Source organism: Streptomyces sp. NPDC102467 (assembly GCF_044765445.1).
Lineage (GTDB): Bacteria > Actinomycetota > Actinomycetes > Streptomycetales > Streptomycetaceae > Streptomyces.
This window is the reverse complement of sequence record NZ_JBIWKA010000017.1, coordinates 55,591-158,153: the sequence shown is the minus strand read 5'-3', so window position 1 is coordinate 158,153 and position 102,563 is coordinate 55,591. Positions and strand designations below refer to the sequence as shown.

The 102,563-nt window shown below is 70.8% G+C and carries 86 protein-coding genes, 1 tRNA gene and 1 pseudogene (1 of these 88 running past the window's edge); 35 read left to right on the top strand and 53 right to left on the bottom strand.

The genetic code is table 11. The features are described 5' to 3' along the window. Positions 1-115: 115 nt before the first annotated feature. Together ACIREE_RS32400 and ACIREE_RS32395 are read right to left on the bottom strand one after the other, a co-directional pair. Entirely contained in the window at positions 116-916 is an 801-nt protein-coding gene (locus tag ACIREE_RS32400; protein WP_404160150.1) for a sugar phosphate isomerase/epimerase family protein, read from the bottom strand. Positions 917-957: 41 nt separating this feature from the next. Beyond that, the gene (locus tag ACIREE_RS32395; protein WP_404160147.1) at positions 958-1,887 is read right to left on the bottom strand and encodes a GNAT family N-acetyltransferase; all 930 of its coding nucleotides are present in this window, start codon (positions 1,885-1,887) and stop codon (positions 958-960) included. Between the two features lie 431 nt (positions 1,888-2,318). Here ACIREE_RS32395 and ACIREE_RS32390 point away from each other — a divergent pair, with 431 nt between their 5' ends. Then, a complete protein-coding gene (locus ACIREE_RS32390; RefSeq protein WP_404160144.1) occupies positions 2,319-3,746 on the top strand; it encodes an alkaline phosphatase family protein in 1,428 nt (475 codons plus the stop codon). A 57-nt stretch (positions 3,747-3,803) separates the two neighbouring features. On the opposite strand, the gene ACIREE_RS32385 is transcribed toward ACIREE_RS32390, so the two are convergent. Further along, the gene (locus tag ACIREE_RS32385) at positions 3,804-5,027 is read right to left on the bottom strand and encodes an RNA-guided endonuclease InsQ/TnpB family protein (protein ID WP_404160142.1); all 1,224 of its coding nucleotides are present in this window, start codon (positions 5,025-5,027) and stop codon (positions 3,804-3,806) included. Between ACIREE_RS32385 and tnpA the strand changes: the two genes are divergently transcribed. Beyond that, positions 5,026-5,469 carry an IS200/IS605 family transposase gene (gene tnpA / locus ACIREE_RS32380; protein ID WP_404160139.1) on the top strand — a complete coding sequence of 148 codons (444 nt, stop codon included), beginning with the start codon at positions 5,026-5,028 and terminating at the stop codon, positions 5,467-5,469. The two genes, ACIREE_RS32385 and tnpA, sit on opposite strands and share 2 nt — an antisense overlap. A gap of 199 nt (positions 5,470-5,668) precedes the next feature. Here the strand turns inward: tnpA and ACIREE_RS32375 are convergent, their stop codons facing one another. After that, positions 5,669-5,911: a hypothetical protein gene (locus tag ACIREE_RS32375; RefSeq protein WP_404160136.1), complete on the bottom strand. Its 243-nt coding sequence runs from the start codon at positions 5,909-5,911 to the stop codon at positions 5,669-5,671. Between the two features lie 120 nt (positions 5,912-6,031). Next, positions 6,032-7,081, bottom strand: coding sequence for a LacI family DNA-binding transcriptional regulator (locus tag ACIREE_RS32370; RefSeq protein ID WP_404160133.1), 1,050 nt, complete (start codon positions 7,079-7,081; stop codon positions 6,032-6,034). Between the two features lie 236 nt (positions 7,082-7,317). On the opposite strand from ACIREE_RS32370, the gene ACIREE_RS32365 reads away from it, so the two are divergent. From ACIREE_RS32365 to ACIREE_RS32355, 3 genes are read left to right on the top strand one after another with little or no spacing between them, the layout of a single operon-like run. Beyond that, a complete protein-coding gene (locus ACIREE_RS32365) occupies positions 7,318-8,475 on the top strand; it encodes a Gfo/Idh/MocA family protein (protein ID WP_404160130.1) in 1,158 nt (385 codons plus the stop codon). Then, the gene (locus tag ACIREE_RS32360; protein WP_404160127.1) at positions 8,472-9,638 is read left to right on the top strand and encodes a dihydrodipicolinate synthase family protein; all 1,167 of its coding nucleotides are present in this window, start codon (positions 8,472-8,474) and stop codon (positions 9,636-9,638) included. The genes ACIREE_RS32365 and ACIREE_RS32360 overlap by 4 nt, the downstream gene beginning before the upstream one ends. Beyond that, positions 9,635-10,468: a sugar phosphate isomerase/epimerase family protein gene (locus ACIREE_RS32355; RefSeq protein ID WP_404160125.1), complete on the top strand. Its 834-nt coding sequence runs from the start codon at positions 9,635-9,637 to the stop codon at positions 10,466-10,468. The genes ACIREE_RS32360 and ACIREE_RS32355 overlap by 4 nt, the downstream gene beginning before the upstream one ends. Before the next feature lie 233 nt (positions 10,469-10,701). Here the strand turns inward: ACIREE_RS32355 and rbsD are convergent, their stop codons facing one another. The 5 genes from rbsD to ACIREE_RS32330 are packed head-to-tail and all read right to left on the bottom strand — an operon-like array spanning position 10,702 to position 16,581. Continuing rightward, positions 10,702-11,091, bottom strand: a complete 390-nt coding sequence (rbsD, locus tag ACIREE_RS32350; RefSeq protein ID WP_404160121.1) for a D-ribose pyranase — start codon at positions 11,089-11,091, stop codon at positions 10,702-10,704. Beyond that, complete coding sequence (locus ACIREE_RS32345) at positions 11,088-11,996, bottom strand: ribokinase (RefSeq protein ID WP_404160118.1); 909 nt, start codon at positions 11,994-11,996, stop codon at positions 11,088-11,090. Before ACIREE_RS32345 ends, rbsD begins: the two co-directional genes overlap by 4 nt. A gap of 43 nt (positions 11,997-12,039) precedes the next feature. Continuing rightward, on the bottom strand, positions 12,040-13,992 hold the full coding sequence (locus ACIREE_RS32340; RefSeq protein WP_404160116.1) for a substrate-binding domain-containing protein: 1,953 nt from the start codon (positions 13,990-13,992) through the stop codon (positions 12,040-12,042). Next, on the bottom strand, positions 13,982-15,514 hold the full coding sequence (locus tag ACIREE_RS32335) for a sugar ABC transporter ATP-binding protein (protein WP_404160113.1): 1,533 nt from the start codon (positions 15,512-15,514) through the stop codon (positions 13,982-13,984). Before ACIREE_RS32335 ends, ACIREE_RS32340 begins: the two co-directional genes overlap by 11 nt. Continuing rightward, positions 15,511-16,581, bottom strand: coding sequence for a LacI family DNA-binding transcriptional regulator (locus ACIREE_RS32330; RefSeq protein WP_404160111.1), 1,071 nt, complete (start codon positions 16,579-16,581; stop codon positions 15,511-15,513). Before ACIREE_RS32330 ends, ACIREE_RS32335 begins: the two co-directional genes overlap by 4 nt. Before the next feature lie 269 nt (positions 16,582-16,850). Here ACIREE_RS32330 and ACIREE_RS32325 point away from each other — a divergent pair, with 269 nt between their 5' ends. From ACIREE_RS32325 to ACIREE_RS32315, 3 genes are all read left to right on the top strand, one after another. After that, positions 16,851-17,423 (top strand): hypothetical protein, encoded by a 573-nt coding sequence (locus tag ACIREE_RS32325; protein WP_404160108.1) that lies wholly within the window; start codon positions 16,851-16,853, stop codon positions 17,421-17,423. A 145-nt stretch (positions 17,424-17,568) separates the two neighbouring features. Continuing rightward, positions 17,569-19,830, top strand: a complete 2,262-nt coding sequence (locus ACIREE_RS32320; RefSeq protein WP_404160107.1) for an ATP-dependent RecD-like DNA helicase — start codon at positions 17,569-17,571, stop codon at positions 19,828-19,830. Between the two features lie 199 nt (positions 19,831-20,029). Then, on the top strand, positions 20,030-21,328 hold the full coding sequence (locus ACIREE_RS32315) for a citrate synthase (protein WP_404160104.1): 1,299 nt from the start codon (positions 20,030-20,032) through the stop codon (positions 21,326-21,328). 482 nt (positions 21,329-21,810) lie between these two features. Here the strand turns inward: ACIREE_RS32315 and ACIREE_RS32310 are convergent, their stop codons facing one another. From ACIREE_RS32310 to ACIREE_RS32300, 3 genes are all read right to left on the bottom strand, one after another. Further along, positions 21,811-24,165, bottom strand: a complete 2,355-nt coding sequence (locus ACIREE_RS32310; protein ID WP_404160101.1) for a heavy metal translocating P-type ATPase — start codon at positions 24,163-24,165, stop codon at positions 21,811-21,813. 72 nt (positions 24,166-24,237) lie between these two features. Next, complete coding sequence (locus ACIREE_RS32305) at positions 24,238-24,570, bottom strand: heavy-metal-associated domain-containing protein (RefSeq protein ID WP_404160098.1); 333 nt, start codon at positions 24,568-24,570, stop codon at positions 24,238-24,240. Positions 24,571-24,646: 76 nt separating this feature from the next. Continuing rightward, entirely contained in the window at positions 24,647-25,591 is a 945-nt protein-coding gene (locus ACIREE_RS32300; RefSeq protein WP_404160094.1) for a PrsW family intramembrane metalloprotease, read from the bottom strand. A 76-nt stretch (positions 25,592-25,667) separates the two neighbouring features. Between ACIREE_RS32300 and ACIREE_RS32295 the strand changes: the two genes are divergently transcribed. After that, positions 25,668-26,882: a cation:proton antiporter gene (locus tag ACIREE_RS32295; RefSeq protein ID WP_404160092.1), complete on the top strand. Its 1,215-nt coding sequence runs from the start codon at positions 25,668-25,670 to the stop codon at positions 26,880-26,882. Positions 26,883-26,962: 80 nt separating this feature from the next. Here the strand turns inward: ACIREE_RS32295 and ACIREE_RS32290 are convergent, their stop codons facing one another. Then, positions 26,963-27,163: a helix-turn-helix transcriptional regulator gene (locus tag ACIREE_RS32290; RefSeq protein ID WP_404160089.1), complete on the bottom strand. Its 201-nt coding sequence runs from the start codon at positions 27,161-27,163 to the stop codon at positions 26,963-26,965. A 305-nt stretch (positions 27,164-27,468) separates the two neighbouring features. Further along, positions 27,469-28,380 (bottom strand): sugar phosphate isomerase/epimerase family protein, encoded by a 912-nt coding sequence (locus ACIREE_RS32285; RefSeq protein ID WP_404160086.1) that lies wholly within the window; start codon positions 28,378-28,380, stop codon positions 27,469-27,471. Positions 28,381-28,531: 151 nt separating this feature from the next. Here ACIREE_RS32285 and iolC point away from each other — a divergent pair. From iolC to ACIREE_RS32255, 6 genes and pseudogenes are all read left to right on the top strand, one after another. Next, positions 28,532-29,491, top strand: a pseudogene (iolC, locus tag ACIREE_RS32280) (5-dehydro-2-deoxygluconokinase); the annotation flags it as partial. Between the two features lie 51 nt (positions 29,492-29,542). Then, the gene (locus ACIREE_RS32275) at positions 29,543-30,655 is read left to right on the top strand and encodes a deoxyribose-phosphate aldolase (RefSeq protein WP_404160337.1); all 1,113 of its coding nucleotides are present in this window, start codon (positions 29,543-29,545) and stop codon (positions 30,653-30,655) included. A gap of 47 nt (positions 30,656-30,702) precedes the next feature. Continuing rightward, on the top strand, positions 30,703-31,533 hold the full coding sequence (iolB, locus tag ACIREE_RS32270) for a 5-deoxy-glucuronate isomerase (protein ID WP_404160084.1): 831 nt from the start codon (positions 30,703-30,705) through the stop codon (positions 31,531-31,533). Beyond that, positions 31,530-33,461, top strand: coding sequence for a 3D-(3,5/4)-trihydroxycyclohexane-1,2-dione acylhydrolase (decyclizing) (iolD, locus tag ACIREE_RS32265; protein ID WP_404160081.1), 1,932 nt, complete (start codon positions 31,530-31,532; stop codon positions 33,459-33,461). Before iolB ends, iolD begins: the two co-directional genes overlap by 4 nt. A gap of 79 nt (positions 33,462-33,540) precedes the next feature. After that, a complete protein-coding gene (mmsA, locus tag ACIREE_RS32260; RefSeq protein ID WP_404160078.1) occupies positions 33,541-35,049 on the top strand; it encodes a CoA-acylating methylmalonate-semialdehyde dehydrogenase in 1,509 nt (502 codons plus the stop codon). A gap of 438 nt (positions 35,050-35,487) precedes the next feature. Next, a complete protein-coding gene (locus tag ACIREE_RS32255; protein ID WP_404160076.1) occupies positions 35,488-36,900 on the top strand; it encodes an APC family permease in 1,413 nt (470 codons plus the stop codon). Between the two features lie 259 nt (positions 36,901-37,159). Here ACIREE_RS32255 and ACIREE_RS32250 read toward each other — a convergent pair whose 3' ends face one another. The 7 genes from ACIREE_RS32250 to ACIREE_RS32220 all read right to left on the bottom strand — a co-directional run bounded on the left by ACIREE_RS32250 (position 37,160) and on the right by ACIREE_RS32220 (position 44,324). Continuing rightward, positions 37,160-38,494 carry a Gfo/Idh/MocA family protein gene (locus tag ACIREE_RS32250; RefSeq protein ID WP_404160073.1) on the bottom strand — a complete coding sequence of 445 codons (1,335 nt, stop codon included), beginning with the start codon at positions 38,492-38,494 and terminating at the stop codon, positions 37,160-37,162. Between the two features lies 1 nt (position 38,495). Next, positions 38,496-39,581 carry a LacI family DNA-binding transcriptional regulator gene (locus ACIREE_RS32245; RefSeq protein ID WP_404160070.1) on the bottom strand — a complete coding sequence of 362 codons (1,086 nt, stop codon included), beginning with the start codon at positions 39,579-39,581 and terminating at the stop codon, positions 38,496-38,498. Continuing rightward, a complete protein-coding gene (locus ACIREE_RS32240; RefSeq protein WP_404160068.1) occupies positions 39,578-40,402 on the bottom strand; it encodes a hypothetical protein in 825 nt (274 codons plus the stop codon). Before ACIREE_RS32240 ends, ACIREE_RS32245 begins: the two co-directional genes overlap by 4 nt. After that, the gene (locus ACIREE_RS32235) at positions 40,399-41,271 is read right to left on the bottom strand and encodes a carbohydrate ABC transporter permease (protein ID WP_404160334.1); all 873 of its coding nucleotides are present in this window, start codon (positions 41,269-41,271) and stop codon (positions 40,399-40,401) included. Before ACIREE_RS32235 ends, ACIREE_RS32240 begins: the two co-directional genes overlap by 4 nt. Positions 41,272-41,279: 8 nt before the next feature. Then, a complete protein-coding gene (locus tag ACIREE_RS32230) occupies positions 41,280-42,251 on the bottom strand; it encodes a carbohydrate ABC transporter permease (protein WP_404160065.1) in 972 nt (323 codons plus the stop codon). A 58-nt stretch (positions 42,252-42,309) separates the two neighbouring features. Beyond that, entirely contained in the window at positions 42,310-43,614 is a 1,305-nt protein-coding gene (locus tag ACIREE_RS32225; protein ID WP_404160062.1) for an ABC transporter substrate-binding protein, read from the bottom strand. A gap of 188 nt (positions 43,615-43,802) precedes the next feature. Next, a complete protein-coding gene (locus tag ACIREE_RS32220; RefSeq protein ID WP_404160059.1) occupies positions 43,803-44,324 on the bottom strand; it encodes a GNAT family N-acetyltransferase in 522 nt (173 codons plus the stop codon). Between the two features lie 116 nt (positions 44,325-44,440). On the opposite strand from ACIREE_RS32220, the gene ACIREE_RS32215 reads away from it, so the two are divergent. Together ACIREE_RS32215 and ACIREE_RS32210 are read left to right on the top strand one after the other, a co-directional pair. After that, positions 44,441-47,152, top strand: coding sequence for an alpha/beta fold hydrolase (locus ACIREE_RS32215; protein ID WP_404160057.1), 2,712 nt, complete (start codon positions 44,441-44,443; stop codon positions 47,150-47,152). After that, positions 47,149-48,039 carry an ABC transporter permease gene (locus tag ACIREE_RS32210; RefSeq protein WP_404160054.1) on the top strand — a complete coding sequence of 297 codons (891 nt, stop codon included), beginning with the start codon at positions 47,149-47,151 and terminating at the stop codon, positions 48,037-48,039. Before ACIREE_RS32215 ends, ACIREE_RS32210 begins: the two co-directional genes overlap by 4 nt. A 131-nt stretch (positions 48,040-48,170) precedes the next feature. Here the strand turns inward: ACIREE_RS32210 and ACIREE_RS32205 are convergent, their stop codons facing one another. Then, the gene (locus ACIREE_RS32205; RefSeq protein WP_404160051.1) at positions 48,171-48,671 is read right to left on the bottom strand and encodes a hypothetical protein; all 501 of its coding nucleotides are present in this window, start codon (positions 48,669-48,671) and stop codon (positions 48,171-48,173) included. A gap of 100 nt (positions 48,672-48,771) precedes the next feature. Between ACIREE_RS32205 and ACIREE_RS32200 the strand changes: the two genes are divergently transcribed. After that, positions 48,772-49,872, top strand: coding sequence for a DUF6183 family protein (locus tag ACIREE_RS32200; RefSeq protein ID WP_404160048.1), 1,101 nt, complete (start codon positions 48,772-48,774; stop codon positions 49,870-49,872). A 17-nt stretch (positions 49,873-49,889) separates the two neighbouring features. Here the strand turns inward: ACIREE_RS32200 and ACIREE_RS32195 are convergent, their stop codons facing one another. Beyond that, a complete protein-coding gene (locus tag ACIREE_RS32195) occupies positions 49,890-50,075 on the bottom strand; it encodes a DUF397 domain-containing protein (protein ID WP_404160331.1) in 186 nt (61 codons plus the stop codon). 20 nt (positions 50,076-50,095) lie between these two features. Further along, positions 50,096-50,947 carry a helix-turn-helix domain-containing protein gene (locus ACIREE_RS32190; protein WP_404160045.1) on the bottom strand — a complete coding sequence of 284 codons (852 nt, stop codon included), beginning with the start codon at positions 50,945-50,947 and terminating at the stop codon, positions 50,096-50,098. 164 nt (positions 50,948-51,111) lie between these two features. On the opposite strand from ACIREE_RS32190, the gene ACIREE_RS32185 reads away from it, so the two are divergent. Together ACIREE_RS32185 and ACIREE_RS32180 are read left to right on the top strand one after the other, a co-directional pair. Next, positions 51,112-51,570, top strand: a complete 459-nt coding sequence (locus ACIREE_RS32185; protein ID WP_404160042.1) for an ATP-binding protein — start codon at positions 51,112-51,114, stop codon at positions 51,568-51,570. 76 nt (positions 51,571-51,646) lie between these two features. Next, the gene (locus ACIREE_RS32180) at positions 51,647-52,216 is read left to right on the top strand and encodes a putative glycolipid-binding domain-containing protein (protein ID WP_404160039.1); all 570 of its coding nucleotides are present in this window, start codon (positions 51,647-51,649) and stop codon (positions 52,214-52,216) included. Between the two features lie 37 nt (positions 52,217-52,253). On the opposite strand, the gene ACIREE_RS32175 is transcribed toward ACIREE_RS32180, so the two are convergent. Together ACIREE_RS32175 and ACIREE_RS32170 are read right to left on the bottom strand one after the other, a co-directional pair. Then, on the bottom strand, positions 52,254-53,498 hold the full coding sequence (locus ACIREE_RS32175; RefSeq protein ID WP_404160328.1) for an acyl-CoA dehydrogenase family protein: 1,245 nt from the start codon (positions 53,496-53,498) through the stop codon (positions 52,254-52,256). Between the two features lie 11 nt (positions 53,499-53,509). Further along, the gene (locus ACIREE_RS32170; RefSeq protein WP_404160036.1) at positions 53,510-53,977 is read right to left on the bottom strand and encodes an SCP2 sterol-binding domain-containing protein; all 468 of its coding nucleotides are present in this window, start codon (positions 53,975-53,977) and stop codon (positions 53,510-53,512) included. 150 nt (positions 53,978-54,127) lie between these two features. Here ACIREE_RS32170 and ACIREE_RS32165 point away from each other — a divergent pair, with 150 nt between their 5' ends. Together ACIREE_RS32165 and ACIREE_RS32160 are read left to right on the top strand one after the other, a co-directional pair. Next, positions 54,128-54,802, top strand: coding sequence for a TetR/AcrR family transcriptional regulator (locus ACIREE_RS32165; protein ID WP_404160033.1), 675 nt, complete (start codon positions 54,128-54,130; stop codon positions 54,800-54,802). A gap of 208 nt (positions 54,803-55,010) precedes the next feature. Next, complete coding sequence (locus ACIREE_RS32160) at positions 55,011-56,969, top strand: AMP-dependent synthetase/ligase (RefSeq protein ID WP_404160030.1); 1,959 nt, start codon at positions 55,011-55,013, stop codon at positions 56,967-56,969. A gap of 32 nt (positions 56,970-57,001) precedes the next feature. Here the strand turns inward: ACIREE_RS32160 and ACIREE_RS32155 are convergent, their stop codons facing one another. The 5 genes from ACIREE_RS32155 to ACIREE_RS32135 all read right to left on the bottom strand — a co-directional run bounded on the left by ACIREE_RS32155 (position 57,002) and on the right by ACIREE_RS32135 (position 61,354). Further along, positions 57,002-57,781 carry an ABC transporter permease gene (locus ACIREE_RS32155; protein ID WP_404160028.1) on the bottom strand — a complete coding sequence of 260 codons (780 nt, stop codon included), beginning with the start codon at positions 57,779-57,781 and terminating at the stop codon, positions 57,002-57,004. Then, on the bottom strand, positions 57,778-58,821 hold the full coding sequence (locus tag ACIREE_RS32150; RefSeq protein WP_404160026.1) for an ATP-binding cassette domain-containing protein: 1,044 nt from the start codon (positions 58,819-58,821) through the stop codon (positions 57,778-57,780). Before ACIREE_RS32150 ends, ACIREE_RS32155 begins: the two co-directional genes overlap by 4 nt. A gap of 114 nt (positions 58,822-58,935) precedes the next feature. Next, entirely contained in the window at positions 58,936-59,784 is an 849-nt protein-coding gene (locus ACIREE_RS32145) for a DUF4097 family beta strand repeat-containing protein (RefSeq protein ID WP_404160023.1), read from the bottom strand. A 192-nt stretch (positions 59,785-59,976) separates the two neighbouring features. Then, positions 59,977-60,510 carry a hypothetical protein gene (locus ACIREE_RS32140; RefSeq protein WP_404160021.1) on the bottom strand — a complete coding sequence of 178 codons (534 nt, stop codon included), beginning with the start codon at positions 60,508-60,510 and terminating at the stop codon, positions 59,977-59,979. A gap of 406 nt (positions 60,511-60,916) precedes the next feature. Then, complete coding sequence (locus tag ACIREE_RS32135) at positions 60,917-61,354, bottom strand: cytidine deaminase family protein (protein WP_404160018.1); 438 nt, start codon at positions 61,352-61,354, stop codon at positions 60,917-60,919. 301 nt (positions 61,355-61,655) lie between these two features. On the opposite strand from ACIREE_RS32135, the gene ACIREE_RS32130 reads away from it, so the two are divergent. Beyond that, positions 61,656-61,877 carry a hypothetical protein gene (locus ACIREE_RS32130; protein WP_324776050.1) on the top strand — a complete coding sequence of 74 codons (222 nt, stop codon included), beginning with the start codon at positions 61,656-61,658 and terminating at the stop codon, positions 61,875-61,877. 239 nt (positions 61,878-62,116) lie between these two features. Here ACIREE_RS32130 and ACIREE_RS32125 read toward each other — a convergent pair whose 3' ends face one another. Continuing rightward, complete coding sequence (locus tag ACIREE_RS32125) at positions 62,117-62,560, bottom strand: hypothetical protein (protein ID WP_404160015.1); 444 nt, start codon at positions 62,558-62,560, stop codon at positions 62,117-62,119. A gap of 273 nt (positions 62,561-62,833) precedes the next feature. Here ACIREE_RS32125 and ACIREE_RS32120 point away from each other — a divergent pair, with 273 nt between their 5' ends. After that, the gene (locus ACIREE_RS32120) at positions 62,834-63,202 is read left to right on the top strand and encodes a DUF6193 family natural product biosynthesis protein (protein ID WP_404160012.1); all 369 of its coding nucleotides are present in this window, start codon (positions 62,834-62,836) and stop codon (positions 63,200-63,202) included. 132 nt (positions 63,203-63,334) lie between these two features. On the opposite strand, the gene ACIREE_RS32115 is transcribed toward ACIREE_RS32120, so the two are convergent. The 3 genes from ACIREE_RS32115 to ACIREE_RS32105 all read right to left on the bottom strand — a co-directional run bounded on the left by ACIREE_RS32115 (position 63,335) and on the right by ACIREE_RS32105 (position 64,406). Continuing rightward, positions 63,335-63,538 (bottom strand): hypothetical protein, encoded by a 204-nt coding sequence (locus ACIREE_RS32115; RefSeq protein WP_404160009.1) that lies wholly within the window; start codon positions 63,536-63,538, stop codon positions 63,335-63,337. A gap of 122 nt (positions 63,539-63,660) precedes the next feature. After that, positions 63,661-64,074 (bottom strand): hypothetical protein, encoded by a 414-nt coding sequence (locus ACIREE_RS32110; protein WP_404160006.1) that lies wholly within the window; start codon positions 64,072-64,074, stop codon positions 63,661-63,663. Positions 64,075-64,333: 259 nt separating this feature from the next. Then, positions 64,334-64,406, bottom strand: a tRNA-Arg gene (locus ACIREE_RS32105). Between the two features lie 365 nt (positions 64,407-64,771). On the opposite strand from ACIREE_RS32105, the gene ACIREE_RS32100 reads away from it, so the two are divergent. The 8 genes from ACIREE_RS32100 to ACIREE_RS32065 all read left to right on the top strand — a co-directional run bounded on the left by ACIREE_RS32100 (position 64,772) and on the right by ACIREE_RS32065 (position 75,172). Beyond that, positions 64,772-66,415, top strand: a complete 1,644-nt coding sequence (locus tag ACIREE_RS32100) for a dynamin family protein (protein WP_404160004.1) — start codon at positions 64,772-64,774, stop codon at positions 66,413-66,415. A 5-nt stretch (positions 66,416-66,420) separates the two neighbouring features. Continuing rightward, positions 66,421-68,265: a YfjP family GTPase gene (locus ACIREE_RS32095; protein ID WP_404160002.1), complete on the top strand. Its 1,845-nt coding sequence runs from the start codon at positions 66,421-66,423 to the stop codon at positions 68,263-68,265. Positions 68,266-68,362: 97 nt separating this feature from the next. Further along, positions 68,363-68,836 (top strand): single-stranded DNA-binding protein, encoded by a 474-nt coding sequence (locus ACIREE_RS32090; protein WP_404160000.1) that lies wholly within the window; start codon positions 68,363-68,365, stop codon positions 68,834-68,836. A gap of 353 nt (positions 68,837-69,189) precedes the next feature. Next, positions 69,190-70,650 (top strand): Cys-Gln thioester bond-forming surface protein, encoded by a 1,461-nt coding sequence (locus ACIREE_RS32085; RefSeq protein WP_404159997.1) that lies wholly within the window; start codon positions 69,190-69,192, stop codon positions 70,648-70,650. Between the two features lie 97 nt (positions 70,651-70,747). Further along, positions 70,748-72,193, top strand: coding sequence for an argininosuccinate synthase (gene argG / locus ACIREE_RS32080; protein ID WP_404159994.1), 1,446 nt, complete (start codon positions 70,748-70,750; stop codon positions 72,191-72,193). A 203-nt stretch (positions 72,194-72,396) separates the two neighbouring features. Beyond that, positions 72,397-74,061, top strand: a complete 1,665-nt coding sequence (gene ettA, locus ACIREE_RS32075) for an energy-dependent translational throttle protein EttA (RefSeq protein ID WP_404159991.1) — start codon at positions 72,397-72,399, stop codon at positions 74,059-74,061. Further along, positions 74,061-74,480 carry an acyl-CoA thioesterase gene (locus ACIREE_RS32070; RefSeq protein ID WP_404159988.1) on the top strand — a complete coding sequence of 140 codons (420 nt, stop codon included), beginning with the start codon at positions 74,061-74,063 and terminating at the stop codon, positions 74,478-74,480. The genes ettA and ACIREE_RS32070 overlap by 1 nt, the downstream gene beginning before the upstream one ends. Next, the gene (locus ACIREE_RS32065) at positions 74,477-75,172 is read left to right on the top strand and encodes a hypothetical protein (protein WP_404159986.1); all 696 of its coding nucleotides are present in this window, start codon (positions 74,477-74,479) and stop codon (positions 75,170-75,172) included. The genes ACIREE_RS32070 and ACIREE_RS32065 overlap by 4 nt, the downstream gene beginning before the upstream one ends. A 112-nt stretch (positions 75,173-75,284) precedes the next feature. Here the strand turns inward: ACIREE_RS32065 and ACIREE_RS32060 are convergent, their stop codons facing one another. The 4 genes from ACIREE_RS32060 to ACIREE_RS32045 form a co-directional block, all read right to left on the bottom strand. Then, positions 75,285-76,247, bottom strand: coding sequence for an ABC transporter ATP-binding protein (locus ACIREE_RS32060; protein ID WP_404159983.1), 963 nt, complete (start codon positions 76,245-76,247; stop codon positions 75,285-75,287). 46 nt (positions 76,248-76,293) lie between these two features. Further along, on the bottom strand, positions 76,294-79,014 hold the full coding sequence (locus tag ACIREE_RS32055; RefSeq protein WP_404159981.1) for an FtsX-like permease family protein: 2,721 nt from the start codon (positions 79,012-79,014) through the stop codon (positions 76,294-76,296). Position 79,015: 1 nt separating this feature from the next. Next, positions 79,016-82,339 (bottom strand): FtsX-like permease family protein, encoded by a 3,324-nt coding sequence (locus ACIREE_RS32050; RefSeq protein WP_404159978.1) that lies wholly within the window; start codon positions 82,337-82,339, stop codon positions 79,016-79,018. Between the two features lie 165 nt (positions 82,340-82,504). Next, positions 82,505-82,909, bottom strand: a complete 405-nt coding sequence (locus tag ACIREE_RS32045; RefSeq protein ID WP_404159975.1) for a globin — start codon at positions 82,907-82,909, stop codon at positions 82,505-82,507. 104 nt (positions 82,910-83,013) lie between these two features. On the opposite strand from ACIREE_RS32045, the gene ACIREE_RS32040 reads away from it, so the two are divergent. Continuing rightward, entirely contained in the window at positions 83,014-84,015 is a 1,002-nt protein-coding gene (locus tag ACIREE_RS32040; protein ID WP_404159972.1) for a methyltransferase domain-containing protein, read from the top strand. A gap of 45 nt (positions 84,016-84,060) precedes the next feature. Here ACIREE_RS32040 and ACIREE_RS32035 read toward each other — a convergent pair whose 3' ends face one another. The 13 genes from ACIREE_RS32035 to ACIREE_RS31975 all read right to left on the bottom strand — a co-directional run bounded on the left by ACIREE_RS32035 (position 84,061) and on the right by ACIREE_RS31975 (position 101,813). Then, positions 84,061-85,305, bottom strand: a complete 1,245-nt coding sequence (locus ACIREE_RS32035; protein ID WP_404159969.1) for an FHA domain-containing protein — start codon at positions 85,303-85,305, stop codon at positions 84,061-84,063. Positions 85,306-85,404: 99 nt separating this feature from the next. After that, positions 85,405-86,757, bottom strand: coding sequence for a VWA domain-containing protein (locus ACIREE_RS32030; protein ID WP_404159966.1), 1,353 nt, complete (start codon positions 86,755-86,757; stop codon positions 85,405-85,407). Positions 86,758-86,833: 76 nt separating this feature from the next. Further along, positions 86,834-88,120, bottom strand: coding sequence for a protein phosphatase 2C domain-containing protein (locus ACIREE_RS32025; protein WP_404159963.1), 1,287 nt, complete (start codon positions 88,118-88,120; stop codon positions 86,834-86,836). 1 nt (position 88,121) lies between these two features. Then, entirely contained in the window at positions 88,122-90,680 is a 2,559-nt protein-coding gene (locus ACIREE_RS32020) for a tetratricopeptide repeat protein (RefSeq protein WP_404160325.1), read from the bottom strand. A gap of 89 nt (positions 90,681-90,769) precedes the next feature. After that, complete coding sequence (locus ACIREE_RS32015; protein WP_404159961.1) at positions 90,770-92,092, bottom strand: hypothetical protein; 1,323 nt, start codon at positions 92,090-92,092, stop codon at positions 90,770-90,772. Positions 92,093-92,188: 96 nt separating this feature from the next. Next, entirely contained in the window at positions 92,189-93,229 is a 1,041-nt protein-coding gene (locus ACIREE_RS32010; protein ID WP_404159959.1) for a glutamate ABC transporter substrate-binding protein, read from the bottom strand. Positions 93,230-93,243: 14 nt separating this feature from the next. Next, positions 93,244-94,701 carry a hypothetical protein gene (locus ACIREE_RS32005; protein WP_404159956.1) on the bottom strand — a complete coding sequence of 486 codons (1,458 nt, stop codon included), beginning with the start codon at positions 94,699-94,701 and terminating at the stop codon, positions 93,244-93,246. Positions 94,702-95,104: 403 nt separating this feature from the next. Then, positions 95,105-96,091 carry an N-acetylglucosamine kinase gene (locus tag ACIREE_RS32000; RefSeq protein WP_404159954.1) on the bottom strand — a complete coding sequence of 329 codons (987 nt, stop codon included), beginning with the start codon at positions 96,089-96,091 and terminating at the stop codon, positions 95,105-95,107. Then, positions 96,082-97,347 (bottom strand): 6-phospho-beta-glucosidase, encoded by a 1,266-nt coding sequence (locus tag ACIREE_RS31995; protein ID WP_404159951.1) that lies wholly within the window; start codon positions 97,345-97,347, stop codon positions 96,082-96,084. The genes ACIREE_RS32000 and ACIREE_RS31995 overlap by 10 nt, the downstream gene beginning before the upstream one ends. Before the next feature lie 17 nt (positions 97,348-97,364). Continuing rightward, on the bottom strand, positions 97,365-98,261 hold the full coding sequence (locus tag ACIREE_RS31990) for a carbohydrate ABC transporter permease (RefSeq protein ID WP_404159948.1): 897 nt from the start codon (positions 98,259-98,261) through the stop codon (positions 97,365-97,367). A 28-nt stretch (positions 98,262-98,289) separates the two neighbouring features. Further along, positions 98,290-99,225 carry a carbohydrate ABC transporter permease gene (locus tag ACIREE_RS31985; RefSeq protein WP_404159945.1) on the bottom strand — a complete coding sequence of 312 codons (936 nt, stop codon included), beginning with the start codon at positions 99,223-99,225 and terminating at the stop codon, positions 98,290-98,292. 17 nt (positions 99,226-99,242) lie between these two features. After that, positions 99,243-100,580, bottom strand: coding sequence for an ABC transporter substrate-binding protein (locus tag ACIREE_RS31980; RefSeq protein WP_404159943.1), 1,338 nt, complete (start codon positions 100,578-100,580; stop codon positions 99,243-99,245). A gap of 57 nt (positions 100,581-100,637) precedes the next feature. Next, positions 100,638-101,813 (bottom strand): ROK family transcriptional regulator, encoded by a 1,176-nt coding sequence (locus ACIREE_RS31975; protein ID WP_404159941.1) that lies wholly within the window; start codon positions 101,811-101,813, stop codon positions 100,638-100,640. Positions 101,814-102,148: 335 nt separating this feature from the next. Between ACIREE_RS31975 and ACIREE_RS31970 the strand changes: the two genes are divergently transcribed. Then, complete coding sequence (locus ACIREE_RS31970; protein WP_404159938.1) at positions 102,149-102,478, top strand: hypothetical protein; 330 nt, start codon at positions 102,149-102,151, stop codon at positions 102,476-102,478. Positions 102,479-102,487: 9 nt separating this feature from the next. Then, a protein-coding gene (locus tag ACIREE_RS31965; RefSeq protein ID WP_404159935.1) for a hypothetical protein crosses the window boundary here: on the top strand, positions 102,488-102,563 show its 5' portion. Its footprint extends 458 nt past the window's final position; 76 of the gene's 534 nt are visible here — the first part of the coding sequence; its start codon is at positions 102,488-102,490; its stop codon lies beyond the right edge, outside the window.

The window sequence follows — 102,563 nt, the reverse complement described above, 5'->3', positions numbered from 1 at the left end:
CGGGTCCGGCCCTCGGTCGGCCGATCAGCCAGGGCTGCTCCGCAACCGGGCAGACGGGTCCGGACCTCGGTCGGCGACGCCGGAAGCCGGACGGACGAGTAGCCGAACTCTCAGCTCACGCCGACTCGTTGAGCAGCCGAGCCACATGATCCCGCCCGGCGCTGAGCAGCCCGGGAAGCGGCGCGGCCGACTCGTACCAGCGGGCCTCGTACTCCCAGCACAGCCAGCCGTCCCAGCCCTCGCGGCTGAGCACCTCCACGCACTCGGCCAGCGGCAGCGCCCCCGCCCCGAGTGCCAGCGGCGTCTTGTCGTCCGGTCCTGCGATGTCCTTGACCTGCACATAGCCGAGGTAGGGGGAGAGCGCCGCGTACGACACCGAGGGCTGCTCGCCGCCCAGCCAGGTGTGCATGACGTCCCACAGCACGCCCACATTGCGGTGGCCGACCGGGCCGACGACGCGGGACGCGGCGGCCCCGGTGCGGTGCGAGTCATGCGTTTCCAGCAGGACGCGGACATCGCGGTCGGCCGCGTACTCGGCGGCCACCCCGAGCCTGCGGGCCGCCGTGGCGTCGGCCTCCTCGGCGCTCTGTTCGTCCCCGCCGCCCGGGAACACCCGGACGAACGGCGCGCCCACGTCCCGGGCGAGGTCCACCAGGGCACGGATCTCCTCGAGCACGGCGGCGTCGTCGCCGACCGCCGCCACCCGCGCGTACCCGGCGATCCCCACGACCTCGACGCCCGCGGCCTTGAACTCGGCCGCGACATTCGCCCGGCCGGCCGCGTCGAGCCCCGGGTGGACCGGCTCCTCGGGGTGGGCGCGCAGCTCCACACCGTGGTAGCCGTGCGTGGTCGCGAGGCGGAGGACATCGGCCAGCGGAAGGCCGGGGACACCGAGTGTGGAGAACGCCAGTTTCATGGGGCGGACCCTACCCGCGCAGCCGCCCCTCACTCGGGCATCTAGTGCAGCGGAAGCCGCCAGTCCTGCCCGGTCAGATCCACGCCGAACGAGCGGTGCGGTGTTTCTCCTACGAGGACGAAGCCGTGGCGCCGATAGATCGAGCGGGCCGACTTCAGTACGTCGTTCGTCCACAGCACCAGCTCGCGGTAGCCGACGCCGCGCGCGAAGTCGACGACGGCCCGCACCAGCCGGTCGCCCACGCCGAGGCCGCGCGCCTCGGGCTCCACCAGAAGCAGCCGCAGCCGGGCCGTGCCGGGCGCCTCGTCCCGTACACACATCACGCACCCCACCGGCCGGCCGTCGAGCTCGGCGATCCACACCCGCTCCAGATGCGGGTCGTGGTCCTGCGCGAAATCGGCGACGATGCGGGCCACCAGGCCCTCGTACTCCGTGTTCCAGCCGAACTCGGTCGCGTACACCGCCCCGTTGCGCGCCACGATCCAGCCGAGGTCGCCGGGGCCCGGATCGCGCAGCAGTACGTCCTCGGGGCGCGGGGCGGCGCGGCCGTCGCCGAGGAGCGAGCGCACGGTGCGCAGCGCCTCCGTCAGGCGGCCGCGCTCGGCCGCGGGGACGGTGGCGAGGAGCGCGCCGACCGCTTCCCGGGAACGCTCGTCGAGCAGCTCCGCCGTGCTGCGGCCGCGCGCGGTGAGGGTGATGCTGCGGCGCCGCGAGTCCCGCTCGGACGCGCCGCGCTCGACGAGCCCGTCCCGCTCGAACCTGCCGAGAATGCGGCTCAGGTACCCGGCGTCCAGGTTCAGCCGCGTCCGCAGGTCGGCCGCGTCGAGCCGGCCCTGCTCCGGGTGGGCCAGCTCGTACAGCACGCGGGACTCGGTGAGGGTGAAGGGGGCGTACAAGTGGCGGCTGTAGTCCAGCGCGCCGACGACGTTCGTGTAGAAGCGGTTGAAGGACCGGATGTCCTGGACGGTCATGGCTCACCTCGCGATGCCGGCCGCAACCGGTCTGCGCGCACGGATAGTTGACTCAGTCAGAGATCTGAGGGCGGGCGCCAGATTACGCCCGACGGGCGGGCGCGTCCACGGATCGGCCACCCGGGCGGCTGGGCTCCGGGTGCCGCCGCGTGAACCCTCTGTGCGAGCCCTCCGCGCGAGCTCCGCGGGTCAAGTCCGTGTCTATGGCAGGTATAGCGGTTCAAGGGCAGCCCATGGGTTGGCCAACCCCTTCCCTCACGTTGGCCGCGATTTCACCGTTCGCCCCCTCCGCCACCCGTCGAGTGAGCCGCACGCTTATACAACGGCCCGTCGCACACGGGCCGTTGGCATGCAGGAACCGCCCGTCCAGCCACTCACGCCACGCCACCTCACTCACGCCACTCACGCCACGCCACTCACAGGGGGCTTCCATGGCCGAACTGACCCGACGCAGACTCCTCGGTTCCGCGGCAGGCGCCGTCGGCGGCGCCGCCGCCCTCTCGCTCCTGCCGCCCAGCGTGCAGAAGGCGGTCGCCGCGGGCCCGCCCCGCAAGGGCTCGCTGCGCGACATCGAGCACGTCGTGATGCTCATGCAGGAGAACCGCTCCTTCGACCACTACTTCGGCACGCTCAAGGGCGTCCGCGGCTTCAACGACCCCGAGGCGCAGAAGCTGAGCACCGGACGCTCGGTGTTCTACCAGCCCGACGCCGTGAACCCGAAGGGGTACCTCCTCCCCTTCCACCTGGACACGCACTCCACCAGCGCCCAGGCCATCCCCTCCACCAGCCACGCCTGGGCGGTCCAGCACGAGGCCTGGAACAACGGCGCCATGGACCAGTGGCTCCCGGCCCACCGCAAGGCCGACGGCGTCAACGGCCCCTACGTGATGGGGTATTACACCCGCAAGGACATCCCGTTCCAGTTCGCGCTGGCCGAGACCTTCACCATCTGCGACAACTACTTCTGTTCGGTCTTCGGCCCGACCTGGCCCAACCGCCTCTACTGGATGACGGCCACCATCGACCCCGGCGGCACCCAGGGCGGCCCGATCCTCAACAACACGGCGCCCACCCCGTACCGCTGGACGACGTACGCCGAGCGCCTGCAGGCCGCGGGCGTCAGCTGGAAGGTCTACCAGCAGGACGACGACTACGGCTGCAACCTCCTTGAGCAGTTCGCGTCCTTCAAGAACGCGCAGCCCGGCTCGGAGCTCTACGAGCGCGGCGTACGCCCGCAGCCCGAGGGCACCTTCGAGGACGATGCCCGCAACGACCGCCTCCCGGCCGTCAGTTGGATCATGCCGACGAGCTACCAGTCGGAGCACCCCGACTACCTGCCGGCGGCGGGCGCCGACTTCGTGGCCCAGAAGATCGAGGCGATCGCCTCCAACCCGAAGGTCTGGGCGAAGACGGCCTTCATCCTCAACTACGACGAGAACGACGGCCTGTTCGACCACGTGGCCCCGCCCACACCCCCGGCGGGCACCCCGGGCGAGTTCATCAAGGGCCTGCCCATCGGCGGCGGCTTCCGCGTCCCGGCGATCATCGTCTCGCCGTGGACGGTCGGCGGCTGGGTGGCCTCCGAGTCCTTCGACCACACCTCGGCGCTGCAGTTCCTGGAGCGGTTCACGGGCGTCGAGGAGCCCAACATCACCGACTGGCGCCGGGACACCTTCGGCGACCTCACCTCGGCGTTCCGCTTCTCGCACGCCACGCACCGGCCGCCGCGCCTGCCGCACGACACGGCGGAGCAGCTGGAGCAGGCCAAGGATGACGTGGCCACTCTCCCCAAGCCGACGCTCCCGGGCGCGGACCAGCGCTTCCCGCACCAGGAGCGGGGGCGCCGGCCGCACGTTTGACTTGCACCTCGGGCTGAAGCCCGAGGATTCTGGCCTTCTCGACTTGTTGCTGTGCCGCTACGCGGCACGGGGTCGGGTCGGGAATCCGTGGCTTCCTGTTTCGTCGCGCTGTGCCAGAACGGGTTCTGGTCTTACCGGCGCTCCGCAGGCCGATACCGCCAGTCCGGCGGCCGTCTTCACGTTGCGTGCGGCATTGATGTCCCGGTCATGGACGGTGCCGCAGGCGGCGCAGGCCCATTGCCTCACGTGGAGGGGTTTGGGTCCGTCTTTGACGCCGCAGGTGGAGCAAGTCTGACTTGTCGGTTCGAACCGGCCGATCTTGATCAGGGTTCGCCCGTACCGTTGTGCTTTGTACTCCAGCATGTTGACGAATGAGGACCAGCCGGCGTCGTGGACGGACTTGGCCAGTCTGGTGCGTGCCAGTCCTGTCACCGACAGGTTCTCCACGGCGATTCCTTGGTTGTCGGAGATCAGCTGTGTGGAGAGCTGGTGGTGAAACTCGTGGCGGGCATCGGTGACCTTGACGTGGGCGCGAGCGACCTTGAGCCGGGCCTTTTCGCGGTTCTTCGAACCTTTCTGCTTGCGCGACAGTTCTTTCTGGGCCTTCTTCAGCCTCTTCTCTGCGCGGCGCAGAAACCGCGGGGAGTCGATCTTCGTGCCGTCGGACAGGACGGCGAAGTGGGTGAGGCCGAGGTCGATGCCGATGGTGCGGTCGGTGGCGGGCATCCGCTCGGCATCCGCCTGTGGGTCGGTGTCGATGACGAAGGAGGCGAAGTACCGCCCGGCACAGTCCTTGACCACGGTGACCGAGGTGGGGGTGGCGGGCAGCGGGCGGGACCACTTCACTTTCACCGCCCCGATCTTCGGCAGGTTCAGCCGTCCGCTGTCGGTGATCTTCCAGCGGGCGTTCGCGGTGAACCGGATCGACTGGCGGGTGTCCTTGCGGGACTTGAACCGCGGCGCACCCACCCGGGCGCCTTTGCGGGTGGCTTTGAGGGAGGCGAAGAAGTTGCGGTAGGCGGCCTCGGCGTCGCGCAGGGACTGCTGGAGAACGACCGCGGAGACCTCGTTCAGCCAGGACCGCTCCAGGGTCTGCTTCGCCTGGGTGATCAGCCGTGTGGACAGCTCACCGATGTTCGGAAACGGCTTCCCGGCCCTGCGGGCCCTCTCCCGGGCGTGGACGGCGTCGTTGAACACGACGCGGGCACACCCGAACGCCTTCGCCAACGCCTGCTGCTGGCCGGTGTCCGGGTACAGCCTGAAGGCGTACCTGAGCTGCATGACGGTCACCCTAGACACGTGGGTTAAGAGTGAGATGCAGAAGATCAGAACTGGTAGGCACTTTGTTTTTGTGATCCATGTGCACGTGGTCTTCGTGACCAAGTTCCGGCACAAGGTGTTCACCGATGATCATCTGACGCGCAAGGAGGAGATCATGCAATCGGTGTGTACGGACTTGAAGTGTGAGCTGGTGGAGTTCAACGGCGAGAACAACCACGTCCACCTGCTGGTGAACCTTCCGCCCAAGGTCGCCGTCACCAAATTGGTCAACTCCCTCAAGGGCGTCTCCTCCCGCCGTGTGCGGCAGGAATTTCCCGACCTCGTACGGCATTACTGGCGGGTCAACAAGCTATGGTCGGGCTCCTACTTCGCCGGAACCGTCGGCGGCGCCCCGCTCACCGTGGTCAGGCAGTACATCGAGCAGCAGAACCGGCCGGTGTGAGCACCGCCCGGCTCCGCCGGGAGAAGCGATCACGACGCTCCGCGCCGCTGACGGTGAACACGCCGTGTCCGGCTCCGGCGGACCCGACGCGGCGACGCTCCGCGTCGCCATCATCAGATTCGCTTCACCACCGGGCTGAAGCCCGATGCACTGCGAATAAACTCCGTAGCGGGCAGTTCGTACGGGGCGGGTGTGGGCGTCACGCCAGCGCCCACACCACCGCGAACGGCAGGAGCACGAGCGGCGCCGCCCGCAGCCAGACGGCCCGGCCGATGTTTTCGTCCCGCGCGAGACCCCGGTTCGCGCGGAGGACGAGGAGCAGGACCACGGCGCCGGAGACCGTGCCGAGCACCATCACCACCGGACCGTGATCGAGCGTGTGGTGGTCGCAACTCCCGCTGAAGGAGCGGGAGTACGTCTCCTGCGGGCTCCGGCAGTCCATGGGGGACATTCGCTCAGGAGCCACCACGCGCACCAGAGCGGGAGCAGCGCCGGCAGCCCGGGCAGCAGGTTCACCAGGGCCGGGGCCGTCCAGCGCAGGGGCCCGCAGCGTCCCGCCGCATCATTTCCCGCGCGGCGCCCCCGTCGACCCCCGCACCATGAGCTCCCCGCGCACCACGTCGACCCCGCCCCGCGGCTCCGCCTCCCGGCCCATCGCGATGCGGCCCGCCCGTGCCGCCGCCTCCGCCAGGGGGAGGCGGACCGTCGTCAGCGCGGGGACCGCGTCCACGCTGAAGGGGAGGTCGTCGAAGCCCGCCACCGAGACGTCCTGGGGGATGCGCAGGCCCGCCTCGCGCAGCGCGGCGCAGGCGCCGAGCGCCACCGTGTCGTTCGCCGCGACCACGGCCGTCAACTCCGGTTCCCTTTTCAGGAGTTCGACCGTCGCCGCGTGGCCCGCCGCGCGGTCGTAGGGGCCGTGCGCCACAAGCCCGTCCGACTCCGTCACGCCCGCGTCGGCCAGCGCCGCGCGGTGGCCCTCCAGGCGGTGACGTGTCGTCGTACGTTCCTGAGGTCCGGCCACGTAACCGATCCGGCGGTGCCCGAGGGAGAGCAGGTGGTGCGTCAACTCCCTTGCCCCGCCCCGGTTGTCGAACGTCAGCGCCGCCGCGTCCGTCTCCGGTACCGGAGGGCGTCCGCACAGCACGACCCGCGTGCCCGCCTCCGAAAGTCTCCTCAACTTGTTGGCCACCGCGGCGACATGGGCCTCGTCCTCGATCGCGCCGCCCGTGAGGACGACCGCCGCCGCCCGCTGGCGTTGCAGCAGCGTCAGATACGTCAGCTCCCGCTCCGGGGAGCCTCCCGTGTTGCAGACCACCGCGAGGCGCTCGCCGCCGGCCCGGCCGCCGGGGCCGACGATCTCCGACTGCACCGCGGACGCCATGATCCCGAAGAAGGGGTCGGCGATGTCGTTGACGAGGACCCCGACCAGGTCGGAGGTGGCTGCCGCGAGGGCGCTGGCCGGGCCGTTGAGCACGTAGTCCAGTTCGTCCACGGCCTTGAGCACCCGCTCGCGTGTGGTCGCGGCGACCGGATAGTTGCCGTTCAGTACGCGGGAGACGGTGGCGGGGGACACCTGCGCGCGGGCGGCCACGTCCGCCAGGGTCACGGTCATCGAGTCATCCTCCGTCAACGGCCGGGCCCCTCCAGAGTCAGGGAGCCCCGGTCGGTCTCGTATCCGCTCTTGTCCGAGCGGCTGTGCAGAGGCTAGCTTCTTTCCAGATAGAAAGCGCTTGCTACGCAGGATGCGGCAGGTGCGATCTCGCGTACGCCGACGGGCCGGACGGCGTACGGCCGGCCACCCGCGGCAGAAGCGGCCATACACGGCAGAAGCAGGACGAAGGGACTCACGTGACACGCAAGACGGTGCGCATCGCCATGAACGGTGTGACGGGGCGCATGGGCTACCGCCAGCACCTCGTCCGTTCTCTCCTCGCCCTGCGCGACCAGGGCGGGCTCGACCTCGGCGACGGCACGGTGCTCTGGCCCGAGCCGGTCCTCGTCGGCCGCCGCGAGCACGCCCTGCGGGCGCTCGCCGAGCGGCACGGCCTGGGGGAGGAGAACATCTCCACCGACCTCGACGCCGTCCTCGCCGACGACTCGATCGACATCTACTTCGACGCGCAGGTGACCTCCGCCCGGGAGGAGGCGCTCAAGAAGGCGATCGCCGCGGGCAAGCACATCTACACCGAGAAGCCGACCGCCACCGGCCTCGACGGAGCCCTGGACCTGGCCCGCCGCGCCAAGGACGCGGGCGTCAAGTCGGGCGTCGTCCAGGACAAGATCTTCCTGCCGGGTCTGCTCAAGCTGAAGCGCCTCATCGACGGCGGCTTCTTCGGCAAGATCCTGTCCGTGCGCGGCGAGTTCGGCTACTGGGTGTTCGAGGGCGACTGGCAGGAGGCGCAGCGCCCGAGCTGGAACTACCGCTCCGAGGACGGCGGCGGCATCGTCGTCGACATGTTCCCGCACTGGGAGTACGTGCTGCACGAGCTGTTCGGCCGGGTCGCGTCCGTGCAGGCGCTGATCACCACGCACATCCCGCAGCGCTGGGACGAGAACGGCAAGCCCTACGACGCCACCGCCGACGACTCCGCGTACGGCATCTTCGAGCTGGACGGCGGAGCCGTCGCCCAGATCAACTCCTCGTGGGCGGTGCGCGTCAACCGCGACGAGCTCGTCGAGTTCCAGGTCGACGGGACGGAGGGCTCGGCCGTCGCCGGTCTGCGCAACTGCCGTGCGCAGCACCGCAGTTCGACGCCGAAGCCGGTCTGGAACCCGGACCTGCCGGCCGCCTACTCCTTCCGCGACCAGTGGCAGGAAGTGCCCGACAACACCGAGTTCGACAACGGCTTCAAGGCGCAGTGGGAGCTCTTCCTCAAGCACGTCTACGCCGACGCGCCCTACCAGTGGGACCTGCTGGCCGGCGCCCGCGGCGTGCAGCTCGCCGAGCTCGGCCTGAAGTCGTCCGCTGAGGGCCGCCGCATCGACGTACCGGAGATCTCGCTGTGACCATCCAACTCCCGGACGCGGGCGGTGTGTTGCGGGCCTACGAGCCTCGTGCGACGCCGCTCGCCCTCGATACGGGCGCGCCGTTCGCCTCCCGTGTCGTCTTCTCCGCGGCGCACGTCGTCGCCGACCCGTTCGCCGATACGACACCGGACGCACCGGCCGCCGTCGACTGGGACGCCACCCTCGCCTTCCGCCGCCACCTGTGGTCGCACGGGCTCGGCGTCGCCGAGGCGATGGACACCGCGCAGCGCGGCATGGGCCTGGACTGGGCGGGCGCCGCCGAACTCATCCAGCGGTCGGCGGCCGAGGCGAAGGCCGTCGGCGGGCGTATCGCCTGCGGCGTCGGAACCGATCAACTGACGGCACCGGCCCAGGACTTGGCGACCGTGCGCGCCGCGTACGAGGAGCAGCTCGCGCTCGTGGAGGGGACGGGCGCGCAGGCGATCCTCATGGCGTCCCGCGCCCTGGTCGCCGTGGCCAAGGGCCCCGAGGACTACCTCGACGTCTACGGGCATCTGCTGCGCCAGGCCACCGAGCCGGTCGTCCTGCACTGGCTCGGCCCGATGTTCGACCCGGCGCTCGAGGGCTACTGGGGCTCCGCCGACCTGGACGCCGCCACGGAGACGTTCCTCCAGGTCATCGCCGCGCACCCGGACAAGGTCGACGGCATCAAGGTGTCGCTCCTCGACGCCCGCCGCGAGGTCGAACTGCGCCGCCGCCTTCCGCAGGGCGTGCGCTGCTACACCGGAGACGACTTCAACTACCCCGAGCTGATCGCCGGCGACGACCGCGGCTTCAGCCACGCGCTGCTCGGCATCTTCGACCCGCTGGGGCCGCTCGCCGCGCAGGCGGTGCGGGTCCTCGACACCGGTGACGCGAAGGGCTTCCGCGAACTCCTCGATCCCACCGTCGAGTTGTCCCGGCACCTCTTCCAGGCCCCGACCCGCTTCTACAAGACCGGCGTCGTCTTCCTCGCCTGGCTCGCCGGTCACCAGGACCACTTCGCGATGGTCGGCGGCCTGCAGTCCGCCCGTTCGCTGCCGCACTTCGCGCGCGCCTACGAACTCGCCGACGGGCTCGGGCTGTTCCCCGACCCGGAGCTGGCCGAGGCCCGCATGAAGAACCTGCTCGCCCTGTACGGAGTCACCGGAGTCACCTCATGAGCGCCGCCGATCCGCGTTTCGCCATCAACCAGATGACCGTCAAGCAGCTCAGCCTGCCCGAACTGGCCTACGCGTGCGGTGAGTTGGGGGTCCAGTATGTCGGGACCTGGCGTGAGCCGGTCCAGGCGTACGGCGTCGAGGCAGCCGCCAAGCTGCTGAACGACGCGGGCCTCGCCGTCTCCACGCACTGCCGCGGCGGCTTCCTCACCGCGCTCGACGGCGCCGAGCGCCGGGCCGCGATCGACGACAACAAGCGCGCCGTCGACGAGGCCGTCACCCTCGGCACGGACGTCCTGGTCCTCGTCTCCGGCGGGCTCCCGGCCGGATCGCAGGACCTGGCGGGCGCCCGGGAACGGATCGCCGACGCGCTCGCCGAACTCGCCCCGTACGCCGCCGAGAACGGGGTCAGGCTCGCCATCGAGCCACTGCACCCGATGTACGCGGCCGACCGCTGCGTCGTCTCGACGCTCGGCCAGGCCCTGGACATCGCCGAGCGGTTCCCGGCACACCAGGTCGGCGTCTGCGTGGACACGTACCACATCTGGTGGGACGACCGGGCGCCCGCGCAGATCGCGCGGGCCGGGGCGCAGGGCCGTATCGCGACGTTCCAGCTCGCGGACTGGACGACGCCGCTGCCGGCGGGCGTGCTCAACGGGCGCGGCCAGATCGGCGACGGCTCGATCGACATGCGTCACTGGCGCGGCCTGGTGGAGGAGCAGGGCTACTCCGGGCCCATCGAGGTCGAGCTGTTCAACGACGGCCTGTGGGCGCGGGACGGCCGCGAGGTCCTGGCGGAGACCGTGGAGCGCTTCGCCCAGCACGCCCGCTGAAGGTTGCGGCCGAAAATATCGGGCTGAAAATCCCGGAAAGAAAACGCTCCGCTTAGTGCAACCCTTCCGGGGCGTCGCGGGTCTAGCGTGCGTCAGAACTTTTGGAGGGGGATCTGGGGGGATCTGGAAAGTTCTGGCGCAGGAGGGGGAAGGCCCGAGGGGCCCGGTCCGCGGACCGGGCCCCTCGTCGGTTCCGGATCCCTTTCAGAAGGAACCCGCAAGAGATTCCGGGATCAGAAGAAGACGCCGCACCGCAGCAGCACGTTCGCGAACGGCCGCGCCTCCCCGGTCCGCACGATCAGCCGCGCGCCCGCCGACAGCGCCTTCAGCTCCTCGTGCGTGACGAAGCCGAGCGACGGCACCCGCTCCCGGAGCAGCCCGGCCGCCGCCGGGTTCGCGGCGAGCACTTCGCTCGCCGCCGTGCCCGCCTCGACCACCAGCTCGTCGAGCAGCCCGTCCAGGACCTCCGCGAACGACGGCACCCCGGCCCGGAAAGCCAGGTCGACGACGCGCGGTCCTGCGGGGATCGGCATCCCCGCGTCGCATATGAGCACCCCGTCGCCGTGCCCCAACTCGGCTGTGGCGCCCGCCAGATGCCGGTTGAGAATGCCGGACTTCTTCACAGTGCCGCGACCTCGTCCGCCGTCGGGTACGACGCCTGCGCGCCCTCCTTGGTGACGGCGGCCGCGCCGACCCGGGCCGCGTAGGCCGCGGCGTCGGCGAGTGACGCGCCGGTCCCGAGCTTCCAGGCGAGCGCCGCCGTGAAGGCGTCACCGGCGCCCGTCGTGTCCACGGCCTCGACCTTCACCGACGCCACCCGGGACGAGCCCGAGGCGTCCGCGACGAGCGCGCCCTCGGAGCCGAGGGTGATGACGACCGAGCGCGGGCCGAGCGCGAGCAGCGCCCGCGCCCAGTCGTCCCAGTCCCCGGGGCCCCCTTCGGTCTCCGCGCCGAGCACCACGCGGGCCTCGTGCTCGTTCACGATCAGCGGGTCGCACACCGCGAGGACCTCGTCCGGCAGTGGCGCGGGCGGCGACGGGTTCAGCACGAGCCGCGCCCCGTCGGCGACACTGCGGGCCACCTCGGCGACCGTCTCCAGCGGGATCTCGAGGAGCGTGGAGACCACCTTCGCCCCGGCGAACAGCTCACCGGCCGCCCGTACGTCGTCCGGCGTAAGGCGTCCGTTCGCGCCCGGCGACACCACGATGGAGTTGTCCCCGGACGGGTCGACCGTGATCAGCGCGACCCCGGTGGGCGCCCCGCCGACCAGGACGCCGGACGTGTCCACGCCCGCCGACTCCATCGACTCCCGCAGCAGCGTCCCGTGGCCGTCGTCGCCGACCCGCGCGAGCAGCGCCGTACGGGCGCCGAGGCGGGCGGCGGCGACCGCCTGGTTGGCGCCCTTGCCGCCCGGGTGGACGACCAGGTCGGAGCCGAGGACGGTCTCCCCGGCGGCCGGGCGGCGCTCCACGCCCACCACCAGGTCGGCGTTGGCCGACCCGACGACGAGGAGGTCGTACGTGTTCATGCTGTGCCTTTCTTCGTACGTCAGCCCAAAGAGTACGAGGGTGTCACTTGAAGTCGGCGGCGTTCTTCTCCGTCACGACCTTGACCGGCACCTTCACCGCACCGTCGATCTTCTTGTTCTGGGCCGCCTTCACCGCGTTCTGCACGGCGATCTCACCGAGTTCGCGCGGCTGCTGTGCCACCGAGGCGTACATCGTGCCCGCGGCGACCGCCTTGATCCCGTCGGCCTCGCCGTCGAAGCCGATCACCGGCACCGACTTTCCGGCCTTGGCACCGAGGGCCTTGATCGCGCCGAGCGCCATCTCGTCGTTCGCGGCGATCACGCCCTGCACGTCCGGGTGCGACTGCAGCAGGTTCGACATCACGTCGAGGCCCTTGGTGCGGTCGAAGTCGGCGGGCTGCTGGGCGACGACCTTGATGCCGGGGTACGCCTTGAGGCCCTTCTCGAAGCCCTCCGCGCGCTCCCGGGCGGCGGACGTGCCGGCCTGGCCCTGCAGAATCACGATCTTGCCCGTGCCGCCGAGCTTCTCGGCCATCGTCTTCGCGGAGAGCACGCCGCCCGCGACGTTGTCGGAGGCCACAAGGGTGGCGACCTTGCCCTTGTTCACACCGCGGTCCACGGCGACGACGGGGGTGCCGTCGTCGTTGGCGGCCTTCACCGAATTGCTCGCGGCCTCCGAGTCGACCGGGTTGAGGATGACCGCGTCCAGGCTCGAACTGGCGAAGTTCTGCATCTGGTTGGCCTGCTGCGAGGCGTCGTTCTGCGCGTCGGTGACCCGCAGGTCGACGCCGAGCTTCTTGGCCTCGGCCTGGGCACCGGCCCGGATCTGCACGAAGAACGGGTTGTTCAGCGTCGACAGCGACAGGCCCACCTTCGGCTTGTCCGACCCGGACGTGCCGCCGTGCAGGAAGGACGTGGCACCGACGATCGCGACGGTCACCACGGCGGCGAGCCCGTACGTGAGCGCCTGCTTGCCCTTGTTGCCGCCCGCGCCCGCGGCCGTCGGGGTGGCCCCGGCCTTGCGGCGCAGCGTGTCCAGGAGCACGGCGAGCGCGATGACGACACCGATGACGACCTGCTGCCAGAACGCGGACACGTTGAGGAGGTTGAGGCCGTTGCGCAGCACCGCGAGGATCAGCGCGCCGATCAGCGTGCCGGACGCCTTGCCGGTGCCGCCCGCGAGCGAGGCGCCGCCGATGACGACGGCGGCGATCGCGTCCAGCTCGTACCCGTCGGCGGCCTGCGGCTGCGCCGAGGAGAGCCGGGAGGCGAGCACGATGCCCGCGGCGGCGGCGAACAGGCCGGACAGCGCGTAGATGACGAGCTTCTGCTTCTTCACGCGCAGGCCAGAAAGCCGCGCGGCCTCCTCGTTGCCGCCGATCGCGTACATCGAGCGCCCTATGTACGTACGGCCGAGGATCACGGCCGCGATCAGACCCATCACGATCATCACGAGCACCGGCACCGGCAGCCAGCCGCCGAGGGTGTCACCCAGGTGCGAGACCGAGTCGGGGAACGGGATCGGCGATCCGTCCGAGAGCACGAGCGCGAGACCGCGGGCCACCGACAGCATGGCGAGCGTCGCGATGAACGGCGGCAGCTTCCCGTACGCGACGAGGAAACCGTTCACCAGACCCGCCACGATGCCCGTGGCGACGGCGAGCACCACCGCGAGCACGACCGGCACGCCGTGACTCGTGGCGCTCCACGCGAGGACGGTCGCCGACAGGGCGGCCACCGAACCCACCGACAGGTCGATGCCCGCCGACACGATCACGAAGGTGACACCGAAGGCGAGGATGGCGGTCACGGCCGCCTGCACGCCGATGTTGAGCAGGTTGTCGGTGGTCAGGAAGTCACCGGAGAGCGCCGCCAGGGCGATCACCAGGACGATCAGCGCGGTCAGCGCGCCGTTGTCGAGCAGCAGACGGCGGATCGACGCGGCACTCGTGCGCGACGCGCCCGAGGTCTTCTTCTCAAGCGTGTCAGTGGCCACGACGGGCCTCGCTTTCCTTGGTCGTGGGGGTGCTGACGGCGAGCGCCATCACGGAGTCCTGGGTGGCGTCCTCGGCCGCGAGTTCGCCCGCGATACGGCCCTGCGCCATCACCAGGACGCGGTCGCTCATGCCGAGCACCTCGGGCAGATCGCTGGAGATCATGAGCACGGCGTGCCCGGCGGCGGTCAGCTCGTTGACGAGCTGGTAGATCTCGACCTTCGCGCCGACGTCGATACCCCGCGTCGGCTCGTCGAGGATCAGCACCTTGATGTCGGCGAGCAGCCACTTGCCGATGACGACCTTCTGCTGGTTGCCACCGGAGAGCGTGCGCACGTGCTGGCCCAACCCGGCCATGCGGACGCCCAGTTGACCGGCGATCCGCTCGGCGGCCGTGTGCTGGGCCGCCCGGTCGACGAAGCCGCCGCGGGTCGCAGCGCGCAGCGTGACGAGGCCGAGGTTCTCCGCCACCGACTGGTCGAGGACCAGACCCTGGCCCTTGCGGTCCTCGGGGACCAGACCGACGCCCGCCGCGAGCGCCGCGGTCACGTCGTGCCGGGGCAGCGCGGCGCCCGCGACGTGCACGGAGCCCGCGTCATAGGCGTCGGCGCCGAAGACGGCGCGCACCACCTCGGTCCGCCCCGCGCCGACGAGCCCGGCGATACCGACGACCTCACCGGCCCGTACCTCGAACGAGATGTCCTGGAAGGCGCCCTCACGGGTGAGCCCCTCCACCGTGAGCAGCGCGCTGCCGGTGTCGGCCCGTTCCCGCGGATACTGCTGCTCGATCGACCGACCCACCATGAGGCGTACGAGCTCGTCCTCGGGGGTCGCCGCGGGCACCTGGCCCACACTGCGGCCGTCCCGGATCACGGTGACCCGGTCGCCGAGAGCGGCGATCTCCTCCAAGTGGTGGGTGATGAAGACGATCCCGACGCCGTCCTCGCGGAGCGCCCGCACGATCGCGAAGAGCTTCTCCACCTCCTCGGAGGTGAGCACGGCGGTCGGCTCGTCCATGATCAGCACGCGGGCGTCGAGGCTGAGCGCCTTCGCGATCTCGACCATCTGCAGCCGGGCGATGCCGAGTTCACGCACACGCGCGCGTGGCGAGACGTTCACGCCCACGCGCGCGAGGAGCGCTTTGGCGTCGGTCTCCATCTTCTTGCGGTCGATGAGACCGAAGCGGCGCGGCTGGCGCCCCAGGAAGATGTTCTCGGCCACGGTCAGATCAGGAACGAGATTGAACTCCTGATAGATCGTGGCGATACCGAGCCGTTCGGCGTCCTGCGCGCCATGGATACGGACCTGCTCGCCGCCGACGGTGATGCGGCCCGCGTCGGGCGTGTAGGCGCCGGAGAGCATCTTGATCAGCGTGCTCTTGCCGGCCCCGTTCTCACCGAGCAGGACGTGCACCTCGCCACAGCGCAGATCGAAGTCGACGCTGTCGAGCGCGATGACGCCGGGGAAGGTCTTCCGTATCCCTTCGATACGCAGCAACTCGTCCGGGTCGCGCGGCTGATTCATCGGGATCTCCTCTCCATTGAGGGACTCGGTGGTGAAGTACGTGGCTCGCCGCACGAGTGCCGTACGACGAGGTGGGCGGGGAGCGTCACCGACGCGGGCGGCCGCCCCTCGATGCGGTCCACGAGGGCGCGCACGGCGGCCCGCCCCAGCTCTCCTGTCGGCTGGGCGATCGCCGTGATGGGCGGATCGGTGTGCACGAACCAGGGGATGTCGTCGAACGCGGCGAGCGCGATGTCGTCCGGGACCCGCAGCCCGCGCGCGCGGATCGCGTCCAGCGCGCCGAGCGCCATCAGGTTGTCGGCCGCGAACACGACCTCGGGCGGCTCGGGCAGGTCCAGGAACCCGTCTGTCACGCGGCGCCCGCTGCCCGCCTGGAAGTCGCCCTGCCCTATGTAGGCGTCCGGCAGCTCGATCGCGTACGAGGCGAGCGCGTCCCGGAACGCGGCGACGCGCTCGCTGCCCGTCGTGGTGGCGGCCGGGCCCGCGATGATGGCGAGCCTTCGGTGACCGAGCCGGTGCAGATGCGCCACGAGATCGCGGATGGCGGCCCGCCCGTCGGAGCGCACGACGGGAACGTCGACGCCCGGGATCCACCGGTCGACGAAGACCATCGGGGTGCCGCCCCTGGCCGCGCCCAGCATCAGCGGTGAGCCGCCGTCGGTGGGGGAGACGAGCAGCCCGTCGATCCGCCGGTCGAGCAGAGTCCGTACGTGATGATCCTGCAGATCGGGCCGCTCGTCGGCGTTGCCGATGATGACGCTGTAACCGAGTGCGCGGGCCTCTTCCTCGACCGAGCGGGCGAGCTCGGTGAAGTACGGGTTCAGTACGTCGCTGATGACCAGGCCGAGCGTGCGGGTCTGGTCGGTGCGCAGGGAGCGGGCGACGGCGTTCGGCCGGTAGCCGAGCGACTCCACGGCGGCCATGACGCGGGCCCGCGCGTCCGGGCTGACGGACGGGTGGCTGTTGAGGACGCGGGAGACCGTGGCGACGGAGACCCCGGCCGCGGCCGCGACATCCTTGATGCTCGCGCTCGACGGCATCGACGGCATAGACGACCTCGACGGCATCACAGACCACCTCCTTATGGCTGCGTGGGCTCATGTGTGGCTGGTGCTCCGCACATGGGCGTGGAATCGATTACATGGAGGATTGGAATCGATTACACGGGCTGCTGGCAAGAGGGATTCCGGTTGTCGTGACCGGATCGTGATGCGCGGGGGTCGGTGGGAGGGGCGTTGTCGGTGCCGCGTGCGATCGTGGGGACGTACGCAGGGGACGTACGGAACCCGGCGGCGGACACCCTGCCGGCGACCCGCGACGATCGGAGCCAAGGACCGTGAACCACGCGCAGCTCACCGCACTCGGCCGCGCCCTGCGCCTGCTCGGGGAGCACGGCGACGCCCTCACCGGCGACACCTCGGACGCCAAGCTCCACGAGGTGCGCGGCGACATGAAGAGAGCCCTGGAGCTGCTCGACGACACGGTCACCGGCTCGGCGCCCACGACCCGCTGCCCCGAGCACCCGCAGGGCGCGGTCGACGAGGCGGCGCCCGACCTGTGCCTGATCTGCGAGACGCGCCGCCGCCAGGCACGCCGCTCGGAGTACGCGGGCGGCCCCGCCCGCCCGCGCGCCGACGACCAGCCCGTGATGTCCCGCTACGGCACGCGCGAGGACCGCCCCCAGCCCCAGCAGCGCTGGATCCCGGAGATGTGGAACGGGCAGGTGTGGCAGCTGTGCGGCACCCCGCGCCACGACCGGCGCGAGGCGGACCTGTACCTGGCGGCGCAGCGCCGCCGCCCGGACGCGGCGATGGCCTACCGGCTGGTGCACGAGTTCACGGACTACGAGGTCGTACGGGTGTGGGGCACGCCGGTGACGGTCACCCCGGAGCCGATGGGCGGGATCTGACCGCCCGGGCGACGTCGGCGACAGGCCCGGCAACTCGTCCCGCGCGCGGGCCGGTTCGCGGGCCCGCGGCCGCCGCCCCCCTCGTCCCGCATCCGAAAACCCTGGGCCCTGTCCGGTTGTCGGACCCCACCGCTACCGTCGGATCATGGCGAAGCAGCAGGCGCAGGCCGGCGCCCGGTCGATGGCGGTGCTCGAGGGGGTCCTCGAGCGGATCACGTACGCCAACGAGGAGACCGGGTACACGGTCGCGCGCGTGGACACCGGCAGAGGTGGCGGCGATCTGCTGACCGTCGTCGGCTCGCTGCTCGGCGCGCAGGCCGGGGAGTCGCTGCGGATGGAGGGCCGCTGGGGCTCACACCCCCAGTACGGCAAGCAGTTCACCGTCGAGAACTACACGACGGTGCTGCCCGCCACGATCCAAGGCATCCGCCGCTATCTGGGATCCGGGCTGGTCAAGGGCATCGGCCCGGTCTTCGCCGACCGCATCACGCAGCACTTCGGCGTGGACACCCTCGACATCATCGAGCAGGAGCCGAAGCGCCTGATCGAGGTGCCGGGACTCGGCCCCAAGCGCACCAAGAAGATCGCCGACGCGTGGGAGGAGCAGAAGGCGATCAAGGAGGTGATGGTCTTCCTGCAGAGCGTCGACGTGTCCACCTCCATCGCCGTGCGCATCTACAAGAAGTACGGGGACGCGTCGATCGGCGTAGTGAAGAACAAGCCGTACCGGCTCGCCTCCGAGGTGTGGGGTATCGGCTTCCTCACCGCCGACCGCATCGCCCAGTCCGTCGGCATCCCGCACGACAGCCCCGAGCGCGTCAAAGCCGGTCTGCAGTACGCCCTTTCGCAATCCGCCGACCAGGGGCACTGCTTCCTGCCCGAGGAGCGGCTGATCGCCGACGCGGTGAAACTGCTCCAGGTCGACACCGGCCTCGTCATCGAGTGCCTGTCCGAGCTGGCGCTGCCGGACGAGGACTCCGGCGAGCCCGGCGTCGTACGGGAACAGGTGCCCGGCGAGCACGGCGAGCCGGTCACCGCGATCTACCTCGTCCCCTTCCACCGGGCCGAACTGTCCCTGGCAGCCCAGCTGTCGAGGCTGCTGCGCACGGAGCAGGACCGGATGCCCGCCTTCCGCGACGTGGCCTGGGCCAAGGCCCTGGCCTGGCTCGCGGGGCGCACGGGCGCCGAGTTGGCGCCCGAGCAGGAGGAGGCCGTCCGCCTTGCGCTGACCCAGAAGGTCGCGGTGCTCACCGGCGGGCCCGGCTGCGGCAAGTCGTTCACCGTGCGCTCGATCGTGGAGCTGGCCCGCGCGAAGAAGGCGAAGGTGGTGCTCGCCGCGCCGACCGGCCGCGCCGCCAAGCGCCTCGCCGAGCTGACCGGCGCGGAGGCGTCCACCGTCCACCGGCTCCTGGAGCTGAAGCCCGGGGGCGACGCCGCGTACGACAAGGACCGGCCGCTCGACGCCGACCTCGTGGTGGTCGACGAGGCGTCCATGCTCGATCTGCTCCTCGCCAACAAGCTGGTGAAAGCCGTGCCGCCCGGGGCGCATCTGCTGTTCGTCGGGGACGTGGACCAGTTGCCGAGCGTCGGCGCGGGCGAGGTGCTGCGCGACATGCTGGCCGCCGGCGGTCCCATTCCCGCCGTGCGCCTGACCCGGATCTTCCGGCAGGCCCAGGAGTCCGGCGTCGTGACGAACGCCCACCGCATCAACTCCGGTGTGCCGCCCCTGGCTCAGGGGCTCAAGGACTTCTTCCTCTTCGTGGAGGAGGACACGGAGGAGGCCGGGCGCCTCACGGTCGATGTGGCGGCGCGGCGCATCCCCGCCAAGTTCGGGCTCGACCCGCGGCGCGACGTCCAGGTGCTCGCCCCGATGCACCGCGGCCCGGCCGGCGCGGGCACGCTCAACGGGCTGCTCCAGCAGGCCATTACGCCCGGCCGCCCGGAGCTGCCCGAGAAGCGGTTCGGCGGGCGGGTGTTCCGCGTGGGCGACAAGGTCACCCAGATCCGTAACAACTACGAGAAGGGCGCCAACGGCGTCTTCAACGGCACGGTCGGTGTCGTCACCGCCCTCGACGCCGACGAGCAGAAGCTGACCGTACTGACCGACGAGGACGAGGAAGTCCCGTACGACTTCGACGAACTGGACGAGCTGACGCACGCCTACGCCGTCACCATCCACCGCTCGCAGGGCAGCGAGTACCCGTGCGTGGTGATCCCGGTCACCACCGGAGCCTGGATGATGCTCCAGCGGAATCTGCTGTACACGGCGGTCACCCGCGCGAAGAGGCTGGTGGTCCTGGTCGGTTCACGGAAGGCTCTAGGGCAGGCGGTGCGCACGGTTTCGGCCGGTAGACGCTGTACCGCGCTCGATTTCCGGCTGTCCGGTGCGAACCTTCAAAATTTTTGATCGATCAAATTCGTCGCGAAGGTCACACAGCACTTCCGGAACCAGGGCGAAGGGGGCAGGATGAGCAGGTTGGCGGCACTCAGTGCCGCCAATAGGCCCAATGGTCGACCCCGAGTGCACTCTGCTGGGCCAAGTGGGGGATGGTAGAGACAGTCAGGGCACCTCGAAGAAGAGGCACTACGTCGGTGAGGGACGAGACGTGAGCGAGCACACGAACGACGCTGTAGTACTGCGGTACGGCGATGGCGAATACACCTACCCGGTGATCGACAGCACCGTCGGCGACAAGGGCTTCGACATCGGGAAGCTCCGGGCCCAGACAGGACTGGTGACCCTCGACAGCGGATACGGCAACACGGCTGCCTATAAATCCGCGATCACCTACCTGGACGGCGAGCAGGGCATCCTGCGCTACCGCGGTTATCCGATCGAGCAGCTGGCCGAGCGTTCCACCTTTACCGAGGTGGCCTACCTGCTGATCAACGGCGAGCTCCCCACCGTCGACGAGCTCTCCACTTTCAAGAACGACATCACGCAGCACACCCTGCTGCACGAGGACGTCAAGCGGTTCTACGACGGGTTCCCGCGCGACGCCCACCCGATGGCCATGCTGTCGTCGGTCGTCTCCGCGCTGTCCACCTTCTACCAGGACAGCCACAACCCCTTCGACGAGCAGCAGCGGAATCTTTCGACGATCCGCCTTCTCGCCAAGCTTCCGACGATCGCGGCCTACGCGTACAAGAAGTCGGTCGGCCACCCGGTCGTCTACCCGCGCAACGATCTCGGCTACGTCGAGAACTTCCTGCGCATGACGTTCTCCGTGCCGGCCGCCGAGTACGACCTGGACCCGACGGTCGTCTCCGCGCTGGACAAGCTGCTGATCCTGCACGCGGACCACGAGCAGAACTGTTCGACGTCCACCGTGCGTCTGGTCGGCTCCTCGCAGGCGAACATGTTCGCCTCGATCTCCGCCGGTATCTCCGCGCTGTGGGGCCCGCTGCACGGCGGCGCCAACCAGTCGGTCCTGGAGATGCTGGAAGGCATCCAGGCCTCCGGCGGCGACGTCGACACCTTCATCCGCAAGGTGAAGAACAAGGAAGACGGCGTGAAGCTCATGGGCTTCGGGCACCGCGTCTACAAGAACTTCGACCCGCGGGCGAAGATCATCAAGGCGGCGGCGCACGACGTCCTCTCGGCGCTCGGCAAGAGCGACGAGCTGCTCGACATCGCGCTGAAGCTGGAAGAGCACGCGCTGGCCGACGACTACTTCGTCGAGCGCAAGCTCTACCCGAACGTCGACTTCTACACGGGCCTGATCTACCGGGCCATGGGCTTCCCGACCGAGATGTTCACGGTGCTCTTCGCGCTGGGCCGTCTCCCGGGCTGGATCGCCCAGTGGCACGAGATGATCAAGGAGCCCGGGTCGCGCATCGGCCGCCCGCGCCAGATCTACACGGGCGTCGTCGAGCGGGACTTCGTCCCGGTCGAGCAGCGCTGACCAGCAGGCCGTAAGAGCCTGTGTCATGTCCCCGGTCGGGGACATGACACAGGCTCTAAGTAGCGGAAAGCGCCCCGCTGCCGATCCCCCCACGGGTCGACAGTCGGGGCGCTTTCCTTTTCCCGGTGCGGATTCCCCCCACGGGATCCGGCCGGGCGTCTGTGTCTGCGTAGGCCGCGGTGGCCGCCGGAACACGTACGCACGGGTGGGCCGCTCAAGCTCCCCGGTGCACGTGCCCCGGCCAACGCAGTCGGGTCCGTCCCCCAAGACGGCCCCGCTCGATGCCAAAACGCCCCCCAAGACGTTTCTGCATCGCCTCCTTAGACTCACGAGACCTGCAAAGGGTTACGTTCAAATCAGTGTGATCTGCGTCTCTTGCGTATGTCCCGTGTGTACGCAAGAGGCCCGGTATGTAGATGTGAACCTCTTGCGTGAGAGTGCTGCAATTGTGCCGTGTGGATTGTGTGGAGGTCCAGCTTTGGCTAGGTGAATCTGCGAAGCCGCAGACTGTTTGTGACCACGAAGACCGACGAGAAGGCCATCGCGGCCCCGGCGATCATCGGATTCAGCAGTCCGGCGGCGGCCAACGGCAGCGCGGCGACGTTGTAGCCGAAGGCCCAGCAGAGGTTGCCCTTGATCGTGGCCAGGGTGCGGCGGGAGAGCCGGATCGCGTCGGCCGCGACCCGCAGGTCGCCGCGGACCAGCGTCAGATCGCCCGCCTCGATCGCCGCGTCCGTGCCGGTCCCCATCGCCAGGCCCAGGTCGGCGGTGGCCAGGGCGGCGGCGTCATTGACCCCGTCGCCGACCATCGCGACGCCCCGGCCCTCAGCCCGCAGCCGCTTGATCACATCGACCTTGTCCTGCGGAAGGACCTCCGCGATCACCTCGTCAGGGGCGATGCCCACAGCCCCCGCGACGGCATCGGCCGCGGCCCGGTTGTCACCGGTCAGCAGGATCGGGGTGAGGCCGAGCGCGCGCAGCTCGGCGACGGCCTGGGCGCTCGTCTCCTTGACCGCGTCGGCGACGGCCAGGACGCCGCGTGCCACCCCGTCCCAGGCGACGGTGGCCGCCGTGCCGCCCTCCGCCTCGGCGGCCCGCCGTGCCGTCGTCAGAGCGGGCGGCAGCTCGACCCCGGCCTCCACGAGCAGCCGCTCGCGCCCTACGAGGACGGCGTGGCCCTCCACGGTGCCGCGCACGCCGAGCCCGGGAACGCTCTCGAAGGCCTCGACCGGCGGCAGTTCGCCCGCGCGGTCCGCGGCGCCCGCGGCGACGGCCCGCGCCACCGGATGCTCGGAGGCGTGCTCCACGGCGCCGGCGAGGCGCAGCAGCTCCTTCTCCTCGACGTCGTCGGCCGGATGCGCGGCGAGCAGTGTCATCCGGCCCGTCGTCACCGTCCCCGTCTTGTCGAGGACGATCGTGTCGACCGCCCGGGTCGCCTCCAGGACCTCGGGCCCCTTGATGAGGATGCCGAGCTGGGCGCCGCGCCCGGTGCCGACCATGAGCGCGGTCGGCGTGGCCAGACCGAGGGCGCACGGGCAGGCGATGATCAGTACGGCGACGGCCGAGCCGAACGCGGTGGCCGTGTCGCCGGTCGCGAGGAGGCGTACGAGCAGCGTGCCGAGGGCGAGGGCGACGACGACGGGCACGAAGACGGCCGAGACCCGGTCGGCCAGGCGCTGCGCCTGCGCCTTGCCGGTCTGCGCGTCCTCGACGAGCTTCGCCATACGGGCGAGCTGGGTGTCGGAGCCGACCCGGGTGGCCTCGACGACGAGCCGGCCGCCGGCGTTGACGGTCGCCCCGGTGACGGCGTCCCCGACGGTCACGTCCACGGGAACCGACTCACCGGTGAGGACGGAGACGTCGACGGCGCTCGCGCCCTCGACGACCGTGCCGTCAGTGGCGATCTTCTCGCCGGGACGGACGACGAAGCGGTCACCGGGAGCCAGCCGGCCGGCGGGGACGCGCACCTCGGTGCCGTCGGCGGCCAGCAGAGCGACGTCCTTCGCGCCGAGTTCGAGCAGCGCCCTGAGCGCGGCGCCCGCGCTGCGCCTGGCGCGCGCTTCCAGGTAGCGGCCGACGAGGATGAACGTGACGACGCCCGAGGCCACCTCCAAATAGATGGTGGAGGAGGCGTCGGCCCGCCCGGTGACGAAGGTGAACCCGTGCCGCATCCCCGGCATCCCGGCATCGCCCAGGAACAGCGCCCACAGGGACCAGCCGAACGCGGCGAGCGTGCCCAGGGAGACGAGCGTGTCCATGGTGGCCGCGCCGTGCCGGGCGTTGGTCCATGCGCTGCGGTGGAACGGGTGGCCGCCCCAGATCACGACCGGCGCCGCCAGGGTCAGGGAGAGCCACTGCCAGTTGTCGAACTGCAGGGCGGGGATCATGGCGAGCAGGATCACCGGGGCCGTGAGCAGCGCGGAGACTTTCAGGCGCTGGGCAATGGGGGCGCCTGTCCTACTCGCCGAAGCAGTGGCGGTCGCGGCAGCCGTGTCTGGCTCTGTGTCTGTCTCTGTGCCGCCTGCCGGTTCGCCGTGACTGCCCGCGCCTCTGGCGGGACCTGTCCCGACACGGTTGATCGGTTCGGCGGTATAGCCCAACTTGGTGATCGTGTCGATCAAGAGGTCCGGGCCGATGTCGGCGGCGTAGGAGATCTTCGCCTTCTCCGTGGCCAGGTTGACCGTCGCGGTCACGCCCTCGAGGCGGTTGAGCTTCTTCTCGATGCGCGCGGAGCAGGCGGCGCAGGTCATGCCGCCGATGGCGAGATCGATGCCGAGGTGGGTGCCGGAGCCGGAGCCGGAGCCGGGGTCGGCGTCGGTGGGAGGTGCGTCCGTCATGGTGATGTCGAGGGTACGGCGGCCGGGCCGGGCAGCGGCGGCCCGCCCCGGGATGCCGTCAGGCCTCGAACCTCAGACCTTGCCGACGAGCTCGTATCCGGCCTCGTCGACCGCGGCGCGGACGGCTTCCTCGTCGAGCGGGGCCGCGGAGACGACCGTGACCTGGCCCGAGGCGGCGTCCGCCTGGATGGAGCAGATGCCGGCGAGCTCGGAGAGCTCCGCGGTGACCGCCCCCTCGCAGTGACCGCAGCTCATGCCCTTGACCTGGTAGACCGCGGTGGTCGATTCCTCGGCGGAATCGGCGGCCGGGGCCGCGGCGTCCGTGTGGCAGGCGCCGCCACAGCAGGAACCGGAGGTCTCGGCGGACTCGGTGCCGATCTGGTGGAGCTCGGTCTGGACGCTCATAACGTTCTCCTTGGTGGATGGCAGGGTGCGGGACCGGGTACCCCCGGAATCTCCTGACCCAGCCGACGCTATACCCCTAGGGGGTAATTTTCCAAGAAGGATCACGACGGGCGAGCGAGCGGGCCCAGGCGAGTCCGAGCAGGGACACCAGGACCAGGCCGCCGACCGAGAAGAGCGTGAAGAGGTGCTTCTGGGAGTCGGTGGGCTCGGGGATGTACCCCTCCGCGAACAGTGCCCGGTCGAGGCCGGTGGCGGTCATCCGGGCCACCAGCCAGATCGCGATGCCGTGCATCGAGTCCCACAGGGCGTGCAGCAGGGCGACACCGAGGTAGGTGAGGACCACCGGGGCCGCGAAGCGGTAGCGGCCGTTCGGCTTGCGGAAGGAGAGGAGCGCCGCGCCGGAGATCGCCGTCCACAGCCCGTGGCCGAACGGGGCGAGCAGACCGCGCAGCACCTCCGTCTCCAGCAGGGAGCGCAGGTCGATGCCCTTCATGGTGACCGCGGCGTTGAACGCGTAGCCCGCGCTCTCGAACGCCGCGAAGCCGAAGCCGACCGTGGCGCCCAGGATGAGACCGGCCCGCAACCCGTGGATACGGGGGTGGCGGTGCAGTACGTACATGAGGGCGAGGAGCTTCACCGCTTCCTCGATCAGGCCGACGCCGACGAACATCCAGACCGAGGGGTGCAGCAGGTAGTACTCCATCACCGAGGCGCCCAGGACGCCGAGGACGCCGCCGACCAGGAAGCAGCCCAGGATCAGGTTCACCCCCAGGTCGCGGCCGTGCCGCTCGTACGCCCAGAGGACGAAGACCGCCGGTACGAGGAAGCTGCCGAGCATGATGAGGGTGGGGAGCAGGGTGGTGTTCTTCGTGGCGTACGTGACCACTGCCGTCAGCACCCACAGGGCCAGGCCACCCCAGAGGCAGCGCTTCCAGACACCGGCGCGGATGTGCGGTCCCGGTGGCGGGGGCTGCTGGGGGATGCGGGCCCGGGGTGCCCCGGGGGGCTGGGGGTGCGTCATGGCGATTCCCTCCGACTTCCCTGGAACGGGCAAGAGCCAAGGCCGATTTGCCGGAAGTTTATGGTAAGCACCCGCTATGTCGCAGTCCGGAACGCTCATCCTCATCATGACCATCGCGGTCCTGGCACCGCTCCTCGCCTATGGGGCGGGGCGTTGGCTTCCGGTGCCGCTCGTCATCTTCGAAATCCTGCTGGGCATCGCCGTCGGACCCGACGCGCTCGGCTGGGCGCGGCCGGGCGAGGTCGTCGACGCGCTCTCCCAGCTGGGACTCTCGATGCTGATCTTTCTCGCCGGATACGAGATCGAGTTCGACAAGATCCGCGGCGACACCCTCAAACGGTCCGTACGGGCCTGGCTGATCTCGCTCGCCGTCGGCCTCGCGCTCGCGTGCGCGCTCAGCGGATGGTCGTACACGAAAGGGGTCTACATCGGGACGGCCCTCACCAGTACCGCCCTCGGCACCGTCCTCCCGGTGCTGCGCGACGCGGGGGATCTGCACTCGCGGTTCGGCTCCGTGCTGCTGGCGATCGGCGCGGTGGGCGAGTTCGGGCCGATCATCGCGATGGCGCTGCTGCTCAGCGGGCGCTCGCCCGCCCAGTCGGCCGCGGTGCTCGGCGTCTTCGCGGTGATCACCGCGGGCGCCGTGTGCTGGGCGATGCGGCCGCGCCCGCCGTGGTTCGCCCGGATCATCGCCAAGACGCTGCACAGCAGCGGCCAGTTCGCGGTGCGGCTCGTCGTGCTGCTGCTCGCGCTCATGCTGGGCGCGTCGCAGGCGCTGGGCGTGGACGTGCTGCTCGGCGCGTTCGCCGCGGGGATGATTGTCCGGCTCGTGCTGCACGGAGCCGCGCCCGACAGCGCGCACGAAGTCGTGGCGAAGGTGGAGGCGATGGGGTTCGGGTTCCTGGTGCCGATCTTCTTCGTCGTCACCGGGATCGAGTTCGACCTGAAGGCGCTGCTCGACGGCGGCCGGGCGCTGGTGCTGCTGCCGGTTTTCCTGGCGCTGTTCCTGCTGGTGCGCGGGGTGCCCGTGTACGCGCTCGCACCGCGCGATCTGGGCGTACGCGACCGGCGCGCGCTGACGCTCTTCGCATCGACCGCGCTGCCGCTCGTCGTCGCGATCACCACGATCGGCGTGGCCGACGGGGTGCTGCCCACCGACGAGGCGGCGGCGCTCGTCGGGGCCGCGATGGTGTCCGTGCTGGTCTTCCCGCTGATCGGCCTGAAGCTGCGCGCGGCCGACGGAGAGCCGGCGCTGCCACAGGGGCCGAGGCAGGGCGCCGAGACCTGGTGACGCGGCCCTTTCCGGCGTTCCGTCGGAAAGGGCCCAGGGCGCCCCGAGGGTGAGAGGGGGCGCCCCCGGTGAGCCGTCGCTCACTCTCTCGTCAGGCCCCTGTTCCGGGGGCGGGAGGCGACCCACTTGCGGACCGTGTCGGCGAACCAGTAGGGCCTGCCGCGCTCCACGTGATCCGGCGGCGGCAGCAGACCGTGCTTGCGGTACGAGCGGACGGTGTCGGGCTGTACCCGGATGTGTGCGGCGATCTCTTTGTACGACCAGAGCCTGCGGTCGGTCATGAGTGGCTCCTCACTGGCGGGTGTCGCGACGGCGGCTCGGGGGTGGCCGCCGGCGATCACTCACCCTGTGCCCGGAGAACGATGCGCACCGAGAGGAAGCGAGGGGCTGTGGGACCTCTGTGACCGAGAACCCGCGTATGCCGGACATGCGTGACAAGAAAGGGGCGTTTGTGACGTGAGTGTTGCAAACGGGGCGGGTTGTCGGCGCATGGAGTGGCGCGCGAACGGACAGAACGCTACGGAAGCCCCAGTCATGCGGCGATCACGCAACAGCCAATGGAGGACGGGTACCGCTACCGGTGCTGCTAGACGCCGCACGACCTGAGGTAGCCCCGGGTGCGGCGGGCGATCGGCAGCGGCCGTTCCGGTTCGCACGGGTACATGTCCTGCTCGACGATGGCGAACAGATCGACGTCGAGCCGCGCGGCGGCGGCGAGCACGGGCTCCAACTCCGGTACACCACGCGGCGGTTCGCACATCACGCCCTGGGCCACGGCGGGCCCGAAGGGCGTACCGCTCTCCCGCACCCCGGCCAGCACCGCCGGGTCCACCTGCTTGAGATGCAGATAGCCGATGCGCTCGCCGTACGTCTCGATCAGCTTGACGCTGTCGCCGCCGCAGTACGCGTAGTGCCCGGTGTCCAGGCACAGTGAGACGAGATCCGGGTCGGTGGCGTCCAGGAAGCGGGCGACGTTCTCCTCGGTGTCGATATGGGTGTCGGCGTGCGGATGGACGACGACCCGCAGCCCGTACCGCTCACCCACCTCGCGAGCGAGCCGCTCGGTCCCGGCCGCCAGATGCCCCCACTGCTCGGCGCTGAGCGTGGACCCCTCGATGACCTCGCCGGTCTTGTCGTCGCGCCAGAACGACGGGATGACCACCAGATGACGGGCGCCCATGTCACGGGTCAGGGCGGCGATCGACGCGACGTGGTCCCAGGTGCGCTCCCAGACGGCGGGTCCGTGGTGCAGCCCGGTGAACACGGTCCCCGCGGAGACCTGCAGTCCCCGCCGCCCGGTCTCCTCGGCGAGTACGCGCGGATCGGTCGGCAGATAGCCGTACGGGCCCAGCTCGATCCACTCGTATCCGGACTCGGCGACCTCGTCGAGGAAACGCCGCCAGGGGACTTGGCGCGGATCATCGGGGAACCAGACGCCCCAGGAGTCGGGTGCCGAGCCGATGCGGATGCGTGCTGACCGTGATGTCCGGGTCGTCATGGGACCAGCCTCAAGGGCCCCGGAGAACAGTGTCAAGGCATGGTCCGAATGTCAGGACAAAATGTTGACAGGCGAGTGGGAACAGGACTAGATCTGGCAGCAGGCCCACCCGCCGCGTCCCGCCGAACGTCGTCGTCGAAGGGAACCCCGTATGGCCCGCAGTCAGTTCGACCTGATCACGATGGGCCGGATCGGGGTGGACCTGTATCCGTTGCAGGCGGGCAGGAAGCTCGCGGACGTATCCGCCTTCGGCAAGTTCCTCGGTGGTTCCTCGACGAACGTGGCCGTGGCCGCGGCCCGCCTGGGTCTGCGCGTGGCCACGATCAGCCGAACGGGGCGAGACCCGTTCGGCGAGTACATCCGCGACCAGTTGAGCCGGTTCGGTGTCGACGGCCACTGGGTGACCCCGGTGGACGGCCTTCCGACCCCTGTCACCTTCTGCGAGATCTTCCCGCCGGACGACTTCCCGCTGTACTTCTACCGGCAGCCCAAGGCGCCGGATCTGGAGATCGCCGCCGACGAGCTCGACCTCGACGCGATCCGTTCCGCCCGTCTCTTCTGGATGACCGGCACGGGGCTGTGCGCCGAGCCCAGCCGGTCGGCGACGCTGGGCGCGCTCGCGCACCGGGCGGGGGCGTCCGGGGACACCGTCTTCGACCTCGACTGGCGCCCCATGTTCTGGGAGAACCCGGAGTCGGCCCGTCCGTACTACGCCGAGGCGCTGCGCCACGCGACGGTGGCCGTCGGCAACATCGACGAGGTAGAGATCGCGACGGGGGAGCGTGAACCGGTCGCCGCGGCACGCAAGTTGCTCTCGTTCGGGTTGCGGCTGGCGGTCGTCAAGCAGGGCCCGCGCGGGGTGCTGGCGATGACGTCGGAGGGGGAGACGGCCGAGGTGCCCCCGCTCCCCGTGGAGGTTCTCAACGGGCTCGGGGCGGGCGACGCGTTCGGCGGGGCGCTGTGTCATGGGCTGCTGGCCGGCTGGGAGTTGGCCCGGGTCATGCGGTTCGCCAACGCGGCCGGGGCGATCGTGGCGTCGAGGCTCGAGTGTTCCTCGGCGATGCCGGTGCCGGAGGAAGTCGAAGCGGCGCTGGCCGCAGGCGAGGTCCTCCCCGACCGCAACGGCGCACCGGCGGAAACCCGGGACGATAGGTACAGGCACATGCAGAGGCCCCCGGCGTCGCAGCCGTTCGGTGAGTCGTCCCACGCACCCGAGGCCGCAAGCGCACGGGAGGGGACGTGTCGGGGTGCCCCCGCAGGACACCGCGGGAACTCAGCGCCGGACGACCCGCCCATGGCGCAATCGGGCGTGGAGACCGATCCGGCCGAGGAGGCACGCCGGCGCGGCCCCGCCCCCACGACGCGGCCGTCGGCGACCCCGGTACCCGATCTCCGCGTGCTGGCACGGCTCCGCGCGGAGCGCCCCGAAGCTGTCGCCGAGGCCGCCGCCGGGCGAGAGCGGCGGCCGCTGCTGCCCGCCCCCGGCGCCCGCCTGATGATCGTCGCCGCCGACCACCCGGCCCGCGGCGCGCTGGCCGCGGGGGACCGGCAGTTCGCCATGGCGGACCGCGCCGACCTGCTGGCCCGGCTCTGCCTCGCGCTCTCCCGCCCCGGCGTGGACGGCGTCCTCGCCTCCGCCGACGTACTGGACGACCTGCTCCTCCTGGGCGCCCTGAACGGCAAGATCGTCATCGGCTCCATGAACCGCGGCGGTCTGGCAGGCGCCTCCTTCGAACTCGACGACCGGTTCACCGGGTACGCGCCGGGCGACATACACCGCCTCGGGTTCGACGCCGGAAAGCTGCTGCTGCGGATCGACTACGACGACCCGGGCGAGGGCTCCGTACGCACCCTGGAGGCCGCGGCCCGCGCCGTGGACGCCATGGCGGCCCACCGCCTGCCCGTCTTCGTCGAACCGTTCCTGTCCCGCCGGGACCCCGAATCCGGCCTGCTGCGCAACGACTTGAGCCCGGAAGCGGTAGTCCGGTCCATCGCGATCGCCTCCGGACTGGGCGGCACCTCCGCCTACACCTGGCTGAAACTCCCCGTCACGGACGACCCCGACGCGATGGCCCGCGTCATGGAGACGTCCACGCTGCCCGCCGTGCTGCTCGGCGGCGACGTCAAGGACGGCGACCAGGACGCCGCGTACGAGAAATGGCGGGCGGCGCTGGAGCTGCCCACCGTGCAGGGTCTGGTGGTGGGACGCTCGCTGCTGTACCCGGCGGACGGGGACGTGGCACAGGCGGTGGACACAGCGGTGGGCCTGCTGTAACCCCAGCCACTAAGCACCGGCACTCGGCACGAAAGGGAAGCAAAGGGATGACCCATCTCCCCAACGGCACCGCGGCGGACGCCCCTTACGCGCTGCACGTCGACCCGGACAGAACCGGCCTGACCGGCTGGTCCCGCGCGGCCCTGCGGATCGTAGAACTGGCGCCGGGCGAGCGGCACGCGTTCGACACGGGCGAGTGTGAATGGATCGTGCTGCCCCTGGCAGGCGGCTGCTCGGTGGACGTGGCAGGGACGACCCTTGAACTCCGGGGAAGAGCAAGCGTGTTCAGCGCGGCGAGCGACTTCGCGTACGTCCCGCGCGACACCCGCGCAGAGATCGCCTCCGGCGCGGGAGGCCGCTTCGCCCTGGCAGGAGCGAAGTGCGGGCGACAGCTCCCCGTCCGTTACGGTCCCGCGCCGGAGGTACCGGTGGAGGCCCGGGGCAACGGCATCAGCGCCCGCCGGGTCCGCAACTTCGCCGCCGCCGACACCTTCGCCTGCGATCAGCTCATCGCGGTCGAAGTGATCACCCCGGGCGGCAACTGGTCCTCGTACCCGCCGCACAAGCACGACGAGGACCGCCCGGGCATCGAGACGCGCCTGGAGGAGATCTACTACTTCGAGATCGAGCCCGACCCGGCCACGGCCGCTCCCGGCTACGGATACCAGCGGGTCTCCCCCTCCCGCCCCGGCGGCACGGACCTCCTCGCGGAGGTCCGCACGGGCGACGCGGTCCTCGTCCCGGACGGCTGGCACGGCCCGTCGATCGCCCAGCCGGGGCATGCCATGTATTACCTGAACGTGATGGCGGGCCCGGGGCAGGAGCGGCAGTGGAGGATCTGCTTCCACCCCGACCACGCGACGGAGGGATACCGATGACACCACCGCCGACACCGCAGCCGACACCACCGCCACAGCCGACACCACAGACGACGACCCGGCTCACCACGGCGCAGGCCCTGATCCGCTTCCTGGTGAGCCAGTACACGGAGCGCGACGGCGTCCGCCACCGTCTCATCGGCGCGACCTGGGGCATCTTCGGTCACGGCAACGTGGCGGGCCTGGGCCAGGCGTTGGTCCAGTACGGCGACGAGATGCCGTTCCACCAGGGACGTAACGAGCAGGCGATGGTGCACGCGGCGGTCGGGTACGCGCGTCAGAGCGACCGCCTGTCCGCGCACGCCGTCACCACCTCCATCGGCCCGGGGGCGACCAATCTGGTCACGGGCGCCGCCCTCGCCACGATCAACCACCTGCCCGTGCTGCTGCTCCCCGGCGACGTGTTCGCGGCTCGCCCCGCCGACCCGGTGCTGCAGCAACTGGAGGTCCCGTACGCCGGCGACGTGTCGGTCAACGATTGTCTGCGGCCGGTGTCGAGGTACTTCGACCGGATCACGCGCCCCGAGCAGCTGATCCCCGCGGCGCTGCAGGCGATGCGGGTGCTCGCCGACCCGGTGGAGACGGGAGCGGTGACGCTCGCGCTGCCGCAGGACGTGCAGGCGGAAGGCTTCGACTGGCCGGACGACTTCTTCGCCGAGCGCACCTGGACGATCCGTCGCCCCGGCCCCGACACCGGTGAACTGGCAGCGGCGGCAGCGGCGTTGATGAATTCCGACCGCCCCCTGATCGTCGCGGGCGGCGGTGTCCACCACAGCGGCGCGGAGGAAGCCCTGAGGGCCTTCGCGGACGCGACCCGCATCCCTGTCGCGTCCACTCAGGCGGGCAAGGGTTCCCTGCGCCACGACCACCCGGCGGACGTCGGCGGCATCGGTCACACAGGTACGGCGACCGCGAACGAGCTGGCCCGGACGGCCGACCTGGTGATCGGTGTCGGCACCCGCTACACGGACTTCACGACGGCGTCCGGCACTCTCTTCGCGCACCCCGGCGTCCGTTTCCTGAACCTCAACATCGCCGCGTTCGACGCGCACAAGCTGGCCGCGCTGCCGCTGGTGGCCGACGCGAGGGAAGGCCTGACCGCGCTCGCCGAGGCGGTGCGGGGTCACCGGACGGAGCCGGCGTACGTCACCGAGTACACCGAGGACAAGGAGCGCTGGGAGCACCGCGTCGACGCCTGCTACGCCGTATCCGACGACCTGGTGCGTCCGACGCAGGCCCAAGTCCTGGGCGCCCTCGACGAGTTGGTGACGGAGGACGACATCCTCATCAACGCGGCGGGTTCGCTCCCCGGCGATCTGCACAAGCTCTGGCGGACCCGTTCGCGCGACCAGTACCACGTCGAGTACGGCTACTCCTGCATGGGCTACGAGATCCCGGCGTCGCTCGGCGTCGCGCTCGCCGCGCCCGGCCGGCCCGTGTGGGCGCTGGTCGGCGACGGCACGTATCTGATGATGCCGACGGAACTGGTGACGGCCGTGCAGGAGGAGATCCCCGTCAAGCTGGTGATTCTCCAGAACCACGGCTACGCGTCCATCGGCGGTCTCTCCGCGTCCGTCGGCGCCGAGGGCTTCGGCACCCAGTACCGCTACCGCGCTCCGGTCGCCGAAGGGGCGTACACCGGGCAGCCGCTCCCCGTCGATCTCGCGGCGAACGCGGCCAGTCTCGGCATGGACGTACATCGCGCGAAGACGGTGAAGGAACTGCGCGAGGCGCTCGCCGTGGCGCGCGCGGCGACCCGCCCCACATGTGTCTATGTGGAGACAGAAACGGCAGACACAGTGTCGGGCCCGCCCCCGGCACAGGCGTGGTGGGATGTGCCCGTGGCGGAGACGGCGGACCGGCCGTCGGCGGTGAAGGCCCGCGAGGAGTACGACCGGCACGCCACGACCCGACGCCGTCACCTCTGAACGAGCAGAAGCACAACCAGAAGCAGAAGCAGAAGCAGAAGCAGCGCAAACAGCAGACGTAACAACAGGAGTTGCCCGCATGTCTGACACGAAGTTGGTCCACCACTGGATCGGCGGCAAGACCGTCGAGGGCGTCTCGGGCAACCACGGCCCGGTGACCGACCCGGCGACCGGCGCCGTCACCACGCACGTCGACTTCGCGAGCGTCGAGGAGGTGGACGCGGCCGTCGCCGCCGCCGAGGAGGCGTACGCGAGCTGGGGCACGTCGTCCCTGGCCAAGCGCACGGAGATCCTCTTCCGGTTCCGCGCGCTGCTCGACGCCAACCGGGACGCGATCGCCGAGCTGATCACCGCGGAGCACGGCAAGGTGCACTCCGACGCGCTGGGCGAGGTCGCCCGCGGCCTGGAGATCGTCGATCTGGCCTGCGGCATCAACGTGCAGCTGAAGGGCGAGCTGTCGACGCAGGTCGCGAGCCGGGTGGACGTGTCGTCGATCCGCCAGCCGGTCGGCGTCGTCGCGGGCATCACGCCGTTCAACTTCCCGGCGATGGTGCCGATGTGGATGTTCCCGATCGCCATCGCATGCGGCAACACGTTCATCCTGAAGCCGTCGGAGAAGGACCCGTCGGCGTCGCTCAAGATCGCGGAGCTGCTCTCCGAGGCGGGCCTGCCCGACGGCGTGTTCAACGTCGTCCACGGCGACAAGGTGGCCGTCGACCGCCTCCTGGAGCACCCGGACATCGCGGCGATCTCCTTCGTCGGCTCGACCCCGATCGCCCGCCACATCCACACCACGGCCTCCGCCAACGGCAAGCGCGTCCAGGCGCTCGGCGGCGCCAAGAACCACATGCTGGTGCTCCCCGACGCCGACCTGGACGCGGCCGCGGACGCGGCGGTGTCGGCGGCGTACGGCTCGGCGGGCGAGCGCTGCATGGCCATCTCCGCGGTGGTGGCCGTGGGGTCGGTCGGCGACGAACTCGTCGCGAAGATCAAGGAGCGCGCCGAGCGGATCAAGATCGGCCCGGGCAACGACCCGGCGTCCGAGATGGGCCCGCTCATCACGGCCGTCCACCGCGACAAGGTGGCGTCCTACGTCGAGGGCGCGGCGGCCGACGGCTGCGACGTCGTCCTCGACGGCACCGGCTACACGGTCGAGGGCCACGAGAACGGCCACTGGATCGGCCTCTCGCTGCTCGACAACGTACCGACGTCGGCCGCGGCCTACCAGGACGAGATCTTCGGCCCGGTCCTGTGCGTCCTGCGCGTCGACACGTACGAGGAGGGCCTGACCCTCATCAACAACTCGCCGTTCGGCAACGGCACCGCGATCTTCACCCGGGACGGCGGCGCGGCCCGCCGCTTCCAGCTGGAGGTCGAGGCCGGCATGGTCGGCGTCAACGTCCCGATCCCGGTCCCCGTCGGCTACCACTCCTTCGGCGGCTGGAAGGACAGTCTCTTCGGCGACCACCACATCTACGGCAACGACGGCACGCACTTCTACACCCGCGGCAAGGTCGTCACCACCCGCTGGCCCGACCCGTCCGACGCCCCGGCAGGCGTCGACCTGGGCTTCCCGCGCAACCACTGAGTCCGTACGCGCACGAACGCCCCGGCCCGCCGTTCCAGGCGGCCCGGGGCATTTTTTGCGCGTCGCGAGGAGCGCAGGTGTCCGGACTGCGGACAAATTCCGGTGAAGTTCAACGCTCCGGCTGCGGTTCCCGTACGTAGGGGATGTATCGGGCGTCGCAGGAAGCGCTGGCGGATCACCTTGGATAACAAGGTCAATTTGCGCATCCATGAGGCAGAACTCGGCCAACTTTGCGAACAACTAAGGAAGCCCGAGTAGTTGAGGCGGGTGACGGGTGCGGAATCCGCAGGGAAACGGCCGTTGACGTTCCGGATATCGGCGGGGTTCGATGACGCCGCCGGGAGCGGACGTACGTCCATCACCACAGCCCTTCGGAGGCGATAGCGCTCCCGCCCGAGTCACCCGCCGCACCAGTCGACAGTCGATCGGAACCGCTCCATGACCGACACGCTTCGCCCCACCACCGCCGTCCCCCCGGTGGTGGAGCCCTTGCCGAACACGGCACCGCCCCAGAAGCTCAAGCGTTCCATCGGCGTCGTCGGCGGCACCCTGCTCACGCTCTCGTGCGTGACGCCCGCCTCCACGCTCTTCGTCGTCGTGCCCGACCTGTTTGGCAGCCTCGGCACGGCCACCGCCCTCACCATCGCGATCGGCTCGCTGCTCTGTATCGGCGTGGCGTTCTGCTACTCGGAGCTGGGCACGCTCATCCCCAGCGCGGGCGGCGAGTACGCCATGGTCTCCACGCTCGCGGGACGCCTCGCCGGCTGGCTGGTCTTCGTCCTGTCCCTCCTCGTCGTGGTGATCGTGCCGCCGGTCATCGCGATGGGCACGGCCGACTACCTCGCCCCCCTCGTGCACCTCGACCCGGCGATCGCGGGCGCCGGGGTGATGCTGCTCGCGACCCTCGCAGGCCTGCTCGACCTGCGCGCCAACGCGTGGATCACCGGCGTCTTCCTCGTCCTGGAGGTCATCGCGGCGGCCGTCGTCGCCGTCCTCGGCTTCACGCACGCGGAGCGCGGCGCGGGCTCGCTGGTCTCCATGGAGGTGGCGGGCCCCACCGGCCACACGGACACGGTGACGGCGATGCTGGTGGTGTCCGGCCTGGCGATCGCCCTCTTCGTGACGCAGGGCTTCTCGACGGCCGTCTACCTCTCCGAGGAGTTGGAGAACCCCCGCACGTCCGTCTCCCGTACCGTCCTCGCCACGCTCGCCATCTCGACGGTGATCATCCTCGTCCCGGTCGTGGCGATCACGATGGGAGCGCCGGACCTCACGGCACTCACCTCGGGGGACATCGGCGCCATGGTCGAGGCCTGGTCGAACTCGGCGGTCGGCACGTTCGTCTCCCTCTGCGTCGCCCTCGCGATCATCAACGCGGGCATCGTCATGGTCATCCAGAACTCCCGCGTCCTGTTCGCCTCGGCCCGCGACAAGGCCTGGCCAGGGCCGGTCAACCGGGGCCTGTCGAGGCTCGGCCGGTTCGGCTCCCCGTGGGTCGCCACGCTGGTCGTGGGCGTGCCCGGCGCGGCGCTCTGCTTCGTCAACCTCGACACCCTGTACGGCGTGACGGGCGTCTCCGTCACCGGCATGTACCTGCTCGTCGCGGTGGCGGCACTCCTCTCCCGCCGCGGCGCACACCGCGACCGGCCGGCCTGGAGGATGCCGCTGTGGCCGGCGATCCCGGTGATCCTGATCGCTGTCATGGCCTACATCCTCAGCCGGCAGGAGGTGTCGTACCTGCTGTGGACGGGCGGCATCGTGCTGGCGGCGACGCTCTACTGGGCGCTGTACCTGCGCCCGCGCCCCGCCACGCGCTGGCTGATCTCGGTACCGGAGGACGAGGACGCCTGATCGGGCGGCATGCGGCGATGAGCAGTGCGTCATCGACTGCCGCCATCAACTCCACAACAGATAAGGGCCGTTGGGTGTACAGGTGCCCGCGCGCCCGGTCGAGCAGCCGGTTCGCCAGGCAGAGCTGCACTCCCTCGACGCGGTCCGCGTGCAGGGCAGCGATATTGCACCCTCCGTCCCGGTCACTGACGAGCCGCCGCTCGTGCACGCTGTGGACGCACAAGGACCTCTCCCGCCCCCGGCGGTGAGGGGGAGGCGGTCAGAAAAGCGTTGCCGTCTCCACCGGGTTCCCCGTGGCCAGTGACTCGTTGCCCGCGACCCCGACGGCCAGGGCCAGCGCCCCGTCCCGCGCCGTCGCCCCCTTCCCGGCAGCCGGCACAGCACTCGTGTCGGAACCGTCACCGAGCGGCCCGAACAACTCCTTCAGCATGCGCAGGTCGCCCCCGCCGTGCGACCCGGCGGCGCTCTCGTACGAGATCTCCCGCGGCGCCTCCCACAACGGCCGCAGCAGGATCGACGTACGGCCGGGGCGGTCCATGACGACCCCGCCGTGGGCCCCCTCGGCGCCGGAGGCGACGCGCGGGGGCTGCCAGGTGTTCTCCTCGACCTCCAGTTCCAGGCGGCCCGCCGTGCCGTTGAACATGACGCGGTAGCCCTCCCAGGGGGAGTACGCGGTGAGGTGGTACGTCATCGTCGCGCCGGAGTCGTAGCGGACGAGGAGGGACAGGTCGTCCTCGATGTCGATGGCGTCGCCGAAGACGTTGCGGTCGCGGATGTACGGGTCGCCCGCCGCCTCCGCGTCGAGGTAGAGGGAGGTGAGGTTCGGGTCGTCGGCGAGTTGGATGGCGTACGGGTCGTCAGCGGCCTGAGCCGAACCGTGGGCGCGGACGTAGTCGCGGCGCAGACCCGTGCGTTCGCCGTTGTCGCGGCCGTAGAAGACGAGGCCGCCCTCCGCGTGGACCCGTGAAGGGGCCGCGCCCAGCCACCAGTTGACGAGGTCGAAGTGGTGGCCCGACTTGTGCACGAGCAGGCCGCCGCTGTGCTGCTTCTCGCGGTGCCAGCGGCGGAAGTAGTCGGCGCCGTGCCGCACGTCGAGCAGCCACTCGAAGTGGACGGAACGGATCTCGCCGATCGCACCGTCGTGCAGCAGCTGCCAGATCTTCTCGTGGGCCGGGTTGTAGCGGTAGTTGAAGCCGACGGAGAGTTCGCCGCCGGTGCGCTCGACGGTGTCGAGGATCGAGCGGCACTTCGCGGCGTCCGTGGTGAGGGGCTTCTCGGTCACCACCCGGCAGCCTGCCTCCAACGCCGTGTTGATGTACGTGTGGTGGGTCGCGTCGACGGTGGTGACCACGACCTCGTCGATACGGTGCCGGCGCAGCGCCTGCGCGAAGTCGGCGGGGGCGCAGGCGGTCGCCTGCGGCTTGCCGAGGGAGGTCAGGAGCCGGTTGTGGTGGGCGATCCGGCTGGGGCTCGGGTCCGCGAGGAGGGCGATGTCGTAGTGGGCGCGGGCGCCCAGGGCCTTGGTGTACATCTGGGCGCGGTGGCCGGTGCCGATGATCGCGGCGCGCTTGGCGGGAGTGGCGGGCGACGTCATGTCAGGCTTCCTTACGCGGGGCGGGTGCGGGGGCGGGGCCGGTGGAGCGGCGGACGATCAGTTCGCTGGTCAGGACGGTTTCTCGGGGCGGGCTTTCGGGGTGGTCGAGGAGGTGCAGCATCAGCTCGACGGCCCGTTCGCCGAGCGTGTCGAGGGGGATGCGGACCGAGGTGAGGGCGGGGCTGGCCGTGGTGGCGAGCAGGGTGTCGTCGGCGCCGACCACGCTGACGTCGTCGGGGACGCGCACGCCGCGCTCCGCGAGGCGGGCCAGGATGCCGAGGGCCATCAGGTCGTTGTGCGCGACGATCGCGGTCGCGCCGGTGGCCAGGGCGAGGTCGGCGACCTGGGCGCCGGTGTGGAACTTGGGTTCGTGCGGCCCGAACTCGGTTACTTTGACGGCCAGTTGCTCGGCGGCGCGGCGGACGGCGTGGCCGCGCCGCTCGCTGGACCAGGAGTTGCGGGCGCCGAGGACGAGGGCCAGGTGGCGGTGGCCGAGCGCGTGCAGATGGGCCACGGCCTGGCGCAGGCCGTCCTCGCTGGGGGCGACGACGGACGGTACGCCGGGCACGCTCCGGTTCACGGCGACGCTCGGCACCTGCCGGACGATCTCGCCGAGCCGGTCGCCGTCCATTCGCGGGGCGACCAGGAGCAGCCCGTCGACCTGGCGGGCCAGGGTGAGCGCCAACTCGTATTCGTCGTCCGGGTGTTCGTCCGTGTCGGCGAGGAAGACCGCGTAATCCCTGCGGCGGGCGCGGGCCTGGACCGCCTTGGCGATCACGGCGAAGAACGGGTTGGCGATGTCGGGCACGATCAGCCCGAGGGTGCCGGTCCGCCCCAGGGCGAGGGAACGGGCGATCCGGCTGGGCCGGTACCCGAGCCGCTCCGCCGCGGCGAGGACCCGGGCGCGGGTCTCCGGACGCACTTGGTGCGGCGAGGCGAAGCAGCGGCTGACGGTCGACGGGGACACGCCTGCCTGCGCGGCTACGTCCTCGGCACCTACGGCTCCGCCGGTTCGCCGGGCATTCTCGGCGCCGGTGGCTCCGCCTCGGCGCGGGTTGTGCCCGGCGCCGGTGGGTGCGCCCCTCATGTGGTCGCCTTCGCGCCGTAGCGGCTGGGGGCTTCGTCGGCGGGTGCCGCGCCGTCGTCGCTGATCGCGCAGTTCCCCGCGCCCCTGGGGGGCTGTTCCCCTCCGGCGTTCACATAGCCCGCCCCTGCGGCGTTTGCATCTCCAGCCCCTCCGTCGTTCCCATAGCCCGCCCCTGCGGCGTTTGCATCTCCAGCCTCTCCGGCGTTTGAGGAGCGGGGGCCGGGGCGGAGCCCCTGGGGGTGAGCGGGGCGCCGGTCCACCGCTACCGCTGCCAGGGCAAGGGCACCCGCCACCAGCGGGGCGAGCAACACCAACTGCCATACGCAAACGGCCGATACGAGCACGGCGCCACCGAGCATCGCCGAACCGGCCGGGTCCCGGCCGGGACGGGACCAGCCCCCCGTGGCAGACCATCGGGCGGCAACCCGTACCTGCCGAACGACCACCGCCCCGGCGACCCCCGCGACCACCACCACGAGCCCCCCGAAGAACGGCACGTCCCCCGCGACAGCGGCCAGCCGCACATCCGCCCCGAGGAACCCCAGAACCAACAGCCCCACCACCCCGACCAGGGAGCCGCCGGGCAGCGCTGCCCTCCACGACGCCGCGAAGCGACGGGCCGTACCGGTGGACGGCCCGTCCGGCACGCACCGCCGCACCTCCGCACAGCCCGCCGCCATCGCCGCCGGCCACGTCACCACGAGCAGCGAACCGGCCGTCACGAGCAGCCCGATCCACAGCACCTCGGCGAAGAGGGTGAAGCGTTCGCCGTACGGGGTGTCGCGCCGACGGGAGGACACGGCAGAGGAGTTCGGCGTCATCCCTTCACCCCCGACGTCGCCGCACCTTCGATCAGCAGTCGCTGGAACGCCACGAAGAAGATGATCACCGGGAGGAGGGAGAGGACCGACATGCCGAGCATCGCCCCGTAGTCCTGGCTGCTGGTCGAGTCGACGAACAGCCGCAACGCCAGCGGCAACGGGTACTTCTCCGGTGACTGGAGGTAGATGAGCGGTGCGAAGAAGTCGTTCCAGGACCAGATGAACGTGAAGATCGCCGTGGTGATCAGCGCGGGGCGCAGCAGCGGCAGCACGATGTGCCCGAAGATGCGGAAGTGGCCGCAGCCGTCGATGAGTGCCGCCTCGTCCAGGCTGCGCGGCAGGTTCCGTACGAACTGCACCATCAGGAACACGAAGAACGCGTCCGTGGCGAGGAACTTGCCCAGCAGCAGCGGGACATACGTGTCGACCAGGCCCGCCTGCTGGAACATCGTGTACTGCGGGATGAGCAGCAGGTGTGTCGGCAGCAGGATCGTGCCGATCATCACGACGAACATCGGGCCGCGCCCGCGGAACCGCAGCCGGGCGAAGGCGTACGCGGCGATCGAGCAGGACAGGACGTTGCCGATCACCGAACCGAGCGCCAGGACCAGGGAGTTGCCGAAGAAGCGCCAGGCCGGTACCTCGGCGATGCCGTCCAGAGCCGTACTGAATCCGCTCCAAGTGACGTCACTCGGGAGCAGGTTGAAGCTGGCCAGGATTTCGTCCGCGGGCTTCACGGCGGCGGTGAACACCCACACCACCGGATAGAGGAGTACGAGGAGGAGGGCCAGCGCGCCCACGTGCCAGGCCAGGGACCGGGATCGCGCGCGGGGTGCCGCCGTCGGCACCGGTGTCGTCGCGGTTGTCATCGCCACGGTTACTTCTCCTCGCCCGCGTAGTGGACCCAGCGGCCCGACGTCTTGAACAGCACGGCGGTGACCACGCCGACGACCAGGAGCAGCACCCAGGTCAGGGCGGCCGCGTAGCCCATCCGGAAGTCGTTGAAGCCGAGTTCGTAGAGGTACATCGAGTAGACGTGGGTGGAGCCGGCCGGGCCGCCCGTGCCGTTGGAGAGCACGAAGGCGGAGTTGAACATCTGGAAGGCGTGCACCATCTCCAGGACCAGGTTGAAGAAGATCACCGGGGAGAGCATGGGGACGGTCACCGAGACGAACCGGCGCCAGGGGCCCGCACCGTCGATCTCCGCCGCCTCGTACAGATCGCGGGGGATCTGCTGCAGCGCCGCCAGGAAGATCACCATCGGGGCGCCGAACTGCCACACCGACAGGGCGACCAGCGACATCAGCGACCAGTCGGGGTTGGAGATCCAGCCGCCGGTGTGCACCCCGAACGTGCCGAGGAAGCGGTCGACGACACTGCCGGTGGAGAACAGCAGCCGCCACACGATGGCCGCGCCGACGCTCGCGCCGATCAGGGACGGCATGTAGAAGGCGGCGCGGTAGAAATTGCGGCCCTTGCGCCGGGTGTGCAGGAGCAGGGCCACGCCGAGCGCCGCGATCAGCTTGAGCGGCGTCGCGACGACCACGTAGAGGAGGGTCACGCCGACGGTGTCCCGTACCTCCGGGTCGTCGAAGAGGATGCGTTTGTAGTTGGCGAGGCCGATCCAGCGCGGTGCGTCGAACAGGTTGTAGTCCGTGAACGACATGTAGAGCGAGAACAGCATCGGCGCGAGCGTCAGCACGGCCGCGCCGAGCATCCAGGGTGTGAGGAAGACGTATGCCGCGCGGTCGTTGGTGCGCCGGCGCCCCTTGGCGGGCGTGGTCGAGGGGGCGCCGCCGCGGCGGGCGCGGGGTATCGCGGCGTCGGTCGTCGTGGACGTAGCGGCCATGAGGACTCCGTACGTTGAGGAGGGGGAGGGGGCGGCCCCGGCCGTCGGGCGAGGACGATCAGGCGAGGACGACCTTCGCCTGGTCGAAGAAGAGGTCCACGGCGTGGTCCACGGAGACCCGGCCGTAGAAGAGCTTCTCGGCGACACGCTGCAGATAGACGTTGAGCGAGGCGCCGCCGTCGGCCGGCGACGGCGGGGTCGCCGCCATCGTCGCCGCGACCTGTTTCTCGTACGTCTGGACCTGGCGCACCGCCGGATCGGTGACCTCGGCGGCGCCCTCCTGGCTCGTGGTGGGCGGCATGCCGATGTTGGTGCCGAGGATCTTCGCCACCCGCCGGTCATTGATCATGAAGCTGATGAACTGCGCGGCCTCACTGATGTACGGGCTCTTCGCGGCGGCGCTCAGCAGCATCCCGGGCTTGGCGTAGATGCCGGAGCGGCCGGTGTCGGTGGGCACGATGCCGAGGGAGAGCTTGCTGCCGCGCATCTCGCTGCGGCCGCCGACCTGGTTGTCCCACTCCAGGTTGGAGGCGACCCGACGGGTACTGATGGGGTATCCGGGCAGCGACTCCAGGACCACGTCGGGGCCCGCGAGCGCACCCTCCGCGCGCCAGCCGTCGACCAGGCCGAAGTAGCGGCGCATGTCGTCGTGGCCGAAGCCGAGTCCGCCCTTCTCGGTCCACATCTGCAGGCCCTGCTGGCGCATCCACGTCTCTACGCCCATGTAGTTCTGGCCCGGGTTGTCCATGCCGAACTGCTTGCGCCTGGTGTGGCGGGTGACCTTGAGGGACTGCTCCATGAACGCGTCCCAGCCCATCCGCGCGGTCGGTGGCCGCGCCCCCGCCTCGGCCCACACCTTGGCGTCGTACTGCACCGAGACGGTGTTGTGGGACAGCGGCAGCGCGACCCGGCGGTCCTCCACCAGGCCCGCCGTGCGCAGCGAGGGGACGAGGGTGGAGGCGTCGATCTCCTTGCCGGGGCCCGTGTGCTCGTCGAGGTCGGCGAGGACGCCGTGTTCGCCGAGCGTGCGGATCCAGGCGTAGTCGATGTGCATCACGTCGGGCGGGTTGCCGCCGGCCGCGGCGGTGCTCAGCTTCGGCCAGAACGAGTCGAAGGCGGCGAAGCTCGTCTTGACCCGGATCTTCGGATGGTCGCGTTCGAAGACGGTGACGCACTTGTTGATCAGATCGGCCCGTCCGCTGTCGCCCCAGAAGAAGTAGCGCAGGGTGACCGTGCCACCGGCGCCCACGGAGCGGGACGGCCCGCCGCAGGCGGTGAGCGCGGTGCCCAGACCGGTGGCCAGCAGGGCGGTGAGGGTGGTGCGGCGGGTCAGCGGGCGGCGGGAGGGGGCGTCGTTGCCCACGGGGGGCCTCCACAAGCGGCTCGACGGCGGTGTCGAGGTCGGACCTTTGCATGCGCTCGCAGGGCCGTCAACGGTTCTCACAAGGTAGAAAGCGCTTCAACTCTCTTTGCTGCACACCCTCTTGACGATTGCTGCGAGCGCTTGCAAGATCGAGAGGGAAAGCGCTTGCTCGCCCGGCGGATCCGCGTTCACGTGAAGTTCCAGGTGATCACCGCGCACGGCCCTTCGTCCGTGCCGCCCGCGCTGCGGTACGCCGCGAGCGCCACGTCGTTGTCCGTGTCCACCCCGACCCACATGTCGTAGCAGCCGAGTTCGGCGGCCAGCTCCGCGAGCGTCCGGATCAGGGCGCGGGCGATGCCGCGGCGCCGGTACGGCGCGGCCACCGCCAGTTCGTAGAGGAACATCTCGCGGCCCTTGTCGGGGTGGACGGTCTCGACGCCGCTGATGAAACCGACGGGGCTTTCGGCGTCGTCGGCGTAGGCGAGGTAGAGATGGTGACCCGGTGTGGACAGGAAGTCGCGGGCCGCCTCCGGACGGGTCGGCGAGTCGAACAGCGGCCCCGCGGCGACGAGTTCGGCGACGGTGCGCGCGCGGCGGATCTCGTGACGGATCTCCTGACGGCTCTCGTGGTGGAGTTCGTGACGGATCTCGTGACGGATCTCGTGATGGTTCGCGTGGTGGAGTTCCTGACGGATCTCGGGGTCGGTCATAGAGGCGTCGTACCACGCCTGCGGTACGCGGCGGGCGCACGTACTACCGGAGGAGGTCGCCCGGTTCCGACCGGGGGGTGCGGTGACTGTCGGTGGTGGCCCGTACGGTTGATGTCATGGATCTAGGACGGCGCACATGGCGCGAGCGGGTACGCGGGAAGCCGCGGCGGTGGATCGCCGTCGCGGCGGCTCTTGTGGTGCTCGCGGGGGCGGGGACATGGTCCGTCGCCGCGGCCACGTCCGCCGAGAGCGGTCCTGCCGTGCACCGGCAGGACCGGAAGATGGCGATGGGCGGCGGCGTCCGGATCGACACCTCGTACTTCACCGCCGGTGACGGCCGCGACAAGCGGCCCGCGGTGCTGCTCGCGCACGGCTTCGGCGGCAGCAAGGCCGATGTGCGGGGCGAGGCGCAGAAGCTGGCCCGGCACGGGTTCGCGGTGCTGACCTGGTCGGCGCGCGGCTTCGGCGGCTCCACGGGGAAGATCGGGCTCAACGACCGGCACGGCGAGGTCGCCGACGTATCGCGGCTGATCGACTGGCTCGCGAAGCGGCCCGAGGTGCAGCTCGACAAGGCGGGCGACCCGCGCGTGGGCGTCACCGGAGCCTCGTACGGCGGCGCGATCTCGCTGCTGTCCGCCGGCTACGACAAGCGGGTCGACGCGATCGCCCCGCAGATCACGTACTGGAACCTGGCGGACGCGCTCTTCCCGGACGACGTCTTCAAGAAGCTGTGGACCGGGATCTTCTTCACCACAGGGTCCGCGGACATCGGCGCGCGCACCAGCGAGGCCGGGCTGCACTGCGGCCGCTTCGAGGCGGAGCTGTGCGACATGTACCAGCGGGTCGCTGTGAACGGGAAGCCGGACGCGCAGGCCCGCAAGCTGCTCGAAGAGCGCAGCCCGTCCGCCGTCGGCGACCGCATCAAGGTGCCCACACTCATCTCGCAGGGACAGACCGACTCCCTGTTCCCGCTCAGCCAGTCCGACGCGATCGCCAAGCACATCAAGGCCAATGGCGCACCCGTCGACGTCGACTGGATCGCGGGCGGGCACGACGGCGGTGACATGGAGACGGACCGCACCACCGGCCGGGTGGCCTCGTGGTTCGACCGCTACCTGAAGGACAAGGACGTCGACACCGGGCCCGCGTTCCGCGTCACCCGCACCGGCGGCGTCGACTCCACGGACGGCGCGGCCACGGTGCGCGGAGCGAGCGGCGACAGGTACCCGGGGCTGCGCGGCGAGAAGCAGGTGTCGGTGCCGCTGAAGTCCGCCACCGAGACGTTCCAGAACCCGCCGGGCGGCTCCCCTCCGTCGATCTCCTCGGTCCCGGGCCTGGGCAGCGCCTCACAGCTGTCGTCGTCCATCGGCGCCGGGCTCTCGCTCGACTTCCCGGGGCAGTTCGCCCGGTTCGACTCGGCGCCGCTGCGCAAGTCCGTGCGCGTCACCGGCTCCCCGACGGCCACGGCCCACGTGAAGTCCTCCACCGGCACCGCCGTCCTCTTCGCGAAGGTCTACGACGCCGGGCCGGGCGGGGCGCGTCAGGTACTGCCCTCGCAGCTGGTCACGCCGGTGCGGGTGACCGGGGCGGGCGGCGCGGGCAAGGACGTCACGTTCACGCTGCCGGCCATCGACCACCAGGTACAGAAGGGCCACACGCTGCGGCTCGTCCTCTCCGCGACGGACCTCGGCTACGCGTCCCCGGCCCAGTCCGCGACGTACAAGGTCTCGGTCACCGGGGGCTTGAGCCTGCCGACCGCGCCCGGCGTCAAGACCGCGGCCACGTCCCTGCCCTCCTGGGTGTGGTGGCTGCCCATCGGCGCGGTCGTCGTCGCGGCGGCGCTGCTCCTTACGGCCCGCAGGCGGACGACGGCACCCGCGCCGGACCCCGGCCTGGCCGAAGTCCCGCTTCAGATCACCGACTTGAGCAAGCGGTACGCAAAGTCCACGGACCGGTACGCGGTCCGCGACGTGTCCTTCCGCGTCGAAAAGGGCCAGATCCTCGGCCTGCTCGGGCCGAACGGGGCGGGCAAGACGACCACCCTGCGCATGCTCATGGGCCTCATCCGCCCCGACGAGGGGGAGATCCGGGTCTTCGGTCACGCGATCCGGCCGGGCGCCCCCGTTCTGTCCCGGGTCGGCGCCTTCGTCGAGGGCGCGGGCTTCCTGCCGCACCTGTCCGGGCGGGAGAACCTGGAGCTGTACTGGCAGGCGACCGGCCGCCCGGCCGGGGACGCGCACCTGGAAGAGGCGCTGGAGATCGCCGGCCTCGGCGACGCCCTGTCCCGCGCCGTGCGCACGTACTCGCAGGGCATGCGGCAGCGGCTCGCCATCGCGCAGGCCATGCTCGGCCTGCCGGACCTGCTGATCCTGGATGAACCGACGAACGGGCTCGACCCGCCGCAGATCCGCGAGATGCGCGAGGTGATGATCCGGTACGCGCGCGGCGGCCGCACCGTCATCGTCTCCAGCCACCTGCTGGCCGAGGTCGAGCAGTCCTGCACACACCTCGTCGTGATGGACCGTGGCCGCCTCGTGCAGGCGGGCCCGGTCGCGGACATCGTCGGCTCCGGCGACACCGTGCTCGTCGGCCTGGCCGGAGAAGTCTCCGAACCGCTCCTGGAGAAGGTGGCCGCACTGGAGGGAGTGGAGTCGGTGGCCCGCGCGGAGGAGGGCCTTCTGATCAGGCTCGCGCCTTCCCCGTCCGGCACCGACCCCGCCGCCGCGCTGCTGACCGACCTGGTCCGGATGGACGTGCCGGTGAAGTCGCTCGGCCCGCACCGACGCCTTGAGGACGCGTTCCTGACGCTGATCGGAGGTTCCGCATGAGCGGCACCGGGACGACCGTGCCCGTCTCGCCCATCCCGCCTGTCGCCGGGCACGCCGACGGATACCGGCCGGGGCGGACGCTGCCCCTGCGGGTCGAGCTGATGCGGCAGGTGAAGCGGCGGCGCACCCTCGTCATGGGGGCCGTGCTGGCGCTGCTGCCGTTCGTGCTCGTCGCAGCGTTCGCCATCGGTGGGCAGCCGGACAGCCGCAGCGGCCGGGTGACGCTGATGGACACGGCCACCGCGTCGGGCGCGAACTTCGCGGCGACCTGCCTGTTCGTGTCCGCCGGGTTCCTGCTCGTCATCCCCGTCGCCCTGTTCTGCGGCGACACGATCGCCTCCGAGGCGAACTGGTCGAGCCTGCGCTATCTGCTCGCCGCACCCGTGCCGCGCGCCCGCCTCCTGTGGTCCAAGCTGACCGTCGCGCTCGGGCTCAGCCTCGCCGCGATGGTGCTGCTGCCGGTCGTCGCGCTCGGCGTGGGCGCGGTCGCGTACGGCTGGGGTCCGCTGGAGATCCCGACCGGCGGCGCCCTGTCGGCGGGCACGGCGGCGCAGCGGCTGCTCGTCGTCATCGTCTACATCTTCGTGTCCCAACTGGTCACCGCGGGCCTCGCGTTCTGGCTGTCGACGAAGACCGACAACCCGCTGGGCGCGGTCGGCGGCGCGGTCTTCCTGACCATCGTGGGCAACGTCCTGGACGCGGTCACCGCCCTCGGCCACTGGCGCGACTTCCTGCCCGCACACTGGCAGTTCGCCTGGGCCGACATGATCCAGGCACAGCCCGAGTGGAGCGGCATGATCCAGGGGACGGCGGTGTCGGTGGCGTACGCCGTGGTGCTGTTCGCGCTGGCGTTCCGCGGGTTCGCGCGGAAGGACGTGGTGTCGTAGGGGTGCGGTATGCGGCTGGCCGTCTTGGTTGCTGTGCGGGGTGCGGTGTGCGGGGTGCGGTGTGCGGTGTGCGGTGTGCGCCTGGCCGTTTTGGCCGGGCGCGGAGCCGCTGCTGTGCGGGTGCGCCCGCCTCAGTCCACGCAAGCCTGGAGGAGTACCGCGAAGTGGGTGCCGTCGGTGCCCGCGACCAGCCCGTCGACGGTGCATCCGGTGACGCAGTCCGACGCCACGTCGTCGTGATTCGACCACCAGCGGGCATCCGGGCCGAGAACCTCCACGACGCGTGACGTCAGGGAGTGGGCCCGGGGGCCGTCCATCAGCGGGACCTTCCACAGGAGGTCCTCGGACGCGAACCTCACCATCAGTGCGGCGGCCTCGTCCGGAGGGTACGCCACCAGGCCCGCCTCGACCTGGACGAGGGATGCGGGTGCCTGGACGTAACTGTCCTGAGGCGCCCACACGTCGTGTGCCTCAACGGCGACGGCGTGCACCTCCACGGCAATGCGGGACAGCAAGGTGGCGCGGCCGCCCGACTCGGGCAGCCGGCCGTACCGCACGAAGGCGCCCCCTTCACGAGACAACTGGCCTATCAGCAGGCCCAGTTCGTCCTGAACATCCTCGGCCTTCGTCACGCTGCCACCCCCCTGGATCAGACGCGAGCCTACTTCGTGATGGAGTCGTGGGCCTGGTGCCGACCCGGCGCTGTGACGCGGGGACGAGGGAGGGAACGGCATGGGTATCGCAGAGGGAGACATCGAGGCGTGGGCCCGGGACGGGGACGCGGGGCGAGTCGCCGCGCTCGTCGGGGAACTGGCCGGGCAGCGCGACGCCCTCGACGCGCGACTACAGGATCTTGACCGGCGCCTCGCGCAGGCGCTGCGGGTGCTGGCGCTGACTCCCGGCCGGGATTTCCTCGATCGGTTGCTGCTCCTGGCGCCCCGCGTGCGGCGGGCCGAGCCACGCCTGCTGGCCTCTTTGGTCGCGGAGGCACACTCCCTCGACGACGCGCTGTACGTGATCGCGGAGGGCGGCGGCGATCGCCGCAACGACGAGCTGCGGTTCTGCCTCTTCCAGGAACTGCTGCTGCGCGGCGCCGATCCGGACGAGGTGCGCCGCGCCGCCGGGCCGTACTTCGTGCCTGCCTGGCAAGGGCTGGCCTGGCTGCCGGACCGGCTCAGCGACATCGAACGGATCGAGGAGAAGAGCCGGGCGTCCATGTTCCCGAGCCGGAGCTACAACGGTGGATCCCACCCCGTGTGCTCCCCCTCGCTCGCGGCGCCGGTCCCGGTGGACGCGGCCGCCCGTCGAACGGGCGCAGGCTTGCGCCTGGTCGAGTCCGCGTCCGAGGCGCCCCTCGAGGCGATCGCCGGGCCACCCACGTCGGGCGGCTGGGGAGCGTGCGAGGCTGGCGTGTTCCGGCCCGAGGCGCTGGAGGTGCGGATCGAGCCGGAGGAACTGCCCGGCGCACTCGCCGCGTTGCCGATGGACTGCCTGGCGGGGCTGGGCGAGCAGGCCCGGTTCGAGGTCGGGCCGTCGTCCGCCCGTGAGGTGTGGCAGATCCTCTACGCCACCGCTTCCTGCGGCGGCATGTACCACCGGGGGGCCCACGGGGCGTACGGGCGTCTCGCCGCATGGTGGTCCCTGCGCGCCCTGGCCGGCGCCGCCGCCACCGCGACCGCCGCCGAGGTGGAGACAGCGGCCCGCGCCTGTACCTGGTACCGGTTCGAGGCCGACACCGAGTGGTTCCACAACGAGATGAGCGACTACGGGATCGCCGCGCTCACCCCCGACGGGCGCAGACTCGCCGTGCTGGCTGCCACCGATACCGACTGAAGGAGCCGAGGCCCGCCCTACCGTGTGAGCGTGCCGCCGCCGACGGCCAGGGTGAACGCGGCCCAGGCGGCGCGGCTCACTGTCGTGTGGGGCAGGTCCGGGTTCTTGGAGTCGCGGACGGCGATGAGGTGAGAGGTGGGGGTGGCGACCTCGACGCAGGCGTTCGCCGAAGCCTCCGAGTAGGACGACTTGAGCCACCGCATCTCGGACAAGGCGCTTCCCTTCATAGATCCTTGGCGATGTCGAGGATGGCGTCCCTCGACTGCTTCGGATTCAACGCCACCTGTTCGACCAAGTCCAGCCGTCGCCGGAAGTTGGCCAGTTGAGTACTGGAGTCGAGGAAGACGGTGCCGATGGGCGAGTCCACCTGGACCGTGTCCAGATGGGGACTCGCGGCCGAGATGTACATCAATGTGTCACCGGCCATGGGGAACCCACTGGTGGTGAGCGGGATCACGAGCAGCCTTACGTTGGGGCGCTCGCTTTCCGCGAGGAGGTGTTCGAGCTGTGCCCGCGCCACCTGGCTGCCCCCGACGCGCATGCGCAGGGCCGCCTCATGGACGAGGCCGGTGTACGGGATGCGGGTGTCGTCCCCGATCACGGTGCTCCGGGATCGCCGGTGGGCGATCCGCAGTTCGACCTCCAGGCGGGACAGAGCGGGAACAAAGAGGTCGAACAGGGCTCGGGCGTGCTCCTCGGTCTGGAAGAGCCCTGGAATATGAGCGGTCTGCAGGGTCCGCAACTCCGCCGCATGCGCTTCGAGTTCGGCAACGTCCAGAAAGTCCGGCGGGACCTTGCCCCGGTACTCGTCCCACCACCCCCGCCGACGTCCGCCGGTCATCGAGGCCAGCGCGTCGATGAGTTCGGCGTCGTCGCACTCGTAGATGCTCGCCAGTCGCCGCACCCGCTCCTCACTGGCGGGGAACCGGCCGGACTCGATGTTGGAGATGGACGTGCGGTCCGTGCCGAGCAACTCGGCGGCGCGCGGCGCGGTCATTCCGGCGGCTTCGCGCAGACGCCGTAGCTCGGTGCCGAACCGGCGCTGACTGACGGTGGGTGCGGGTCGCGGTGGCATGTGCCCCTCCTCGTTCGCGCTCAGTGTGTCGAGCAGGGCGGGCGTCGTCCATCGAAAACGGAGATGCAACCAGTTCGAGTGAAAGGAGTCTCACGGGTTGGAGTCGCGTGGTTATGGTGTGTGACCTAGGCCACTCATCGGCCCAACTCTTCGCGAGGTGCACGATGGACACCCGCCACACGACCCACCCCCCTCACGACCTCCACGACACCACCCCCACCCGAGTCGGCTGGGACGCCCCCAGCCTCGACCCGCACCGTCCCGTCGCCCAGGCCCGCCACCGCACCCGTAAATGGGTCCAAGAGCACTGGCGGCTGCCGGAGTTGGCGGACTCCGTCGAGCTGGCGGTCGCGGAACTCTGCACCAACGCGATCCGGCACGGCAACGGCCTCGCGGGCCTGGAGCTGATCCTGGGCGCATCACGCGAGTACGCCCCGCCGCTGCTGCGCGTACTGGTGACGGACCACGCGCCGGGACGGCAGCCGCAACTACCCGCCTCCGGCGTGGACCTGCTGAGCGAGGGCGGCCGCGGCCTGCACCTCGTGGCGACGCTGGCGCGGCGCTGGGGCTGGCACCGGACGGGGTTCGACGAGAAGCAGGTGTGGTGCACGTTCGAGCTTTAGGCCAAGAGCGAGCGCGTCACGCCACGCCACCTCACACCACGGCGTCGGCAAACATGAGGTCTCCTACCGTGGGGCGATGACCGACACCACGACGACGCACGTACGCACCTGGCACGTCACCGCGAGCGGCGGTCACGAGACCGCGTGGATCGAACTCGGCGCGGACGCGCTGCGTGCCCACGGCCGGGCCATGGGCGTCGCGCCCGCCCCGTACTGGGTCACGTACGAGCTGGAGACCGGCGAGGAATTCGTGACCCGGCGGCTGCGGGTCGGCGTCGAGGACGCGGACGGCGTACGGGAGTTGGACCTGCGGCGTGATGACGCCGGGCAGTGGACAGCCGACGGGCGGGACCTGCCCGGCCTGGCCGGGGCCCTCGACTGCGACCTGGGACTGTGCCCCCTGACGAACACCATGCCGGTGCGCCGCCACGGCCTCCATCTCGCCCCGGCCGAACGCACGTTCCTGATGGCCTGGGTCGCGGTACCGGCGCTCACGGTCGAGCCGTCCAGGCAGACGTACACCCACCTGGGGCCGACGGAGCACGGGGCGCGCGTGCGGTATGCGGCCGGGGACTTCCGGGCCGATGTGGAGTTCGACGAGGAGGGGCTGGTCCTCGACTATCCCGGGCTGGCCCGCGCGCTGTGACGCGGGCCGCCCCGGAATGATCGGGGAAGGGAGGGAGCTAGCGGATCTGCCGCCCCGAGATCGCCCGTGCGATGACGAGCCGCTGGATCTCGCTCGTCCCCTCGAAGATCGTGTAGATCTTGGCGTCCCGGTACATCCGCTCCACCGGGTGCTCCCTGCTGTACCCGGCGCCGCCGAGCACCTGGATCGCCTTCTCGCTTGCGGCGACGGCGAGTTCACCGGCCCGCAGCTTCGACATCGAGCCCTGCCCGGCGTCGAAGACCTTGTCGTTACGGGCCATCCACGACGCCTGCCAGATCAGCAGCCGGCACGCCTCGATCTCGGTGCGCAGATCCGCGAGGGCGAACGCGATCGCCTGGTTCTCGATGATCGGGCGGCCGAACGCCTCCCGGTCGCCCGCGTACTCCAGCGCGTACTCGTAGGCGGCGCGCGCGATCCCGAGCGCCTGTGCGCCCACGGTCGGCCGGCTCACCTCGAACGTGGACATCGCGGCCTGACTCCGGCCGCCCCCACGGGAACCACCACGGGAGCCACCGCCGGAACCCTCGCGGGCCCGCGCGAGCCGCGCGTCCAGCTTCTCCTTGCCGCCGAGCAGACAGTGCCCGGGGACTCGTACGTCATCAAGGAACACGTCCGCGGTGTGCGACGCCCGCAGCCCCAACTTCCTTATTTTCTTCGCGCCTTCGAGCCCCGGCGTGCCCGGCGGCACGATGAACGCGGCCTGCCCGCGCGAACCGAGCTCGGGGTCCACGGAGGCCACGACCACGTGCACGTTCGCGATGCCGCCGTTGGTGATCCAGGCCTTCTGGCCGCTGATCACCCACTCGTCCTTCGCCTCGTCGTAGCGGGCCCGCGTCCGCATCGCCGCCACATCGGAACCGGCCTGCGGCTCCGACACGCAGAACGCCGCGACCTTCGGGTCCGCCTCGTCGCCGAAGCACTGCGGCACCCACTCGGCCAACTGATCGGGCGTGCCGGACGAGAAGATCCCGGCGACCGCGAGCGAGGTGCCGAAGAGCGCCATGCCGATGCCCGCGTCGCCCCAGAAGAGCTCCTCGTTGGCGATCTGCAGCGAGATGCCGCTCGGGTCGCCGAAGAGTTCGGCCAGGGACTCGAACCCGTAGAGGCCGATCTTCGCGGCCTCCCGGATCACCGGCCAGGGTGTCTCCTCGCGCTCGTCCCACTCGGCGGCCGCGGGCCGCACCACGTCGACGGCGAACCCGTGCACCCAGTCGCGCAGATCGCGCTGTTCCTGATCCAGTTCGAGAGAGAAAGCCATGATGTCGCCGCCCCCTACGCCTTCGGGATGTCGAAGTAGCGGGTCAGCCCCGCCGCGAGCGCGACATCGCCCGCGATCTTCACTTTGCGCAGCATGAACATGGTGACGGGCGAGGAGTTGCCCGACACCAACTTGAGGAAGTCGGCGTCGCCCATGACGAGCGTGACGCGCGGCTCCGCGTTCGACCGGCCCTCGGTGACCGCGCACGTGCCATTGGTGATCTTCGTCTCGTAGACCGCCTCGGGGGTGTCGCCCTGGCCGGTGACCTTCCAGCGGATCAGCGCCTCCAGGGTCCCGGCGACCTCCGGCTTGAACTGCCGCTCCATGCGCCCGAAGACCTCCTTCAGGACGCGGGCCCGCAGGGCGCTGTCCCCGGCGATCTCGCTGATCTCCTTCGCGGACAGGCCCTTCACGATCCGCGCGAACTCCTCGGGCGTGACGCTCGCGAAGTCGAGGGCCGCGATGTCGTCGGCACCGCTCATGGAAGTCTCCTAAGTTGTCCGGCCGTTGAGTACCCGGTCGTTGAGCACCCGGTCGTTGGGGCTTCGTGGCCTGGTCGCTTGGCGTTGTTCTTACTGATCAGTAAACTTACTAATTGGTAAGGTTACGGCGACGTAGGTAGGCTGACAAGAGTGACGGGGACATCGGGAGCGGCTCAAGGGCGCACAGCGGCGCGACGCAAGCGCGTGCCCCGGCAGGTGCGCGAGCAGCAGATCATCGACGTGGCCGTACGCGTCTTCGCCAAGCGCGGCTACCACGCGGCCTCCGTCGACGAGATCGCCGAACTCGCCGGGATCTCCAAGCCGATGGTCTACCTCTACCTGGACTCCAAGGAGGGGCTCTTCCTCGCGTGCCTGCGCCGGGAGGCCGAGCGGCTGGTCGCCACGTTCCAGGAAGCCGCGCGCGGTGCGGGTGCCGCGCCCGAACTGCGGCTGAACGCGGGCCTGTCGGCGTTCTTCGCGTTCGTCGCCGAGCATCGCGACAGCTGGGTCGTGCTGCACCGGCAGGCCTCCGAGCTGACCGAGGCGATCACCACCGCCGTCGCGGAGGCCCGGCGCGCGGTCATGGCCGAGGTCGCGGGGCTGGTCAGGGACGGCATCTCGGACAGCGGCCGCGGCAGCAGGCTCGGCGCCGAGGACGCCGACTTCGTCGCGCACGCGCTGGTGGGCGCGGCCGATTCGCTCACGGACTGGATGGAGCGCAACCCCGGCCAGTCGCCCGAAGGCATCGCCCTGCGGCTGATGAACATGGTGTGGGTGGGCATGCGCGACGTCCTCGACGGCAAGGCGTGGCTGCCCGAGGGCTGAGCCCGGACTCGCGACGGCCGGGGCGGACCGATTCGCGCGCGACCCATTGAATTTTCCTTACGCGTGAGTAAGTTGACTCCCGAGTAAGTTCGAGTGGGCGCGTACGAGCAGCGCGCACGAGCTGCGCGTACGAACAATCCATACGAACAAGCACCTGCGATCCCCGAACCACCACCGACCGCATGCCGCCGCGCGACCGGGAGCCGTCATGGGCGTACGCAAGGATCTGAAGCGGGCCAGAGAGCGCAGCGACCTGGCCGACCGCGTGAAAGTCGACCTCGTCAGGGACGAGCGGGGCGTGGTCCGGGAGGCCCGCACCGCACCGCTCGCCGCACCCCCGTCGGATGGCTCCACGCCCGCCGACATCCCGTTCGTGAACGCCGCCGAGGTGCCGGACACCGTCGTCGTACGGCGCAAGGAGGCCGGGGGAGCCGGCGCCGCCGGAGGCCAGGGGGAGTGGAAGCCGGTCACGGCGGCCGCGTTCGCGCGGGAAGTGACCGCCGCCGCCAAGGGGTTGATGGCCGCGGGACTCGAACCGGGCGGCCGCGTCGCCCTCATGTCGCGCACGCGCTACGAGTGGCAGGTCCTCGACTTCGCGATCTGGGCGGCCGGCGGCCAGACCGTGCCGATCTACGCAACCTCATCGCCCGAGCAGATCGAATGGATCGTGCGGGACTCGGGCGCCCGCATGCTGATCGTGGAGACCCCGGAGAACGCGGTCGCCGCCGAAGCGGGACTCGCCGCCCTGCCCGCCACCGAACGGCCGCGCGTCTGGCAGCTCGACGCGGGCGCCGTCCTCGAACTCGCCACTCTGGGAAGGGAGATCGAGGACGACGAGGTCACCAAACGGCGGGCCGCACTCACCCCCGACACCATCGCGACGGTCTGCTACACCTCCGGCACCACCGGCCGCCCCAAGGGCTGCGTCCTCACCCACGGCAACCTGTACGCGGAGGCCGCCAACACCGTCGAGCTGCTGCACCCCATCTTCAAGGCCATCACCGGGCAGGCCGCCTCGACCCTGCTCTTCCTGCCGCTCGCGCACATCCTGGGCCGGACGATCCAGGTGGCGTGCCTGCTCGCCCGGATCGAACTCGGCCACTGCCCGAGCATCAAGCCGGACGAGCTACGACCCGAACTCCGTTCGTTCCGGCCGACGTTCGTGGTCGGCGTGCCCTACCTCTTCGAGAAGATCCACGACACGGGGCGGGCCACAGCCGAGAAGATCGGGCGCGGCGCGTCGTTCGACCGGGCCGACCGGATCGCGGTCACGTTCGGCGAGCGCAGCCTGGCGAAATTCCTCGACGGCGGGCAGGGGCCCGGCCTCGGACTCACCCTCGCCACCGGCCTCTACGACCTGCTCGTCTACCGCCGCGTCCGCAAGGAACTGGGCGGCCGCCTGCGGTACGCGATCAGCGGTGGCTCCCCCCTCGACAAGGGCCTCAACCTCTTCTTCTACACCGCCGGGATCGTGATCTACGAGGGGTACGGCCTGACCGAGACCTCGGCCGCCGCCACCATCACGCCACCGCTGCGCCCCCGGCCCGGCACCGTCGGCCTGCCCGTCCCCGGCACCACGATCCGTATCGCGGACGACGGCGAAATACTGGTCAAGGGCCCGATCGTCTTCGGCGCGTACTGGCAGAACGCCGCGGCGACGGACGAAGTCCTCTCCCCGGACGGTTGGTTCGCCACCGGCGATCTCGGTGCCCTCGACGCCGACGGCTACCTCACCATCACCGGCCGGAAGAAGGACATCCTCGTCACCAGCGGCGGCAAGAACGTCTCGCCCGCCGTCCTGGAGGACCGGCTGCGCAGCCGGTCACCGGTCGGCCAGTGCATCGTCGTCGGCGACAACCGCTCCTACGTCGCCGCCCTCATCACCCTCGAACCGGAGTCCGTCGCCCACTGGCTGACCGTGCGCAAGCTGCCCGCCGACACCCCGCTGTCCGAGGTGATCCGCGACCCGCGGATGATCGCGGCCGTACAGAAGGCCGTCGACTTCGCCAACGAGGCCGTCTCGCGAGCCGAGTCCATCCGTAAGTTCTCCTTGGTTGAGGGCGAGTTCACCGAGGACAACGGCCTGCTCACCCCCTCCCTGAAGATCAAGCGCCGGGCCGTCATGTCCGCGTACGAGAGGGAGATCGGGGAGCTGTACGGTGCCTGACGCGGTGGGCCGGTACTGAAGGGCTCAGGCTCTCAGCGCTGGACGGCGCTGTGGAACTTCGAGGCCGACCAGAAGTAGCCCAGGACCGCGAGGCCGACGGACCAGGCGAGGGCGAGCCACCCGTTGTGGCCTATCTCGGTGTCGAGGAGAAGTCCGCGCAGGGTCTCGATGGCCGGCGTGAACGGCTGGTACTCGGCGATCGGCTGGAACCAGCCCGGCATCGCGTCGATGGGGACGAAAGCGCTGGAGATCAGCGGAAGGAAGATCAACGGCAACGCATTGTTGCTGGCCGCCTCGGGGTTCGGGCTGATCAGCCCCATGCCGACCGCAAGCCAGGTGAGCGCCAGGGAGAAGAGCACGAGCAGACCGAAGGCGGCGACCCATTCCAGGACAGTGGCGTCGACGGAACGGAAGCCGATGGCCACACCGACGGCACCGACGAGGAGCACGCTCATGACCGACTGGAGCACGCTGCCGACGACGTGGCCGACGAGGACGGAACCGCGATGGATGGCCATGGTGCGGAAGCGGGCGATGATGCCCTCGGTCATGTCATTGGAGACGGATACCGCGGTGCCGACGGTGGTGGATCCGATGGTCATGAGCAGGATGCCGGGGACGATGTAGGCGATGTAGGCGGTGCGGCCCGCGCCGCCGCTCATGGTGTCGCCGAAGATGTAGACGAACAGCAGGAGCAGCATGACTGGGGTGAGCAGCAGGTTCAGCGTGAGGGACGGATAGCGGCGGGCGTGCAGCAGGTTGCGGCGCAGCATCGTGTTCGAGTCGCGCACGGCGAGGGAGAGAGAGCTCATCGGACGGTCTCCTTGGACTGGCTGGGCACGGCGGACTGGCTGGGCACGGCGGTGGCGATGCCGGTAGTGGTGGTGGCGGTGAGGGCGAAGAAGACGTCGTCGAGGTCGGGGGTGTGCACGGTGAGTTCGTCGGCTTCGATGCCGGCCGTGTCCAACTGGTCGAGGATCGCGCGCAGTTCGCGCTGGCTGCCGTCGCTGGGGAGCTGCAGTGACAGGGCCTCGTCGTCGCGGACGGATTCGTGCAGCGCGGCGGCGGCGGACTGGTAGGCGAGCGGGTCGGAGAAGCGCAGCCGCACGTGACCGCCCGGGACGATCCGCTTCAGCTCCTCGGCGGTGCCTTCGGCGGCGATCTTCCCGTCGTTCAACACCGCGATCCGGTCGGCGAGTTCGTCGGCCTCTTCGAGGTACTGGGTGGTGAGGAAGACGGTCACACCATCGGTGACGAGTTCGCGGATGATGCCCCACATGTTGTGGCGGGAGCGCGGGTCCAGGCCGGTGGTGGGCTCGTCGAGGAAGATGATCCGGGGGCTGCCGACCAGCGTCATGGCGATGTCCAGGCGCCGCTTCATACCGCCGGAGTAGGTGGAAGCGGGCTTCTTCGCCGCCTCCACGAGGTCGAACCGTGCAAGCAACTCGGCGGCGACCCGCCTCCCCTCGCTCTTCGAGAGGTGGTGCAGGTCCGCCATGAGAAGCATGTTCTCCTCACCCGTGATCAGCCCGTCGACGGCGGAGAACTGCCCGGTCACACCGATCGCCGTCCGCACCCCGTCCGGCGAATCGGCGACGTCGTGGCCCGCGACCTGGGCCTGGCCGCCGTCGGCACGGATGAGCGTGGACAGGATCTTGACGGCCGTGGTCTTGCCCGCGCCGTTCGGCCCGAGAAGCGCGAAGACCGAGCCGGCGGGGATGCGCAGATCGACCCCGTCGAGGACGGTCTTGTCGCCGTACGACTTGCGTAGCCCCACGGCGGAGATGGCGGCGGGGGTGGCAGGGGCGTCAGAGGGGACCGGTCGGCCGTCTCCGCTATTGGATGTGGGCATGACAGAAGAAGGCATGAGGTTCTCCCGTTCAAGGGCTGGATCGGCTTGGAGGAGCGGCGTCGGAAAGGCGGAGCTGAAAGCGCGGGTAAGGAAGTGCGGGGCGGAAGAGGAGGCTCAGACGCGGGCGCGGCGGACTTCGATGTTGCCGTGGCGGGTACGGGCCCTGACCTCGACCGTGTCCTCCGTCTTCGCCGGGCTCTCGGACGCGGTGAGCGAGTTCAGTACTTGCCCGGAACCCGAGCTGACGTCGAGCCAGGCGGCCGTACCCTCACGGACGCCGACCTCGATGGCGCCGTAGGAGGTCTCCAACTGGACGGCTCCCCGGGCGACTTCGAAGAGGCGCAGGGCGCCGTGCGCGGTGGTGGCGGTGACAGACCCCTCGGCACGGTCGATGGTGATGTCACCGTTGGCGCCGCTGACCCGCAGATCGCCAGTGATGTCGCCGAGGGTCGTGGTGCCGTGCGTGTTCTTCAGAACGGCGGAGCCCTCGACGGCGCCGACGCGCAGACTGCCGGAGCTGGTGGTGATCTCGGCGGCGCCCGTGACGCGGTCCACGGAGATCGAGCCGTGGGCGGCTGTCAGGTGCAGCGGCCCGGTAGTGCCGAAGCGGACATCGCCGGACGAGGTCTTCACGCGGACCTCGCCCAGTGTCCCCTCACCGCGTACCTGCGCCCAGGCGCCGGTGACGTCGAGGTGTGAGCCCGCGGGCAGTTCGACCGTCACGTCGACGGTGCCGGTCCGGCCGAGGCCGAAGAGAGCCGCCTTGGGCGTCCGGATGTGCAGCGTGCCGTTGGTGAAGGCGACCTCGGTCTGCTCGGCGGCCTTGACGTCCACTTCCCGCTTCGCGTCACGGGGCCGCGCGTCGACGACGGTGTCGCCACGCTCGCCGGCCACGAACTGCAGGGACCCGGCGTCCATGTGCGCGGTGACCGAGATCGGCTGCGGAGTGTCGAAAGTAGGCATGACTGTCCCGTCCTCTTGGCTCTTGAGGCGTCCCGCGGTGGGGACGTGAAGGTGGATGGCAAGGGGGTCGACGCGCGGCGCGCGGGGTTTCTATTGCTGGGAGCTGGGAGCTGGGAGCTGGGAGCTGGGAGCTGGGAGCTGGGAGCTGGGAGCTGGGAGCTGGCAGATGGGTGCGGGGCGCCGGCCGGGGGGTCAGCGCACCCAGCCGGTGAAGCTCTGTCCGACGGTGCGGGCTCTCTCCGGTGTACGAGGCTGCGCGGCGCCCGGGTCGACAGCGGCCGACACGGCCCGCACCAACCAGGCGTTGACCGACAGTCCCTCGCGGTTGGCGGCCTCCTCGGCGCGTGCCTTGAGGTGGGCGGGCAGCCGCAGGTTCACACGTGCGGTGCCGCCCTCGTCGGCGGTGTCGGCCGCGGCCGGGGCCGGGGCGTGGGCCGGCAGGGGTTCGGGCTGTCGGCCCTGCTCCCCGTGGGGGAGGTCTCCGGGCGCCAGCATCACCACGAAGTCGGGGTCGAGCCCGCGCAGCCGTACGTCGACCGAGCCGGGGGCAAGTTCGCGGGTGACCTCGCCCATCGCGGCGGAGAGCGCGTTGAGCAGGGTCAGTCTGGTCGCCGACTCCAGGGGGGCGGTGAGCCGCTCGGCGAGCTCGCGGGCTTCGTCCCCCCCGGCTTCGGCGGCCACCGCGAGTTCACGGCGGAGCGAGTCGACGTAAGGCGTAAGGTCCATGACGCCATAGTGGCACCACAATGGCGCCACGCGCAAGCCCCAAAGTGCCCGGAGGGCGGAACGCGGGCACAAATTACGCTCTGGCCTGCGGATATGTTCTGGCGTCGGGCTGCGCCAACGCGATGCCATCCGAAATTCCGGCAGCTTGAGATGTGCTCGAAGGGGCCGGACTGGCACCGAGCCGGAGCCAGAACGGCACCCCATGGCACCTCATGGCACCCCATGGCACACCGTGGCACCATGTGGCGCCACGGCGCGTTCACGCTGCGGCAACGGCCCATCGGCACCGATACTGCCGCGCGGCCGGGCGCACCGCGCGTACGCCGTGGAAGCCGCGTTGAGGCCGGAACCTGGGACAGTCAGCCGGGAGCTACTAGATCTCCACTCGATCGATCTACTGCTCGTCCTACTGCTCGTCGAGTTGATGGTCGGCCCAGACGTATGTCACGGGGAGCAGCTCACGGATCCGAACACTTCGAGTACCCCCGCCTTCCCCTCCCTCGACTCTTTCGGCTCCCTCGACGATGACCTCGATATCGGGGAAGTAGTCGAGCAGCACCTGACGGCACCGCCCGCACGGCGGTACGACGCCCCGGTCGCGGTCGCCCACGGCGACGATGGTGACCAGCTCGTTCGCGCCCTGGGCGGCGGCCGCACCGATGACGACGAGCTCCGCGCAGGGGCCACCTGTGAAGTGGTAGGCGTTCACCCCGGTGACGATCCGGCCGTCCCTGGCGCGGGCCGCGGCGGCGATGGTGTGGTTGTCGCCGCGGCAACGGGTGCGGGCGACGTGAGCCGCGGCGTCGATGAGCTCGTGATCGACGCGTGATGCCTGTGTGGTCATGGACTCTCCCAGATCGGACCCAGCTCAGTAGGCCGGGCACTTCCAGCACGCGGGCAGCCAACGGCGACGTCGCTCCCCCCCTGTGCCCATCATCATCTCGTCAGCCACAGGACGAGCGGGGACGCCTTTACCAAGCGCGTGCATGGGCCCGCGCATGAGTCCGTGCATCGGCCCGCGCGGTGGTCGACCCCGAAAGAGGCGTGGTCAGGGGCGTGTCGTGGGCCCGGGGCGCGCTTCGTTGCCTTACTGGGTCCTTACGGCCTGACATATCGAGGCTCTGTGGGCGCATACTGGCATCACGATGACGAAGCCCTCCGCGCCCCGACGCCACCTGCCGACAAGCCCCTTCAACGCTCCGTCCGCTGCACCCCCCAAGCACTTCGCCCTGGGGGATCGGGTCACTCACGACCGCTACGGCCTGGGAAGGATCATCGGCGTCGAGAACGGCGTCGCGATGCTCGTCGACTTCGGCTCACGCCAGGCCCGCATCAGCAGCCCGTACACGCACATGGACAAACTCTGAAGTTCGTCCCACCGGCCGGCCCCGGCCTCTCCCCATGACCAGTGGGGCGAGAGGGCCCGGGGCTTTGTCGTATCCCGCATCACCCCGGCGACCTGCAAGAAGGGCCCTCCCGAAGGAGGGCCGTGAAGCGTCGCCCTGGCAGGCCGCGAACCTGCGGCCAAGCGCTTAGAGGGCGCTTGGCACCCGGGCGGTAACCCGCCCCGCCGAGGTGCCGTACAGCACGCTGGCGCCCCCGGCCCTCAGTCGCCCGAGTAACCCCAAAAGTAGATCTCGCGGGGCTCTCCCTGATCGTCATGCAGCACCGCGCACCGGCCCACCCATCGCGACTGCGGGAAGACGTCAAATTTCTCGACGTGGGCACGGGTCAGCTTGTCCGTCCCTAGGAGCTCGCGTGCTTCCTCGGCCGTCACAGGTTCTACGGTGTTGTAGTCCGGGGTGTCGTCAGGCCCCAGTATGTGGAAGACATCCAGGATGGAATGGGTACCTGCCTGTTGGACCAGCTCGTCCTGCCACAGCTGCTCCAACGTCTGAGGTCGAGGCTCCCGTTCTTCCGCGGCCCGCCAGTCGGCACCATTCACCCAGTAGTACTCCTCTGCCTGGAACACCTCTCGCCGCAATTCCTGCAGAGCAGCATCAAGATCTTCCTGGTACGGAACGTAGTAATCCCAACTCGAAGCCCCCACGGCAACTTCCCTCCCACTGTCCTCGAGGCGACGGAAACTAGCACCAGGGTCTGACATCGAGGCGCTGAGCTTGGGAAGCTCGGGTGAACTAGGGCTGGTTGGGTATCCGACCTGCGAAGCCGTGGCCCGGTAGACCTACGGGAGGATGTCCCGTTACCTCGCCGTTCCCCGGGCTCCCCGACCGCGACCTGGCACGGATCTGGCACGGCATCGCGCTCCTGTACCGACACAGAGGGCTTGTCAGCCGCCTGTCGGATACCGGATCGTACGACCATGCCTGAGGCGCCAGATGCCGAGACTGCGTGGACATGGTTGTTGGAGCGTCGACCAATGACCCGAGGCTGGTTCGACGACACGTTGCCGCCCATCGCGACGGCCGCATACTCGGAGCCTGTGTTACGCGGCCTCTTCCCTTTTCACACGCACGGCACGCTCAAGTTCATCCGTGACGCTCCCCCGTGGCACGAGCCTCCGATTGATGATCTGCCATTCATCGTGCTGGGTGAGCCGCCGTACGGCGTCTACGCGGCGGGTTGCACGACCTGCCTCGGATGGGGGACAACGGCTGAGGACGCCATCGGCCTCGTGGTTGCTCACCTGCCTACGGTTCTGGGCGGCGATGCAGCAGGCCATCAATCTTGAAGACAGTCGTGGCGCGCAGGCTGAAGGCCCCTGACCAGGAATATCGGGCGGGGGCCTTCGTCGTGTGTGCTGTCCATGGATGACCGTCGTTCCCCGGTGTTCCCTGCTCGATCGGGCACGCCGGGGGCACGGTCACTCTTCGGCAGGACCGGGTGCCGTGAGGTCGACCCATATCCAGGGCTCGTGATCCCAGTCGCGCACCTCGCCTACGACCAGATCAACGATGGCGCCCATTGGCGGCAGTTGCTGCACGAGGCGCTTCACCCCCAGCTCGCTTCTGCGACGAATCGTGTCCAACGAGGCGCCCACGGGTTCGTATCCGTTCAGCTCCGCCATGAGGCCCCAGGGCTCGTGACTGGTGATTGTTACTTGCACTGTCTCGCCTTGTCGAAGCTCGCTGAGGGGACGTCTCGGTTCAACTGCCATGGCGGCATCCTCCACCTCAGCCCACCACAGTGCTATCGGGCTGTGTGACCGCGTTCGGCTCGGTACTCGTCGAACAGGCTGAAGAACAGGTCAAGGGGCTCCTGGTCGGCCGCCTGCGCCTCGCGCTCGATCTCCGTGGCCCAGCCCGCCGCGCTGTGGCGGCCGAGCCGTTGCCATAGCCACTCGGCGAAGAGTCCTTGGCTGCCGGGGTTCCAGAAGGGCCAGTCTTCGTCAAGGCCGTGCAGGTTGAGGGCGAGGCGGTAGCCCAGCAGCATCGACTCAAGGTGCGGCAGCGAATTGCCGCGCACCCACATCCCTGGGCGCAGGCGGATCTCGTCGAGAAGGTCGTAGACGTCGTTCAGCTCGCTCGCAGGCTTCGCAATGCGTCGGGGCTCATGAGGTGCCGGCACTTCTGTTGCCTTACTGGGGGAGGAGCTGTCGGCCATCGCGGTTCCGCACCCGAGGCCCGGTCCCATCGAGGGCGCCCAGGAGCCGGATCGATGAGACCTCGGACATGTACTGCGTGACCTCGTCGGGGGTCAGGCACTCGACGGCCGTCGACCCGTATGCGACACAGCGACCCGCAGAAACCTGCTGACAGCCGGACAGTCCCGCTGCCTCCCCTTGATCGTCGGGGAAGTGCGTGTCACACGGCTAGGCCCTTGACCAGCAAAAACGCCCTCCCGAAGGAGGGCTGAGGAAAGGCGCCCCCGGCAGGACTCGAACCTGCGGCCAAGCGCTTAGAAGGCGCCTGCTCTATCCACTGAGCTACGGGGGCCGGTGTATGGCCGGTGGCTTGGACCGGACATGGGGGAGATCCGTGACCTTGCCGGGGACAAGGATAGGGCTCCCGGGTCCCGGACCTTGCTGCTTCGCCTCCGTGGAGCTATGTGGAGGTTCCGTGAAGCGGTCCTGATAATCGCAGGCAGGTACGAATCGTGCATCGCTTTTGGCGTCTCACGCCCCGGGTGTTGTGCACTCGTTATGCCTGCGCCCCCTGCCTCCCCTTCCGTCCCGCTGTGTGCTTCCTGTGCCATATCGGGCACCTTGTTCAGGGTCTCGTGCCTGCCGACTGGTGCCTTATCGGCGCGCAGAGGTGGTCATATGCTTCAGAAAGGCTCCAAAATTGGGCATTCTTCGCATGTGGTGACCTTGGACGTACGGCCCCAGCTGCTCGACGCACTTACCGCCCTGCGCGACCGTGTCGCCGCCGCGCGCTTCCCGCTCCCCCTCGCGGGGGCACCACGGGCGCGCGCCAATCGCGGTGAGCTGCTCGCTCAGCTCGACGACTATTTGGTGCCCCGGCTGCGGGCCCCCGAAGCGCCGCTGCTCGCGGTGATCGGCGGCTCCACCGGGGCAGGCAAGTCGACCCTGGTGAACTCCCTCGTGGGGCGGGTGGTCAGCGAGGCGGGCGTGCTGCGGCCGACGACACGTACGCCCGTACTCGTCTGCCATCCCGACGACCACCACTGGTTCTCCGGAATGCGGGTACTGCCCGACCTCACGCGCGTGTGGGTGCCCCGTCAGGCGGACGACGAGGACAGCGGCGTACCGGACGAGGACGACGCGCTCGCGCCCCTCCTGGAGGACGGGGAGCGGGCGCTGCGGGTGGAGACCGCGGGGACGATGCCACGCGGGCTCGCCCTGTTGGACGCGCCGGACGTCGACTCGCTCGTCGCCGAGAACCGTCTCCTTGCCGCCCGGCTGATCAACGCCGCCGACGTGTGGGTCATGGTCACCACCGCATCCCGGTACGCCGACGCCGTGCCGTGGCATCTGCTGCGTACCGCCAAGGAACACGACGCCTCCCTGGTCACCGTGCTCGACCGCGTACCGCATCAGGTCCTCGCCGAAGTGTCGCGACAGTACGGCGCGCTGCTCACCAAGGCCGGACTCGGCGAAGTGCCCCGGTTCACCGTGCCCGAGCTTCCCGAGTCCACGGGCGACGGCGGGCTGCTGCCGGCCACCGCCGTCGCGCCGCTGCGGGCCTGGCTCACCCATCGCGCCCAGGACCCGGACGCTCGCGCCCTCGCCATGACCCGCACCGCCCGGGGCGTCCTCGACTCGCTGCGAAGCCGGATGCCGGAGCTGGCCGCGTCCGTCGCCGCCCAGTACTCATCCGCGGTCCGGCTCACCGCCGCCGTCGAGGACGCGTACGAGAGCGAGCACGCGCGCGTAGTCACCAGGCTGCAAGGAGGCGCCGTACTTACCGGGGACGCTTTGAAGCGGTGGCGGAGTTATCCGTTGGACTGTTCGGCGGGTGAGCTGCTCGACGCGCTCGTCGAGAGTCTGGGCGCTCTTCTGTTGTGTGCGGTGACCGCTGCTGACGAGCGGATCGACGAAGCATGGCGCCGGGAGCCGGGGAGCGGCGCTCCCGAGCTGGCCGGGCGCGACCCCGAGTTGGAGAGCGCCGAGCACCGGATCGGGATGGCCGTACGGCGTTGGCGGCGGGTGCTCGAGGAGTACGCCGAGGACGAAGTACGGGCCGTCGGCGACACACAGGGCTCGACGCCGCCCGATCCCGAGGTCGTCGCCGCGCTCGTGGCCACCGCCCTGCTCGGCGGGCGGCGGGCCGCCGCCGCGGGCGAGAACCTCGCCGAGCGGATCGGAGCGCAGGCCGCACTGGGCCTGCGCGACAGCGGCGGCCGGCTGCTGAGCGAGTACCTGGACACCGTCCTCGGCGCGGAGCGTGAACGCCGGCTCGCGCCGATGGACACGCTCGGCGTCGGCCCCGAACCCCAGGCCGAGCTGATCGCGGCCCTGTCACTGCTGCAGAAGGAGAGGTGAGGGCGGTGACCGCCGTCACGGATCACGCCGATCACTCGGATCATGCCGATCGCGCGGATCGTGCAGATCACAGCGAACGGGCCGGTTACACCGAACGGGCCGATCGCACCGAACGGGCCGAGCCCTGGGACGACGGGCTCATCGCGCGCCGTGCCGGAGGGCTGCCGGTCGAGGCGCTGGAGACGGGGCCGATGAGCCCGGCAACGTACGACGCACCACCAGAAGGGGAGCTCAAGCAGCGGCTCGACTCGCTGCGCGAACTCGTCGGGCTGTCCCGTACGCGGCTCGACGGATCGACGCTCGCCGAGGCCGGGCGCGTACTGGACGAGGCGGCCGCCCGGCGGCGGCTCTCCGCACGGCACACCGTCGTCGCCGTCGCGGGAGCGACCGGGAGCGGCAAGTCGACCCTGTTCAACGCCCTGGCCGGTGTGCCGCTCTCGGAGACCGGGCTGCGCCGGCCCACCACCTCCGCGCCGATCGCGTGCAGCTGGACGGACGGCGCGGCGGGACTGCTCGACCGGCTGGGCATTCCGGGACGCTCGCGACGGCGGCCGCTGCAGGGGCAGCACGGTGACGCGGCCCTGGACGGCCTCGTCCTCGTCGACCTGCCCGACCACGACTCCGCGGCGCCCGCGCACCGCCAACAGGTCGATCGGGTGCTCGCCCTGGTGGACGCCGTGATCTGGGTCGTCGACCCGGAGAAGTACGCCGACGCCATGCTGCACGAGCGGTACCTGCGGCCTATGGCGGGCCACGCCGAGGTCATGTTCGTCGTCCTCAACCAGATCGACCGGCTGCCCGGGGACGCCGCCGAGCAGGTCCTCGACGATCTGCGGCGACTACTGGACGAGGACGGCATCGCGCTCGGCGAGCACGGGGAGCCCGGGGCCACCGTGCTGCCGCTGTCCGCCCTGACCGGCGAGGGGGTCGGTGAACTGCGCGACTGCCTCGACCAGTTCACGGCCGAGCGGGGGGCCGCTGCCCGCAGGATCGCCGCCGACATCGACGCCGCCGCCGACCAATTGCGGCCCGTGTACGCGGTGGGGCGGCAGACCGGGCTGAGCGAGGCGGCGCGCGAGGAATTCGCCGACCGGCTCGCCGACGCGGTGGGCGCCGCCGCCGCGGGGCAGGCCGCCGAACGCGCCTGGTCCCGCGGAGCCAACAAGGCGTGCGGCACCCCCTGGCTCAGGCTCTGGCGCTGGTACGAGGCTCAGCGCAGCCTCACGTCACCGGCCGCTGCCCCCTTGGTGCCTGCCGACGAGGAGGCCACGGCGCGCCAGCGCGTCGAGCACGCGGTACGCGCGGTCGGCGACGCCGCCGCGACGGGACTGCCCGCAGCGTGGGGGCAGGCCGTGCGGGAGGCCGCCGCGCGGGGTTCGGAGGGGCTGCCGGAGGCGCTGGACGAGCTGGCCGTGGAGGCCGACTCGCGGGAGGGGAGCGGCAGTCGGGCCTCCTCGGTGCCGTACGGCAGCGGTGCCGGGCGGCCGCCGCGGCCCGGGTGGTGGCCGGTCGCCGTGCTGCTGCAGGTGACGATGACGGTGCTTCAGGTACTGGGCGGACTGTGGCTGTTGGGCCAGATCGTGGGCGTCTTCCCACCGAACCTGGGTGTGCCCGTGCTGATGATGCTGACCGGGATCGTGGGCGGTCCGTGCGTCGAGTGGTCCTGCCGGTTGGCGGCGAAGGGGCCGGCGCGGAGGTACGGCCACGAGGCGGAACGGCGCCTGCGGGACGCGGCCGCGGCGTGCGGCAGGGCGCGGGTGCTCGACCCCGTCGCGGCGGAGCTGCTGCGGTACCGGGAGGTGCGGGAGCAGTACGTACGGGTGGCCGGGTTTTCCACAACCGGCCGGTAGGACACAGGCGTCGGCGCGGTTCGTGGCGCCGGGGCAGTCTGGGATCGCGGCTCGGGGAGGGCTCGGGCCGCGATGCGGACGGGGAGGGACGTACGACATGAACGAGACGCTGCTGACTGTGGTGGGGAACGTCGCGACGACACCGGTGTACCGGGAGCTGCCGTCAGGGCCGGTGGCACGGTTCCGGCTCGCGGTGACCCCACGCCGCTTCGACGCGGTGCAGAACACATGGGTGGACGGGCACACCAACTTCTTCACGGTGTGGGCCAAAGGGCCGCTCGGCGCGAATGTGCAGGGCTCGGTGTCGATCGGTGAACCGGTCATCGTGCAGGGCCGGTTGAAGGTGCGGGACGAGGAGCGGGGCGGCCAGCACTGGACGTCGGCAGACATTCAGGCCACGGCGGTCGGGCACGACCTGTCGCGCGGTACGTCGGCGTTCCGCAGGGCCGCCAGAAGGGCGGCGGCGGACGCGGACGGTCGACAGGACAAGCTGCAGGGCGGGCGGCAGGACGGGCCGCAACAGGCCAAGGACGAGCCGTCGTTCGAGATCGAGCCGGAGCCGGTGGGGTGAGCGGCGAGGGACGAGCGGTGAGCGGCACCGGTAACCGAGCGTCCGGACTCCGGGTGACCGAGCGTCCGGACTCCGGGTGACGGATAACGGGTGACGCGTGACCGTTGAGGGGGTGCCCGAAGTGCGGCTTATCGACGACTGCGTGCCGGTGATTTGTCGATAAGCCCAGCTCGGAGGCGGCGTCGGCGATAACGATTGCGATTCGGATCGGTTGCCGGGGCGCAGCTCTGGGGATCGTGATGGGCTGCGTCCCTAGGATGCCGGGCGTGGCTCTATGGGCTGCAGGGGCTTCGAGAGTCTCAGGGGGCTTCAAAAGACTCATTGATTCTGTCGGCGGGACACCACCCCCCCCTATGTGTCAGAGCGTCCTGCCTGAAGGGAATTGCGTGTTTTCTGTGTTCTCACGGGCCGGGCGCCGTCGGCGAGGCGCCGCTCGCCTTGCCGCGGCGACCTTGATGTCGGGACTCGTGGTGGCCGGGGCGATATCCGGTACCGGACCGGCCTTCGCGGACGACGGCACCAAGGAGCCGGGCGGCGCGAGCGCCACGATAGGCGGCCTGGAGACGTACGGGGCGGCCGTGATCCACGACGGCGGGCAGGACGAGCAGGTCTCCGCGGGGCTGTTCCGGATGACCGTCGAGGGCGGTGGGATGTTGCAGACGTACTGCATCGACATCCACAACCCGACCCAGACGGACGCCAAGTACCAGGAGACGCCCTGGAGCGGCACGTCACTGAGCGGCAACGCGGACGCGGGCCGGATCCGCTGGATCCTGCAGAACTCGTACCCCCAGGTCAATGACCTCGCCGCGCTCGCCCGCAAGGCCGGCGCGGGCAGCCTCACCGAGCAGGACGCCGCGGCCGGCACGCAGGTCGCCATCTGGCGCTACTCGGACAAGGCCGACGTGGACGCCGTGAGCCCCGCCGCCGAGAAGCTTGCGGACTATCTGCACAAGAGCGCTGAGGGCCTCGCTGAGCCGGGAGCCTCGTTGACCCTGTCGCCGGGGGCCGTCTCCGGGCGTCCGGGCGAGCGGCTGGGCCCGGTCACCGTGCACACGAACGCGGACGCCGTCTCGGTGACCCCGCCCGCCGAGGCCGCCGCGGACGGCGTGACGGTCGTCGACAAGGACGGCAAGCCGGTGACCGCCGCCGCCGACGGCAGCCAGATCTTCTTCGACGTGCCCGAGGACGCCTCCGCGGGTTCCGCCGCGCTGACCGTGCAGGCGTCGACGACCGTGCCGGTCGGCCGGGCCTTCACCTCCGAGACGCGCAGCCAGACGCAGATCCTCGCGGGCTCCAGCGAGTCCATGGTCTCGGCGACCGCTACGGCGAACTGGGCGAAGGCGGGGGCGGTACCTGCGCTGTCCGCGCGGAAGAACTGCGCGAAGAGCGGGGTGGACATCACCGCGGTGAACCAGGGCGACAAGCCGTTCACCTTCACGCTGATGGGCGAGGAGTACACGACCGCCGCCGGGGCCTCGCGGACGGTGACGATCCCGCTCCAGGAGGACCAGGCGTACGACTTCACGATCAAGGGGCCGCACGGCTTCGAGAAGCGGCTGCGCGGGGTCCTTGACTGCCGGACGGTGGCCGACGCGGCCGCCGCCTCCGCCGACGACGGGCTGACCACGCAGACGACGACACAGCCGAGCCCGGCGTCCGTCGGCGGCACCGGTGCCGGCCAGGACCTCGCCGAGACGGGCAGTTCCAACGCGACGCCCGTGATCGCGGGCATCGCCATCGTGCTGGTCCTGATCGGCGGAGCCTCCGTCTTCCTGGTCCGTAAGAAGAAGACGCCGACCGACGGCGAGTGAGCCCGTTCCCCTCCCGTCGGCGGTGCGTACGGCTGTCCGGCGGGATGGGACGCACATCACCTTTGCATGATCATGCGTGATGATGCATACTCTTCCTATGTCCAAGGTCCTCACCTCTCTTCCCGTCGGCGAGCGCGTCGGCATCGCCTTCTCGGGTGGCCTCGACACCTCTGTCGCGGTCGCGTGGATGCGTGACAAGGGCGCCGTCCCCTGCACCTATACGGCGAACATCGGCCAGTACGACGAGCCCGACATCGACTCGGTCCCGGGCCGTGCGCAGGCCTATGGCGCCGAAGTCGCCCGCCTGGTCGACTGCCGTGAGGCGCTCGTCGAGGAAGGGCTCGCCGCGCTCACCTGCGGGGCGTTCCACATCCGCTCGGGTGGTCGCGCCTACTTCAACACCACGCCGCTGGGCCGCGCCGTCACCGGCACGCTCCTGGTCCGGGCGATGCTCGAGGACGACGTCCAGATCTGGGGCGACGGCTCGACGTACAAGGGCAACGACATCGAGCGGTTCTACCGCTACGGCCTGCTCGCCAACCCGAACCTGCGGATCTACAAGCCGTGGCTCGACGCGGGCTTCGTGGCCGAGCTGGGTGGCCGCAAGGAGATGTCGGAGTGGCTGGTCGCCCATGACCTGCCCTACCGGGACTCCACGGAGAAGGCGTACTCCACCGACGCCAACATCTGGGGCGCCACCCACGAGGCGAAGATCCTCGAGCACCTCGACACGGGTGTGGAGACGGTCGAGCCCATCATGGGCGTCCGCTTCTGGGACCCGTCGGTCGAGATCGCCACCGAGGACGTCACGATCGGCTTCGAGCAGGGCCGCCCGGTGACCATCAACGGCAAGGAGTTCGCCTCCGCCGTCGACCTGGTGATGGAGGCCAACGCCATCGGCGGCCGCCACGGCATGGGCATGTCCGACCAGATCGAGAACCGGATCATCGAGGCCAAGAGCCGCGGCATCTACGAGGCGCCGGGCATGGCCGTCCTCCACGCCGCGTACGAGCGCCTGGTGAACGCGATCCACAACGAGGACACCCTCGCCCAGTACCACAACGAGGGCCGGCGTCTCGGCCGTCTGATGTACGAGGGCCGCTGGCTGGACCCGCAGGCCCTGATGGTCCGCGAGTCGCTGCAGCGCTGGGTCGGCGCCGCCGTCACCGGTGAGGTCACCCTGCGGCTGCGGCGCGGCGAGGACTACTCGCTCCTCGACACGACCGGCCCGGCGTTCAGCTACCACCCGGACAAGCTGTCCATGGAGCGCACCGAGGACTCGGCGTTCGGCCCGGTGGACCGGATCGGCCAGCTCACCATGCGCAACCTCGACATCGCCGACTCGCGCGCCAAGCTGGAGCAGTACGCCGGCCTGGGCCTCATCGGCACCGCCAACCCGGCGATCGGCGCAGCGCAGGCCGCCGCGACCGGCCTCATCGGCACCATGCCGGAGGGCGGCGCCGAGGCCATCGCCTCCCGCGGCGACATCTCCGACGACGCGGAGCTGCTGGACCGGGCCGCGATGGAGTTCGGCACGGACTGACAGCCCGACGTACCCGACAGGCCGGCCCGGCGCCCTCGCGGCGCCGGGCCGGCCTGCGTAACCCCCAGTTCAGGGCCACCCAGTGATACGGGTTTCCTCCCAGCGCTGGCCATGCGGCAAGATGGGGTGTATCTGCCCTCACGCGGTGGAGCCGCATCATGCGGGTCCCGCGTTGCCACACTTCGACTGCCGGACGGTTTCTCTTGGCTGAGTTCATCTACACCATGCGCAAGACGCGCAAGGCGCACGGCGACAAGGTGATCCTCGATGACGTCACCTTGGACTTCATGCCGGGGGCGAAGATCGGCGTCGTCGGTCCGAACGGTGCGGGTAAGTCGACCGTTCTGAAGATCATGGCGGGCCTTGAGCAGCCGTCGAACGGTGACGCCTACCTCCTGCCTGGTTTCAGCGTCGGCATCCTCATGCAGGAGCCGAAGCTCGACGAGTCGAAGACGGTCCTGGAGAACGTGCAGGACGGCGCCGCCGAGATCATGGGCAAGCTCAAGCGGTTCAACGAGGTCGCCGAGCTCATGGCCACCGATTACAGCGACGCGCTCATGGAAGAGATGGGCAAGCTCCAGGAGGACCTCGACCACGGCAACGCGTGGGACCTGGACGGTCAGCTGGAGCAGGCCATGGACGCGCTGGGCTGCCCGCCCGGCGACTGGAGTGTCACCAACCTCTCCGGTGGTGAGAAGCGGCGTGTGGCGCTCTGCAAGCTGCTGATCGAGGCGCCCGACCTGCTCCTCCTCGACGAGCCCACCAACCACCTCGACGCCGAGTCGGTGAACTGGCTGGAGCAGCACCTGGCCCAGTACGCGGGCGCCGTCGTGGCCGTCACCCACGACCGGTACTTCCTGGACAACGTCGCCGAGTGGATTCTCGAGCTCGACCGCGGGCGGGCCATCCCCTACCAGGGCAACTACTCCACGTACCTGTCGAAGAAGTCCGAGCGCCTCAAGGTCGAGGGCAAGAAGGACGAGAAGCGGCAGAAGCGCCTCAAGGAAGAGCTGGAGTGGGTCCGCTCCAACGCCAAGGGGCGCCAGGTCAAGTCCAAGTCGCGCCTCGCCCGTTACGAGGAGATGGCGGCCGAGGCCGACAAGATGCGGAAGCTGGACTTCGAGGAGATCCAGATCCCGCCGGGCCCGCGCCTGGGCAGCATCGTCGTCGAGGTCGAGCACCTCAGCAAGGCGTTCGGCGACAAGGTCCTGATCGACGACCTCAGCTTCACGCTGCCGCGTAACGGCATCGTGGGTGTCATCGGTCCGAACGGTGCCGGCAAGACCACCCTGTTCAAGATGATCCAGGGGCTTGAGACGCCGGACTCCGGTGCGATCAAGGTCGGCGACACCGTCAAGATCAGTTACGTCGACCAGAACCGCGCCAACATCGATCCCAAGAAGACGCTGTGGGCCGTGGTGTCGGATGAGCTCGACTACATCAATGTCGGGCAGGTGGAGATGCCTTCGCGTGCGTACGTCTCCGCCTTCGGCTTCAAGGGGCCCGACCAGCAGAAGCCCGCAGGTGTTCTGTCGGGTGGTGAGCGCAACCGGCTCAACCTCGCGCTCACCCTCAAGCAGGGCGGCAACCTGCTGCTCCTCGACGAACCGACGAACGACCTCGACGTCGAGACCCTGAGCAGCCTCGAGAACGCGCTGCTGGAGTTCCCGGGCTGCGCCGTGGTCGTCTCTCACGACCGGTGGTTCCTGGACCGGGTCGCCACGCACATCCTCGCGTACGAGGGTGACTCCAAGTGGTTCTGGTTCGAGGGCAACTTCGACTCGTACGAGAAGAACAAGATCGAGCGGCTCGGTGCCGACGCGGCCCGTCCGCACCGCGCCACCTACAAGAAGCTGACCCGCGGCTGATGGCTCGCCACGTATACGCCTGCCCCCTGCGCTGGGCGGACATGGACGCGTACGGCCACGTGAACAACGTGGTCTTCCTCCGGTATTTGGAGGAAGCTCGTATTGATTTCCTGTTCCGACCGGACAAGGACTTCCAGCAGGGGTCCGTCGTGGCGCGCCATGAGATCGACTACAAGCGGCAGTTGGTCCACCGGCACGCGCCGGTGGACATCGAGATGTGGGTGACGCAGATAAGGGCGGCGTCGTTCACGCTCGCCTACGAGGTCAAGGACCCGGACCAGGTGTACGTCCGGGCCTCGACGGTGATCGTGCCGTTCGACTTCGAGGCGCAGCGGCCGCGCCGGATCACCGCGGACGAGCGGGAGTTCCTGGAGGAGTACCGGGACGAGAGCGGTGACGCGGGGGCGCTCGCCGCATGAGCGCGCCCGTGCTGTATTTCGCCGATGCCGGGGAGGCGGCGGATCTCGCCGCCTTCCTGGGCCGGTTGCTGCACTACGACAAGGCGGCCGCCGTACGCCTCCAGGCGCAGGCCGGCGGGCAGGCGCTCGCCGTGTTCGGGCGGCCGCCGTCGTTCGAGGTGCTGGCGATCCGTACGGCACGGCTGCTGAAGCCGTACGAGAACGGGATCGATGACGTGCTCGACGCGACCGTGTCGGCCGGGGAGCTGCTCGAATCGGTCGATGAGGGTGCGTCGACGGCCTCGGTCCCTGGTGCCGTCACCGGGCCGCCGTGGGCCGGGGTGCTGCCGCCGCGCGGCGGGTGGGAGCGGGTCTCCGGCTTCCCCGGCGCGGAGGCGCTGCGCGGCCTTGTGAAGGTCGCCGTAGGTGAATTCCGGTCGCGCGTCGAGGAGTTGGCGCCCGAGGAGCGGACCCGGGCCGGGCTCGACCGGATCGGCCGCGACATCTGGTCCCGGGAGATCGGCGGCAGCGGGGTGCCGGTGCGTCTGGCGCACGCGGCGGCCTCGCTCGGGTTCCTCCGGGGCGACCTCGTCGATCTGCTGGCGGCCGGGGCGTGGGCACGGCTGCGCACTCCGTACGGCTCCGTGGCCCTGCGGCGCGGCACCATCGGAGCGGGCGGCGGACTCGGCGGGCTCATGGTCACGCCGACCTGAGGCGGGCTCATGGTCACGCCGACCTGAGGCGGGCTCATGGTCACGCCGACCTGAGGCGGGCTCATGGTCACGCCGACCTGAACAGCCGTGGGCCGGTCATGGATCAGCCGTGTCAGCGCTCCTGGTCGTCCGGCCGGATCTGGATGTGGTCCTCCTCCAGTTCCAGCATGACGCGGTCCCGCATGCCCAGTGACTCCGTGTATTCCAAGGGGAGTTGGAGTCGTCCCGCGCGGTCCAGCATCGCGTACTCGCGCGAGATCAGGGACTCCTGGCCTGTCGTCGCGTCGACGTGGGTGCGGCGGAGCACCTCCGTCGACGTACGGCCGTCGCGGATGGCGACCGTGCGGCGCACCTCGGAGGCGACCGCCTGGTCGTGCGTGACGATGACGACGGTCGTGCCCAACTCCTCGTTGGCCGTGCGGAAAGCGGCGAAGATCTGCTCGCCGGTGTGCGAGTCGAGCTCGCCGGTGGGCTCGTCGGCGAGGAGCACCTTGGGCTCGTTGGCGAGGGCCACGGCGATGGCGACGCGCTGCTGCTGGCCGCCGGACATCTGCTGCGGGCGGCGGTCGCGGCAGTCGGCCACGCCGAGGAGAGCCAGGAGCTCCGTGGCCCGCTCCGTCTTTCTGGCTCGGGGTGTCTTTCCGCGCAACTGCATGGGCAGTGCCACGTTCTGAGTCGCCGTCAGGTACGGGATCAGGTTGCGGGCCGTCTGCTGCCAGACGAAGGCGACGGCCTCGCGGCGGTAGCGGAGGCGTTCCTTGGCGCCCATCGTGAGCAGGTCGTGGCCGGCGACCTTGGCGGCGCCCGCGGTCGGTTCGTCCAGGCCCGCCAGGATGTTCATCAGCGTCGACTTACCGCTGCCCGACGCGCCCACCAGGGCCATCAACTCGCCTTCCTGGACGAGGAGATCGAGGCCCTGGAGGGCCTGGACCTCGACACCGTCCGTCGTGAAGACGCGGACCAGACGGTCGCAGCTGATCAGGGCGGAGTGGCCGTAGGCCGGGCGGTCCCGGTGGGCCGACGCCCGCGCCTCCAGCTCGGCGAGGGACGGGGTGCCGGTGTGTTCGGTCGTCATGAGGTGGCCGTCTCCCGGAGGGTCGGTTCGATCTCGGATTCGTGCTTCACGTCACCTCACCCGCTCTCAACTCCCGTACGGAGCCCAGCCGTCCGGCCCACCACGCCTGCAGCGAGGCCACCCCCACCGCGAGCACCACCACACACACCGCGGGCAGTACCAGCGACAGCGGATCGGTGGTCAGGTGGGCCGTCGCGCCGCCCGCCGCGTCGGCCAGGGCCAGGCCGGTGAGGTCGAGGCCGGGGGAGAGGAGGCGGACCGCGGCCCAGCCGGTCAGGGCGCCGCCCGCCGCGGCGAGCAGGGCCTGCGGCAGCGCCTCCAGGATCAGCAGGCGGCGGGCCTGGCGGCGGGTGAGGCCCATGGTGCGCAGCCGGGCCAGGAGCGCGAGACGTTCCGGGGCGGCCGTGGCCAGGGCGAGGAGCAGGGCCAGGGCCGCGAAGCCCGCGCCCGCGGTGACTGCCGCGACGTAGATGCCGGTGGCGCCGGTCTGCAGCGGGGTGTCGACGTAGCGGGCGCGTTCGACGGCGCGCACGCGCACGGTCCGGTCCGGGCCCGCCGCCTTGTGCAGGGCGTCCGCATCGATGGCGGCCCCGCCGAGCAGCAGCGTCGTGGGGCGGTTCGGGGCGCCGGTCGCGCGGGCGAGTGCCGCGGCGTCGACGATCAGGAAGTCCTCGGAGAGGGCGGGCGTCGTGGTGCGGACGGTCGCCGCCCGCAGTGCCACGTTCTCGCCGTTCATCCACAGGTCCAGGCGGCCGCCCGCGAACAGTGCGGCCATGGACGGCGAGACCAGGGCGGGGATCGTGCCGTCGGCCGCCGTCGGCTTCAACTCGCCCGCGGGGAAAGCCCCGAGTCCGGTCTGGCGGGCCAGGCGCGCGTACGCGGCCGGGTCGACCGCGGCGAGCGGCAGCCGGCGGGTGCCGTCCCTGACCTCGGCGTCCTCGTGGATCGTGGCGGGGACGACGGTGTCGACGCCGGGCGTCTCGCGGATCCGGGAGACGAGCGCGGCAGGCAGTGGCCCGTCGCCGTCGACGCGGGCGTCCGCGCCGGTCGCGAGGAGCGCCGCGTGGTCGCGGGTGCTGTCGATCCCGGCGAGGACGCTGCCGCCGAACGCCGCCGTCGTCAGCGCCGTGAGCAGCGCGAGCAGCGGCAGTACGGTCGTGCTCGCGCCCGCCCTGGCCCGCGCGGCGCGGGCGAGCGACAGATGGCCGACGGCGCCGCGCAGCCGCCCGGTGGGCCCCACGAGGCGGCGCAGGGGCAGCGGATAGACGCGTACGAGGACGAACGCGGCCACCACGCCGACGAGCACGGGTGCGAGCGCGACGAGACTGTCGCCGCCGTCCGTGGCGCCGCGGCGGCGCAGCGCCACGACGGCGCCGACGGCCAGTACCAGGACGGTCAGTTCGATGACCGTGCGGCGGGCGGACGGGCGGGCCGTGGCCACGTCGTCGCGGGCGCCGTGCAGCCGTGCCCGGCGGTGGGCGGCCAGCGCGCGCACCGGGAGCGCGGCGCACGCCACGACCACCACGGCGCCGGCCGCGCACGCGGCCTGCGCCCAGCGGCCGCCCGGCACGAGCGTGAGCGCGAGCAGGCAGCCGAGCGCACCGGCCGGAGCGGCGAGCACGGCCGTCTCGGCGAGCAGCCGCCCGCCGATGCCGCGCAGCGAACCGCCGCGTGCGCGCAGCAGGGCGAGTTCGGTGCGCCGCCGGTCCGCGGCGAGGCCGCCCGCCATGAGCAGTACGACGCAGGCGACGGTCCCCGCGCCGTATGCGGCGACCGACACCACGGGGGTGATGCTGGAGCGCGCCCCTTCGAAACGGGTGATCACGTCGTCGAGCCCGCTGGAGACGTCCGTGGACGTGTTGCCCGTCGCCTGCCGTACTTTCCGCAGCCCGGGCCCGTCCGAGGTGTACGCCAGCCCCGCCTTGAGGTCCGGTAGGCGGCGGGCCGTGAACGCCGAGGTGTCCGGGGCCATCTGCCAGTACTGCTCGACCGGCCCCGTCAGGATGAGCGCGGGTGCGGCGGCCGGGTTCAGCAGCAGGGCACCGGACCACGAGTGCAAGGGCGGTACGTCCGCGGAGCTGTGCAGGGTGGGTGTCCGCAGCAGTGGTGTGGCCGACCAGTACGCGCCCGAGGGGTTCTCGGGGTCGACAACTCCCGTGATGTGTACGGAGATCAGCCGCGCGTCGGTCCTTGATATGCGAATGACAGAGCCGGGTTCGATGTGCAGGGCGCGCGCGGTCGCCCGGGTCACGGCGGCCTCCACCCGGGTGTCCGTGTAGGCGGCGCCGGGCATCCTGCCCGCCGTCACTTTCGCGTGCTCGGCGAGCCCGTGCTGCGCGTACATCGTGAACTGCGCGGGCAACCCGTCCGGTTGGGGCAGCCAGTCGTCCCACCTGGCGGGCAACCCCTCCGCCAGGGTGCGCAGCCCGTACGACGACTCGCGCGGATCCGCGACGAACGGCTCCCGCAGAGACGCGGCGATCTTCCGGTAGGCGGCCTCCGTGAAGGTGTCCGTGAGGCTCATGTCCCGCGTGCCGAGCGGGAGTTCGACGCCGGTCGAGGTGACGTCCAGGATCATCCGGCTCGGCGCCTCTTCGGTGACGGCCTGCCGGAGCCCCTTGTCCTCGTAGCGGTCCACGGCCCGTGGGAACACGGCGGCCAGGCACGAGGTGAGCAGCACCAGCAGGAACAGCGCGGCCGCCGCCCCCGGCGCGGCCCGCAGCCGGGTGCGCACCCAGGGCGCCACGGCCTTCGTCGCAGCGGCCATCTCACTCGCCTCCCTGGATGCGCAGCGTGATGGCGGCGCGCGGCGGCCTGCGCAGTGCGAGAGCCGCCGTGATGAGTACGGGCGTGACGGCCACGCCCGCGAGAAGCAACGCCACCTGATGCAGGGGGAGTCGGACGAGCACGTCGGGTACGGGCCGGGTCGCGTCGCCGGTCAGCACGATCAACGGCACCACCGCCCGGGTCAGGAACGTGCCGAGCCCGGCCCCCACGAGAAGCGCCAGCGTCACGAGAACGGACTGCTCGGCGGCGACGAGCCGGGCGAGGCGGCGGCGCGAGGCGCCGAGCGCGCCCAGGATCGCGAACTCGGAGCGCCGCTCGCGCAGCGACCCCGCCGTGTTCACCGCGAAGCCGACCGCCGCAAGGAGGGCCGCGACGAGGGCCGCCGCGGCCAGCGCCGACTGGGGGCCCGCGCCGAGCGGGTCGTCGCGCAACTGGTCGCCGGTCTCCGCGCGCACCACGACCTGCGACGGGTCCGTGTCGGGGCGGTCCCGCAGCGCCGCCGCCACCCTCGCGTCGGCGCCCGGGGCGGTGGACAGCCACCACTCGTTCGGGGCGACCGGGTCGGTGGTGCTGTCCGGGTCGGTGCCGTCACCGGTGAGGACCCGGTTGAGGTCACGCAGGTCGAGCAGGAGCGCGCCGCCGTCCTTCGTCCCGGCGGAACCGGAGCCGCCGGGGCCGGCGCTGTCGGAGTCGGAGTTCTGGCCCGTCGCGGTCGCGCCGGCCTCGGGGCCCGTGGTCGGCAACGCCCGGACGCTGCCCACGATGCGCACCCGCACGGTCGCGTTGGCCACTTCCACGTCGATGCGCTGCCCGACCCGCGCACCCGACGACGTGAGATAGCGGTCGGTGGCGACCGCGGCGATCTCCTTGACCTCGGGGCGGGTGACGTCGAGGCGGATGTCCAGGCTGGACGGGGCGCCGTAACCGGTATCCGGCGGCACGAACCCGGTGCCGTACACCACCGCCACCGTTCCGTCCGGCCGGGACGAGGTGATCTCCGGCGCGGTCGGCGCGGCGTCGGCGCCCCCCGACTCGGTGCCGTGTCCCACCATCGACGTGACCCACCGCACGTCCTTGTGCTCCAACTTCCGCTCGGCGCCGCCCTGTTCGGTCGCGCCGACACTCTCCAGGGCGATGCGGTGCCGCGCGCCCTTGCCGACGCGCAGATCCGTCTCGAAGTCGAGTCCCGTCACGGTGAGCGGGCCGGCCGCCGCGCCCAGGTCCAGGCCGAGGCGGTGGCCCCTGCCGTCCAGCGGGAGATCGCCGAGCCCCAGCCGGTACGTGAGCCCGTACCGGTCCTGGAGCGTCACGGAGACGGTGGTGATCTCGTCGGGGCCGATACTGCCCGTGCCGTCCACGTTCGTGGCACGCAACGCGAATTCGGCGCGTGCGGCGTGCGCGGGAAGCCGGATGCCCGGGGCCGCCTTCGACTTCGGCGTGACCGATGCGACGACCTGCCGTGGTGAGGAGTCCGTGAGGTCGTCGCGCAGCAGGAGGTCGTCCTTGATGTGCGCGGTGTCGAGCGCGAGCACCGTGGCCGTCCGGCCGCCGCTGAGCGGCACCGACTGCCGGTAGCCGGGTGCCGCGTCGCGCACCCCGGGCACCTGCGCGTACCGCGCGACCTGGTCCATGCCGGGCTCCGTCGCGAGGACGCGGACCGGCGCGCCGGAGCGGAAGTCGGCCTGGTCCTCCTGCGAGCGGTCCCACGAAGCGCCCTGCCCGATCGCCAACATGCCCATGGCGACGGCCAGTACGAGCAGCAGCACAGGACCGGCGCCGCGCATCGGGCGACGGCTGAACTGCCAGCCCGCCAGCGCCGCGGGCAGCCCGCGCCCGCCTGCCGCCCACCGCTCCGCGAGCCTCGCCACCGGCGGCAGCAGCCGCAGCGTCAGCACGGTGCCGGCGAGCAGCGCGAGCGCCGGGGCCACCACCAGGAGCGGGTCGATGCCGAGGCGGCCCCCGCGGTCGGTGCTGATCGCGCCCGCACCCTCCGTCTGCCGGTCCAGCTGCCAGTACGCGACACCGGCGATGACGAGCAGCCCCACATCCGCCCCGACCCGTAGCGGCGCGGGCAGCGCCCTGGCCCGGCCGCGCGCCGGTGCCTGCGAGGTCAGCGTGGGTACCGTCACCGCGAGCGCGCAGCCCACCGCGACGACCCCGCCGGTCAGCCACGCCGCGCCGCCCGCGTCGATATCGAGTCGCAGCCCGATCCGCGACAGGGCGCCTTGCGCGGCGACGAGCCGGGTCAGCGGAGCCGCGAGCAGTGGCGCGCACACCGCGGCGGGCAGCGCGAGGAGCAGCGACTCGGCCGCCGCGAGCCCGGTGATCCGGGCGCGGGAGCCGCCGCGGGCCCGGAGCGTCCAGGTCTCACCGGCCCGTTCGGCGCTCAGCAGCCGCGCCACGAGGAGCAGCGTGTATCCGGCGAGCAGCACCAGTTGCAGCGCCACGATCAGCAGCGTCGAGCGTGCCACGAGCAGTGCCCGCTCCGCCCGGTCGAGCACGTCGGGCAGTGCGGTGCCGACCGCGGTCGTGCCCGCGAGGGCCTTGCTGTGCAGGAGTTCCTGGGTGCCGGCGCGGGCGGCGTCACGCAGCGCGTCGATCCGTCCTGCGGTCATGGTCCGGAAGTCCGCGGACGCCAGCCACGCCGACTGCCCGTCGCTGACCTTGCCGCCCGTCACCACCGACGGGTCCGCGAGCAGCGGCCCGTACGTCGTGAAGCTCAGCTTGCGCACCCCGCGCCCGCCCAGCTCGTCGAGTGTCCAGTACGGGGCCTGCGGGCGCGCCGGGCGCCAGACGCCGGTCAGCTCGACGGTGACCGCGGGGCCGCCGAGCCGGTCGGCGAGCGTGAGGCGGTCGCCCGGCTTCAGCTTCAACTGCTGCGCGGCGACCACCGGGAGCGCCGCCTCGATCACCGGGCCGTGCGGCGCCCGGGGCAGCCGGCCCGCGGTGACCTTCACCTCCGAGGGCTCGATCGCCGCGAACCTCGTCAGGTCCGGCTGCTTGCCGCGCGGGGTGTGCGGCAGGCCGTACGGGCCGGACGCGATCAGTGACTCACGGCGTACGGGCAGCCCGTCGAAGGTGTGCCGCGCGCCCTTGTCGAGGGCGGCGATGGCTGCTTCCCGCCCCTCGGCCGGTACGTCGGCGCGGACCACGAGCGCGGTCGTCGCCGCGTCCCGGGTGCGCAGCGCGTGCCGCAGCGAGGCGTCGCCGATCGCCCCGGAGAACGCGCTGAGCATGGCGAGCACCGATGTCGTCAGCAGCACGGCGAGCACCGCCGCGGTCAGCAACAGGCGATGCGCCCGCACACGTAGGAGGACAAAACCCCACACCTCTGCCGCCCCCGCATTCCCCTGCCACGCCCAACGCCCCCGAAAGTCTGTCCGGATGTTGTCAGAAGAGGCAGGGGTTGGGGAAGAGGTCTGGACCGGATACCGGGGCGGGGTGCCCGTTGAGCGGTGTCCCGGCGGGCGTCAGCCCTCCGTGTTCACCATCGACGCGGCCGCGTACGTCAGGTAGTTCCACAGCGTCCGCTCGTGCTCGTCGGAGAGCCCGAGCTCGTCCACCGCGTCCCGCATGTGCTTCAGCCACGCGTCGTGCGCCGCCCGGTTCACCTGGAACGGGGCGTGCCGCATCCGCAGGCGCGGATGGCCCCGGTTGTCGCTGTACGTGCGCGGGCCGCCCCAGTACTGCATGAGGAACAGGGCGAACCGCTCCTCGGCGGGGCCCAGGTCCTCCTCCGGGTACATGGGACGCAGCAGCGGGTCCTGTGCGACGCCCACGTAGAAGCGGTGCACGAGGCGGCGGAAGGTCTCCTCGCCGCCCACCTGCTCGTAGAACGTCTGCTCCTGAAGCGTGTCGCGCGGGATCTCAGTCACGCCTCCATGGTCTCAGACAGGGTGACCTAGGACTTGGGACTCAGGACCCTGCCGGTCGTGACGAGGGGCTCGCCGATCCGGCGTCCGCGCAGCACAGTGGACATATGGCCGCAGAGCACGTCGAAGGACCCGGTGACCTTGAACTGCTCGCCGCACGGGCGCGGGCCGCGCTCGTACGGGAGATCGCGGAGAGCGGTGCGTGGGACGAAAACTACGCGGACGCGCAGTGGCGCGAGGCGTTCGCGCACGTACCGCGCCACCTTTTCGTGCCGTACTACTTCGTCGGCGTCACCGGCGGCTACGAACGGCTGTGGGGCGAGCATCCCGACCCCGAGCGGCGACAGCGCTGGCTGCGCGGCGCCTACGCGGACCAGCCGCTGGCGACCCGGCTGCGCGACGGCGAGCTGATCTCCTCCAGCAGCCAGCCGTCCCTGATGGCCCAGATGCTGGTCGACCTGGACGTACGCGACGGGGACCGGGTCCTGGAGATCGGCGCGGGCACCGGCTACAACGCGGCGCTGCTCGCGCACCGGCTCGGCGACGAACGCGTCACGACCGTCGACCTCGACCCCGAGATCACCGAAGCGGCACGGTCGCACCTCACCGCCGCCGGGTACCGGCCGGCCGTCGTCACCGGGGACGGGGCGCGCGGATGTCCGGAGCGGGCCCCCTACGACCGGATCATGGCGACGTGCGCGCTGCGCTCGGTGCCCGTGGCCTGGCTCGCGCAGTGCCGTCCCGGGGCCCGGATCCTCGCGCCGCTGTCGACCGGGCTGCTGATGCTGACCGTGCGGGACGCGGCGTACGCCGAGGGGCGGTTCCTGCACACCCCGGCGTACTTCGTCGCGCTGCGCGGCGACACCGAAGGGGCTGCGCCCGTGCAGCACATCGGGGGGCTGCCGCGGCGGGTGCTCCAGGACGAACTCTTCCGGTTCCTGCTCACGCTTACCGCCGGCGCGATGGATCCGCACGAGGCGATGGCGTTGTGGCAGCGGGAGGAGCGGCCGGCGCGGGAACGGTTCGGGGTGACGGTGTCCGGGGGACAGGAGTGGGCGTGGCTGGATGATCCGGAGGGGCCGTATGTGTGGGCTTTGAGAGGTGTGTAGTGCCAGCCCCCGCCGGCCCGCGGACGGGCGTACGGCCGTGGGGGCTCAACCCCGGTGGATCGTGATCGTGGTCCAGGCCCCCACATGCACCCGGTCACCATCCTGCAGCGGGACCGGGACGAACGGCTGGATCGGTTCTTCGCCGCCGTTGACGGTCGTGCCGTTCGTCGAGTTCTGGTCGACGACCGCCCACGTGCCGTCCGGCTGCTGCACCAGCACCGCGTGCGAGTGCGAGACGCCCGGGTCCTCCGGCGGCACCGACAGGTCGACGTCGGGGGTGTCACCGGTCGAGTGGCGGCGGCGGCCGATCGTGATCTGGTTGCCGACGAGCTGACGCCGCTGCTCCGGCGAGTACGCGGGCAGGTTCAGGCCCGACGCCTCGGGACCGCTGCGGTGCATCATCGCCATGAAGTACTCGCGGTCGGGACCGATCGTCGCCGACCAGCTCACGGGGCCCTGCGGCTGCTGCGGCTGCTGGGGTTGCTGCGTGTACTGCTGCTGCTGAGGCGGCTGCTGCTGGTAGGGCGGCGCGGTCGCCGACGGTGATGACGACGACGGTGGCGAGATCACCCAGTCGTCCCCGTTCGTCCCGCCGGGGCCTCCGCCGAACGACGGCTGCGAGGGGTTCGAGGGGTGCGTCGGGGCAGGCGGCGGAGGCGGGGGCCCCTGCGGGGACTGGGGGCGGGCGAAGTCCGGGTACGGCGGCGGCGAGGGCGGACCCGGCTGGGTCGGCGCGGGCGCCTGCGGCTGCTGCTGGAACGCCTGGGGGACGCCGCCCCCCGTCCCGTTCGGCCCCGGCGGGAACGGCGACGGGCCCGAGGGCTCACCGCCGAAGGGACTCGGCGGGATCGGCTCGGCGGGCCGGTTCATCTGCGAGGGGCGCGAGCCCTGGTACTCGTACGGGTCGCGGCCCTGCGGCGGCTGCTGCTGGAAGCGCTGCGGCGCCGGGTTCTGCCCCTGCGGACCACCGGGGCCACCAGGACCGCCCGTATTGGGCAGCGGCGGGTTCGGGGCCGCCGGGGTGTACGACGTCGCGGTGTTCGTGAGGAAGTTCCAGCGGCACTCCTCGCAGAACGGGGCACCGCCCTCACGCGGCGTACGGCACTGCGGGCACAGCTCGGGCGCTCCGCCCAGGCCTCCCGACATCTGCGACGCGGCAGGCCCGGGGTAGCCGTAACCGGCGGCCGGGGGCGGCGGAGGGGGCGGGGGCACGGCACCGGTCATGCGGTGACCGCAGACCTCGCACCAGTCGTCGGAACCCGACTGGTGTCCGTTCGGGCAGGTCGGCATGTCGGCGCTTCCCCCTCTCCTTCGTACGTACTCGTACGTCAATCTGAGCTGTTGGTACTGCTTCTGCGTCTGCTACTGCTGTTACTGCCGCTACTGCTGTTACTTCTTCACGCGAACCGTCTTGGTGGACCGGGTCTCGAGAGTCATCTCGTCGGCCTCCGCGACCTTCGCCTTCAATCGAACAGTACCTTCCGCGGCATCGACCACGTCCACCACCTTCGAAAGCAGTTTCGCCGTATCGGCGTTCCCGGAAAGCGCCGCGAGCTGCACCGCACGGCCCAGTTTCGCGGTCGCCCCGTCCGCGTCGCCCGCCTTGCGCGCGTCCAGGCCCTGCTGGATGACCTGGGCCAGTTCGGCCTGGCCCGTGTAGTGCGCGACCTGCGGGTTGATCGACGTAGAGGCTGCCATGTCGTCCGTCCACACCGCGCGGACGAGCCCCTGCGAGAGGGTCTGCGCCGAGCCGTCCGGCTGCGGGATCACCAGGGAGACGCGGGCGGCGAGCATCTCCTGGCCGAGGTCGGCGTTCGGGACCTGGACGCACACGTGGTAGTCGCGGGACTCGTCGCCCCACGAGCCCGTCGGGTAGTCGCCCGCACGGGGCCCTGCCTCGGTGCGGCGTTCGGTCAACTCCCCGACGGTGGGCGCCACTTGCTTCACGAACTTGATCTCGGAGCCGAGCGGGGTCCACAGCCGCAGGGCGACGTCGGCGACCTCCTTGCCCATCGCCGTCTCCATCATCAGGGTGAAGTCGGACGCCAGGTGCGCCGGGTCGGCGACGATGTCGGCGGTGCCGAGCAGCGCCGAGGCGACCGCCGTGACCTCCTTCACCTCCCAGTCCGTGCCGACGCCGCGGGCGTCGCAGGTGAAGCGGCCCGCGCAGGCGTCCAGCGTCGTCCGCAGATCCTCCGGGGACTCGTGCTCGTTGCGTCCGTCGGTGAGCAGGATGCCGTGGCGCACCGCCGAGGAGGGTACGTCGGCGGCGGCGAGGAGGCGGTCGGCCAGGCGCAGCCAGGTGCCGATCGCGGTGCCGCCGCCCGCGGAGAGTTTGCGCAGCGCCTGCCGGGCCTGCTCCCGGGTGCTCGGCGAGGCGACGGCGAGCCGCCCGGCGCCCGGATAGACCTCTTTGGCGACGTGCGTGCCCGCGATCACCGCGAAGTGCACCCCGTCGCGCAGCGCGTCGATCGCCGCGCCCGAGGCGTCCCGGGCGCCCCGCATCTTGGTCGGCGGGTAGTCCATCGAGCCGGAGCAGTCCACCATCAGCACCACCGCGGCGTCCGTGCCGCCGCCCGCGCCGTACGGGTACGGGGCGCCCGCGGCGGTGCCGACGGTGCCGCCGCCGGTGGAGGTCACGGTGACGATCGCGTTGACCTCGCGGCCGCCCTCGGGCAGGAACTCGTTCTGATAGACCTCGACCGAGAACTGCGGGACGTTCGACTTCGAGAAGTTGGCCATGGTGACAAGTCCCCCCTGAACAAGACCCACTGTGACGTTCGACACGAGCCGGACGAGCCGGACGACATCGTCCGGTCTAGGCCGATCCTGCCCCCTGCTGTGCGACCGGGAACGGCAGCACCGCCACTGTTACGTTGTCGTGGCCCCCGCCGTCGAGCGCGTGTCCGACGAGCACCTGGGCGCTGTGCAGCGGACGCAGCGCGGCATCGGCGGGAACGATCCGCGCCATCTCCTCCGCGCCTTCCGCGTAGTTCCACAGGCCGTCGGTGCACACCACCACCACACCAGGCCGGTCCGGCTTGAAGGAAGCCGTGTGCGGCTCCAGTTCGTACGCGTCGGCGCCGAGCCAGCCGGTGATCGCGTGGGCCCGCTCGTCGGCGTACGCCTCCGCCTCGTTCATCAGTCCCGCGGCCACCATCTGCGCGGCCCACGAGTCGTCCTCGGTGAGCCGGGCCGCGGGCGCCGTGCGGTCGTCGGGCACCCAGTAGGCGCGCGAGTCGCCGACCCAGCCGACGATCAGCAGCTCGCGCGTGATGACCGAGCCGACGAAGGTGCAGGCCGGCGCGTTCTGATGCGGCTGGTGCTCGCGGGCCGTCTCGGGCTCCTGGGCCAGGGCGTTGACCGACTCGGCCGCCGCCACGATCGCCTCGTGCATGGCCTGCTGCGGGTGCGTGCCGCGGGGGAGCGACTCGTGCAGCGCCTCGTTGGCGGCGCGGGTCGCGGCCAGCGACGCGTCATCGGGGCGGGTCGCCGACGACACCCCGTCGCAGACGACGGCGACGACGGCGGGGAAGCCGTCGGGCAGCGCGGCCGAGGAGATCGCGAACGCGTCCTCGTTGCGATGGTGGCGAAGGCCCCGGTCGCTTACGGCCGCGACCGCGCCCAACTCCTGCTCCATGTGGTCGCGTTCGCGCGGCTGGGCGTGCCCGCAGTTCTCGCAGTAGCCGTCCGCGTCGACCTGCCCGGCGCGGCAGGCCACGCACAGCTTGGTGCCGGAGGCCGGTGTCGCGGCCTCCAGCTCCTCGGGCGAGGCCGTCCGCGGATCGGGCGCGGCGAGCTCGAAGTCACCGTCCGGAGGGTCGTCGAACCGGACGGCGGCGGGCAGTTCGCCCCCGCCGGAGTCCGTGCCCGCCAGATCGGTCGCCAGATGGACCGGCGCGGGCGTGCCCGAGCCGGTCAGCTCGGGGGCGTCCGGCCAGTCCACTTCGGCGGCCTGCTCGGCGGTCGCCTCCGGGGAGGCGGTGGCCGGCTCCGACGACAGGTCGTACCCACAGGCCCCGCAGAAGCGGTCGCCGTCGTCGAGCGGCTCCTCGCAACTGGGGCACACCGACATAGCGGTCGGCTGGTGCGTCTGCGACATCAACTCACACCCACGTCCGGGGGCGGTAGCGGTTGGCCCGCTCCACCAGTTCGATCCTCTCCTCGCCCCGCTGAGCGAGCCTGGCCAGTGTCCGGTACGAGCGCTCCAGGCCGAGGCGCAGGCCGCGCTCGTCCAGATCGTTGCCCAGCACCACCGTGCGCCCGGGGCCCTGCGGCTGACCGGAACCCTGCCTACCGGAGAGTACCCAGTCCAGCGCGGTGCCGAGGACCTCGGTGGACAACTGCTCGCGCCGGACCGCGTCGAGGCCGAACGAGTCGAGGGCCTCGACCTGTCCTGCCGCGGCGGTCAGGTCGTTCAGCAAAGGGTCGCCGTTGACCCCCTCGGTCATACGTCCCCGCAGCCGCGCCCGTACCGAGGCGACGCGGGCCGCCGTGTAGTGGATCGACGACTCCGGCACCGATTCCAGGGTGCGCACCGCGCCGCCCCGGTCGCCGGCCGCGAGCTGCACCCGGGCGAGCCCGAAGGCGGCGCTCACATAGCTCGGGTCGGTGGCCCACACCAGGCGGTAGTACTCCGCCGCGTTGTCCAACTGACCCAGCACCTCCGCGCACACACCGAGCGCGAGCTTCGGCGCGGGCTCGCCGGGGAACGCGTCGTAGATCGCGTCGAACGACAGCGCCGCGCGCTCGTGGTCGCCGGTCGCGAGCGCCGCGATTCCCCGGTACCAGACCACCCGCCAGTCATCCGGATGGTCGGCCTCCAGCGCCGTCAGGCCCCGTACCGCGGCGTCCAGTTCGCCCATTTCCAGGCGGGCCCGCAGTTCGCGCAGGCGCAGCTCGAGGGAGCCGGTGGGCGCCGCGTGCAGCGCCGAGATCAGCTCGGCGGGCGCGGACGCCATCAGGCCCGCGAGGAACCCGGCGTTCGGGTCGCCCGGGTCCACCCGCGGCACCGGCAGCGCCAGCGCCGTGGTCGGTGCCTGGAGCCGCTTGACGAGCGAGGAGGGCGACGGCGGCAGGGCGGGCACCGGCGGGGCGGCGAGCGCGGCCGCCTTCTGGCGTACGCGCACGGGAACCACGCGGGACCCGAGGTGCGACACCTCGCCCACGAAGCGCCCGAACAACTCCGTGTCGGTGACCTTCACTTCGGGCCCGAACAGTGTCGACAGGGCGGGCCGCGGCCGGTTCGTCTGCAGCGCCACGACCTCGCGCAGCACCCCCGTCAGCTGCTCGGTCATCTCCTGCGCGGAGGCGAACCGGCGGGCCGGGTCCGGATCGGTGGCGCGCACGAGAAGCCGGTAGAACGACTCGTAGCGGCGGAAGACCTCGATGGTGTCGGGGTCGGGCAGGGAGTCCACGAACACATTCGTGTAGCCCTGGAAGTCGAAGGTCAGCACGGCGAGGGTGCGGGCGACCGTGTACAGGTCGGACGCGACGGACGGGCCGACCTCGGCGACCTCGGGCGACTGGTAGCCCACCGTGCCGTAGATGGCGGACTCGTCGTCGTCCATCCGCCGGACCGCGCCCATGTCGATGAGCTTGAGCTGGTCCTCGGTCTGGATCGCGTTGTCGACCTTGAAGTCGCAGTACAGCAGGTTGCGGCTGTGCAGGTGGCCGAGGGCTTCGAGCGCCTCGATACCGAACGCGCAGGCCTGCTCCACCGGTAGCGGGTCGCGCTTGCCGTCCGGGGCGCGCCGCTCGTTCGCGATCTCCTTGAGCGACTTGCCGCCGACGTACTCCATGACGATGTAGCCGTCCATGGAGCCGGTGCGCTGGTCGAGGTGCTCGACGAAGTTGTAGATGCGGACGATGTTGGAGTGCTCGATCTCCGCGAGGAAGCGCCGCTCCGATATGGCCGCCGCCATCGCGTCCTGGTCCCCGGTGTCGAGCAGCCCCTTCAGGACCACCCAGCGGTCGGACACGGCGCGGTCGATGGCGAGGTAGACCCAGCCGAGACCGCCGTGCGCCAGGCAGCCCACGACCTCGTACTGGCCGTGCACGACGTCGCCTGTGCCCAGCTTGGGCACGAACGAGTACGGGTGCCCGCACTTCGTGCAGAACCCTTCCGTGCGGCCCGGCCGGTCGCCGCGCGCCCGCCCCACCGGGGCGCCGCAGTCCGAGCGCGAGCAGAAACGCTTCCGCTCGGGCACCTCGGGGTTGTCCTGCACCATCACGCGCGGGTCGGGCCGCGGCACGTCCGGGACGCGCACCAGACCCGCGCCGAGCCGGGCCCGCCCCGAACTGCTCGCCGCCGAGCCGGAACTGCGCACCGACACCGAGCGGGACGTCGCGCTCCCCGACAGGGAACGGGAGAGCCGCCCCGACACCGACCGGCGCGACTGCGAGGACCGGGCCGAGGCCCGCGACGACGCCCGCGAACTCGACGCCGAGCTCTGCGAACCGCGCGAACCGCGGCCCGCGACCCCGGTGGGCGGCGACGACACGAGGCCGGCCGGCGACACCACCGGGGCGAGCCCGCACGTGTCGCAGTACAGCTCCCCGTTGCCGACGTCCTCGTAGGAACCCCCGCAACCGGGCCGCTGACAGGTCCGCGACGCCGGGGCGCTCTGTGCGGGGACGCCCACCGCCGCGCCGTCCGGCTTCATCCCGCACAGGTCGCAGTACAGCTCACCCGCGATGTCCTCGTACGACCCCGTGCAACCGGGTCGCCTGCATGTGTGCTCCTCGGCCATGCCTACGACTCCCCCCTCCGGTCGGTGGGCGCGGCCCGCTCGGGCCCGCCCGCCGACAACACTTCGGCGACCGCCCGCTGATAGCGCTGCACCGTCTCCTCCGCCACCCGCAGATCGCAGGGCGCGCTCCACAGCATGCGCCGCGCCGCGTCGTACCGCTCCACGAGGAACCGATCCTCCGCGAACCCGAGGCGCGAGACCTTCGCCTTGTACGCGTCGAGCCGTCCGCGCAGCTCCGCACGGACGGCCAGGGGAGCGGTCACCGCCGTCAACGACTCGCGGGCGCGCAGCAGTTCGTCCTCGGCCTTCGTCTCCAGCGATTCCAGGAGGGGCGAGAGCCGGTGCCACTGGGCGTGCCTGCGGTAGTCGGCAGCCGTCGCCAGCTGCTCCTGGAGGGCGATCGGCGGTCCGGACACCGCGGGCACCTCCGACGCGGCGATCTTCGCGAGGACCTCGCCGCGGGCCGATCTCGCCTCGGCGAGCGTACGGTCCGCGCGCGAGAGCACGTCCCGCAGCCGGGCGAGCCGCGCCTCCGCGTCCTGCCGCACCGTCAGTACGGCCTCGATCTCGCGCCGCACCTCTTCGAGGGCGCGTGCCTGCCGGTCGTACGCCGTCGTGTCGGGCCGCCCGCCGCCCGGGGCCGAACTCCCTTGTGCCTTCTGCCAGTACGTGAGCGGGTCCGACACCACCTGTGCGCGCAGCCGGGTCAGCGAGCCCGTGATCCGCTCCAGGTCGTCGCCGGCCGGATGCTCCCCGGGGCGTACGCCCACGGAGTGCGCGAGCTTGCGGGTGCGGCCCAGCTCGGCGGAGAGCATGTCGATGCGGGCGGGCAGCGCCGACCACACCGCGTCGGCGGCCACGACCATGTCGAGGGACGACGCGTACAGGTGGTTCATCCGCTCGACGAGCGCGGCCAGCGTGAAGTGCTCGGACAGCTTCGCCGGGCCGGTGATCGACGGCGACGGCGCTCCGGCCCCCGCGGGCGAGGCGACCGTGACGGCCTCACCGCGCAGCACCTCCGTCAGCTGGACGAGGTCGTCCCGGTTCGGCCACTTGCGCCGGGACCGGACCTCGCGCGCGGTGCGCAGCGCGTCCGCGTACGCGTCGAAGTACGACCACAGCAGCGTGATCGCCTGCTCGGCCGCCGCCCAGCGGTCCCGGGTCGCCCCGGTCAGCTCGGCGCCTTCCAGCAGGCGCCGTCCGGCATGGTCCTGGAGCGCGAGCAGCGACGTCTCGATCGCCTCGTGCTCGGCGCCGAGCCGGGCCAGGGCACGGTCCACCTCGTCCCGGTCCATCACCGGACCAGGGGGCCCCGTGACGCCCATCGATCACCTCTCGCATCCATCGAAGTCCCCCCACCGAAATCCCGCAACCGGGCGGAAACCGCCGCTACTTGTACATGGCCATAGTTGTACATGGCGCTACTTGTACTTGGGTGCCGGCGGCCCCTCCGATGTGCCGAGCGCGGCCTTCAGCCAGTCGTCGTACGACTTCTGCCAGCCGCCGCCGGGCTTGCGGTAGTCCTCCAGGACCTGGTTGACCCGGCGTACCAGGTCGTCCGAACCCTTCTTCATGGCGACGCCGTAGTACTCCTTGGTGAACGGCTCGCCCTTGAGCTCCACCGTCGGGTCCTGGGCGGCCTGGCTCGCCGCGAGCGCACCGTCGGTGACCACCGCGTCGACCTCGCCGAGCTGCAGGCGGACCAGGCAGTCCAACTGGTTCGGCACCGTCGTGGAGATGTCCGTGCCGGCCGGGATGCGGCCGTCCTTCTTGCCCTGCTCCAGGGCGCCCTCGGCCGTCGAACCCGCCGCGGAACAGACCCGCTTGCCGCCGAGCGTCTTGTCGAAGCCCTTGATGTCGGAGGTCTTCGGGGCGAGCACCTGCTGGCCCGTCTGGAAGTACGCGGTGGAGAAGTCGACGTCCTTGAGGCGGTCGCAGCTGATGGTCATCGTGCGCACCACCATGTCGACGTCGCCGCGCTGGATCGCGGGGATGCGCTGGTTCGTGGGGATGGCCTTGAAGCGGATCTTGTCCGGGCTGCCGAGGATCTCCTTCGCGATCTCATGGGCGAGATCGATGTCGAAGCCCTCCAACTCGCTGGACTCGTCCGAGCTGTTGGGGTCGCGGTAACCCCACCGGTAGCTGTTCTGGTCGACGCCGACCGACACATAGCCGCGGTCCTTGATGTCCTGCACGGCGCCGCCGTCGGCGCTGCCGGACCGGCTCACGCTGCGCTCCGGCTCCTTGCCCTTCACCTCCGGGTCGCAGGACTCCGCCCTGGCCTGCACACCGGCGGCCACGCCGCCAGGACCGACACCCGTGCTCCCGTCGCCACCGCTGCCGCCGCGCTGCGTCAGGGGGAGCAGCAGGGCGAACACCACCGTCAGGGCGCAGGCGACCGCCATCGCCGCCACGCCGCCCCAGCCGCGCAGACTCACCTTGCCGGTACCTCGCTCATCCATCGCCGCACCCCCTCTCACCGGTACTCCGAAAGCCGGCGCCCGATGCCGAGCACCGCGCCGGCGGCGGCGAGCACCGCCAACAGTGCGGCGCCGACCGGCAGTCCGGTCATCGCGTCGAGCCCGTCACCCGCGTCGGTGCTGAACTGACGCTGCTCGTGCGCGAGCGCCTTGTCGAGATTCTGGTCCACCAGATCGAAGCACTCACCCGTCGGCTTGTCCTGCTTCGAACCGATGATCTTGTCGAGGGCGCCCTGGTAGTTACCGGCGTCGTCCTGCTCGCGGGCGTCCGTGTGGCGGGCGAGCCACTCCTTCATGCTGTCGTTCGCGCCGGTCACGGGCGTACGGCCCGCGCGGTCGTCGGCCGCCAGCTTGTCCGCCGCCGTCAACTTGTCGGCCAGCAGATTCATCTGCTTCTGGAAGTCGACGTCGTACTTGTCCTTGGTCACGCCCTTGACGGTCGTCGTCTCGGCGCCGCGGCTGACCAGCGTCAGATTCTCGTTGCCCCGCGCCTTCAGGGACGCGATGCTCGCGTCGTGCAGCACGTTCAGTGACCGTACGCCGCCGTCGTAGGAGGAGTTGAGTCCGCTGCGCGCGACCGTGTGCCCCACGACCAGCCAGAGCAGGACGACGACGGAGGCGGCGGTGGCGGCGAGCAGCCCGTGGTTGAACACCCGGTTCGTGCGGCGGTAGTTGCGGCGCTGCGCCCAGACCAGGGCGGCGACGGCGAGCACGCCGACCGCGATCGCGATCCACGGGTACGGGGTCGCCGCGTCGTAGTCGTCACGCAGCCGCTCGTTCTCGTTCGTGTAGAGATTCTCCGCTTCGGGGAGCATCTCGGTCTGCATCTTCTCGTTCGCGTACCGCAGGTAGGCGCCGCCCAGCGGGAAGCCCTGCCGGTTGTTGGCGCGGGCCCGCTCGATGAGGCCCTTGTACTGCGGCAGCAGCGTGTTGAGCTTCGCGATCGTCTTCGCCGATGACGTGCCCGGGTCGGTGCTGGCCGCGGCCGTCACGAGCTTGGCGGCGGCGGTACGGATGTCCTTCTCGTACCGGTCGCGCATGGCGGCGGGCTCCTGCCCGCCGGCCAGGAAGCCGCTGGACGCCGCGGTGTTCGCGTCGGCGAGCGAGCGGTAGATGTCGGCGGCGTCGGCGCTCAGCGGCTGGCTGGAGTGCAGCACGTCGTCCGCGGCGGCCGAGCGGTCCGTCATCTGCCAGGACGTCGTCGCGCCGAACGCGACGACGAGCAGGGCCAGCAGGGCGCCGATGATGCGCAGCCGTCCCGGCTCCGTGGTGGCCGCCGACCGCAGCCGGTCCATGCCCTCCGCCCAGGCGGTGCGGCGCGCGGGTGCGGGTGCCGGTGCGGAAGCGGGCATGCCGTGTACCGCACCCCGCGTCTGCTGCGGCGGCACGTTCGGCTTCGCGGGCGCGGCGGGATGTCCCGGCGGCGCCGCGCTCCCGTTCGGCGGGTATGTCACTCGACCCTCCCCCATGGAGTCGTACGTCGGCCGCAAGTATCGCTGCCGCGACGGACATCCGCACAGCCATTGACTCGATCTTGTTTGCGGGCCCTTCCCTTGAACACGTTTCGGGGGTGCGTTCGGTTCCCCCGGGCCGGTGCCAACGGGGTCGGGGGTCCTATTGCCGCTGCGGCCCGGTGGGGACTTCTCGCGCAGTTCCCCGCGCCCCTGAGGAGGTACCTCCTCCGCGGACCGGTGGGGGCTGGTCGCGCAGTTCCCCGCGCCCCTGGGGCTTGCGGCTTCGCCGCTGCCCCAGGGGGAGCGTTAAGCGCGCCGATGAAATGGCGCACGCACGTGCGCATTCCAGGGGCGCGGGGAACGGCGCGAGAAGTCCCCACCGGGGTGCACCCGGCGACGAGACCTAACCCGCGTAAAAGCCGCGCAGCCTCGCATGTACCCGGGGCGGCGCCCCCACCGCGTCGAGACCCAGAAGGCCCGCGCCCAGCACAGGCCGCTCCGACACCACCCGGGGTGTCGCCTTGGGGGCCTGGGCCGCCAGCAACTCCCCGATACGAGAGTCCAGCTGAGGATGGCGCGCGGCCAGCACGCTGCCGCCCAGCAGCACCGGAACCTCCTCGTCCAACAGGTCCAGCCGGCGCAGCGCGACCGTCGACATGGCCACCACCTCGTCGGCCATCCGGTCGACCAACGCGCGGGCCACCGGATCGCCGTCCGCGGCCGTGGCGAACAGGACCGGGGCGCATTCGTGACGCCGGGCCGCGGACACGTGCCCCAGGTGCAGCGCCTCGATCAGGGCGTACATGGAGGCGAGTCCGAAGTGATCGGGGAGCGTGCGCATCAGGGCCGTGCGCTCGCCGCGCCCGTCCTCCGCCCGCGCCGCGAACCAGAGGGCCTCGTCCGCCAGGCCCCCGCCACCACCCCAGTCGCCGGATATCTTGCCGATCGCGGGGAACCGGGCGGTACGGCCGTCGGGGAGCATGCCCGCGCAGTTGACGCCCGCGCCGCACACCACGGCGACACCGCGCGGCTCCGCGTCCTCGAGCAGGCCCGCCCGCAGCACGGCGAACGTGTCGTTGCGTACGTCCACGCTCGCCGAGGCCGACCAGTCGCGGGCCCGCAGCGCGTGCGCCAACTCCGCTTCCTCCACCGGGAGATCGGCGTTGGCCAGGCACGCCGAGACATGTCCGACCGCCTCGACGCCCGCCTGCGCGAACGCCCGGCCGACCGCTTCCGTCAGGACGTCCACGGCCGCGTCCACGCCCACCTTGGGCGGTTGGAACCCGCCGCCGCGTGCCGCGCCGACGACACTTCCGTCGGCCGCGATCACCGCGACGTCGGTCTTGCTGTTGCCCGCGTCGATCGCGAGCACGCTGGTGCTCAGGCCCACGCCAGGTGCTCCCGGTTGTGCGCGATCAGCTCGTCCGTGAGCTGCTCCGCGTACTCGATCTGGCCCACCAGCGGGTGCGCGAGCAGTGCCTTGAAGACGCGGTCGCGGCCGCCGCGCAGGGCGGCGTCCAGGGCCAGATCCTCGTAGGCGGTGACGTTCGCGATGAGGCCCGAGTAGAGCGGGTTCAGCTGGGGGACGGGCAGCGGGCGGGCGCCCTTGCCGTCGACCGCGGCCTGCACCTCGATGACCGCGTCGTCGGGGAGGAAGGGCAGGGTGCCGTTGTTGTACGTGTTGACGACCTGGTGCGGGGAGCCGCCGCCGCCCAGCAGGGAGGCGGCCAGGTCCACGGCCGCCTCGCTGTAGAAGGCGCCGCCGCGCTTGGCGAGCAGCTCGGGCTTCTCGTCGAGCGTCGGGTCGCCGTACATCTTCAGCAACTCCCGTTCCATCTCGGCGACTTGCGAGGCCCGGGACGGCTTGGTGCGCAGGTCTCGTACGACGGCGTCGTGCTGGTAGTAGTAGCGCAGGTAGTACGAGGGCACCACGCCGAGGCGGTCGACGATCGCGCGCGGCATGTGGAGGTCCTCGGCGATCGCGTCACCGTGCTCGGTGAGCAGGCGCGGCAGCAGGTTCTCGCCGTCCGGGCCGCCGAGGCGGACGCCCAGTTCCCACGTGAGGTGGTTGAGGCCGACGTGGTCGAGGTGCACCTCGCTCGGTGCCACATCGAGCAGCTTGGCGAACTTGCGCTGGAAGCCGATGGCCACGTTGCACAGACCGACGGCCTTGTGTCCTGCCTGGAGCAGGGCCCGCGTCACGATGCCCACCGGGTTGGTGAAGTCGATGATCCAGGCGTTCGGGTTCGTGCGGCGCACGCGCTCGGCGATGTCGAGGACGACCGGCACGGTGCGCAGCGCCTTGGCGAGGCCGCCCGCGCCGGTCGTCTCCTGGCCGACGCAGCCGCAGTCGAGCGGCCAGGTCTCGTCCTGGTTGCGGGCGGCCTGGCCGCCGACGCGCAGCTGCAGCAGCACCGCGTCGGCGTCGGCGACGCCTTCGTCCACGTCGGACGTGGTGCGGATGACGCCCGGGTGGCCCTGCTTGGCGAAGATCCGGCGGGCGAGGCCGCCCACGAGCTCCAGGCGGTCGGCGGCCGGGTCGACGAGGACCAGCTCCTCGACCGGCAGGGTGTCCCTCAACCGCGCGAATCCGTCGATGAGTTCGGGTGTGTAGGTCGAGCCTCCGCCGACCACTGCGAGCTTCATAACCGTCCTTACCGTCCTTAGCCCTTGACCCCGGTGAGGGTGACGCCTTCGACGAAGGCCTTTTGTGCGAAGAAGAAGACGATGCAGACCGGCGCCATCACGAGGAGCGTCGCGGCCATCGTCAGGTTCCAGTTGACGCTGTGCGCGGACTTGAAGGATTCGAGTCCATAACTCAGCGTCCAGGAAGCCGGGTTCTGGGCCGCGTAGATCTGCGGCCCGAAGTAGTCGTTCCAGCAGTAGAAGAACTGGAAGAGGGCGATCGCGGCGATGCCCGGCTTGGCCATCGGCACCACGATCTTCAGCAGGGTGCGCAGCTCACCGCAGCCGTCGACCTTCGCCGACTCGATGTACTCCTTCGGGATCGTCAGCAGGAACTGACGGAGCAGGAAGATCGAGTACGCGTCGCCGAACGCCATCGGGATGATCAGCGGCCACAGCGTGCCCGCGAGGTGGAACTGCTGGGCCCACACCAGGTACATCGGGATCACGATGACCTGCGGCGGCAGCATCATCGTGGAGATGACGAGGATCATCGCGGTGCGTCGGCCGCGGAAGCGGAACTTGGCGAGCGCGTAGGCGACGGGGACCGCCGAGCACACGGTGAGGAGCGTGCCGACGCCCGCGTAGACGATCGAGTTCCGCCACCAGGTCAGGAAGCCGTCGGTCTCGAAGACGGTCTTGTAGTTCTCCCAGTGCCAGGAGCTCGGCCACAGATCGCCGCTCATCGCCTGGTCGTCGCCCATCACGGACGTCAGGAAGACGAAGACGAAGGGCAGGACGAACAGCAGCGCGACGGCTATCGCGATGCTGTGCACGGCGATCCAGTGCAGGATCTCCTTGCGCCGGGCGCGCTTGCGGGCGGGCCCGGAGGCGCTCGGGTGCGGGGTCGCGGACGCGGTGGGCGTCGGCCTCATGGTCGTAGAAGACGCAAGTGTCATGGGATCAGTCCTCCGCCGCGAGCAGGCCCGAGCTCTTGCGCATGAGCAGCATGGTCACGGCCATCGCGATGACGAAAAGGACCAGCGAGAGCACGCACGCCGCGCCGGTGTTGAAGTTCTGGAAGCCCATCGAGTAGACGAGCTGGGGGACCGTGAGGGTCGAGTGGTCCGGGTAGCCGGGCTGGATCACGGAGCCGGGGCCGATGGAGACGCCGGAGGCGATCTTTCCGGCGACCAGGGCCTGCGTGTAGTACTGCATGGTTTGTACGACGCCGGTGACCACGGCGAACATCACGATCGGGGTGATCGACGGCCAGGTCACGTACCGGAACTTGCTCCAGGCGCCCGCTCCGTCGAGGTCGGCGGCCTCGTACTGCTCCCTCGGTACGTCGAGCAGCGAGGCCATGAAGATGACCATGAGGTCGCCGATGCCCCACAGGGACAGCAGGACGAGGGAGGGCTTGGCCCAGGCCGCGTCGTTGAACCAGTTCGGGCCGTCGATGCCGACCTTGCCCAGGAGTTCGTTGACCGGACCGGTCCCCGGGTTGAGCAGGAAGACGAAGGCGACGGTCGCGGCGACCGGCGGGGCGAGGTACGGCAGGTAGAAGGCGGTCCGGAAGAACCCGACGCCTGTCTTGATCTTCGTGACGAGCAGGCCGAGGGAGAGGCCGAAGACGACGCGCAGCGCCACCATGACGACGACCAGCCACAGCGTGTTCCACAGGGCAGGGCCGAACAGCGGCATGTCCTGGAACACGTACTTCCAGTTCCGCAGCCCCACGAACGTGGGCGCCTTGATCTGGTTGTAGTGCATGAACGAGAAGTAGACGGTGGCGAGCAGCGGGTAGGCGAAGAAGACGCTGAACCCGATCAGCCAGGGGGAGAGGAAGCCCAGCGTGCGCAGTCTGCGGCGCGCGGGCCGGGAAAGGGTGAGTGCCATGCGCGAGTTCCTGATCCTCAGTTCTGCGACTGCAGGGTGTCGGCGTCGATGAGCTTGTCGAGGCGTTGCAGCCCCTTCTTCAGATGCGGGACCTTGCCCGCTTCCTCCGTGTACGAGAAGTCCTGCAACTGCACGATGTACATGCCGCCGTTCGTCGACGGGGGCATCACCTGGCTGTACTTGTTCTTCGCGATGCCGAGGAACGTGCGGAACGCCGGATCGGCGTCCAGCTTCGGCGACTTGAGGGCCGCCTTCGTGGAGGGCACGTTGTGAATGGCGTTGGCGAACTTGACGACCTGATCGGTGTCAGCGGTCAGGAATTTCACCAGTTCCCAGGCGGCGTTCTGGTGCTTGCTGCTGTGCGCGATGCCCGCGACGGTGCCGGTCAGATAGCCGCGCCCGTACGTCTCGACCTGGTCGTCGGGGACGGGCATCGGGGCGACGCCCCAGTTGAACTTGGCCTGTGACTCGTCCAGCATCAGCCCGCGCCACTCACCGTCGAGATGCATCGCCAGCTTGCCGCTGAGGAAGGCGTTCTGGTTCGACATCTCGTCGCCGAACGAGGTCCGGAACCGCTCCAGGGAGTCGTATCCGCCCTGCGCGTCCATCAGCTTCTTCGCGGTGCCGAGGAACTTGTAGGTGGCCGGTTCCTTCGCGAGCCGCGACTTTCCGTCCTTGTCGAAGTACGTCGGGCCCCACTGGGCGAACAGCCGGTCGGGGCTGTTCTGGTAGAGCCGGAAGTTCGGCATGAAGCCGACGCGCTTGTACGAGGACCCGTTCTTGACGGTGAGCTTCTTGGAGTCGGCGACGAACTCGGACATCGTCTTCGGCGGGTGCGTGATGCCCGCTTCCTTGAACGCGTCCTTGTTGTAGTACATGCCGAAGGCGTCGGCGAGCAGCGGCAGGGCGCACTGATTGCCCTTGTAGCTGGTGTAGTTGAGCAGCGACTCGGGGAAGACCTTGGTCTTGTCCATCCCGGTCTTCTTCATGAACGGGTCGAGGTCGGCCCACATGCCGGAGTCGCAGTACTGGCCGACGTTGTTCGTGGTGAAGGACGAGACGACATCGGGAGCCTCATCACCGCCGGCCCGCAGGGCCTGGTTCATGGTGGCGTCGGAGACGTTGCCGGTGGCCTGCACGTGGATGTTCGGGTGGAGCTTCTCGAAGCGGGCGATCGAGTCGTTGATCGCCTTCACCTCGCCGGGTGCCGACCAGCCGTGCCAGAACTTGATGGTGACCGGCTTCGTCGGATCGTCGGCGGCGCTTCCGGTACTCGGGTTGGCGCAGCCGGCGAGGAGCAGTCCGGTCGCGGCGAGCACCACGGGGGCGTGCAGGGGTATACGCCATCGCGGCATGGCGAACGTCCTTTACTGGTACGGAGGTTGGGGGAGCGGGGCCTTTTTAGGGGGGCGTCAGGCGTTGCTGGTGTCGAAGACCGTGTCGCGGGCCTGGGTGAGGGCGGTGCGCAGGGCGCCGGTGAGGATGGGGTCGCCGGCGAGTTCACTGATGCGCAACTGGGGCCGGGGCAGGGCGAGTCCGGTGAGTTCGGCCTCGACCCGTTCGCGCAGGGCGTCGCCGCCGGCCTTGGCGACCTGGCCGGACAGGACGACGAGTTCGGGGTCGACGACGGCGACGACGGCGGCGAGGCCGGTGGCGAGGCGCCGGGCGACTTCGCCGAGGACGTCGTCGCGGGCCAGCGCGCTCGTCAAGTCTGCTGTGCCGTCCGCTAGTTGGCGCACGGCGGGGGCGGCGACCAGACTCTGGAACCCGCCTCCCGCGTCGGTGCGGGCGGCGACGGCGTCGCCGCCGCGGGCCAGCGGGGCGCCGGGCAGCGGCATGTAGCCGATCTCGCCCGCGCCGCCGGTCGCGCCGCGCAGGAGGGTTCCGCCGAGCACGATCGCGGCGCCGACGCCTTCATCCACGTACGCGAGCACGAAGTCGTCGTGGTCCTGGGCGGCGCCCTCGTACTGCTCGGCGATGGCGGCGAGGTTGACGTCGTTCTCGATGGAGACGGGGGTGCCGAGCACCTCGGCCAGTTCGGCGCGCAGGGTGCGGGAGTGCCAGCCCGGCAGGTGCGGGGCGTAGCGCAGCTGCCCGGTGCCCGGGTCGATGGCGCCCGGGGTGCCGATGACGGTGGCGGTCAGATCGTCGTGCCCGAGCCCGGCCAGGGCGAGCGCCCCGTCGACGGCCTCGGTGACGAGCTGGGCGGTGCGGTGCCGGACGTCCTCCGACACCGCCTCGGCCTCGATACGGCACCGGCCGCGCTCGGCGCCGGTGATGTCGGCGACGACGGCCGTGATCCCGGTCGGATCGGCGGACAGGGCGGCGACGTGCGCGGCACCGGGGCTGATCTCGTAGAGCACGGCGTTCGGCCCCGGGCGGCCGGTCTGGCTCCCGGTGGTCCGCACGAGCCCGGCGGCTTCGAGCCGCCCGAGTATCTGCGACGTGGTCGGCTTGGAGAGCCCCGTCAGCTCGCCGATCCGGGTACGGGTCAGCGGGCCGTGGGCGACGAGGAGGTCGAGGGCGGCACGGTCGTTCATGGCGCGCAGCACGCTGGGGGTGCCCGGGGTGCCTGCCGTACCGGCCATGAGCCTGCCTCCTCGCGGGTTCAACTGTTAGGAAAGTTTCCTATTGGGGTGCGAGGAACCTAAGTCGGCCGTGAAGGGGGCGTCAATAGGGGGAGGGGTGCAGGCAACCAACTCGTTACTTCCGCTCGTCGGCGGCGGGTCGCCTCCTCGGCAGGATCGACAGGAAACGGGTGCGAGCTGATCGGATAGCAGCAGCGTCCGGAGCCGATTGCATACGCCCGCGACATCGCGCATACAGGAATGTCACCAGATAGGTAACTTGCACCTCATTCAGGTGGACCCGATGTCTACAGTCGCTCCCTGTCTTCGACGCGTCAGACATCTCGGGGGTTCGCATGGCCACCTTCCACATCCGGCAGCAGAGCGGCACCATCCAGCAGGCCGATGTGATCCACAACCACGGCGGCCTGCCCGGTGAGCTCGCCGGACAACTGGCCCTGCTGATCGAGGAGTTGAACACTCCTGCTGTACGGGGCGACGGGCGCTCGCAGCGGGCGGCGGCCGAGCTCGTCGGTGCTCTGGAGGAGGCGTCGTCGCCGCAGGCCGACCCGGGGCGGGTGCGGTCCGCGCTCGACAGGGCAGCCGGACTGCTCGCCGGGGTCGCATCGGCGGCCGGGATCGTCACCTCCCTGGAGGCCATCGTGGCCGCCCTGCCGCACGGCTGACGGCGCGTCATGACCGAGTTTCACGTCGCCGGCCAACAGGCGCGCCTGATCCAGAACGCGGACATCGTGGTCAACGCGGGCGCCC

What these genes read in the sequence shown, in the direction of transcription:
- ACIREE_RS32220 (WP_404160059.1), bottom strand. Translation starts at nt 44,324, where the DNA reads ATGACCGACCCCGAGATCCGTCAGGAACTCCACCACGCGAACCATCAC.
- ACIREE_RS32035 (WP_404159969.1), bottom strand. Translation starts at nt 85,305, where the DNA reads ATGCCGACCTGCCCGAACGGACACCAGTCGGGTTCCGACGACTGGTGC.
- ACIREE_RS32295 (WP_404160092.1), top strand. Translation starts at nt 25,668, where the DNA reads ATGTCGCAGTCCGGAACGCTCATCCTCATCATGACCATCGCGGTCCTG.
- ACIREE_RS32065 (WP_404159986.1), top strand. Translation starts at nt 74,477, where the DNA reads ATGAGCGCGCCCGTGCTGTATTTCGCCGATGCCGGGGAGGCGGCGGAT.
- ACIREE_RS32285 (WP_404160086.1), bottom strand. Translation starts at nt 28,380, where the DNA reads ATGACGACCCGGACATCACGGTCAGCACGCATCCGCATCGGCTCGGCA.
- ACIREE_RS32160 (WP_404160030.1), top strand. Translation starts at nt 55,011, where the DNA reads ATGGGCGTACGCAAGGATCTGAAGCGGGCCAGAGAGCGCAGCGACCTG.
- ACIREE_RS32130 (WP_324776050.1), top strand. Translation starts at nt 61,656, where the DNA reads ATGACGAAGCCCTCCGCGCCCCGACGCCACCTGCCGACAAGCCCCTTC.
- mmsA (WP_404160078.1), top strand. Translation starts at nt 33,541, where the DNA reads ATGTCTGACACGAAGTTGGTCCACCACTGGATCGGCGGCAAGACCGTC.
- argG (WP_404159994.1), top strand. Translation starts at nt 70,748, where the DNA reads ATGTCCAAGGTCCTCACCTCTCTTCCCGTCGGCGAGCGCGTCGGCATC.
- ACIREE_RS32240 (WP_404160068.1), bottom strand. Translation starts at nt 40,402, where the DNA reads ATGACGCCGAACTCCTCTGCCGTGTCCTCCCGTCGGCGCGACACCCCG.
- ACIREE_RS32210 (WP_404160054.1), top strand. Translation starts at nt 47,149, where the DNA reads ATGAGCGGCACCGGGACGACCGTGCCCGTCTCGCCCATCCCGCCTGTC.
- ACIREE_RS32120 (WP_404160012.1), top strand. Translation starts at nt 62,834, where the DNA reads ATGCCTGAGGCGCCAGATGCCGAGACTGCGTGGACATGGTTGTTGGAG.
- ACIREE_RS32135 (WP_404160018.1), bottom strand. Translation starts at nt 61,354, where the DNA reads ATGACCACACAGGCATCACGCGTCGATCACGAGCTCATCGACGCCGCG.
- ACIREE_RS32020 (WP_404160325.1), bottom strand. Translation starts at nt 90,680, where the DNA reads ATGAAGCCGGACGGCGCGGCGGTGGGCGTCCCCGCACAGAGCGCCCCG.
- ACIREE_RS32055 (WP_404159981.1), bottom strand. Translation starts at nt 79,014, where the DNA reads ATGGCCGCTGCGACGAAGGCCGTGGCGCCCTGGGTGCGCACCCGGCTG.
- ACIREE_RS32235 (WP_404160334.1), bottom strand. Translation starts at nt 41,271, where the DNA reads ATGACAACCGCGACGACACCGGTGCCGACGGCGGCACCCCGCGCGCGA.
- ACIREE_RS32215 (WP_404160057.1), top strand. Translation starts at nt 44,441, where the DNA reads ATGGATCTAGGACGGCGCACATGGCGCGAGCGGGTACGCGGGAAGCCG.
- ACIREE_RS32395 (WP_404160147.1), bottom strand. Translation starts at nt 1,887, where the DNA reads ATGACCGTCCAGGACATCCGGTCCTTCAACCGCTTCTACACGAACGTC.
- ACIREE_RS32195 (WP_404160331.1), bottom strand. Translation starts at nt 50,075, where the DNA reads ATGCGGTGGCTCAAGTCGTCCTACTCGGAGGCTTCGGCGAACGCCTGC.
- ACIREE_RS32335 (WP_404160113.1), bottom strand. Translation starts at nt 15,514, where the DNA reads ATGAATCAGCCGCGCGACCCGGACGAGTTGCTGCGTATCGAAGGGATA.
- ACIREE_RS32320 (WP_404160107.1), top strand. Translation starts at nt 17,569, where the DNA reads ATGGCGAAGCAGCAGGCGCAGGCCGGCGCCCGGTCGATGGCGGTGCTC.
- ACIREE_RS32085 (WP_404159997.1), top strand. Translation starts at nt 69,190, where the DNA reads ATGTGTCAGAGCGTCCTGCCTGAAGGGAATTGCGTGTTTTCTGTGTTC.
- ACIREE_RS32110 (WP_404160006.1), bottom strand. Translation starts at nt 64,074, where the DNA reads ATGGCCGACAGCTCCTCCCCCAGTAAGGCAACAGAAGTGCCGGCACCT.
- ACIREE_RS32390 (WP_404160144.1), top strand. Translation starts at nt 2,319, where the DNA reads ATGGCCGAACTGACCCGACGCAGACTCCTCGGTTCCGCGGCAGGCGCC.
- ACIREE_RS32155 (WP_404160028.1), bottom strand. Translation starts at nt 57,781, where the DNA reads ATGAGCTCTCTCTCCCTCGCCGTGCGCGACTCGAACACGATGCTGCGC.
- ACIREE_RS32015 (WP_404159961.1), bottom strand. Translation starts at nt 92,092, where the DNA reads ATGGGCGTCACGGGGCCCCCTGGTCCGGTGATGGACCGGGACGAGGTG.
- ACIREE_RS32230 (WP_404160065.1), bottom strand. Translation starts at nt 42,251, where the DNA reads ATGGCCGCTACGTCCACGACGACCGACGCCGCGATACCCCGCGCCCGC.
- tnpA (WP_404160139.1), top strand. Translation starts at nt 5,026, where the DNA reads ATGACGGTCACCCTAGACACGTGGGTTAAGAGTGAGATGCAGAAGATC.
- ACIREE_RS32255 (WP_404160076.1), top strand. Translation starts at nt 35,488, where the DNA reads ATGACCGACACGCTTCGCCCCACCACCGCCGTCCCCCCGGTGGTGGAG.
- ACIREE_RS32375 (WP_404160136.1), bottom strand. Translation starts at nt 5,911, where the DNA reads ATGGACTGCCGGAGCCCGCAGGAGACGTACTCCCGCTCCTTCAGCGGG.
- ACIREE_RS31980 (WP_404159943.1), bottom strand. Translation starts at nt 100,580, where the DNA reads ATGCCGCGATGGCGTATACCCCTGCACGCCCCCGTGGTGCTCGCCGCG.
- iolB (WP_404160084.1), top strand. Translation starts at nt 30,703, where the DNA reads ATGACCCATCTCCCCAACGGCACCGCGGCGGACGCCCCTTACGCGCTG.
- ACIREE_RS32070 (WP_404159988.1), top strand. Translation starts at nt 74,061, where the DNA reads ATGGCTCGCCACGTATACGCCTGCCCCCTGCGCTGGGCGGACATGGAC.
- ACIREE_RS32060 (WP_404159983.1), bottom strand. Translation starts at nt 76,247, where the DNA reads ATGACGACCGAACACACCGGCACCCCGTCCCTCGCCGAGCTGGAGGCG.
- ACIREE_RS32115 (WP_404160009.1), bottom strand. Translation starts at nt 63,538, where the DNA reads ATGGCGGAGCTGAACGGATACGAACCCGTGGGCGCCTCGTTGGACACG.
- ACIREE_RS32140 (WP_404160021.1), bottom strand. Translation starts at nt 60,510, where the DNA reads ATGGACCTTACGCCTTACGTCGACTCGCTCCGCCGTGAACTCGCGGTG.
- ACIREE_RS32040 (WP_404159972.1), top strand. Translation starts at nt 83,014, where the DNA reads ATGGCCGCAGAGCACGTCGAAGGACCCGGTGACCTTGAACTGCTCGCC.
- ACIREE_RS32180 (WP_404160039.1), top strand. Translation starts at nt 51,647, where the DNA reads ATGACCGACACCACGACGACGCACGTACGCACCTGGCACGTCACCGCG.
- ACIREE_RS32185 (WP_404160042.1), top strand. Translation starts at nt 51,112, where the DNA reads ATGGACACCCGCCACACGACCCACCCCCCTCACGACCTCCACGACACC.
- ACIREE_RS32345 (WP_404160118.1), bottom strand. Translation starts at nt 11,996, where the DNA reads ATGAACACGTACGACCTCCTCGTCGTCGGGTCGGCCAACGCCGACCTG.
- ACIREE_RS31970 (WP_404159938.1), top strand. Translation starts at nt 102,149, where the DNA reads ATGGCCACCTTCCACATCCGGCAGCAGAGCGGCACCATCCAGCAGGCC.
- ACIREE_RS32275 (WP_404160337.1), top strand. Translation starts at nt 29,543, where the DNA reads ATGCAGAGGCCCCCGGCGTCGCAGCCGTTCGGTGAGTCGTCCCACGCA.
- ACIREE_RS32030 (WP_404159966.1), bottom strand. Translation starts at nt 86,757, where the DNA reads ATGGCCAACTTCTCGAAGTCGAACGTCCCGCAGTTCTCGGTCGAGGTC.
- ACIREE_RS32245 (WP_404160070.1), bottom strand. Translation starts at nt 39,581, where the DNA reads ATGAGGGGCGCACCCACCGGCGCCGGGCACAACCCGCGCCGAGGCGGA.
- ACIREE_RS32200 (WP_404160048.1), top strand. Translation starts at nt 48,772, where the DNA reads ATGGGTATCGCAGAGGGAGACATCGAGGCGTGGGCCCGGGACGGGGAC.
- ACIREE_RS32370 (WP_404160133.1), bottom strand. Translation starts at nt 7,081, where the DNA reads ATGACCGTGACCCTGGCGGACGTGGCCGCCCGCGCGCAGGTGTCCCCC.
- ACIREE_RS32145 (WP_404160023.1), bottom strand. Translation starts at nt 59,784, where the DNA reads ATGCCTACTTTCGACACTCCGCAGCCGATCTCGGTCACCGCGCACATG.
- ACIREE_RS32290 (WP_404160089.1), bottom strand. Translation starts at nt 27,163, where the DNA reads ATGACCGACCGCAGGCTCTGGTCGTACAAAGAGATCGCCGCACACATC.
- ACIREE_RS31995 (WP_404159951.1), bottom strand. Translation starts at nt 97,347, where the DNA reads ATGAAGCTCGCAGTGGTCGGCGGAGGCTCGACCTACACACCCGAACTC.
- ACIREE_RS31975 (WP_404159941.1), bottom strand. Translation starts at nt 101,813, where the DNA reads ATGGCCGGTACGGCAGGCACCCCGGGCACCCCCAGCGTGCTGCGCGCC.
- ACIREE_RS32010 (WP_404159959.1), bottom strand. Translation starts at nt 93,229, where the DNA reads ATGGATGAGCGAGGTACCGGCAAGGTGAGTCTGCGCGGCTGGGGCGGC.
- ACIREE_RS31990 (WP_404159948.1), bottom strand. Translation starts at nt 98,261, where the DNA reads ATGAGGCCGACGCCCACCGCGTCCGCGACCCCGCACCCGAGCGCCTCC.
- ACIREE_RS32400 (WP_404160150.1), bottom strand. Translation starts at nt 916, where the DNA reads ATGAAACTGGCGTTCTCCACACTCGGTGTCCCCGGCCTTCCGCTGGCC.
- ACIREE_RS32170 (WP_404160036.1), bottom strand. Translation starts at nt 53,977, where the DNA reads ATGAGCGGTGCCGACGACATCGCGGCCCTCGACTTCGCGAGCGTCACG.
- ACIREE_RS32310 (WP_404160101.1), bottom strand. Translation starts at nt 24,165, where the DNA reads ATGACGGACGCACCTCCCACCGACGCCGACCCCGGCTCCGGCTCCGGC.
- ACIREE_RS32355 (WP_404160125.1), top strand. Translation starts at nt 9,635, where the DNA reads ATGAGCGCCGCCGATCCGCGTTTCGCCATCAACCAGATGACCGTCAAG.
- ACIREE_RS31985 (WP_404159945.1), bottom strand. Translation starts at nt 99,225, where the DNA reads ATGGCACTCACCCTTTCCCGGCCCGCGCGCCGCAGACTGCGCACGCTG.
- ACIREE_RS32190 (WP_404160045.1), bottom strand. Translation starts at nt 50,947, where the DNA reads ATGCCACCGCGACCCGCACCCACCGTCAGTCAGCGCCGGTTCGGCACC.
- ACIREE_RS32305 (WP_404160098.1), bottom strand. Translation starts at nt 24,570, where the DNA reads ATGAGCGTCCAGACCGAGCTCCACCAGATCGGCACCGAGTCCGCCGAG.
- iolD (WP_404160081.1), top strand. Translation starts at nt 31,530, where the DNA reads ATGACACCACCGCCGACACCGCAGCCGACACCACCGCCACAGCCGACA.
- ACIREE_RS32090 (WP_404160000.1), top strand. Translation starts at nt 68,363, where the DNA reads ATGAACGAGACGCTGCTGACTGTGGTGGGGAACGTCGCGACGACACCG.
- ACIREE_RS32150 (WP_404160026.1), bottom strand. Translation starts at nt 58,821, where the DNA reads ATGCCCACATCCAATAGCGGAGACGGCCGACCGGTCCCCTCTGACGCC.
- ACIREE_RS32250 (WP_404160073.1), bottom strand. Translation starts at nt 38,494, where the DNA reads ATGACGTCGCCCGCCACTCCCGCCAAGCGCGCCGCGATCATCGGCACC.
- ACIREE_RS32385 (WP_404160142.1), bottom strand. Translation starts at nt 5,027, where the DNA reads ATGCAGCTCAGGTACGCCTTCAGGCTGTACCCGGACACCGGCCAGCAG.
- ACIREE_RS32330 (WP_404160111.1), bottom strand. Translation starts at nt 16,581, where the DNA reads ATGCCGTCGAGGTCGTCTATGCCGTCGATGCCGTCGAGCGCGAGCATC.
- ACIREE_RS32300 (WP_404160094.1), bottom strand. Translation starts at nt 25,591, where the DNA reads ATGACGCACCCCCAGCCCCCCGGGGCACCCCGGGCCCGCATCCCCCAG.